Below are 113231 nucleotides of genomic sequence, written 5' to 3'. Positions count from 1 at the left end.
CAGGACCAGCACCGCGACCAGGACGACGACCGGGCCCACGACGGCACCGAGCGCCAGGCTCCAGGTGGGGACGGTGTGGGAGTAGGACCGGCTGATCGCGGAGTGACGGCGCACGTCGGTCACGGAGACCCCGCTCGCACGCAGGGAGTCCTCGACGTCGGCCACCAGGGCGGGGTCGTCGTCGAGCCACACCTGGAGGAGCGCGTCGAAGGTGATGTCGCGACCGCGGGTGGCGGCGTCGAGGTCCACCAGCGCCGACCGCGCGGGCATCGCCGGGAGCAGGGTGGTGCGCCCCACGACGTCGGCCGCGCGGTCGCTGCCGTCGACCCCGGTGACGACCAGGTCGTCTGCGCCGCGGCCCGACGGCACGATCGCGTGGAGCGTCGGCGGGATCCAGGCCGGGGTGAGGTCCACCGGGTAGAAACCGCGGACGCTCACGAGCAGGGTGAGCGCGTCGGCCGGGTCGCCGGCGACCGGGCGCAGCACGGTGTGCTCGTCCTCGCTGGCGTTCCAGTCCTCGGCCGAGGTCCCCAGGTCGACCGGCGCCCCGTCGACTCGCAGCCCGCCGAACCTGAGCCCACCCGTCGTGATCGAGCCCTGGGCGGCACTCATCTGGATCGCCGCGAGCCGGCAGCCCGCGCCGCACATCGGCATCCTCCCCGTCAGCGTCGCCCGGGTGCCGGCGGCCGGGACCGGACCGAGCGGCACCGTGTGGCGTACGCCGGTCGTGGCGGTGACGACGAGCGCGAGGCGCAGCTCGGACGGCACCGCGAGGACGTCCTGGACGGCGAAGTCGTCCGCTGCCTCCACCACGAGGGAGACCCGCGACCCGGTCAGCTCCACGGCCGGGTGCCCGGGCGGCTCGATCGCGCGCCACTCCTCCGCGGTCGGGGCGCCGCGCGGGAAGTAGGCGATCCTGTGGAACGGCTCGGGGTCCACGGCCAGCGTGCCGTCGGCGAGGACGACGGGCGTGGCCCGCTCTGCCGTCGGGTCGGCGGCCGCCAGCGCCGTCCGCACCCGGTCGAGGTCGTGCCCCTCGATCGCGAGCACGACCGGCGCCCCGGCGTCGTGCTCGCTCGCGTTGGCGCGGTTGCGCTCGCCGACGACGAGGGCGTCGAGGGAGAACACGGCGAGGGCCGAGGCCACGGTGAGGACGGCGACGAGGACGCGGGTCTCGCGGCGGCGACCGAGGTCGAGCAGCGTCAGGCCCGTGACGAGCCGGCCCCGCCGGAGGAACCACCGACCCACCCTGGTCCCCACGGGCGCCACGACGTGGCTGAGGAGAAGACCGACGACGAGGGCGAGCAGGGCCGGGCCGGCCAGCGCGGCCGCGCCCGTGAGACTCCCGGCGACGAAGGCGAGCGCGCCGGTCCCGGCCGCGGCGAGCAGCACGGCGTCCGTCGCGCCGAGCCGCCAGCTGCCCCCGCCGGAGCGACCGCTGCGCACCAGTGCGTCGAGGGGCTCGCGGGCCACCCGCACGGCAGCGGCGAGCGTCGTCAGCACCAGGGCGAGGACGGCGACGAGCACCGCGGTCACGAGCCCGGGCGCGAGCTCGAGGGCGGCGGGCCCCGGGAGCAGCGTGCGTACGACCACGCCGCCGGCGAGTGCGATCGCCACGCCCGGGACGACCCCGGCGAGCAGCACCGGCAGCAGCTCGACCAGCAGCAGCCCCACGGCGCCGGCCGGACCCCTGCCCCGCAGCCGGGCCACCGCCACCTCCCCACGGCGCTGCTGGGTCGCCGCGACGAGGACCAGCCAGAGGACGAAGACGGCCAGCACGGCGAGCGGCGCCAGCAGCAACGGGACCGTGCGGGCACCGAGCGCGGCCTGGTCGCGCACGTCCTCGGCCGCGTCGTCGACGCTGCTGAGGACGCGGAGGTCGTCGCCCTGCCCGCGGACGTCCTCCGCCCAGGCATCGAGGGAGCTGTCGAGCGCGAACAGGTCGTCCACGTCGGTGCCCGACGGGACCAGCGCACCGGCCCGTGACGACTCGGCGGGCAGGACGGCCGCGTCGGTGAACGTCTCCTCGGCGGTCACCCAGGCGTCGTGCGCGGCGGACGGGTCGGTCCCGCCGGCGGCCGGCATCGAGGTGCCGACGAGCCGGAGGCCCTGCCACCAGTCGCCGCCCGCGACCGCGTAGGTGCCGACCACCTCGAGCGGGAGGTCCGGGCCCTCCTCGGCCGGGGCGACCGCCAGGGACGAGCCGACGGTGAGGCCGAAGTGATCGACGTCCGCCTCGCTGACCAGGATCTCGCCCGACGCCTCCGGGCACCTGCCGCTGAGCAGCCGGAGGTGGTCGCACGCGCCGTCACGCCACACCAGCAGGCCGTTGGGCGGGACCTCGCCGGTCGTCGGGCTCACGAGGGCGCGTCGCTCCAGCACCGCCGGACCGAGGCGGGCCGCCACTCCGGCAGGCACCATCGCCTCCAGCTCGTGGGGATCGCGCGCCTCGGTCGTGCCGATCGCGTTGACCGCCGACGCCGACTCGAGGACGACCACCCGGTCGCCGGGTCCCTGCTGGGCGACCAGGGTGTCGACGAGGGCCTGCTGCATCGCGCGGTCGTAGACGGGCGCGAAGGCGGTGCACGCCGTGACGAGCGCCGAGACGGCGAGCAGCGCGGCCGCCTGGCCGCGGCGGTGCCCGACGGCCGATCGCCACGCGTGCCGGAGGGGCGACCACCCGGGTGCGCGCGGAGAACGCCTGCCCCTCATGGCCACGCCCTCCTCGTCCTGCGGTGCCCGGAGCGTACTGGGACGCCCGGGACGCCTCCACCGCCGCGGCGAAAAGCGGTCGCGTCGCGTCGTGCGGCCTGCCTAGGGTCTCCGGCATGGGTTCCCTTCACGTCGCCGCCTTCGCGGCGGTCCGCGACCGCCGCGCCTGACGGCGCGACGTCACTCCCGCGCCGTCACCGAGACGTCCTCGCACCTCGGAGCGGCACCTGCGCGACCCGTCCCGGTCGCGCACCCTCGCACCAGGTGCTCCCCACCAGACCCGGGAGCACATCCCCATGCCTCGATCCAGACATGGCGGCCGGCACGAGCTCGGCCAGAACTTCCTGCACCACGCACCGACCCTCCGGCGCATCGGCGAGCTCGTCGACGACACGGTCGGCCCGATCCTCGAGATCGGCTCGGGTGACGGCGCCGTCACCCGGGTCCTCGTCGGACGCGGACGCGACGTCACCGCGGTCGAGCTCGACGAGCACCGCGCACGACGGCTCCGCCGCGACCTGCCCACCGCGCGCGTCGAGCACGCCGACGCCCTCCGCCGACCGTTCGACCTCCCCGTCGTGGTCGGCAACGTCCCCTTCCACCTGACCACGCCGATCCTGCGCCGCCTCCTGCGCGAGCAGACGTGGCAGCACGCGCTCCTGCTCGTCCAGTGGGAGGTGGCCCGGAAGCGGGCAGGCGTCGGCGGCGGCACGATGATGACCGCGCAGGCGGCACCGTGGTTCGTGTTCGGGCTCGCGGGACGGGTCCCTGCTCACGGATTCGCCCCCCAGCCGTCGGTCGACGGCGGCCTGCTGCGGATCGACCGACGGGCCGAGCCGCTGGTCGCGCACGGCGAGCGGACGGCGTACGACGCCTTCGTGCACGCCGTCTTCACCGGCCGCGGCGGCGGCCTCGACCGCGTCCTGCAGGGCGCGACCCGAGCCGACGGGCGGAGCGTGCGCCGGGCGATGGCCCGGGCCGAGGTCGACCGGCGCAGCCTGCCGCGCCACCTGGGGCCGCCGCAGTGGGCGCACCTCTGGCACGAGCTCGGCCGGTGAGCCGTTCTGCTCTCAGCAGAACGGGACGGCGTGCGCGGCAGGTGGTGGCTACATTCGGTGCATGGGCGAGATCCTGCGGTTCCCGGCACCCCAGTCCGACGACCGTCCCGAGGGCCGGTCCGACGCGAGCCCGGCGGCTCCCGAACCGCTGTGGCGCGAGCTGGTCGGGGCAGAGCTGCACCGCGAGCGCACCGGGCGCGGGGAGCGCCTCGTCGACGTGGCGACGCGCGCCGGCGTCTCCATGCAGTACCTCTCCGAGGTGGAGCGCGGCCTCAAGGACCCGTCGTCGGAGATGCTCCAGGCGATCGCCGGTGCCCTCGACCTCAGCGTCCGCGAGCTCGCGACCCGCACCGCGCGCCCCGAGGCGCTCGCGCTCGCTGCGTGAAGCCTCAGCTGATCGCCGACACCTGCTCGTGGAGGACGGTGTCGACGATGCCGTAGTCGACGGCCGCCGCACCCGGCAGGACGAGGGTGCGGTCGGTGTCCTGGCGGACCTGCTCGACCGTCCTGCCGGTGTGCCGGGCCAGCACCTCCTCGAGCTCGAGGCGGACCCGGGCGACCTCGTCGGCCTCGAGGATCAGGTCGGGGATCGTGCCGCGTCCCTGGGTCGCGGGCTGGTGGAGCACGACCCGTCCGTGGGGCAGGATCGCGCGAGCGCCGGGCGCTCCCCCGGCCAGCAGGACCGCGGCCGTCCAGGCCGCCTGGCCGACGCACACCGTCTCGACGGACGGCTTCACGAACTGCATCGCGTCGTAGATCGCGAGCATCGCCGAGATCGAGCCGCCCGGTGAGTTGATGTAGAGGCTGATCGGGAGCTCGGGGTTCTCCGAGGACAGGTGCAGCATCTGCGCGATCACCGCGTTGGCGACGCCGTCGTCGATCTCGGTGCCGAGGTAGACGATGCGCTCGGACAGCAGCCGGGAGTAGAGGTCGAGGGTCCGCTCGCCGCGCGGCGTGGTCTGGACGACGTACGGGATCGTGTAGCTGCTCATCGCGCACCCGCCAGACCGACGGGCCGCCCGGACCCCGGCGTCACGTGATCGACCGACGTGACCACCTGGTCCACGAAGCCGTAGGCGAGCGCCTCCTCGGCGCTGAACCACCGGTCGCGCCGCGAGTCCCGCTCGATCGTGTCGCGGTCCTGCCCGGTGTGCCCGGCGACCAGCCCGATGACGGTGTCGCGGGTGAGGCGCAGGTCGTCGGCCTGGATCTCGATGTCGACGGCCGTGCCGCCGATCCCCGCGGAGCCCTGGTGGAGCAGGACGCGCGAGTGCGGGAGGGCGTACCTCTTGCCGGGCGTGCCCGCCGACAGCAGGAACTGCCCGGCGCTCGCGGCCATCCCCATCGCCAGCGTGCTGACGTCGTTGGGGATCAGCTGCATGACGTCGTGGATGGCGAGCATGGCCGAGACCGACCCGCCGGGCGAGTTGATCCAGAGGCTGATGTCGGCGCGCGGGTCCTCGGCGGAGAGGAGCAGCAGCTGGTGCATCAGGCGGTTGCCGTTGCCCTCATCCAGGGCCTCGCCCAGCACGATGACGCGTTGGTGCATGAGGCGGCGGACAAGCTCGTCCTCGATGCGTTCTGACGTGGGAGTGATGGTCATGCCTCCACGGTGACGGGCACGGGCCGTGCGCCACAGGGTGCTCTGCTGGCCGCGGATCCGCTGTGGGCGGAGCGGCCCTCACCCGACCCGTCGTACGACGTCGCGCGCGGCGGCCAGCACCTGCTCGGGGTGCGACAGGTGGACGCCGTGCTCGGCCCCGGGCCACTGGAGCAGCGGTGCGTCGAGCCGTGCGGCGAGGCGCACGTGGGCCCGGTGCATCCGCTCCCCGGCGTCGCGGTCCGCGGCGACGACCACCGCGGGGACCGTCGGCAGGCGCGACTCGTCGAACGCGACGGCAGCCCTGGCGAGCCCGCGGACGACGCGCCTCAGCCCGCGCGAGCCGCGGATCGCGGCCACGGTGGCGAGGCCCTCGATCTGGAGCGCCTCGACGGTGTCGTTCACCGGCGTCGGGTCGAGCAGCACGAGACCGGCGACGTCGTCGGGGAACGCGCAGGCCGTCATCGCGGCGACCGCGCCACCGAGGCTCTGCCCGACCAGCACGGCGGGCCCCAGGTCGTGCTCGCCGAGCATGCGGTGGAGCGCGGTCGGTGCCTCGGTCAGCCGGCCGCCCCGTGGCCGGTCCCACAGCACCACGCGACAGCACGGGTCCGCGACCAGGCCCTCGACCAGGCGCGGGGCGAAGCCCTCGGCTGCGTCGGACCCACCGGGCAGCAGCACGACGACCGGCCCGGCGGTGCCGACGACGCGCATCAGGCCTCGAAGACCGGCTCGCCGTCGACCCACGTGGACACGACGCGCGCGGCGCCGATCTCGTCGGGCGCGGCGAAGGGGTCGCGGTCGAGCACCACGAGGTCGGCGACCGCGCCGACGGCGATCCGGCCGGCATCGTCACGATGGTTCACCCAGGCGGAGCCGCTCGTGTAGGCCGCGAACGCGGCCTCGATCGGGAGCGCCTGCTCGGGCAGGAACGGGTCCGTGCCGGCCGGTGCGGGCTCGTCGTACGCCGTCCGGTGCACCGCGGTGTGGATCGCGGCGAGGGGGTCGGGGGTGCTCACCGGCCAGTCGCTGCCGGCGACCAGCCGGGCGCCCGCGCGGTGGAGGTCGCCGAAGGGGTACTGCCGCGCGGCCCGCTCCTCCCCCAGGAACGGGATCGTCAGCTCGGTCATCTGCGCGTCGAGGCACGCCCACAGGGCCTGGAGGTTGGCGGCGACGCCGAGGTCGGCGAAGCGTCGTACGTCGTCGGGGTGCACGAGCTGGAGGTGGGCGATGTGGTGGCGCCGCGCGGGGTCCGTGCCCTCGAAGGCGTCGAGCGCCTCGCGCACGCCGCGGTCACCGAGGCCGTGGACGTGCACCTGGAAGCCGTGCGCGTCGAGTGCCCGCACGTGGCCGCGGAGCTCCACCGGGTCGACGAACGAGATGCCGGTGTTGTGCGTCGCGTGGCCGCAGCGGTCGAGGTAGGGATCGACCAGCGCGGCCGTGCCGTTCTCGGCGACGCCGTCCTGCATCACCTTGACCGCCGTCGCGGCGAACCTGCCGCGGGAGTAGTCCGCGCGCTTCGCGACCAGGTCGTCGACCTGCTCGGCGCCGCGGTCGCGCTCCCACCAGAGTGCGCCGACGACGGTGCCGGTGAGGTCCCCGCTGGCCGCGGCGCGGGCGTACGTCGGCCCGCCGTCGCGCATGTTCGAGTAGGTGCCGACGATCGCGTCCTGCCAACCGGTGACGCCCAGCGAGTGGAGGAACCGCTGGCCCTCCATCAGCCCGGCGTGCATCGCGTCGTCGTCCGCGACGGGCACGACGCCCGCGAGCAGGTCCATCGCGCCCTCGTGCAGGCAGCCGGTCGGCTCGCCGTCGGCGTCGCGCTCGATGCGGCCGTCGTGCGGGTCGGGGGTGTCGCGGGTGATCCCGGCGAGCTCGAGCGCTCGGGAGCTGACCCACATGCCGTGGTGGTCGCGGTTGACCAGCGCCACCGGACGGTCGGGGACGACCTCGTCCAGCGCGCTCGCCGTCGGCAGTCCACCCGGGAACGCGGCCATCGCCCAGCCACCGCCCTGGATCCACGGCTGGTCCGGGTGGTCGTGCGCGAAGGCCCGGACGTGCGAGAGGTACGCCGCGCTGTCCACCGCGAGCTCGCTCAGGTCGCAGCCCAGTCTCTCGAGGCCGCCCTGGATCGGGTGCACGTGGGCGTCGACGAAGCCGGGCAGCAGGAGCCCTCCCGCGACGTCGACCACCCGGGCGCCGGCCGGTGCCGCGTCCGGGCCCACCGCCGTGATCCGCCCGCCCTCGACGACCACGTCACCCACCGCCCCGCGATGGGTGAAGCCGTCGAAGACCGTCGCGTTCCGGAAGACCGTGGGGCTCACGCGGACATCCTGCACCGACCCGGCCGCCATCTCTCCTCGTTGGTCGAGGAGGGCGCTCCGGCGCCCGTCACGAGACCAGACCATCTCTTGATCGAACCTCGCACCTCCGACCATGGCCACTGTCGGACCCGTCGCCTACAATCGAACACATGAGCGAAGCGCTGGCGAAGGTTCCAGAGGCAGAGGTCGACGACCTCACCGCCTCCGACGTCCTGCGCCACGCACGCTCGCAGAAGGCAGCCGAGAACCGGGCCGCAGCCGACCTGCTGGTGACCGCCGCCCGCTGGGCCGACCTGCACCCGCCCGAGTCGATCCACCTGGCCGCCGCGTTCACCACCCCCGGCTCCGAGCACGAAGAGCCGATCGCTGGGGACGGCTGCCCGCTGGTCGCGGAGTTCTGTGTGGCCGAGCTCGGAGCCGTGCTGGGCATCTCCACCACGTCGGCGAAGAAGCTCATCGGTCACGCCCTCGAGCTCCGCCACCGCCTCCCCAGGCTGTGGTCCCAGGTCCACGCCGGTGCGGTGCCCGCGTGGCGGGCGCGGTCGGTCGCGGAGGCGACCATCCACGCGGTTCCTTCGCTGACCCGTGACGCCGCAGGCTGGGTCGACGACCAAGTCGCGGCTGTCGCGGGAAAGGTCGGTGTCGCGCAGCTCGACCGCCTCGTCGCAGAAGCCATCAAGAGGTTCCAGCTCGCTCAACCGGATCGGGCGGCTGACCCGGACGACGGCTACCTGTACGTCGACCCCCGCCACGTCACCGTCCTGGATCAGGACGTGCACTTCGCCGGCACCATCCACGTCGAAGCCGACCTCGACCTCGCCGACGGCATCGACCTCGACCACGCCCTCGCGCGTGACGCCGCCACGCAGAAAGCCCTCGGCTCCACCGAGACCCTCGACGTCCGCCGCGCCAAGGCCCTCGGCAACCTCGCCCGCACCCAGACCGCCCTCGACCTCTCTTCAGGTGGTCGAGTGGCCGACGAGGAACGAGGGGGCGTATCGAGACCCGACCTTCCAGCCGCCCGCGAGGTCGTGCTCCACGCCCACTTCGACGCCGACATCACCAGCGAGGGCACGGTGTTCGGTCCGACCGGTCGGATGGAGAACCGGCAGAAGCTCCTGCTCCTCGAGCAGCTCCAGTCCTGGTGCGGCGACACCCGCACCACGATCACGATCAAGCCGGTCATCGACCTCAACCACAACCTCACCGCACCCGGCTACGACATCCCCGACCGCATCCGCGAACAGGTCATCCTGCGCGACCGCACCTGCGTCTTCCCCCACTGCACCCGACCCGCCCGTGGTTGCGACATCGACCACGTCACCGCGTACGACCATCACGCCGAAGCAGAAGGCAGACCACAACCCGGACCCACACGGTCCGACAACCTCGCCTGCCTGTGCCGCTCCCACCACCGGCTCAAGACCTTCACCACCTGGCACTACCAGATGGTCGCGCCCGGCGTCTTCGAATGGACCTCAAGCCACGGCCACCAGTTCAGACGCGACCGATCAGGCACCAGCCCGATCGAGCCCGCACGACCATGACCCCGCCCCGCACCCCGCCAGTCACGACGACAGCGGGGCCATGGGCACGTCCCGCGGCTCCTCCACAACAGTCACACCTCTGGTGCCCTCGTGCACCGCACGAGGCCGCGTGTCCTCAGGGTTCTGCATCGGACAGTTCTCGATAGATGCGCTCGCGCACGTCCGGGTGCAGTCGATCGGCGACGAACACCCCGAACACCGTCCTGCCGTACTGGACACCGAGGACATCGCTCGGCGAGTAGCCGTCGAAGACCCACGTGCGTACCTGCCCGGGGTCATCCGGGAACACCGAGCCGGCGTCCGGCCCGATGTCGTCGCACTGCGCCACGTCGGCCTCGACGTGACGCGTGGCATCTCGACGAGTCGTGCCGTACGACGTGTAGACCACGCCCGACTCCCGGATCTGCGCGGAGCAGTCGGCCGAACCGGTCGAGCCGGTGTCCGAGCAGCCCGCCGTGGAGGCGGCAAGGACCAGGCAGAGCACCGCGGCTCTCATCGGTAGTTCTCTCGCCGATTCACGAGAGTAGGACGATGACGGCGTCCGCCAGGCTCCACGCGCACGACGGCCTGACCCCGCCGTCCGTAGGGTCGCAGGCATGAGCGACGACGAGCGGACCATGCGGGACCGGATGCTGGCGGGCGAGCTCTACATCGCCGACGACCCGGTCCTGGCGCAGGAGTCGGACCGGGCGCAGCGGCTCGCGCACCGCTTCAACACGATGGACCCGGCGGACCACGTCGGGAGGCGCGGCGTGCTGACCGACCTGCTCGGGTCGTTCGGCGAGGGCAGCGAGATCCGGCCGCCGTTCCACTGTGACTACGGCTACCAGACCCACGTCGGTGCGCGCACCTTCGCCAACTGGGGGCTGACCAGCCTCGACGTCGCGACCGTCACGATCGGGGACGACGTGCAGATCGGCCCGAACGTCCAGCTCCTCACCGCCACCCACCCGCTCGAGGCCGGACCCCGGCGCGACAAGTGGGAGGCGGCCGAGCCGATCACGATCGGCGACAACGTCTGGCTCGGCGGCGGCGCGATCGTCTGCCCCGGCGTCACCCTCGGTGAGGACACCGTGGTCGGCGCGGGATCGGTCGTCACCCGCGACCTCCCGGCCGGAGTCCTCGCCGTCGGCGTGCCCGCGAAGGTCGTCCGCGAGCTCTGACGTGGGGTGCGACGACGCCTACGACACGTTCTCGAGCACGACCGCGAGCCCCTGGCCGACGCCGATGCAGATGGCCGCGACTCCCCAGCGGTCGCCGCTGACCCGCAACCGCTCGGCGAGTGTCGCCAGCACGCGGCCGCCCGAGGCTCCGAGTGGGTGGCCGATCGCGATCGCACCGCCCTTGGCGTTCACCAGGGACTCGTCCACCGGCCACGCGTCGACGCACGCCAGCGACTGGACGGCGAACGCCTCGTTGAGCTCGACCGCCGCCACGTCGGACCAGCCGATCCCGGCCCTTGCGAGTGCCCGGTCGGCCGCCTCGACCGGCGCGTAGCCGAAGTCCTGCGGGTCATTCGCGAACACACCACGCCCGGCGATCCGGGCGACCGGGTCCAGCCCCGGCACCGCGCCCGACGCACCGAGCAGCACCGCGGAGGCTCCGTCGCTCAGCGGCGAGGCGTTGCCCGCGGTGATCGTGCCGTCGGGACGAAATGACGGCTTGAGGCCCGCGAGCGTGTCGACCGACGAGTCCGCCCGCACGCCCTCGTCCCGCACGAGGTCGTCCACCGGCGTCACCCAGCCGTCGTAGAAGCCCTCGTCCCACGCCGCGGCGGCCAGCTGGTGCGAGCGAGCGGCGAACTCGTCCTGCCGTCCACGAGAGATCCCGAACCGTTCGCCGAGCAGCTCGTTGCACTCCCCCAGCGAGACCGTCCACTCCGCCGGCATCGCCTGGTTCACCAGCCGCCAGCCGAGCGTCGTCGACACCAGCTCGGAGTTGCCCGCCGGATAGGCGCGCGACGGCTTCGGGAGCACCCACGGCGCGCGGGTCATCGACTCCACCCCGCCGACGAGCACGACGTCCGCGTCGCCCGACTCGATCGCACGCGAGCCCTGGATGGCCGCGTCGAGCGACGACCCGCAGAGCCGGTTCACCGTGGTGGCGGGCACCGAGGTCGGCAGCCCCGCGAGCAGCACCGCCATCCGTCCGACGTTGCGGTTGTCCTCCCCGGCCTGGTTGGCGCAGCCCCAGAAGACGTCCCCCACGCGGGCCGGGTCCAGCTCGGGCGCCCGGTCCAGCACGTCCTTCACCACGACCGCGGCGAGGTCGTCGGGGCGCCGATCGGCCAGGCCACCTCCGAAGCGACCGAACGGCGTGCGTGCGTAGGCGTAGACGAAGGCGTCCTGGCTGATGCTCATGTGCTCCCCTGCTCGGTCCGATCGGGCTCGATCCTGCCAGCCGGAGTCTCGCCGCCCAGGGCCGCGGCCAGCTTCAGCGCAGCCGACGACGCGCTCTCGCTGGCGCTCGGGCCGAGGACGGCCAGTGACGAGAGCAGCGCGGCGATCTCGGGGAGGTCGAGGTCGACCGGGCGCAGCCGGTCACCCGAGACGTCCAGCCGCACCCCGCCGTCCCGACCCTGGCGGGTCTCGATCGGCAGCCCGGCGTCCCGCAAGCGCGCGACGTCACGGGCGATCGTGCGCCCGGACACCCCGAGCTCGGCGGCGAGGTCGTCCAGCACGAGCAGCGCGCCGTGGGCGGCGTACAACCTCTCGACCAGCCACTGCTGCCGCTCGACGCGCCGGAGAGCGAGATGGCCGTCGCGGGAGGCAGCCGCGAGACCGACCGAGGGATCCATGCAGGCACGGTAGTGAACCCGACACCGGCCTGTCCGGGTTGCCCGGCACCGTGGGTGCCATGACCACCACAGCAGACATCGCCGCCGCCTTCTTCACCGACTACGCCGCCGCGCTGCTCGCGCGGGACGAGGACGAAGTCGCCCGGATGTACGCCGTCCCGGCCCTCGTCCTGTTCCCCGGCCGTGCGATCGCGGTGTCCGACCGCAGGCAGACCGCGGAGTTCTTCGCGTCGTCCTGGGAGCAGTACGACGGCGTGGCCGAGGCGGAGCCCGCCGTCACGGTGCTCGCCTCGACCGCCGACGCGATCTGGGCCGACGTCCGGTGGAGCTTCGACGGCGCCGAGCGCGAGCGCTTCTGCTACCAGCTCGCCCGCTCCGGCGACCAGTGGCAGGTCGTCGTGCTGACGCCCCTCGACCACGTCGTCCCCTAGGTCGCGACGCACCCGGTCGCAGCGTCCGATACGTTCGATCACCATGTCGACAGTCGCGACCACCGACCAGGAGCGCGGACTCGCCCGCCTCGCCCAGAAGAGCGCCGCGTGGACCGAGAAGTGGTTCCCCGACGCCTACGTCTTCGCCCTCGCCGGCGTCGTGATCGTCTCGGTCGCCGCGATGGTCAACGGCTCGAGCCCGGTCACCGTCGCCGAGACCTTCGGCGGCGGCTTCTGGGACCTGGCGACCTTCACGCTCCAGATGGCGATGGTCGTGCTGACCGGATACGTCGTCGCGACCTCGCCGCCGGTCGCGAAGGTCATCGAACGGATCGCGCTCTATCCCTCGACGCCGCGTGGCGCGGTGGCGTTCGTCGCCCTGCTGTCCTGCCTCGTCTCGATGCTCAACTGGGGCCTGAGCCTCGTCTTCAGCGGCCTGCTCGCCCGGGCGATCGCGCGGCGCTCCGACCTCCGCGCCGACTACCGCGCCCTGGGTGCGGCGGCCTACCTCGGTCTCGGCGCCGTGTGGGCGCTCGGCCTCTCGTCGTCGGCCGCGCAGCTGCAGGCGACGGCCGCGTCGCTGCCGCCGGAGCTCCTCGAGATCACCGGCGTGCTCGACTTCGGCGCGACCATCCTCACCTGGCAGTCGCTCCTGATGGCCGCGATCCTGATCGCGCTCAGCGTCGTCGTCGCGTGGGCCTCCGCCCCGCAGGGCAAGGCGGTCAGGACCGCCGAGGACATGGGCATCGACCTCTCCGACGAGGTCGCGCCGATGGCGCAGCGCACCCGGCCGGGCGAGTGGCTGGAGTACTCCCGCGTCCTGCCGATCCTGGTCGGCCTGCTCACCCTCGGCTGGCTGGTCCAGCAGCTCGCGACCCTGCCGTTCCTCACCGTGATCAGCAGCCTCAACGGCTACCTCATGGTCTTCCTCATCCTCGGCCTCGTCCTCCACGGCACCCCGCGCGGCTTCCTCAACGCGGTCACCAAGGCGGTGCCGACGACCGCGGGCGTGCTCGTGCAGTTCCCGCTGTACGCCGCCATGGCCGCGGTCCTGACCCGCGCCGAGGGCCGCGGCGGGGTGACCGTCTCGCACCACCTCGCCGACCTCTTCACCAGCATCGGCGGCGGTGGCGCCTTCGCCGTCGTGATCGCGCTCTACACCGCGCTGCTCGGCCTGCTCGTCCCCTCGGGCGGCGGCAAGTGGCTGGTCGAGGCGCCCTACGTCATGCAGTCCGCGACCGACGTCGGGATGAACCTCGGCTGGACGGTGCAGATCTACAACGCCGCCGAGGCGCTGCCCAACCTGGTCAACCCGTTCTTCATGCTGCCGCTGCTCGCCGTGCTCGGCGTCCGGGCGCGCGACCTCGTCGGCTTCACGTTCCTGCAGTTCCTCTTCCACCTGCCGGTGGTGCTGCTGCTGCTCTGGTTGCTCGGGATGACGTTCCAGTTCGAGGCACCGGTGGTGCCGTGATGAGCGACCTTGCTTCGACCGTCGCGCCCACCGGCACCCTCCGCGTCGTCATCAACCTCGGCAACCCCGTGCTCGCGCAAGGCACCGCCGACGACCCGCGCGGCGTCACCGTCGCCATCGCGAGGTCCGTCGCCGACTGGCTCGGCGTCCCGCTCGACCTGCTCTGCGTCGACGCCGCACGCGACTCCTACGCCGCGATCGTCGAGGGCAGGGTCGACCTCTGCTTCCTCGCCAACGAACCGGCCCGCGAGGAGGGCGTCGTCTTCACAGCGCCCTACGTCCTCATCGAGGGCGTCCACGTCGTCGACGCCGACTCGCCGCTGACCTCCTCCGACCAGGTCGACCGCGACGGGGTGCGGATCGGCGTCCGCACCGGGTCGGCGTACGACCTCTTCCTCACCCGCAGCCTCCAGCACGCCGAGCTCGTGCGCGCCGACGAGGCGACCGACGTCTTCGAGGAGCAGGGCCTCGACGCGGCCGCCGGCGTGCGCCAGCCGATGGAGCAGTACGTCGCCACGACCGGGCGCCGGATCCTCGAGCCCGCCTTCATGGAGATCCAGCAGTCCGTCGGCCTCCCCCGCGGCCTCGACCCCGACGCCGTCGCCGCGGTGGCAGCGCACGTCGAGGAGCTCAAGGCCTCCGGCTTCGTGCGCGACGAGCTGGCCCGCAGCGGCGTCGAGGCAACCGTGGCGGGGCTAGCGTGAGCAGGTGGACGAGCACCAGCTGAAGCGGTCGGTCGACGCGGCGATGCTGCCGGTCGTCGTCTCGCTGGGTGCCGTGGGTGTGCTCGAGGCGCACTGGCTCCCGGACCGCCGTGGCGACCCGGTGGTGTGGATCCGCGTGCAGGACGAGGCGAGCCGGGTGGCGGTGGAGTCCTACAGCTGGGTGCTCCCCCAGGTGCAGGCGATCCTCGCCCGGCTCGGGCTGCCGCCGACGCAGGTGCTGACGCTGCGCCTCGAGGTCACCTCGGGTGAGGCCGAGGACCGGCTCTTCACGGAGTGAGCTTGCGCCCGATCGCGTCATCGATGGCGTCGTTGAACCGCGCCAGGCCACCGGCGAGGTCGGAGGTGGCGCGGTCCCCCAGCGTGTTGACGATCTCGCGGAGCCCCTCGGCGCGTGCGTCGGCCTCGAGGCGGTACGCCGTCTCGCCGGGCGCGGTCGCGCGGACGAGCATCGCCGGGCAGTCCGGGTCGTCGTAGCGCTCGACCCAGCCACGGTCGACGGCTGCGTGGACCTGGCGGTTGATCGTCGACTGCTCGAGCTGGAGGCCCTCCGACAGCCCCCGGAGGGTGTGCGGCCCGTGCTCGACGACGAGCCAGAGGATCTTGAACGCCGAGGCGTCGAGGTCGGTCACCGACGAGCCCGTCTCGCGCCGCCGGCCGAGCCGCATGAGCTCGTGCCGGAGGGCGGTCAGGGTCTCGTCGGTGACCTCGGCCAGGTCAGACGGCGGCATCGGCGGTCTCGTCGAGGTCGGCGCCGATGGCGTCGGTCCGGCGCGCGACGACCGGCACCATCGAGGCGATGGCGACGCCGACGAACGCGGCGATCGCGCCCACGACGAAGCACCACCTGAACGCCGACTCGGTCGGCACGGCGAACCCGCCGAGGTCGACCGTGCTGCTGGTGAGCAGCGTGGCCATCACGGCCGCGGCGAGCGTCGTACCGGCCGAGCGCATCAGTCCGTTGACGCCGACCGCGGAGCCGGCCTCGTGGGCCGGGACCGAGTCGAGGATCAGGGTGGGCATCGCGGCGTAGCCGATGCCGACGCCCGCCGAGGCGACGCAGGAGGCGACGAGCAGCTGCCACGGGGCGGCCATCATCACCAGGGCGACGAGGTAGCCCGCGCCGAGCACGGCGGCGCCGATCATGAGGGTCTTCTTCGCGCCGATGCTCTTCATCAGCCCGCTCGACACGGGTGCGAAGACGAGCATCATCAGGCCGGCCGGGGCCATCCAGAGCCCGGCGGCGAGGATCGACTGGCCGAGGCCGAAGCCGGTCATCTCGGGCAGCTGGAGCAGCTGGGGCACCACGATCGACTGCGCCATCATGCCGAAGCCGACCGCGACGGCGGCGAGGTTGGTCATCAGCACGGCCGGCGACGCCGTGGTGCGCAGGTCGACGAGCGGCTCGGCCTGGCGGAGCTCGAACGCGCCCCAGGCGAGCAGGACGACGATGCCGAGGACGATCGCGCCCCACGTGCGGCCGCTGTCCCAGCCCCACGTGCTGCCCTTGGAGACGCCGACGAGGAACGACGAGAGACCGATCGCGAGGCCGATCGTGCCGACCACGTCGAGGCGGCCGTCGTGGGCGTCGTGGACGTGGGGCACCGCGAACCACGTGAGGGCGGTGATCACGGCGGAGAGCCCGGCGGCGACCCAGAAGAGAGTGTGCCAGTCACCGGAGTCGGCGATCCACGCGGCGAGCGGCAGGCCGATGGCGCCGCCGACCCCGAGCGTCGCGCTCATCGTCGCGACGCCGGTCGAGGCCATCTCCGGCGGTGCGAACTGGCGGATGAAGGAGATGCCGACCGGGATGAAGCCCATCGCCAGGCCCTGGAGCGCGCGTCCGGCGAGCACCGGGACGAGCGAGTCGGAGATCGCACACACCACGGAGCCGATGGTGAGGAGCGCGGCGCTGGCGACGAGGACGCGCTGCTTGCCGATCATGTCGGCGATGCGTCCGGCGACCGGCATGGTCACCGCCGCCGCGAGGAGGGTGATCGTGATCACCCAGGACGCGTTGGACGCGGACGTCGAGAGCAGCTGGGGCAGCTCGCTCTGGATCGGGATCACCATGGTCTGGGTGAGGGCGGCGCTGAGGCCTCCGGCGCAGAGGACCGCGATCGCGAGTCCGGGGCGCTGCGCGGCGTCCGTCTGGGTAGGCATGTGTGTAAGTTACATATGTTGCGGTCCGCAACCAATTCTGCCGGTGTGTGATCCGGGACACGCCACCGGCGCTCTGCTCACCTGAGCCTGATCCTGATCGGACCCTTCGCCGTGGCGAGGTCGACCACCCGGCCGCCCTGGGTGATCTCGACCTCGCCGCGGTCGACGAGCCGTGCCGCGGCCTGCCGCGCCGGCTCCATCAGCTCCCGCCAGTCCTCGGACGAGCCCACCGCCCGGGCGGCGTCGGACGGGCAGATCGTCGCCGTCGGGGCACGCTGGGCGAGCAGGTCGAGGATCGTCGCCTCGAGGCGGTCGTCGACGTCGGTCACGGGTCGAGTGTGCCCCGGTCTGACGAGCGAGGTGTAGAGCTCCGCGTGGAAGTCGGCGACGTCGGCGCGCTGGTCGCGCCGCTCCTCCACCGTGACAGCACCCCAGCCGGGGTGCGCCACGGCGTCCTCCAGGGCGTCCCGGAGCGAGGAGCCGTCCGCGTCGAGCCCCTCGTTGTGGAAGCCGAACACCGCGCCCTGGTCGGCGTAGTAGCCGCAGTCGGGTGCCACGACGGTGGTGCCGACGTCGCGACAGGCCTCGAGCCACCCCGAGTGCGTGCCGAAGCGGTAGGGCAGGACCGACACGTCGAGCGAGGCGAGGTAGGCGTAGAGGTCGTCGTCGCTCATGAAGTCGTGCACCCGCAGGTCGACCAACCCGCGCGCAGCGGCCAGCCGCAGCTGCCGGGCCAGCGGCTCGTCGTAGCGCGCACCGTCCGGCTCGAGCACGTCCCGGTGTCCGTTGACCTGCAGCACGGCCCCCGGGGTCGCGGCGACGAATGCCAGGAGGGTGGACAGCAAGATGAGCGGGTTCATGCTCGCCCGCAGGCTCTTGACGTGCAGGCCGATCCGCGGGCCGGGCGCGCGGCGGGCAGGGGCGTCGCGGACGCTCTGCATCGTGCGGAGGTCCACGACGTGGGGGTGCGGCACGACGTGCGCGGTGCGCCCCCAGCGCCGGTGGATCTCCGCGGCGGCGCCGCGGGTGAGGGTGATGAGGGCGTCGGCCGCCGGGACCAGCACGTCGAGCTGCGCGTCGTGCAGGGTGCGGTCCTCGTGGTGCGGGTTGCGCAGGTCGTGGACCGTGTACACGAAGGGCGTGCCCTTCCTGCGCAGGGCGTCCACCACGGTGCGCAACCCCTCGGGCGACCAGGCGTCGAAGCCGAACTGGAGGTGGAAGACGTCGAAGTCGGCGCCCTCGATCCACGCCGGGTCGAGCATCACCGGTGGCCACCACGGGCCGCTGGTGCTCCGGCTCGGGTCGGCGGGATCGGGGTCGGGCAGGCGTCGGACGCGGGTCTCGACGGGCGCGGCGAGGTGGCGGACGTACACGTGCCGCGCGGGCACGGACGCGACGACCACGGCGTCGTCGCCTGCCGACCGCGGGATCACGCCGGCCTCCGGCGTGCCCAGCCGCCGTCGGGGAGACGCACGACGAGCCCCTGCTCCTCGAAGGACGCCAGCCAGCCGGTCATCGGCCAGCTCCCCCAGCGTCGCGCGTAGGTCGCGCCGTTGCGCAGGATGTCGTCGAGGTGTCGCACCGGAGGGCTCTCGGAGTCGTGGTGCTGGTGGTAGGCACGTGCCCCGCCGACCCAGCCCAGGGGTCGCCCGGAGGCCGCCCACGTCCGGCCGAGGTCGGTGTCCTCTCCCCCGTAGCCGGCGTACTCCTCGCAGTAGCCGCCGACCGCGGCCCACGTCCGGGAGTGCACGGCGTAGGACAGCGACCAGAACAGCTCCGGATCGCCTCCCGTCCACCGCTGGCCGGGGGCGGGCGCGGGTCGAGCCGGGTGCGGGGCGTCGAGCCCGGGGAGCATCGACGGATCGACCCCGCGCGCCGAGGCCGGCAGGTAGGTCACGGGTCCCGACCAGAGGACCGTCGGCTCCGAGCGGACGGCGTCGCGGTACGCCGCCACGAGGTCCGCGCCGACGAGGCAGTCGACGTCCAGGCCGACGACCACCGTCGCGCCCGCTCCAGCCGCGACTGCGGCGCCGATGTTGCGGGCGGCGGCCAGGGGCAGTCCGCGCTCGTCGCCAGGGGCGCGGACCACGCGCGTGGGGATCGGCCCCTCCGGGCGCCACGACTCCAGAACCGGGTCGGACATCGCGACCACCACGTGGAGGTCGGGACGCAGGGAGCTCGCCAGGAGGGACTCACGCTGCCGATGCAGGTGCTCGTGACGTCCGTGGGCGATGGTGACCACTGCGGTGCGGATCCTCACGACGTGCGCCGGGCCAGTGCGACGCCCTCGACGACGGCGACGAAGCGGTCGGCGGCGCGTCCGTCGCTCCACAGGTGCCACAGCCGCCCGTCGAGCGAGGCGGCGTCGTCCAGGAGCTCGGACCACCCCGTCACGGGGAGGCGCGACAGCACCCGGCAGGGCCAGCTCTCGCCCTCGAGCACCGCACCGGTCGCCACCTGCTCGTCGAACGGTCGCCGTGCGGGCACCACCACCGCCGGGCGACGGGCGGACGCGACGTCGGCGATCGCCCCCTGACCGGCCTGCAGCACGACGACGTCGGCGTCACGCATGGCGGCCCCCGGGTCGTCGCTCCACTCGCCCGAGCCACCCAGCACCCGCCAGGACCAGCCCGGGCTGTCGGCGACGATCCGCTCGACCTGCTCACGGGAGGGGTGGCCGCCACCGCGACCCGAGACCAGGAGCGCGGAGCGGCGCCCGTCCGCGCCCGGCAGGGGAAGGGGACCCTGCAGGCCCAGCGGCACACGCGACATCCCGCCCACCTGGTGCAGGCGACCGCGGTCCGTGGGGGTGAGGCCGCGCACCATGCCATCTGCCTCGGGCGGCCACGCGGCCACCAACGCGCTGCTGGCGGCGTACCCGGCCCGGTGCGCACGGTCGCCCCGGTCGCCGGGCATCACGACCGACACGACGGGTACCCCGTGCAGACGGGCGAGGAGGGCGACCTCCGCCGAGACGTCGCTGACCAGCGCGGCCGGCCGCGCCCGCGAGATCCACGAGGAGATCGCCGCCATGCGGCTGCGCAGGCCGTCGTCGCCGAGGGGTGCCCAGTGCAGGGCGCCGCCGGCCGTCTCGTCGGTCGCGACGTCGCCGCGGTCGTCGCGGTCCAGGACCGCCCAGTCACCGGGCCAGTCGTCGGGCACCGGGAGCGAGGACAGGCCCGTCACCGGCAGGTGGGCTGCGACCGCCCGCGCGCGGTTGAGGTGTCCGGTGCCGACGTGGTGGACGTAGTAGCCGATCATGCGGCCTCCTCCAGGAGCAGGGACCCGAACAGTGCTTCGTAGTCGTCGACCATCCGCGCCAGGCCGTACGCCGCCGTGGCGTGCGCGTGGACCGCGCGTCGGTCGAGCCGCGCCGCGGCGTCGACGGCCTCCGTGAGCGCAGCCACGTCAGGTGAGGTCGCGAGCCGTCCCGACTCGGGCGTCACGATCTCGACCAGCCCACCTCGCGCGTAGCCCGCCACCGGCGTCCCGCACGACATCGCCTCGGCGGCCACGAGGCCGAACGGCTCGTCCCACGTGGGCGTCACGAGCGCGACCTCCGAGGAGCCCACCAGCCGGCAGAGCGCCTCCTGGCCGAGGTGCCCGGCGTAGCGCACCTGGGGTCCGAGCCGTTGCCGGACCTCCTTCTCGAAGTAGTCCTCGTCCATGATCGGACCGGCGAGCACGATCGCGCGGCCGCTTCGCCGCGCGGCGTCGATCGCCTCGTGGGGCGCCTTCTCCGGCGCGATGCGACCGGACCAGACCGCGTCGCGACCGCCGGGACCGGGGGTCCACCGCGCCGGGTCCACCCCGTTCAGGATGGTGTGGGACGTCGTCGCGTGGGCCCATGCCCGCCCCATCGCCGCGCTGACGGTGACGAAGGTGCTGCCCGGGCCGGCGATCTCGATCGCCGACTCCAGCCACGGGACGGGAGGAGTGTGCAGGATCGTCACCATCGGCACCTCGACGGCAAGCGCCATCACGACCGGCAGGTGGTGGAGGCTGTTGTTGAGCACGACGTCGAACTCGTGGCGACCGCTGCGCACCAGTCGCATCATCAGCGTCAGGTAGGCGTGGTGCTCCTGCATCCACACGTCGGGGGGCGCGCCGACGTCGGCCCTCGCCGCGCGGCTCGCCCGGAAGGGCGGCACGTCGAGGAGCTCGACCGGGCAGGCGAGGTGCGACCCGGGAGCCGCGAACACCGACACCTGGTGCCCGCGCCGGTGCAGCTCGGTCGCGAGCGTGGACGTGTGCGCCTCGAGTCCGCCGGCGAAGGGCTCGCGGATCGGGAAGCGGCTGGACGCGATCAGGCACACGCGCAACCTCCCGGTCACCAGGGGTGCTCGAGGCTGGACATGGGGGGACTCCACAGGGGCCGGGGACGGTCGGACGGGCGGTGCGACCCGTGGGGTACCCACTCCGGCGCGCGCGACCCGCGGGCCGGGAACCCCTCTGGGGGTGTGGGCAGGTGGTCGCGCCGCGGCTAGCCTGTGGGAGCAGGGCATCGACGGTGCCCGACCATCCAGGACTTCGATGGCGCATCCCAGCGACCTCGGAGCTCTCCATGGATCACAGCACCAGGACCAGCACGTCGCCCAGCCTCGACCCCGCCGCCGCGCGCGAGGAGGCGGTGCGCGAGATGATCCTCGTCAACCTGCCGGTCGCCCGCCGCATCGCGCGCAAGTTCGCCGGTCGCGGGTGCGACCTCGAGGACCTCGAGCAGACGGCGTACGTCGCCCTCGTCAAGGCGGCGCAGCGCTTCGATCCCTCTGCTGGACACGACTTCCTCACCTACGCGGTGCCGTGCATCACGGGTGAGACCAAGCGACACTTCCGTGACCTCGGGTGGATGGTCCGTCCTCCCCGGCCGGTCCAGGAGCTCAGGGTGCTCGTCGAGCGCGAGCGGGGCCGACCCGAGCCGGCGACGGGTCGACCGCCGACCGACCGCGAGCTCGCCGACCGGCTCGACGTCCCGGTGGAGCTCGTACGCCAGGCGCTCGAGGCGAACGGCTGCTTCTCGCCGTCCTCCCTGGACCGGCCGGTGACGGGAACCACCGACCTCGCGCTCGCCGACACCCTCAAGGACCTGCGCTCGGCGACGGACTACGAGATCGCGGAGGCGCGGGTCGTCCTCGGCCCGGCCCTGGCCGGCCTGGCGCCGTCCGACCGACGGCTCCTGCACCTCAGCTTCGTCGAGGAGAGGACGCAGCGGGAGATCGGTGACGAGCTCGGCCTGAGCCAGTCCCAGGTGTCCCGCCTGGTCCGGGATGCGCTCACCCGCCTGCGCGAAGCCGTGGCCGGCACCGCCGGCTCGTGCGAGGAGGAGGCCGCGTGAGCGTGGCTCGCCGGGCGAGGTCCGGCCATCGTTGATCGCCCGGACGACGGCGCGGACGCCTCGGCGCTCGAGTGGTGCCGGCGTCTCGTGGAGTCGCTGCACGACGACGCCACCGACCCCGAGGACGTGGTGGTGCGCCTCCAGCGGGTGTGCGTGGCCACCCAGGCCGGGCTGGGCATGACGAGCGCCGTGGTGCTGCTCCGGTCCGGGAGCGAGAGCGAGACGCTGGCGGCTGCCTCGGGCCAGGCGGGAGCGGACGCCGCCGAGCTCGAGTACTCCCTCGGCGAAGGACCCTCACGCGACGCCGTCCGCCTCGGTCGGCCGGTCCTGCACGGCGACCTCGACCACGACCCCGCGTGGGTGGCGTTCGCGCCCGCCCTCGCCGCGACGGGCCTGCGCTCGGTGTTCGCGTTCCCGCTCCAGATGGGTGCGGCCCGGTTCGGCGCCCTCACGATGTACGGCCGCGACCGGCAGACACTCGACCCTCGACGGACCGCCCGCTGCCTGGCCATGGCCGAGCTCACCACCCGGATCATCCTGCTCAGCACCGCGAGCGGGCCCGACGGCGGACTGGCCGACGCCCTCGACCAGGCGATGGCCCTGCGCGTGGAGATCTTCCAGGCGCAGGGCATGGTGATGGTCGCCCTCCGGACCGACCTGGCGACGGCACTCGCCCGGATGCGGGCACACGCGTACGAGACGGACCGCAGCCTCCACGAGGTGTCGCTCGACATCGTCGACGGCCGCTTGACCCTCACCGACGAAAGGCCAGGCTCTTGATCGTGTCGTCCGTGCACAGACGTGCGTCCACCCTGGTGATCGGAGGGACCCGATGATCTCCACCGCGCAGCTCTCGGCGCTCTTCGTCGAGGTCGCCGACACGCTGGTCGACGACTTCGACCTGGTCGACTTCCTCCACACCCTCACCGACCACGCGGCCGACGTCAGTGGCGCAGATGCCGTCGGACTGCTCCTGGCCGACCACAACCGGGTCCTGCGGTTCATGGCCGCCTCCAACCACACCGGCAAGATGCTCGAGCTCTTCCAGCTCCAGAACTCCGAGGGTCCCTGCCTGGACTGCTTCACCACCGGGCGACCCGTGGTGAACGCGGAGCTGGACGACGCGGGTGAGAGATGGCCACGCTTCGCGCCGGCCGCGGTCGCCGGTGGCCTGCGGTCGGTGCACGCGTTCCCCCTCCGCCTGCGCGAGCAGACGATCGGTGCGCTGAACCTCTTCAGTCGCGCCGAGTCGCGCTTCGCCGACGACGACGTCCGGGTCGTCCAGGCGCTGGCGGACGTCGCGACGATCGCCATCCTGCAGGAGCGGAGCATCCTCCGTGCCGAGATGCTCACCGAGCAGCTCCAGGGCGCGCTCAACAGTCGCGTCGTCATCGAGCAGGCGAAGGGGGCGATCGCCCAGCAGCAGGGCATCGCCCCGGAGGAGGCGTTCGAGCTCATGCGGGCGGAGGCGCGGTCCACCCGACGACGCCTGGCCGAGGTCGCGGAGGACGTCCTCGCCGGCATCGACCGGCGCCCGTCGGCGCCTGGTCGCCGCGACACCTGAGGCACCTGCTTCACTGGCGGCATGCGCGCACTCGTCCAGCCCCAGTTCGGCGACCCGTCCGAGGTCCTCTCCGTCGAGGAGGTGCCGACGCCCGAGCCCGGGCCCGGCCAGGCGCTCGTCCGGGTCCTCCTCTCCCCCATCCACAACCACGACCTGTGGACGGTGCGCGGCAGCTACGGCTTCAAGCCCGAGATGCCCGCCCGTGCCGGCACCGAGATGGTCGGGATCGTCGAGGCCCTCGGCGAGGGAGCCGAGGGTCCCGAGGTCGGCACCCGCGTCGCCGTCGGCGGTGCCTTCGGCGCCTGGGCGGAGTACGTCGTCGCGACCGCTAAGGCGCTCATCCCGATCCCCGAGGAGATGGGCGACGAGGCCGCCTCGCAGCTGGTGTCGATGCCGTTCAGCGCGATCGCGCTGCTCGACTTCCTCGAGGTCACCGAGGGCGACTGGATCGTGCAGAACACCGCCAACGGCGCGGTCGGCCGGATGGTGGCGCAGCTGGCGAAGGCCCGCGGCGTCCGCGTGCTCGGCCTGGTCCGGCGCGCGGCCGGGGTCGACGAGCTGCGCGAGCAGGGCATCGACGACGTCGTCGCGACCGACGACGACGGGTGGCGCGACCGGGTGAAGGAGATCGTCGGCGACGCCCCGATCGTCGCCGGCGTCGACTCGGTCGGCGGCAGTGCTGCCGGTGACGTCGTCTCGCTGCTGGCCGAGGACGGCGTGCTCGTCGTCTTCGGCGCCATGGCCTCCCCGACCCTCGAGATCGCGTCGGGCGACGTGATCTTCAAGCAGGTCGTCATCAAGGGCTTCTGGGCGAGCAAGATCTTCCCGGCGATGTCAGGCGAGAAGCGCGCCGAGCTGATGGGCGAGCTCGTCGCCGGCATCTCCGCCGGCACGCTGACCCTCCCCGTCGAGAAGGTCTTCCCGCTCGAGGAGATCGCCGACGCCGCCCGCGCCAGCGCCCAGCCGGGGCGCCGCGGCAAGATCCTGCTGCGCCCCTGACCCGCGACCGCTTCAGGACACCCGCTGACCTGTTTCCGGTCCACCATGGATGGCATGGACACACAGCAGCGGACCTTTCCGGAAGGCGTTCCGTCGTGGATCGACCTCGAGCAGCCTGACCTCGCCGCCACGCAGGAGTTCTACGGCGGCCTGTTCGGCTGGCAGCTCGAGCCCGTCGGCGGCGGGCAGTACGTCATCGCCCGCCTCGACGGCCAGGACGTCGCCGGTCTGGCGGAGCCCGATCCCGACCTCCCGCCGAGCCCCGGCGGCTGGACGACCTACGTCGCCGTCGACGACGCCGGGGCCGCCGCCGCGCGCGTGGCCGCGGCCGGCGGCAGGGTCGTCGTACCCGCCGCGGAGGTGGGCCCGGCCGGCCACATGGCCGTCGTCGAGGACCCGGCCGGCGCGCTTTTCCGGCTCTGGCAGGCGGGCCGACGCCTCGGCGTCCAGGTGGCCAACGTGCCGGGCGCGTGGAACTTCAGCGACCTCCGCGGCGCCGACGTCGACACCGTGCGCGACTTCTACGCCGACGTGCTCGGGTGGGAGCTCGACGACATGGGCTTCTCGGTGCTCGTACGACGCTCCGGCTACGGCGACCACCTCGCCGCGACCGTCGACCCCGGCATCCACGAGCGCCAGGCCGGGGTCTCCGCTCCGGAGGGGTTCGCCGACGCGGTGGCGTGGATCGACACGTCCACCCCGGCCACGGAGGCGGCGTGGCACGTCACCTTCACCGTCGCCGACCGCGACGACACGGCCGCCGCCGCCGAGCGGCTGGGCGGCGTCGTGGTGTCGACCGCGGACTCCGAGTGGACCCGGACCGCCGTGGTCCGTGACCCTCAGGGAGCGACGTTCACGGCGAGCCAGTTCACGCCCCAGGAGGGGTAGGGGTCAGTCGACCTGCATCTCGCCGAGCTCGTTCCAGTCGTCCTGGTCGACGCTCTGGCTGACGATCTTCGGGGTTGCCGCGAGGTAGTGCGGGAGCTCGGCCTGCGCGGCCTTGAAGTGGTCGCTGCTGACGTGCGCGCCGCCGGCGTCACCGTCGCGGAACGCCTCGACGAGGACGTACTCGTTCGGGTCGTCGAGGCTGCGCGACCAGTCGAACCACAGGCAGCCCTCCTCGGCGCGGGTGGCCTCGGTGAAGGCCCGTGAGATCTCCGGCCACGCCTCGGCGTGCTCCGGCAACACAGGGAACTTGGCGGTGATGAAGATCAAGACGTGTCTCCTTCGAAGTGGCGTGCGGATCAACCCTAAGGAGCGGCACCTACAGTGGCGACGATCGCCATGACCCAGAACCCGTCCCCCACCGCCGGCCGCGCCCGGCGGCTGCTGCTCGTCGTCGACGCCCCCTCGCTGCTGCACCGCAACCACCACGCGCGCGCACACACCCGGTTGACGGATCGGCAGGGCCGGCCGATCTGGGCGCTGCAGGGGATGCTGCGCCAGATCCTCGAGTCGATCGACACGATCGCCCCCGACGCGGTGGTGTTCGGGCTGGACGACCGCACCGGGTCCGTACGCCGCGACGCCTACCCCGACTACAAGGCCGGGCGCGCGGAGAAGGACCCCGAGCTCGTCGACCAGCTCGACCGCGCCGGCGCGCTGCTCGACGCGCTGGGGCTGGCGACGGTGACGCCTCCCGGGCTCGAGGCCGACGACGTCAACGCGTCCGGCGCGACCTGGGCGGAGGCCAACGGCTGGGACTGCGTGATCATCACCTCCGACCGCGACGCCTTCGCCCACATCAGCCCCCACACGCAGGTGCTGCGGCTGATCGACGGCGGCATCCACGGCTCGCCGATGCTCAACCCGGCGCGGCTGTTCAACATGTACGGCGTCCGCGCCGCCAACTACCTTGCCTTCGCCGCGCTGCGCGGGGACACGAGCGACAACCTCCCCGGCGTGCAGGGCATCGGCGAGAAGACCGCAGCGATCCTGCTCGACGTCGCCGGCTCGATGGACGCCGCGTGGGCCGACATCGACCACGAGGACGGCCGCAACCTCCTCGCCGCGCTCGACGACTGGTCGGCCGAGACCGGCGGGCGTCGCATCGGTGCGACCGTCGTACGACGACTCCAGGCCGAGGGCGCGCGCCAGCGCTACGACTTCAACGTCGAGATGATGTCGGGCAAGGACGACCTCGACCTCGGGCTCACCCCGGACGTCCCCGGCTCACGCGGGCTGCTGCCCCTCGACTTCGACCGGGTCAGTCGGGTGGTGGGCTTCCTCGACAACGACTTCACCACCGACTTCGCGGTGCGCGTGCTGACGAGCAGGCCCGCTTCAGGCTGAGGTGTCGCCGAGCCGCGCCCGCAGCCGCTCGACCTCCTCCTCGAGGTCGAGCACGCGGGCGATGCCCGCCAGGTTCAGGCCGTCGGCGAGCAGCGTACGGATGCGCACGAGCCGATCGACGTCATCTGCGCTGTAGAGCCGCGAGCCTCCGGACGTCCGGTCCGGGGAGAGCAGTCCGCGTCGCTCGTAGACGCGGAGGTTCTGGATCTCCATCGCCACCATCTCCGCCGCGACCGAGATGGCGTAGACGCCCTTGTCGCTCGCGGTCATGGGTCCTCCGTCGCGTCCTCAGAAAATTCTTGGCCTGGTGGCTTGATCCTGCCGTTGATGTTGACTATACAAAACCTGTAACCAGCAATACAGGTCATGAGTCCTCGCGGGACTCACCCGGCAGATCCAGGAGGAGACATGTTGCTTCGAAACACCGACCCGTTCCGTGACCTCGACCGCCTCACCCAGCAGCTCATGGGCACGACCAACCGTCCCGCGGTGATGCCGATGGACGCGTGGCGCGAGGGCGACCGCTTCGTCATCGAGTTCGACCTGCCCGGGGTCAGCGCGGAGAGCATCGACCTCGACGTCGAGCGCAACGTGCTGACGGTCCGCGCCGAGCGGGTGGCCCGCAACGGCGACTGGGAGGCACTGGCCGCCGAGCGGCCGCGGGGTGCCTTCAGCCGGCAGCTGGTCCTCGGTGACAACCTCGACCTCGATCACATCGAGGCCTCCTACACCGACGGCGTGCTGAGGCTGGTGGTGCCGGTCGCCGAGCGCGCGAAGCCCCGCAAGATCCAGATCGGCCGCGAGTCCGACAGCGCGCGCGAGCGCGCCGAGCTGAGCGCCTCGTCGTAGGCCGGTCCTTCCATCCCGTGCCGTGGTGGTCGCAGCCCTTGCGCAGCGTGCTGCGACCACCACGGCACGACCACCCACGCCCGACGTCGGCGCGGCTACGAGCCGCTGGTGATCACCGGCACGATGACTGCGGTCATGACCGCGACGTTCATCGCGGCGATCGCCTGGGCGACGGCCTGGGCGACCGCATCACCGGCCACGACCTCCTCGGACACCTGCTCGATGCGGGCCTTGAGCTCCTTCTTCGAGAGCGTGCCCTTCTCGTCGGCGAGCACCTTCTCCGCCATGCCGAGGCCCTGGAGGACCGCCAGCAACGTCGCGTCGGCGGGCTCCGGCGTGCCTCCCAGCAGCACGGTCCGCAGCTGATCGCGGACGCGGCGCTCCGGCTCGGGGTTGATCACCGGGTACTTCGCGGGCACGAGGCCGAGTGCGCGCTTCTCCTCGATGCGGATCACGCCCTGCCCGGCGAGGGCCGCGGCGACGTGCTCCTCGACCGCGACCTTGCCGTCGGTGACGAGGGAGGACAGCTTCTTGCCGTCCTTCTCCTGCAGCCTGGCCAGCGACGCGTCCAGGGCGGGATGACCGGTCGGGCCGGTGTCGAGGACGGTCATCCGCGGGTCCTTGTCGTCGCTGAGCGTCACGCGCTGGACGAGCACCAGGTCGGTGATGGCAGCGGCAGCGAGGCCGTACGTGCTCGCGGCGAACGCGCTCTCGGCCTTGCCGTCGTCGCGACGCAGGAGCAGGAAGAGTGACTCCGAGATCAACATGCGTCCGAGCCTAGGCACGATCGGGCGTCGACGGATCCCCCGACTGACGGAGATCCACCCTCATCGCCCGGGCCGCCAGGTCCACCGCAGGACCGAGGAGGAAGATCACCGCGACCGTGCCGACCCCGATGGTGGCGCCGAGGAGCCAGCCCGCGAGCGCTCCCCCGCCCTGGACCACGCTGTAGGACCACTTGAACGGCACCGGCGGGTCCCACGCGAGCGCCGCCGCCTCCGTCGGGCCGGCACCGGTGTGGCTGCCGAGGTAGAGCGCGATGCCTGCCGCCAGCACCGGGAACGCAGCGACCAGCAGCGCCACCCGCCAGACCAGCTCGCCCGGCGTCTCGATCACCCCGAGCACCGCCGACACGGTCACGCCCACCAGCACCATCTGCACGACCGTCCCGATGCCCGGGTAGACCTTGCGCAACGCCGCCAGCGCCACGAGCACGACGCCCACGAGCAGGTTGACGACCCAGAACGCCGCTCCCGTGGTCAGGCTGAGCCCGTTGATGAAGGTCGAGTACCCGTCCGACCCCAGGTCCGCCGCCAGCAGCAGCGCCACGCCCGTCCCGAGCACGAGGCATCCCACGACGAGCATGACGAGAGGGCGGGGACTGGGGATCACGGGCACAGTTTCTCAGCCCGCCGATCACTCGGCCGCCGCTGGTTGAGCGGGGCGCCCTGTCGCTGGTTGAACAGGGCGCCCTGGCGCCCGTGTCGAAACCAAGGCCACCAGCTACCCCGTTGGTCGAGGAGGGCGCCCCGCGCCCGTCACGAGACCAGACCATCCCTTGACCAAACCTCGCACCGCCGACCATCGTCACTGTCAGACCCGTCGCCTACAATCGAACACATGAGCGAAGTGGTTGCGGTGGTTCCCGAGGCAGGGGTTGACGACCTCGGCGCCTCGGCCCTGCTCGCTCTCGCTCGGTCCCGCAAGGCCGCCGAGGACCAGGCAGCCGCCGACCTGCTGGACCTCGCCGCACGCTGGGCTGACCTGCACCCACCCGAGTCGATCCACCTCGCAGCTGCGTTCACCACACCCGGCAGCGAGCATGAGGAGCCCATCGCGGGCGAGGGGTGCCCACCCGTCGACGAGTTCTGTGTCGCCGAGCTCGGCGCCGTCCTCGGCATCTCCACCACCGCGGCGAAGAAGCTCATCGGCCACGCCCTCGAGCTGCGCCACCGCCTCCCCCGACTCTGGCACCAGGTCCACGCCGGCACGGTGCCCGCATGGCGCGCACGGTCGGTCGCCGAAGCCACCATCCACGCCGTGCCCGCCCTCACCCGTGAGGCCGCGAGCTGGGTCGACGACCAGGTCGCCGCCGTCGCCGGCAAGGTCGGTGTCGCGCAGCTCGACCGGCTCGTGGCCGAGACCATCACGAGGTTCCAGCTCGCTGCACCTGACCCGGCTGCGGATCCGGAGGACGGGTATCTCCATGTCGACCCGAGGCACGTCACCGTCCTGGATCAGGACGTGCACTTCGCCGGGACCGTCCACGTCGAGGCCGACCTCGACCTCGCCGACGGCCTCGACCTCGACCACGCCCTCGCGCACGACGCCGCAACACAGAAAGCACTCGGCTCCACCGAGACCCTCGACGTCCGCCGCGCCAAGGCCCTCGGCAACCTCGCAAGGACGCAGACCGCCCTCGACCTCGCCACCCAGACCACCCCGGGTGATCGAGCAGCCGACCAGGAACTCCCCAGCCTTCCGGCAGCCCGCGAGGTCGTGCTCCACGCCCACTTCGACGCAGACCTGGTCGGAGAGACGACGGTGTTCGGTCCCACCGGGCGGATGGAGAACCGACAGAAGCTCCTGCTCCTCGAACAGCTCCAGGCGTGGTGCGCCGACTCGCGGACGAAAGTGACCATCAAGCCGGTCATCGACCTCAACCACAACCTCACCGCACCCGGCTACGAGATCCCCGCCAGCATCCGTGAACAGGTCATCCTGCGCGACCGCACCTGCGTCTTCCCGCACTGCACCCGACCAGCCCGGCGCTGCGACATCGACCACGTCGTCGCCTTCGACCACGACGCCGAAGCCGAGGGCCGGCCACAACCCGGGCCCACACGCTCCGACAACCTCGCCTGCCTCTGCCGCTCCCACCACCGGCTCAAGACCTTCACCACCTGGCGCTACACCATGACCCAGCCCGGCGTCTACGAGTGGACCTCACCCCACGGCCACCAGTTCAGACGAGACCGATCAGGCACCATCCGGATCGAGCCCGCACGACCATGACCCCGCCCCACACCCCGCCGGTCACCACCACGGCGGGGCCACAGGCACGTCTTGGTGACTTGTGACCCCTCCCATTCCGTCCCGAAGGGGTCGCGACGGCTAGGGGGCACCCCCTCCCCTATGCGTCTGGTGATATACGACGGCCCGCCGTCGCGACGCTGCCAGCGGTGCACTCTGGGTCACGATGCACGCTGCAGGAGAGGTGAGCCACAGATGACCTCATGGTGGTCATGTCGCCGCGCCCGAGCGCGGGCGCGGCATCACGACAGGCCGAGACGTTTGCGGATGACGTCGTCAGAGCCGCCGTGGGCGGCGTGCCACAGTGCCAGGACCTTCTCGAGGACCTCTGACCAGGACAGGTCGTCCCATCCGAGGTACTGCTCTAGGTGATCGCCTAAGGCAGTGAAGGCAAGCAGAGCGGGCATCGCGTGGAAGGCAATGGACTCGGTCCTCATGGCTGGGATCTGGCGGTCACGTGAGGAGAACTCGTCCAGGTACATCAGGCCTGACGTCTTCGAGTGCGCGACGTCCGACAAGCCGTGCCACATAGACCTGCCGAGGTCGACCGTGAGGACGGCTTCGATGATGTCGGAGGTGTTGGTCCGGGCCTCACCGTCCTCGGCTAGGACCTTCGGCATACGCATCCGCTCGGTGAGCCTGACGCGACGGACCTGGAAGCCGGCGCCTTCGGCCGCAGTCAAAATCTCGTCACGCTGAACGCGGGCGTCATCTGAGTCTTGTGGTTTGCGCCGGACGTCTTCCGTGAGGAGCTCGAGCTGAAGGTTCCACAACCTCCGCACGCGCTCGGCGGATGGCGCCTCAGGTGCCATGAGCCAGCAGGCAGCAGCAGCTGCCTCGAGGGCAGCCCGGCTGAGGACAGCCGTTGACCGGAACCCGACGTCGTCCCGGACGAGATGAGCAAGCGATTCGAGGTGGTCCATCGTCGCGCGCACGAACCTTTGCACGAAGTCGAGGCTGCACTGGACGGGGTCAACGAGCTGGTGCGCTCGATAGTTGACAGGCTGGCCCAGCGAATCGAGCGGGACATCGAACGACATGTGCTGCCCCAACCACTCGCGGTCGGCTTCCGCGAGTGACGTAGGTGCGGCTCGGATGCCGTACTCCTTATCGGGGTCCAAGCCATCGCTGAGGAAGCGCAGTCGTCGGTACGCGTCGAACAGTTCCCGTGAGATCGGGATGACCTCAGCCAAGAGTGTGCCTATCGCCTCGGCGCTCGGCCGCTGCGCCTCGATCTGACGTCGCTCGCGCCCCGAACGCTCGAGCTCGCACATCATCTTCTCGAAGTCGATCGGTTGGGATTGGTCGGTCACGGTCCCCCCGGGCTGTCTACCTGTCGTGGAGAGCAATCATGCCGTGGTCGCCTGACGTTCGTTGGTGGCCTTGGCCATGAGGTAGCGGCGCCAAAGGGCGGGCCTCGACCTACGTTGAGGACATGAGCCACGCGCCGGACCGGGCGGTCGCCGTCGCCCTGCACGACGGCCAGGTGCTCGTCATCGCGCGCCAGAAGGAAGGACGGGCCTACTGCGTGCTGCCCGGCGGAGGAGTGGAGCCGGGCGAACCACCGGAGGTCGCCGTGCTGCGCGAGCTCGCCGAGGAGACCGGTCTCATGGGGACGGTGAGCCGACCCCTGTGGACGATCGAGCACCACGACCGACGCGCCCACTACTTCCTGGTCGCCGTCGAACCGGGCCCCATGACCCTCGGGGGTCCAGAAGCATCGACCCGGACCACGACGAACGACTATGCGCCACAGTGGCTGTCGATGGACTCACTGGACGACGGGAGCCTGCAGCCTGAGTCCATCCGCGACCTCGTGCGCGCGGTGGAGGCTGAGATCGGCTGACGCCCTGCGAGCCCTGGATCAGCGGCCCGCAGCCTCGCTCACGGCCGCCCGGGCCCGTTCCTTGATCGCGGTGACGACCTCGGTCTTCGCATCGGCGTAGGCGTTCATGTCGGCCCAGTCCTGCTCGAGGAGCGCGCGTTTCGTGCGCTCGTACAGCGCGCGGTCGGCGTCGTCGGTCCGCAGGCGGTCGCGGAACAGCAGGTAGTCCTCGGCGAGCGGGTCGCCGACCTCCATCACGTGGATGTGGGCATCGAGCTCGGGCGTGCGCACCAGGCGATGGCCCGGCTCGCGGACCCGCAGGTCGTAGCCGGCGGCGACCAGCTGGTCGAGGTAGTCCTCCTCGGCAGTGATGTCGGCGACGGTGACCAGGACGTCGATGATCGGCTTGGCCGCGAGCCCCGGCACCGAGGTCGATCCGATGTGCTCGACCTGGACCGCGGCTGGTCCCAGCGCCGCGCGGATGCGGCGCTCGTGCTCGGCGTAGGCCTCGGCCCACCGAGGGTCGTGGTCGGTCAGGAACAGCTCGCGCTTCACCACTCCGCCGACGATCTCGGCCGTGGTGACGTCGGGCCGGCGGGGCTTCCTCTCAACGGACACGCTGCCGATCCTCCCACTGCTCCTCGTCGCATCCGTGCGTCCACGGGTCGTGCGGAGCAGTTCACCCGATGTGCACCTGCAGGCCGCTCATGTCCCGGCGGCGGCGTACCAGAGTGGAGCCGCCTCCCACGGAACTCGGACCCGAAGGACCACCCCCATGCGCCTGCCCGCTCGACGTACGGCCACCGCCCTCTCGCTCGCCACCGTCGCCGCCCTCGCCACCTCGCTCCTCGTCGCCGCCCCCGGCAGCGCCTCCGGCCGAGGCGGTCACGACGACCACCACCACGGCGGCGGCCACCACGGAGGGACGACCCGCTGGGTCGACACCCCGACCCTGGTCGGCCGGGCCACGATCGACGCCGACCACCTCGCCGAGGGCCCGCCGTCCGGCGCGCAGATGACGCCGGCCAACGGACGTCAGGGCCCGTTCCCGGGCCAGGTCATCCCCGGCTTCTCCGCGATGCTCGACAACGGCGACGGCACGTTCTGGGCGATGCCTGACAACGGCTTCGGCGCCAAGACCAACTCGGCCGACTTCCTGCTGCGGATGTATCTCGTCGAGCCCGACTTCGAGGGTGAGGACGGCGGGGACGGCTCGGTCGACCTGCCCGAGTTCATCTCGTTCAGCGACCCCGACCACCGGGCCGGCTTCCCGATCGTCAACGAGACCACGGACGAGCGGCTGCTGACCGGCGCCGACTTCGACATCGAGTCGGTCGTCCGGCTGCGCGACGGCAGCTTCCTGGTCGGTGAGGAGTTCGGCCCGTTCCTCCTCCACTTCGACACAGACGGCGTCCTGCTCAGCGCGCCCGTGCCGCTCCCCGGCGTCCAGTCACCCCAGAACCCCTTCCTCGGCAGCGCCCAGCCGACCCTCCCGGCCAGCAAGGGCTTCGAGGCGACGGCGTACGACGGCTCCCGCTACGCCTACCCGGTCCTCGAGGGCGCGCTCGTCGCGGAGGCCGACCAGCGCGTGCGCTGGATCCACCAGCTCGACACCCGGACCATGCGCTACACCGGCAGGAAGTGGGCCTACCGCACGGTCGAGGCCGCGAACCTCGTCGGTGACGCCTTCATGACCGGCCGCGACGAGATGCTCGTCCTCGAGCGCGACAACTTCGGTGGCACCCAGGCCGTCACGAAGCGCATCGTGGAGGTCGACCTCCGCAAGACCGAGCCCGGCGGGCACCTCGTCGCCGAGCCCGTCCTCGACCTGCTGGAGATCGCCAACCCCGACAGCATCGGCGAGGGCGGTGGCTACGGCACCGGTGACCCCTTCTCGTTCCCCTTCGTCTCCGACGAGACGGTCGTCCAGCTCCGCGACGGCAGCTTCGTCTTCACCAACGACAACAACTTCCCCGGTGACGACGCCCGCGTCGACGGCGAGCCCGACGACATCGAGATCATCCACGTCGAGATGCGCCGTGAGCGCGTACGGACCGGCGGCCCGACCGTCTTCGCCCACCGCGGCGCCTCCGGCTACCGCCCCGAGCACACCATCGCCGCCTACGAGCTCGCCGCCCGCCAGTGCGCGGACTTCGTCGAGCCCGACCTGGTGATGACCCGGGACGGCGTGCTCGTCGACCGCCACGAGCCGGAGATCGGCGGCACCACGGACGTCGCCTCGCGCCCCGAGTTCGCCGGCCGCAGGACCACCAAGCAGGTCGACGGCCGCGCGGTCACCGGCTGGTTCGTCGAGGACTTCACCCTCGCCGAGCTCAAGACGCTCCGCGCGATCGAGCGGCTCCCGCTCCAGCGCGCGGAGAGCAGGACCTACGACGGCCTCTACCAGGTCCCGACCATCGACGAGGTCCTCGCCTTCGCGCGCCGTACCGAGACCTGCGACGGCGAGCCGATCGGCGTGATCCCCGAGATCAAGCACAGCACCTACCTCGCCGACGCCGGCCTGCCCGCGGAGCAGCCGCTGCTCGACGCCTTCGCCCGCAACGGCGTACGCCCCGGTGACACGCCCGTCGTGATCCAGAGCTTCGAGGTCGGCAACCTGCAGCGCCTCTCGCGGATGACCCGCTTCGACCTGGTCCAGCTCGTCGACTGCTCCGGCGCACCCTACGACCAGGTCAAGGCCGGCACCGGCGTGACGTACGCCGACCTGGTGACCCGGAAGGGCATGCGCGACGTCGCGAGGTACGCCGACAGCGCGGGGCTCTGCAAGGACCGGATGATCCCCCGCAACCCGGACGGCAGCCTCGCCGAGCCGACGGACGCGATCCGCAACGCCCACAGGGCCGGGCTCACGGTCACCGGCTGGACCTTCCGCCGCGAGAACTCGTTCCTCCCGCTCGAGCTCCGTTCCTCCGCCGACCCGGCCGGTGTCGGCGACCTCGCCGGCGAGATCCGCACCTTCCTCGCGGCCGGCATGGACGACTTCTTCACCGACAACCCCGACATCGGCGCCCAGGTCGCCGACGGGTGGCGCGGCTGAGCCGTCGTAGGTTGGCACCGCTCCACTCTCGGATCTCTCGGAAGGCATCTGCCATGACATCTCGACCCACTCGATCGCTGGCGGTGGCCGCGGTCGCCACGCTCGCCCTCGTCTCCCCCGCCGCGGCCGGCGGCGGCCACGGACACGGCGGCGGGCACGGCGGCGGGCACGGCCCGAAGGGCGACGTCCGCTTCTCGACCTTCAACGCCTCCCTCAACCGCGCGACGGCAGGCGCCCTGGTGAGCGACCTGTCGACGCCCGGCAACGCCCAGGCCGCTGCGGTCGCGGAGACCATCCAGCGCACCGACCCGGACGTGCTGCTGGTCAACGAGTTCGACTACGTCGCCGACGGCGAGGCGGCCGAGCTGTTCCGCGAGAACTACCTCGAGGTCGGCCACAACGGCGCGGCCCCGGTCGACTACCCGTACTACTACGTCGCGCCGGTCAACACCGGTGTGCCGAGCGGGTTCGACCTCGACAACAACGGCTCCGTCGGCGGTGGCAACGACGCCTTCGGCTTCGGCGAGTTCCCCGGCCAGTACGGCATGGTCGTCTACTCGAAGTTCCCGATCGACACCGACGAGGTCCGGACCTTCCAGAACTTCCTCTGGAAGGACATGCCGGGTGCGAAGCTGCCCGACGACCCGGCCACGCCCGCCCCTGCGGACTGGTACTCCCCCGCCGAGCTCGACGTCGTACGCCTGTCGTCGAAGTCGCACTGGGACGTGCCGATCCGCATCGGCCGCGAGACCGTGCACTTCCTGGTCTCGCACCCGACGCCGCCGGTGTTCGACGGTCCCGAGGACCGCAACGGGCTGCGCAACCGCGACGAGATCCGGCTGTGGGCGGACTACGTGCGCGACCGCGCCGACTACCTGTACGACGACGAGGGCGAGCGCGGCGGCCTGCGCCGGGGCAGCTCGTTCGTGATCGCCGGCGACCAGAACTCCGACCCGCTCGACGGCGACTCGCTGGCCGGGTCCGCCCAGCAGCTGCTCGACAACCCGGCGATCAACACCCGCGTCACGCCCACGAGCGACGGCGCGGTCGAGGCGAGCGAGCGCGACGGCGGGGTCAACCTGACCCACCTCGGCGACCCGGCGCTCGACACGGCGGACTTCGCCGAGCCGCCGGGCAACATCCGGGCCGACTACGTGCTCCCGGACCGCGCGACCCGCATCACCGACGCGGGCGTCTTCTGGCCCGAGTCGACCGACCCGCTGTTCCGCCTCGTCGGGACCTACCCGTTCCCGGCGAGCGACCACCGGCTCGTCTGGATCGACGTGCAGCTGTCGCGGTCCCACGGGCACCCACACCGGCGCTGATCCCGCAGCGACTTCGGGAGATGGACGGCCGGTGTTCACCGGCCGTCCATCGTCGCGCTTCCGGCGCGAGCCGGCGGTTCACGAGTGTCGGGGGGTCACATCCCGTCTCGAGAAAGTCCCCCAGACATGACCTCTCGCACGAGTCTTCCGCTGCTCCCGATGGCCGGGCGCACCCACGGCAACCGCAGCGCCGTCACCTGCCACCTCCGCTGCGGCGACGCCTGCTTCGTCGCCGCGCCGAACACCACCGAGACCTCCTACTTCCGTGACGTCGCCACCCAGGCCCTGAGCCGTCGGACCGTCGTCGGCACCGGTGTCGCAGCGGCCGCGCTGACCGCCGTACCCGCCCTGCCCGCGGCCGCGAAGCCCGGCGGCGGGCACGGCGGGCACGGCGGTGGGCACGGCGGCGGCCACGGCCCCGGTCCGCACCACGGCGACCTGGCCTTCACCGCGATCGCGCCCGCTGCCACGACGGTCGACACCGTGACGGTGCCCGCCGGCTACCGCTGGGACCCGATCCTGCGGTGGGGCGACCCGATCCTGCGGGGTGCGCCCGCCTTCGACGGGATGCGCCAGACGCCCGAGGCGCAGGCCGGCCAGTTCGGCTACAACAACGACTACCTCGACATCATCGAGACGAACCGCTCGGGCACCAGCGCGCTCCTGGTGTGCAACCACGAGTACACCAACGAGAACATCATGTTCCCGCCCGGCACCGACCCGGAGACCGTGATCCGCACGGCCTGGGCCGCCCACGGCATGTCGGTCGTCGAGCTGAAGCGCCGCCGCCGCGGGGAGAAGTGGACCTACGTCCCCGGTGCCCGCCTCAACCGCCGGATCACCCTCGACACGCCCTTCGTCCTCGACGGCCCGGCCGCCGGCTCCGACCTGCTCAAGACGGCCGAGGACCCGACCGGCCGCACCGTGCGCGGCACCATGAACAACTGCTCCGGTGGTACGACGCCGTGGGGCACGGTGCTGTCGGGCGAGGAGAACTTCAACCAGTACTTCCGCGCCACCGGCACCGACCCGAAGGAGGCCCGCTACGGCCTCGCCGCGACGCAGGACACCCGCAACTGGCGCTCGGTCGACCCCCGGTGGGACGCCACGACCGCCGACTACCGCAACGAGCCGAACCGGTTCGGCTGGATCGTCGAGATCGACCCGTCCGACCCGCGCTCGACCCCGGTGAAGCACACGGCGATGGGCCGCTTCAAGCACGAGGGCGCCAACGTCATCGTCAACCGCGACGGCCGCGTGGTCGCCTACATGGGCGACGACGAGCGCTTCGACTACCTCTACCGCTTCGTGTCGAAGGACCGGGTGCACGGCGGCGGGCCTGGTGTCGGGCCTGGCGGCTGGAAGGACGCGCACCGCCGCCACGGCAGCCGCCGCTCCCCGCTGAGCGAGGGCGACCTGTCGGTGGCCCGCTTCACTGGCGACGGCCTCGAGGACGGCATCAGCGACGGCACCGGCGAGTGGATCCCGCTCACGAAGGACGGCCAGTCGATGGTCCCCGGCTTCACGCTCGAGGAGGTGCTCGTCTACACGCGCCTGGCCGCCGACTCCGTGATGCCGACCAGGATGGACCGCCCCGAGGACGTCCAGCCGAGCACCCACAACGGCCGGATCTACGTCGCCTGCACCAACAACACCGACCGCGGCAAGGTCGGCAAGGAGGGGCCGACCGAGCCCAACCCGCGCGCGGCCAACAAGGACGGCCACATCGTCGAGATCAGCCCCACGTGGGGCGACCACACGGCGGACACCTTCACGTGGAGCCTGCTGCTGATCTGCGGCGACGCGGCCTCGGCCGGCACCTACTTCGGCGGCTGGACCGGACCGGTCTCGCCGATCTCGTGCCCGGACAACGTGGCGTTCGACAGCGAGGGCAACCTCTGGATCTCCACCGACGGGCAGCCCAGCGCCATCAAGCTCAGCGACGGCCTGTTCAAGGTGCCCGTCGAGGGCCCGGAGCGCGGTCGGGTCCAGCAGTTCCTCGCCGTGCCGTCCGGCGCGGAGACCTGCGGTCCGGTCATCCACGACCGCGACCAGTCGGTGTTCGTCGCCGTCCAGCACCCCGGCGAGGACGGCTCGTGGGACGCGCCGCAGTCGCGCTTCCCGGACTTCGTGCCGACTGGTGGCACCCCCGGAGCCGGCCAGTTCGCCGGCCCGCGCCCCACCGTCGTCCAGGTGACGCGCAGCCGCTGACGCACCCCTGCCTGCCCGTGGCGTGGTCGGGCCCGTCGTCTCCTCGACCCGGAGGGCCGATGTGGTCTGATCACGCCATGGAGCAGCGCAACCACGACTGGCCCGGCGTCACCGATCCCGGTGTGCTCGAGGACGCCGTCGTGGACGGGTCGCACCGGCTCGCAGACGCGGCGAAGGGCGGCGCGTGGGACACGGTCCTGCAGCTCGTCGGGTCCGGCCCCTGGCTCGGTCCCAACCAGTGGCGCATCGGCGGCACGAGCTGGTTCGCCCCGCTCCACCAGGCCGCGTGGCTCGGCGCACCCGTCGAGGTGGTGGAGCGCCTCCTCGCGCACGGCGCCTGGCGCTCCCTGCGCACCGCCGACGGCGACCGCCCGGTCGACCTCGCCCGCCGGCGCGGACACGGGCACCTCGTCGATGCCCTCGCGACGCCGGACGTGACCGACGCCGGTCGAAGGAGGTACGACGCCTGGGACCGCCACCTCGACGCCCTGGTCGGCGAGCGGACGAGCAGCCTCGACCCGGTCGCGTACCGGCCCGTCGCCACGGAGGTGCTCGGCGAGGAGCGCCTGCAGACGCTGTGGTTCCCCTTCCCCGGCATGTACGGCGGCTTCTCCTCCAGCGTGCACCGCAACCGGCTGGTCGTGGAGAGCTGGTGCCGGGTGGTCGGCGGGTCCGGCCAGGCGCACGTGATCACCGAGGGCGGCTGCGTCCTCGTCGAGGAGGGCTTCGTGTGACGGGCCGCCCGCTCGCGACCACCGGCGCGGTCGCCGTCGTGTCGACGGCGCTGCTGGTCGTCGCGGTCGGGCAGGGCTGGCTCGGCCCGGACGTGGGTCGCGGCGCGAACTTCTGCGAGGCCGCCCGCGGCGGACTCGTCCGCCAGCCGGCGAACACCTTCTCCAACCTCGGCTTCGTCGTCGCCGGGCTCATGATCGGCCTCCGGGCGGGTCGCCCTCGCGCCGACGCGGTGATGTCGCGGACGGTCGCCACCTCCTACGCCTGCGTGGTCGTCCTGCTCGGCCCCGGCTCCGCCGCGATGCACGCCACGCAGAGCGCCTGGGGCGGGCACCTGGACATGCTGAGCATGTACCTCGTGGCCGGCTTCGCGGCCGCGTGGGCGTGGGTGCGATGGACGCGCCGCGGCACGACCGCGTTCGTGACGGCCTACGTCGCCTGCGTGGCGGCCTGCGAGGTCGCGGGCCTGTGGCCCGACCCGATCCCCGTCGTGCACTACTCCGGCAACCTCGCGTTCGGAGTCCTGCTGGTCGCGGCCGTCGTCCTCGAGACCCTGCTGTGGCGACGCGGCGAGACCGTCCTCGTCTTCCGCCACGGGGTCGTCGCGCTGGCCGCGATGCTCCTCGCGTTCACGATCTGGCTGCTCACCAACGCGGGGATGTGCGACCCGCACTCGTGGCTGCAGGGGCACGCGGCCTGGCACCTGCTGTGCGCCGTCGCGGCGTACTGGCTCTTCCGCCTCTACGACTCCGAGCACCGCCTCGTGCGCCCACCCGCGCGGGTGTGATCCGAGAACCCGTCCAATCCGGCACGCCGCCTCGCCCCGAATGGCCTGAGTCACACCAATCGGGCCTCAGTCCCGGTGGGCCGTCGGAGGCTCGACGACCTTGAAACTCGCACAGCGAACATCCCCAAGGAGTACGCATGTTCGGCAAGGCAGTAGTCACAGACATGATCAACCGGAGCGCGGAGAACGAGACCGATCGCCGCCTCTTCCTCAAGTCGGCCGGTGTCGCCGGGCTCGGCGTCGTCGGTGCCGGAGCCCTCGGTGGCATGGCGCCCGCGCAGGCCGCTGGCGGCGTCAGCGACGGCGCGGTGCTCAACTTCGCCCTCAACCTCGAGTACCTGGAGGCGGAGTTCTACCAGTACGCCGCGTTCGGCAAGGGCCTCGACGACAAGCTCACCTCGGGCAAGGGCAAGAAGGGCAACGTGAAGGGCGGCCGCCAGGTCTCCTTCGCCACCCCGGCGATCCGCAAGTACGCCGAGGAGATCGCGACCGACGAGCTCGACCACGTCAACTTCCTGCGCAAGGCGCTCGGCAGCGCCAAGGTGGCGCGCCCCGCCATCAACATCCAGGAGAGCTTCACCGCCGCGGCCACCGCCGCGGGCGTGATCCAGCCCGGCCAGACCTTCGACCCGTACGCCAACGAGGACAACTTCCTCCTCGCGGCCTACATCTTCGAGGACGTGGGCGTCACGGCCTACAAGGGCGCGGCCCCGCTGATCTCCAACAAGACCTACCTCGAGGCTGCCGCCGGCATCCTGGCCGTGGAGGCCTACCACGCCGGCATCGTGCGCAGCGCGCTCTACTCGAAGGGCCTGCAGGACGCCGCCAAGGCCATCTCCAAGGCGCGTGACAGCCTCGACGGCAAGGGCACCAAGGACCAGGGCATCGGCTCCGCCGCCGGCGCCGCCAACCTCGTCCCGACCGACAAGAACGGCATCGCGTTCAGCCGCACGCCCGGCCAGGTCCTCAACGTCGTCTACCTCAACCCGAAGTCCGTCACCCGCGGTGGCTTCTTCCCGAGGGGCGTCAACGGCTCGGTCAACAAGAGCGCGTGATCGACGTGTCGGCGATCGAGATGGTCGGGCTGCTCGCCCTCGGCCTCGTGGTGCTCCGCGCCGCGTGGCTGGTCGCGCACCCGGCCGTGCACCACGCCGCCCTGCGGCCCGCCCACTGGGCGACCCAGGTCGACCGGGTCCTGCACACAGCAGAGCACCGGGCCTGACCGCCCCCGGTGGCCCGGACGTCGTCGTGACGTCCGGGCCACCCCGGAGCTCCTGAGAGGAGATCCCCATGTTCGGAATCGGACTGCCCGAGCTCGCCGTCATCGCCTTCTTCGGCGTCGTGCTCATGGGTCCGGACAAGCTCCCCGGGCTGGCCAGGCAGCTGGCCCAGGGCCTCAAGGCCGCCAAGCGCATGGGTGACTCCGTGCGCGACGACCTGCGCACCTCCCTCGGCGACGACTACGCCGACCTCGAGCTGCGGGACCTGAACCCGCGCGAGATGGTCCGTCGCCAGGTCGAGGAGATCCTCGCCGAGCGCGACGACGACGTCGACGTCGACGACGAGGACGACGACGACATCGAGGACCACCTCGACATCGCCCCCAGCACCACCCCCAGCACCCCTGCAGCATCACCCGAGAGGAAGACAGCATGACTTCCACCATCACTCCCCTGCTCATCGGCGGGCTGGGCGGCATGGAGCTGCTCATCATCCTGGCCGTCCTGGTCCTGCTCTTCGGGGCCTCCAAGCTCCCCGAGCTCGCCCGTGGCTCCGGCCAGGCGCTGAAGATCTTCAAGGCCGAGACCAAGGGCCTCATCGACAGCGACGACAAGCACGACGACAAGCACCGTGCCGCCACGACGGTCGAGCCGACCACCCAGGCCGTGTCCGATCCGATCGTGTCCGAGCCGATCGTGTCCGAGCCCGTCGTCGTCGAGACCCCGCGCCAGCACGACGCCCCGCGCGCCTGACGGGAGCAGACCGATGTCGATCGCCACTGCCGTCAACGTGCTGAGGGTCGCCCCCAGCCACCCGGGCTCGAAGCCCGGGAGCATGTCGCTGGCCGACCACCTCCGCGAGGCGAGGGCCCGGCTGATTCGCTGCGCGCTCGTCCTCGTGGTGGCGTTCTTCGTCGCGCTCCCGTTCTACGACCAGCTGCTCGACCTGGTCCTGGGCCCCTACAACCAGGCCCAGGGCCTGATCGGCGCGGACACGGTCAGCACGGCATACGTCGCCGGCGCGACGGGCCCGCTCATGCTCAACCTCAAGCTCTGCGGGACCGCCGCCGTCGTCGTGGCCAGCCCCTACTGGCTCTGGCAGGCGTGGGCCTTCGTGGTCCCCGGCCTGCTGGCGCGGGAGAAGCGCTGGTCGAAGGTCTTCGCCGCCGTCGCGGGGCCGCTCTTCATCGCCGGCGTGGCGCTCGGCTACTACGTGCTGCCGAAGGGCCTCGGCGTGCTGATCGGCTTCACCCCCGACGGCATGGAGAACCTCGTCGAGTTCGGCGACTACTTCTCCTTCTTCAGCCGGATGCTGCTGGTCTTCGGCATCGCGGTCGAGATCCCGTTCTTCCTGGTGCTGCTCAACCTGGCCGGCGTCGTCACCGGCGCCCAGCTCGGCAAGCACCGCTCGATCATCCTGATGGCCGCCGTGGTCTTCGCCGCGGTCGCGACCCCCTCCACCGACCCGTTCTCGATGCTGATGCTCGCCATCCCGATGATGGTGCTCTTCATCCTCGCCGAGGTCATCACGCGACTGATCGACCGCCGCCGGGCCAGCCGTGCGCTCGCGCAGGTCGCTCCCTGGACCGAGGACTGACATGTTCCAGACCCGGCGCTACGCCGCCCCGCCCCCGCGCCGTACGACGTCGGACGCCGCGACCGCGGTGCTCGACCTGCCCACCGCGCCTGCCGGGATCCGCGGCAGGCTCGGCCGGATGTGGCCGCTTCTCGGGCCGGCGTTCGTCACGGCCGTGGCCTACGTCGACCCCGGGAACTTCGCCACCAACATCTCGGCCGGCTCGGCCTACGGCTACCTGCTCGTGTGGGTGGTCGTGGTCAGCAACATCATGGCGATGCTCATCCAGTACCTCTCCGCCAAGGCCGGCGTCGCTACCGGGCTGAGCCTGCCGGCGCTGTGCCGGGAGCACCTCCCCCGCCGGGTCGCCAACGGGCTCTGGGGACAGGCCGAGCTCGTCGCGATCGCGACCGACCTGGCCGAGATCGTCGGCGGCGCACTCGCTCTCAAGCTGCTGTTCGACCTGCCGCTGATCGTCGGCGGCACCATCACGGCGGTCGTGTCCTTCGTGGTGCTCGGGCTCAAGGGCAAGAGCCACCGCCACTTCGAGACCGTCATCATCGGCCTCCTCGGCGTGATCCTCGTCGGCTTCGTGTACGACGTCGCGATCAGCGGTGTCGACTCGATGGCCGTCCTCGACGGCACGCTCCCCCGCTTCGCCGGGATGGACAGCGTGATGCTCGCCGCCGGGATGCTCGGCGCGACCGTGATGCCGCACGCGATCTACCTGCACAGCGCGCTCACCAGCGAGCGCCTGCACGCCCGCACCGAGCAGGAGCGGGTGACGGTCATGCGCAGCCAGCGGGTCGACGTGATCGTCGCGATGACCGTCGCCGGCCTGATGAACCTCTCGCTCCTGCTGGTCGCCGCCTCGGCCCTGTCGGGTCAGGGCATCGACACCATCGAGGGTGCCCACGCCGGGCTCGGCGACTCGCTCGGCACGGGCGCGGCGCTGCTCTTCGCCCTCGGCCTGCTGGCCTCGGGGTTCGCCTCCAGCAGCGTCGGCACGCTGTCCGGACAGGTGATCATGGAGGGCTTCATCCGCCGGCAGATCCCCGTCACCGTGCGCCGCCTCATCACGCTGCTGCCCGCGCTGGTCATCCTCGCGATCGGCGTCGACCCGACGGCCGCCCTCGTCGGCTCCCAGGTCGTGCTGTCCTTCGGCATCCCGTTCGCGCTGGTGCCGCTGGTGTGGTTCACCGCCCGCAAGGACGTGATGGGGTCGCTGGTCAACCGGAAGGTCACCACCGCTGCGGGGATCGTGGTCGCCGCAGCCATCATCGCTCTCAACGCCGTGCTGCTCGTGCAGCTGGCGAGCTGAGGCGTCTGACCCGTCGAGGGGGCGGGTCAGGCGTAGTCCTTGGCGACGTAGCGACCGTCGGGCGTGACCGGGTTGTCCTCGTTGATCGCGACCACGTTCTCGCCCGGCTCGGGCAGCTGCTCGGGGCGGTGGTCGAGGTGGACGCCGGCGATCATGCAGCGCACGGACCCGCCGGCCAGCTCGATCGTCGGGATCTCGACGGCGACGATCTCGCACGACTCCTCGATCGCCGCGACCTGCTCGGGGCGCAGCGAGCGCTTCGCGCGGGCCGACATGGCCATGACGTAGCGGCGCCTGCCCTCCGGCGTACGACCGCAGAGCTCCACAGCGTTGCCGGCGAACTCGCGGATCTGCTCCTCGGTGAGCTCGACGATCGTGCGGCCGGTGACGGCGAGCCGCTCGCGCACCTGCTCGCGCCGCGCCTCGTCGGGGATCATCCCCAGGGCGATCATCGCCACGTCGGTGCCGATGCAGGCGATGACGTTGGTGTGGTAGACCGGCACGCCGTCGGCGTCGAACGCGTCGAAGGCCATCGGCTCGTAGTTGAAGTCGGTGCAGAAGCGCTCGAGGACGGCGATGTCGGCACGGTGGCTGCGCGCGGTGTAGGCCACGCGGGACACATGGTCGAGCACCATCGCACCGGTGCCCTCGAGGAAGATGCCGTCGGGCTCGAGGCCGGAGTAGTCGACGATTGCCTGCACGCGGTACTCCGACTTGAGCATCTCCAGCACGTCGGCGCGACGCTCGTGGCGCCGGTTGGAGGCATACATCGGGTAGACCGCGACCGTGCCGCCGGCGTGGGTGGAGACCCAGTTGTTGGGGAACACGCTGTCGGGGCGGGTGTGGTCGTCGTCCTCGAACACGTGGACCCTCACGCCGACCCCGCGCAGGGCTGCCGCGAGGGCGTCCATCTCGGCCAGGGCGTGGGCCGACGTGGTGTCGTCGCTCTGACCGGCCGGGGCGTCGGCCTGGAAGGCGTTGTCCGCGGCGGTCGCGGGGTTCGGGACGAAGCTGGTCGCGCGGATCAGGATGACAGCGGAAGGGGCCTGGGCACTCACGGGAGGAATGTAGGCCCACCGAGCGCCCGGCGTCAGATCCCGACGGCCTCGGCCAGCAGGGCGGCGACCTCGGCCGGATCGTGGCCGGTCGCCGCGTCGTAGCAGCTCAGCTCGGTCTCGACCCACCCCGGCACGTCGGCGCGGCGCCACATGCCCGACGGCATCGTGCCGCGCTCGGCGGCGAAGGCGATGAGCCGCTCATTGACCTCGTCGGGCGTCCCGGGCACGTAGGCGAGGAAGGTCGGGATGTGGGGCACCTCGGGGAAGGTGCGGATGCCGTGCTCGTGGAGCGCTGCCGCGAGCTCGATGGCCCAGGCGCGGTAGTCGCCGAAGCGCGGCAGGTGCTCGCGCAGCCCGACCAGCCCACCGACGGCGGCCGCCGTCATCGAGAAGATCGTGCCGCCCATCCGCTGCCGCCACGAGCGGAGCTCGCCGGCGAGGTCCTCCGGGCACACGACGAGGGCGCCGCTCGAGGAGCCGAGGCCCTTGTAGAGCGAGACGTACATCGAGTCGACGAGGTCCGCCGCCTCGGCCAGGGTCCGGCCCCAGTGGGGCACCGACTCCCAGATCCGGGCACCGTCGGCGTGCAGCGGCACGCCGCGCTCGCGGGCGGCGGCCGACAGCGCGACCAGCTCGTCCCAGGTCGGGAGCAGGCAGCCGGCGTCGCGCAGCGGGAGCTCGACCATCGCCGCACCCAGCCGGCCTCCGATCCTGGCCAGCGACTCCGCCGTGGGTGTCTCGCGGCCCGTGGTCAGCCACTCGAGCTCCAGGCCGAGCACGCGACGGGGTCCGTCCTGCTCGTGGTGCACGAGGTGGGAGAGGTCGGGCAGCGCCACCCGGCGCGAGCCGGAGCCGTCGCACCACGCCCGCAAGGTGGCCTGCTGCGCCATCACCCCGCTCGGGAAGAACACCGCCGCAGGCTTGCCGAGCAGCTCGGCGACCTCGCCCTCGAGCTGGGCGACGGCACCGCGCTCGCCGTAGACGTCGCGCTCGATGCCGTGCTCCTCGGCGAAGTCGGCCAGGGCGCGGAACGTCTCCGCCGGCGAGGCGGGCGCCCGCCAGAAGATCGCCTCGGCGGCCGCCGACGCCTCGCGGAAGCGGACGGCGAGGTCGGTCACGGCCGGATCAGGCCTGGCGCTTGAACCAGTACGTCGTCTCGACGCCGGGCATCACCTGCACCAGCTCCCAGCCGTTGACGCCGAGCGAGGTGAGGAGGTCCTCCCACGACTCGGTGCCCTCGACGAGCGCCTCCGGGTCCGCGTTGTAGCCGCCGACCTCCACGTTGCCCTGGTCGTCGACAGTGATCTCGAGGTGTGCCCATGCAGCCATGGCGCGATCATGGCACAGCGGCCCTCACGCCCCCCTCAGCCGAGCGACCACTCGTGCAGCACCCGGCAGCCGCCCGACTCCCACCACGCGAGCTGGAGCCGGTCGAGCACCACGTCGACGGGGACGAGGTCGCCCAGCAGTGCCGCGGTCGAGGCCAGGTCGACGTCGGCCGAGGCCGCGTCCAGCGTCAGGTGCGGCCGCACGTCGTCGCCGAACTGGCCGTCGTACGGCGGCCACGCGGGGAACGCCGCCACCAGCCGGGCGGTCAGGTCGCGCAGCGGGGCGTCGGGGTCGGGGACGAGGTGGATGATCCCGCTCGCAAACTGCGCCAGCTCCTCCAGCCGGACGCGCACGGGAGGGGTCCCCGCGGCGATGGCGCCGACGGCCGCCAGCACGTCCGCCGACGGGTCGGGGTCGAACGGTCCCAGCGCCGTCACGTGGGCGTGGCCGAAGCGCGGGTCGGCCGACACGAAGCCGCCGTCGTAGTGCGCGTGGCGGGCGCGGACCCACTCCTCCAGCGCCGGCACGGGCAGCTGGAGGACGGAGTGGCCGGGCACGCGGCAAGACTCGCAGGTCAGGACCCGTTCCCGGCGCCCGGGCCTGGCCCTATTCTGGCCCGGCCATGGAGAAGTCTTCGCGCATCGCGCCCCCCTCGCCCGACGTCGCCGCGCTCGCCCACGAGCGCCTGGCCGGACTGGCCACTCCCCCGGGGGCGCTCGGTCGCGTCGGTGAGCTCGGCGCCTGGGTCGCCGCCGCGCAGGGCGAGGTGCCGCCGCGCCCGCTCGACGACGTACGCCTCGTGGTGTTCGCGGGTGACCATGGTGTCGCCGCGCACGGGGTGTCGGCCTACCCGGCTGCGATCACCGAGGCGATGGTCCGCACGATCGTCGCCGGCAAGGCCGGCGTGACCGCCCTGGCGCAGGCGCACGGAGTCTCGGTGACGGTCCTCGACGTGGCCGTCGACGCCGACCTGTCCGACCTTCCGGCCGAGGTGACCGCCCGCAAGGTCCGGCGCGGCTCCGGCGCGATCCACCTCGAGGACGCCCTGTCGCGCGAGGAGGTCGAGGCCTCGCTGGCGCTCGGCGCGACCGTGGCCGGCGAGCTCGTCGACGACGGCGCCCAGCTCCTGATGACGGGTGACCTCGGCATCGGCAACACCACGCCCGCCGCCGCGCTCGTGGCCGCCGTGCTCGGCCTGCCCGCCGACGAGGTGACCGGTCGCGGCACCGGCATCGACGACGACGGCTGGGTCCGCAAGCGCGACGTCATCGCCACCGCGCTCCAGCGGGTCGAGGGGCGCACCGACGACCCGGTCGACGGGCTGGCCGCCCTCGGCAGCGCCGACCTGGCGGCGACCGTCGGGTTCCTGGTCGAGTCCTCGCGCCGCGGCGTGCCCGTCCTCCTCGACGGCCTGATGTCGGTCGCCTGCGCCGTCGTCGCCGAGGCGATCGCCCCGGGTGCGTCCGCCTGGTGGCTCGCCGGCCATCGCTCCACCGAGCCCGCCCAGGCCCACGCGCTGAAGTCGCTCGACCTCGAGCCCCTGCTCGACGTCGGCATGCGCCTCGGCGAGGGCTCCGGCGCGGTCGCCGCGCTCCCGGTGCTGCGCTCCGGCGTCGCCGTGCTCCGCGACGTGGCCCTGCTGTCGGAGATCATGCCGTCCTGATGCCCGGCCTCGATCTCGGCCGCGAAGCGTGGCTGCTGGCCACCGGCACCCTCACCGCGTTCCGGGTCCCGATGCCCTCGCGCGTCGACCGGTCGGTGGCCGGGCTCGCGATGGCGCTCGCGCCGGTCGCCGCCCTGCCGCTCGGCGTCGTCGCGGGCCTGGTCGTGCTGGTCGGCGAGTGGATCGACCTGCCGCCCCTCGCGACGGCCTACGTCGTGGTGCTGGCGCTCGCCCTCGGCACCCGCGCCTTCCACTGGGACGGGCTCGCGGACACCGCCGACGGGCTCACCGCGTCGTACTCCCGCGAGCGCTCGCTCGAGGTGATGCGCACCGGTCCCGTCGGCCCGGCCGGCGTCGTCGCGGTCGTGCTCGTCGCGAGCCTCCAGGCCGCCGGGCTGACCGCCGTCGTCCGGCACGAGCACGGATGGCTCGCCGTGGCGCTGCTGGTCTGCGCGTCACGCGCCTGCCTGGCCGTCGCCTGCGTGCGTGGCGTCCCGGCCGCCCGGGCGGACGGACTGGGCGCGACCCACATCGGCGCCGTGCCCGTCGTGGCCGCCGTCGCCTCGCTCGTGGTGGGTGGGGTCGCGGTGGCGCTCGCGGGCGACGCGCTGGGATCCGCGTGGCCCACCCTCGCCGGACTCGTGCTGATGGTGGCCGCGGTCGTCGCGCTGCTGATGAGGTGCGTACGCCGCCTCGGCGGGATCACGGGTGACGTGCTGGGCGCCGCCGTGGAGGTCTCGTTCGCCGTCCTCGTGCTGGCCGCCGCCACGGTGTGAGGGCCGTCAGGACTTCCCTGCTCTGACAGGATCGCGTCATGCGGATCCTGGTCACGGGCGGCGTACGGTCCGGCAAGTCGACGCATGCCGAGGCGCTGCTCGGCGACGAGCCGGCCACCTACGTCGCCGCGGGTCCCTCGCCCGACGTGGAGACTGATCCCGACTGGGCCGCACGCATCGACGCGCACCGCGCGCGCCGCCCCGACTCGTGGACGACCGTGGAGTCCCGCGACCTCGCCGGTGCGATTCGCTCCGCCGAGGTGCCCGTCCTCATCGACTGCCTCGGCACGTGGCTCACCGCCGTCGTCGACGAGGCCGGCGCGTGGGAGGCGGACAACGACGTCGCGCTCGGGCTCGTGGTCGGGCGCGCGGACGAGGTGGTCGACGCCCTGCACGCGTGCGAGCAGGACGTCGTCCTGGTGACCAACGAGGTCGGCCTCGGCGTGGTGCCCGAGCACCGCTCCGGACGGCTCTTCCGCGACCTGCTCGGCACGGTCAACCAGCGCGTCGCCGCGGCCTGCGACGAGGTGCACCTCGTGGTCGCAGGCCGCGTGCTCCGCCTCTGAGCCCCTCGCCCGGTCAGCCCACCGCGAGGTAGCCGACCTGCGCGACCAGCCCGTCGTCGGGGCTGGTGCCGCCGCACGCCTGGACGCTGCCGCCACCGCAGCCGGTCATCCGGGTGCCGCCGTGGGCCAGCGTCACCTCGACCGACGCGACCTTCGTGGGCGAGAACGGCACGACCGCGACGCCGTGGCCCTGCTTGGTGGTGCGGACGTACGACGTCGAGGTGCTGCCGTCGGTCCGGTGCACCGTCACGACTGCGCGGACCGGCGTCGACCGACCGAGGTCGACCGCGACCGTGAGCCACCTGCTGCCCGCGAACGGGAGGACCTCGCCGGTCGCGCTGGTGAGGTGGTCGAGCGTCACGCGGTGCGCGGCGACCGGCTTCTTCCTCGTGAGCTGCAGCGTGGCGAGGGTGTTCGGGGCGGTCGGGTACGCCTGCGCGACGGCCTCGCCGTAGGAGTCGGCGGGGTGCTGGTTCGCGTCCGCGAAGGCGACGTACTGCTCGGGCGTCGAGGTGCCGCGGGCGGCGAGGACCTTGTCGATCGCCTGCAGCGAGAACCGGGTGTTGGTGCCCCTGGTGGTGTCGAGCGCCTCCCACACCTGGCGCACGAGGTTGGGCACGCCGGCGGTCGTGTCGTCGTACTTCTCCGTGAGGAAGCGCCAGAAGCCCCAGTTGCCGTAGGCGTTGAGGTCGAAGGTGTCGAGGCTCGTCGACGGCCCGGCGAGCGGGTAGCCGAGGTAGTCGGGGTCGCCCATCTGGCCGTAGTTGAGGAAGAACGCGTTGTCGTTGACGTCGGTGTAGAGGACGTCCTCCATCGCCGTGGCCGTGGACTCCATCAGCCAGCCGTCGTCCTCGGCGTCGTAGGCGAACTGGACGGCGTGGAAGTACTCGTGGGCGACGGTGATCTGGAGCGCCGCCGTCGGGGACAGCCACGGAGTGCTGGCGTAGTCGTTGTCGAAGCCGCAGTAGGCGTACCAGGCGCTGCCGACGACCGGGCCGTCCGCGTCGGAGCGGCAGTAGCCCAGGGCGCCGACGGAGTCGATGTCGCCGAGGTAGAAGTCCATCCGGGTGTCGCCCTCCTGCCCGGCGTCGCGCAGCGGACGCTTGAAGCCGGCCTCGGCGTAGACGTTCGCGACGTGCGCGATGGTGTCGAAGGCGGTCGCCGCGAACGCGGGCGTCGTGGCGTGCACGCCCTCCTCGACCCAGTGCAGGCAGAAGCTCGCGCTGCACTGCGTCTGCAGGTCGGCGTCGGGTCCGTAGTAGATGTCGCGCGGGTCGTCCGGATCGTCCGGCGGGGTGGTCGGGCGCGCGAGCAGGCGCTCGGCGCTCGCCCGGTCGGCGCCGCGCAGCGAGTCCTTCGCGACGAAGAGGTCGCGCATCGCGAGCGTCAGGTCGGTCCTCTCGTCGGCGGAGGCGGCCACGTCGCCGGACACGGCCGCCTCGGCCGCGGCCAGCGCGTCCTTCGCGACCTGTGCGTCGGTCGAGGTCGCCGGAGTGCTGTCGGCGTACGTCGGGGCGGCGGCGGCGACCGTCGCTCCGAGGGTCAGGGTGAGGGTGGCGGTGAGCATCGCCGCGCAGGACTTCAACAGGGGGTGGGGGTGCATGGCTGCATCTCACCAGCACCACCAGCCACGCCGCTACGGAACCAAAGTCTGTTCACCTGCCGGCATGGAGAGTTGGGGAACCGGATGCAGGTCGATCGGCCTCCATCACCCGCACCTGGTTCCCCACTACCGTCGGTGGTCAACCAACGCCGTACCGCGCGCGTCCCAGCAGCATGAGGTCGAGAGCGCTCACGGCATGCCTGGCGGTCGGGTTGCTGACGTCCTGCGCCAGCATCGCACCGATCGAGTCTGCTCCCGGACGGACGTCGTCACCCACGTCCGCGCCCAGCGCACCGGCGGCTCCCCTCGACGCGGACCTCGGGCGCCTTGCGCGTCAGTTCATGGCGTATGCCCGGGGCCAGTCCGCGAGCTTCCCGCACGCCGAGTCCGTGTCGATGGCGCTCGGCGGCACGCCGGTCAAGGCGGTCGACGACATCGTCGCGGCCCTGTCGAACCGCGAGACCTGGCGTACCTGCCCAGCTAACTGGGAGGGCTACGCGGCGGCGTCGTGCCCGATCGACCTCCTCGGCCCGATCGTGGCCGCACGCACCAACGGCTTCACCCTGGTGCTCGAGCCCGAGCTCGGCGACGTCACCTGCTCGCCCACGCGCACAGGTCCGGTGCCACCGGGTCGGCTCGTCGTGATCCGTCCCCGCCCCGAGATGCGCACCTGCGCCTCGGACTTCGCGCTGGCGCTGGTCGCGGACGACCACGGGCTGCTGCACGCCGTGGACCTCACGCTCTCCGCTCCCTGACCAGACCGGGCGGCGTGGCTCACACCAGCAGCACGAACGACCCCAGCGCCACGAGCCAGGAGACGAACGAGCCGAGCAGGAAGTACTCGGTCATCTCGTGAACCTGCTGCTGCTCGTGGCGCGAGGACAGCTCGGGGAACCGCAGCAGGCCCTTGGCTGCGACGACGACGCTCGCCGCCGTGACCTGCCCACCGAGGGCGAGGGCGAGGATGAAGACCCGCTCGAGCGGACCGAGCAGGCGACCGCCCTTGAGCTGGGTGGGCGGCAGGGAGCCGTTGGCCAGCGGGTGGATCGTGCCGGTGGACTTGAGCACGAGGCGCACGAGCACGTTGCCGGTGGAGAGCTGGATCGCGAAGGCACCGAGGAGCAGCACGAAGCGGTCGGGGTCGGCGCCGGCGAGCGCGGGCAGGGAGACCGATCCGAGCCAGCGCGCCAGCGGTCCGGACGCCTGGCCCGCGAGGCCGGAGCAGCCGATCGCCGCCACGAGCGAGACGACGAAGACCCCGAGGGGCAGCCACGCCGCCTTCTCCCCCGGGTGTCCGAAGCCCCACGTCACGGTCTGGCCCCAGAGCAGCACAAGCGCGGCGATGACCAGCATCGCCACCACGTCGCGCCCGGAGGTCATCCCGGCGAGGAGGCCCGCCACGAGCACGACGAGGGCGCCGACGCACTCGGGCAGGTGGCGCGTGCGTCGCACGGAGTGGGTCAGGTCGGCGACCGCGAAGCCGATCAGCAGGATCCCGATCCAGCTCATCCGGTGACTCTCCTCATCAGCTCGTCGGCAGCCAGCACGACCCCGATGCCGTCGGCGCGGATCCGCTGCGACACCGCCGACGGGCTGATGCCCAGCTCGTCGGCGATCTCCTGCTGCTGCCTGTCCCTCAGCAGACCATCGAGCACCGACAGCGACCGGTCCGACAGGCCGCTGACGACCTGGTCGCGCGTCATCAGGGCGGCGTTGATCGCCGCCTCGTCGGGTCCCGGCTCGTCGTCGGCGGCGACGTAGGCCGTCCGCACCGCGCGCAGGGCGGCCTTGCGCTCGTAGCCCTCGACCACCTCGATCGCGGAGCGCGCGGCCCACCAGCCGGGGCCGTCCTCGACCCGTGGCTCCTCCGAGAGCACCTGCACCCGCCCCCACCCGATCCCCTGCCGGACGTCGACGTCGGGCAGCAGGGCGAGTCGCAGCCGCAGGGTGGCGGCGACCGCGGAGCCGAGCCCGTCGAAGATGCCCTGGAACTCGTCGCCGACGCCGATCCGCAGGGGCACCGGGGGCGCGAAGTCCGCGTTGACCTCGTCGACGGCCTTGACGAAGCGGGCGTGCACCGCCGCCCGGTCCTCGCTGCGGCGCGACCCGACCAGGTCACCGATGACGGTGACTGAAGCATCAGACTTCATGTCGCGCATCTGAAGATGATACCTTCTTCTGGCTCAGATGAACACATGTTCTTCACTCCCAGAAGACGCGCTCGACCACGGCATGGGCGCGGCGGGTGGTGCGGAGGTAGTCGTTGACCATCTGGTCCGAGGACCCCTGGGGGTAGCCGAGCACGCGCGCCACGGCGGCCCGTTCCCGGGCATCGCGGGGCAGCTGGTCCGACGGCCTGCCGCGCACCAGGGTGACCGCGTTGCGCACCCGGCTCACCAGCCGCCAGGCCTCGGCGAGGGTCGCGGCGTCGTCGGGTCCGACGAGCCCGGCCTCGGCCGCGGCCGACAGGGCCGGGAGCGTCTGCGGGGTCCGCAGCCCCTCGACCGAGCCGGCGTGCCGCATCTGGAGCAGCTGGACGGTCCACTCGACGTCGGCGAGCCCACCGCGACCGAGCTTGAGATGGGTGTGGCGGTCGGCTCCGCGTGGGAGCCGCTCGTCGTCGACGCGCGCCTTGATCCGGCGCACCTCCACGACGTCGGCGGCCGAGATCCCCTTCTCCGGGAACCGCAGCGGGTCGATCAGCTCGGTGAAGCGACGCCGCAGGTCCTCGTCGCCGGCCACCGCGTCGGCGCGCAGCAGTGCCTGGAACTCCCACACGTGCGACCACTTCGCGTAGTAGGCCGCGTAGGACTCCAGGGTGCGCACCATCGGGCCGTTCTTGCCCTCCGGCCGCAGGTCGGCGTCGACCTCGAGGGGCGGGTCGCTGGCCGGCAGCGACAGTAGCCGCCGGAGCTCGGAGACGACGGCGGTCGCGAACGACGACGCGACCTGGGCCTCGACACCCTCGACCGGGTCGTGCACGAACATCACGTCGGCGTCGCTGCCGTAGGACAGCTCGAAGCCGCCGTAGCGGCCCATCGCGATCACCGCGATCCGGGTGGGTACGACGTCGAGGTCCCGCTGGCGGCGGACGGCCTCCGTGGCGATGTCGAGGGTGGCCTGCAGCGTGGCGTCGGTGAGCCGGCTCAGGCCCTGTCCGACCAGCGCGACGTCGGTGCCGGCGACCAGGTCGCCGCACGCGATGCGCAGCAGCTCGCGACGGCGGACGGCACGCACGGCCCCGACCGCGGCCTCCGCGCCCTCGGCGCGCTCGAGGAGCGCCTGCATCTCGGCGAGCGCGGCCTCGGCGCTCAGAGGCTCGAGCGACTCCCCCAGCATCTTCACGCCCTGCGGCTCGCGCTCGAGCAGGTCGGTGGCGTAGCGCGACGTGCCGAGGACGAAGGCCAGCCGCTGGGCGACCTCGCCCTCGTCGCGCAGCGTCGTGAGGTACCACGGCGTGCGCCGCAGGCTCTCGCTGATCCGGCGGAAGCCGAACAACCCGGCGTCGGGGTCGGGCGAGTCGGCGAACCACTCGAGCAGCACGGGCAGCAGCGTCCGCTGGATGTCGGAGGACCGCGACACCCCGCTCGTCAGCGCCTCGAGGTGGCGCAGCGCGGCCCGCGGGTCGGCGTACCCCAGTGCGGACAGCCGCGCCTCCGCGGCCTCCAGCGAGAGGCGCGCCTCGGTGCCGGGGAGGCGGGCGACCGCGCCGAGGAGCGGGCGGTAGAAGAGCTTCTCGTGCAGCCGGCGCACCTCGCGCCGGTGGTAGCGCCACTCCTTGTCGAGCGTGACCGCCGGCTCGGAGAGGTGTCCGAGGGAGCGACCGAGCCGCCGGAGCGAGGCCTCGTCGTCGGGGAGCACGTGGGTGCGCCGGAGCTCGTGGAGCTGGATCCGGTGCTCGAGGGTGCGGAGGAAGGCGTAGGCCTCGTGCAGCCGTTCGCCGTCGTCGCGGCCGACGTAGCCGCCGTCGGTCAGCCGCGCCAGCGCGCTCAGGGTGGCGCCCTCGCGCAGCGACGGGTCGGCGCGGCCGTGCACCATCTGCAGCAGCTGCACGGCGAACTCGACGTCACGCAGCCCGCCCGAGCCGAGCTTGAGCTGCCGCTCGGCCTCCTGCGCCGGGATGTGGTCGATGACTCGGCGGCGCATCGCCTGGACCTCGGTGACGAAGCCCTCGCGCTCGGCGGCGCTCCACACCATCGGCGCGATCATCTCGACGTAGTCGCGCCCCAGGGCCAGGTCACCGGCGACCGGGCGCGCCTTGAGCAGCGCCTGGAACTCCCAGGTCTTGGCCCACTTCTCGTAGTAGCCGCGGTGGCTCGCGAGCGTGCGGACGAGCGGACCCTGGCTGCCCTCGGGCCGCAGGTTGGCGTCGACCGGCCAGATCGTCCCCTCGCGCGTGTGGTCGGAGCAGATCCGCATCAGGTGGGAGGCCAGCTGGGTCGCCGCACGCATCGCGACGCCGTCGTCCGCGCGCTCCCCCGACCCGAGCCGGGCCGGCTCGTAGACGTAGACCACGTCGACGTCGGAGATGTAGTTGAGCTCGTGCCCGCCGCACTTGCCCATCGCGATCACGGAGAGGCGTACGGCGTGGGCGTCCGCCCCGACGCGGGCGCGGGCGATCGCCAGCGCCCCTTCCAGCGTGGCGGCCGCGAGGTCGGAGATCTCGGCCGCCGCGTCGTCCAGCCCGACGTGGTGCGCGAGGTCGCGGGCCGCGAGGCGGAGCAGGATCCGGCGGTACTCCACACGCAGCGCGTCGACGGCCTCGGCGTCGGGCAGCCCGGCGACCGGCTCGGCCGCGCGGGGATCGGCACCCACGGCGGCCAGCACCGACTCGCGCACGGCGTAGGCCGCGGCCCGGGTGGTGCCGAGGGTCGGGTCGGTCAGCTCGCGCCACTGCTCGGGGTGCCGGACGAGGTGGTGGGTCAGGGCGGCGCTGGCGCCGAGGACGCTGCACAGCCGCATGGCGGTGCCCTCGTCGTCGCTGACCTCGACGAACATCTCGGCACCCGAGCCGGGCGCCTGCTCGTCCAGCGCGTCCCCCAGCCGGAGCAGGCCCTCGAGGGCCGCGTCGGGGTCGGCCGTCGCAGCGAGCTTGTCGGTCAGTGGCCTCCCGGCGGCACCGAGCCGCTCGATCCCGCGGGCCGCTGCCGCGCCGTCGACGAAGCCGAGGCGCACGAACGAGCCCGCCGAGGTCATGCGCGCGTCCCCTCGACCATCGCCACGAAGCGCAGCACGAGCGGCGCGGCCGTCACAGGACCGGCAGCATCCGGTCCCGCTCGAAGGCGGAGACCTGGCCGCGGTACTCCTCCCACTCGGCGCGCTTGTTGCGCAGGAAGAAGTCGAAGACGTGCTCGCCGAGGGTCTCGGCGAGGAGCTCGGAGTCCTCCGCGATTCCGATGGCGTCCCAGAGACTCCTGGGCAGCGGGGTGATGCCGAGCGCCCGCCGCTCGCGCTCGGTGAGCGACCAGACGTCGTCCTCGGCCTCGCGCGGCAGCTCGTAGCCCTCCTCGATGCCCTTCATGCCGGCGGCGAGGACGACGGCGAAGGCGAGGTAGGGGTTGCACGCGGCGTCGATGGTGCGGAGCTCGACGCGGGTGGACTGGCCCTTGTTGGGCTTGTACATCGGGACGCGGACCATCGCCGAGCGGTTGTTGTGGCCCCAGCACACGCCCGACGGGGCCTCGCCGCCACCGAGGAGGCGCTTGTAGGAGTTGACCCACTGGTTGGTCACCACGCTGATCTCGCTGGCGTGGCGCAGGATGCCGGCGATGAACTGGCGGCCGGTCTTCGACAGCTGGTACTCCGCACCGGCCTCGAAGAAGGCGTTGCGGTCGCCCTCGAAGAGCGACACGTGCGTGTGCATGCCCGAGCCGGGGTGGGTGGTGAACGGCTTGGGCATGAAGGAGGCCCAGATGTCCTGGCCGAGCGCGACCTCGCGGATGACTGTGCGGAAGGTCATGATGTTGTCGGCCGTGGTGAGCGCGTCGGCGTAGCGGAGGTCGATCTCCTGCTGGCCGGGACCGCCCTCGTGGTGGCTGAACTCCACCGAGATGCCCATCGCCTCGAGCATCGTGATCGCCTCGCGGCGGAAGTCGGCGCCGCGGGACTGGGCGGTGTGGTCGAAGAAGCCGCTGCGGTCGACCGGCTGCGGCTCGTCACCCTTCCCGGGCATGTCCTTGAAGAGGTAGAACTCGATCTCGGGGTGGGTGTAGAAGGTGAAGCCCTTGTCGGCGGCCGCGCCCAGCGTGCGCTTGAGGACGTGGCGCGGGTCGGCGTAGGACGGGCTGCCGTCGGGCATCCCGATGTCGCAGAACATGCGCGCCGTGGCGGGTCCGCCGTCGGCGCCACCGCGCCACGGCAGGATCTGGAACGTCGAGGCGTCGGGGTGGGCGAGCATGTCGGCCTCGTAGACGCGGGCGAAGCCCTCGATCGCCGAGCCGTCGAAGCCGATGCCCTCGTCGAAGGCGTTCTCCAGCTCTGCGGGAGCGACGCTCACGCTCTTGAGGAAGCCCAGCACGTCGGTGAACCACAGCCGCACGAAGCGGACGTCGCGCTCCTCGAGCGCCCGGAGTACGAAGTCCTCTTGCTTGCCCATGGCACCAGCCTAGGGGTCGCTCCCGGCCGACCGCCGCCGCCTCCGCTGGTTGAGCAGCGAGCGCAGCGAGCGTGTCGGAACCCCGGGCGCTGCTAGCGTCGAACGATCAGCCGCCCGACTCGGGCCCGCCACAACGGGAAGAGGGAAGCTGCACGATGAACGACCCCCGCACGGACCTGTCCGCACCCGTCCCGCCGGACGGTTTCCTGCTCGGCCACCTCGCCGAGGAGACCCGCCGCCGGGCCGCCACCGCCCGCGCACCGGAGGCCACCACCACGGGCGCGGACCGCGACCTCCTCGACGCCCTCCGCGAGGCCGTCGACGACCTGGCACCCACGCTGCTCGCCGCCAGCCACGACCTGTCCGAGCACCCCGAGGTGTCCTTCGAGGAGCACCGGTCCGCCGCCGCGCTGGCCGATCTCGTCGAGGCGCGCGGGATCGACGTCGTCCGCGGCGCCCACGGCCTCGCGACCGGGCTGCGCGCCGAGGTGGGCGACCCGGACGGTCCCACGATCGCCGTGCTCTCGGAGTACGACGCCCTGCCGGGCATCGGCCACGGCTGCGGCCACAACGTCATCGCCACCGCCGGCCTGGGCGCGTTCCTGGCCCTCGCGTCCGTGGGCGAGCGACTGCCGGGCCGCGTCGTCTGGCTCGGTACGCCGGCCGAGGAGGGTGGTGGCGGCAAGGAGCTGATGGCCGCGGAGGGCGCCTTCGACGGCGTCGACGCGGCGCTGATGGTGCACCCCTTCACCTACGACATCGCCGACCCGCTGTTCCTCGGCCGGCGACAGCTGCGCGCGACCTTCACCGGAGTGACGTCGCACGCCTCGGCCCAGCCGTTCATGGGCCGCAACGCGCTCGACGCGGTCAACCTGATGTACACCGGCGTCGGGCTGCACCGCCAGCAGATGCCGGCCACCGACCGCGTGCACGGCGTCGTCACCGCCGGCGGCGAGCGTCCCAACGTCATCCCGGAGCACGCCGAGATGCTGTTCTACCTGCGCAGCGAGCTCCCCGAGAGCCTGGCTGTGCTGAGCGACCGGCTCGCCGACATCGCCCGCGGCGCCGCACTGATGACCGGCTGCGGCGTCGAGCTCACGTGGGACGAGGCGCCGCCCTACCTGCCCGTGCGTGGCAACGGTCCGCTGGCAGCCGCCTGGACGTCGCGCTACGGGGAGCGGGGGCGCACCGTCCTGCCGCCCGACGTCGTGCCTCGGATGTTCGCCGGCTCCACCGACTTCGGCAACGTGTCCTACCGGGTGCCGGGCGTGCACGCGATGGTCAAGATCACCGACGACGACCTGTCGCTGCACACCCGCGAGTTCGCCGACGCCGCGGTCTCGCAGGAGGCCGACCGGGTCGTGGTCGACGCGGCGTGGGCGCTCGCCGCCGTCAGCGCCGACTGGCTCAGCGACCCGGACCTCCGCCGGGCCGCCGCCGACGACTTCGAGGACGCCGGCGGCGCCGTCGACGTCCCGTCCTACTTCGGGGAGGGCTGACGCATGGCCGCCGAGAGCGCCACCGCGACCCGCACCGACCGGATCCTCGCCGCCGTCGAGCGCGTCGGCAACCGCCTGCCTGACCCGTTCCTGCTGTTCCTCGGGCTCTTCCTGCTCGTCGGGGTGGTCTCGACCCTCCTCCAGCTCCTCGGGACGTCGGTGACGATCCCGGGCTCCGACGAGGAGACCGCCGTGCGCGGCCTCTTCACCGGGGAGGGTTTGGCCTGGCTGACGGTCAACCTCGGGCCCAACTTCATCGGCTTCCCGCCGCTGGTCACCGTCGTCACGATCCTGCTCGCGGTGACCGTGGCCGAGCGCACCGGGCTGCTCGCCGCCGCCATCCGGGCGAGCCTCGGAGCGGCGCCGCGCTGGCTGCTGCCGTACGCCGTGGGCTTCGTCGGCGTGAACGCCTCGGTGATGGCCGACGCCGCCTTCATCGTCGTACCCCCGCTGGCGGCGATGGTGTTCAAGGCGGCCGGGCGCCATCCGCTGGCCGGCCTCGTCGGTGGGTTCGCCGCCGTCGGCGCGGGCTACTCGACGTCGATGCTGGTCACCAGCCTCGACGCCCTCTTCTCCGGCATCACCAACTCGGTGACGGGCGGCCTGCCCGACCCGGGCGCCACGGTGACTCCGGTGTCGAACCTGTGGTTCAACATGGCCTCCTCGATCGTGCTCGCGCTCGTTGCGGGGTTCGTCATCGACAAGCTGGTCGAACCGCGCCTGGTGCGCGAGGGCGCGCCGGTCGTCATGGTGGAGGCCGAGGCGGACGTCGCCGCCGACGCCACGACCGAGGCGGACGACGACGTGGCGCCGGCCCTGCGCGCCGCCCCGACCGACCTCTCCCCCGAGCTCGAACCGGCGGAACGACGAGGGCTGAGGGCCGCCGGCATCACGTTCGCGCTGCTGGCGGTCGTCATCGTCGCGGCGGTCCTGCCCGGTGGCTCGCCGTGGCGCAACGAGGACGGCAACTTCCTGCCGGAGTCGGCGCTGCTCGACTCGACGGTCTTCATCGTGTTCGCGCTGTTCCTCGGACCGGCGCTCGCCTACGGCTTCGTCAGCGGGTCGCTGCGGCACGCCGCCGACGTACCCAAGGTGATGGGCCTCGGGATCAAGGACATGGCCGCCTTCATCGTGCTGGCGTTCATGCTCGGCCAGTTCATCGCGCTCTTCAACTGGAGCAACGTGGGCTCGGCGCTCGCCGTGGCCGGCGCGGACGGGCTGGAGTCGATCGGGCTGACCGGCTATCCCGCGATCATCGGCTTCATCCTGCTCGCGTCGGTGCTCAACCTGTTCATCGTGAGCGGGTCGTCGATGTGGACGCTGATGGGCGCGGTGTTCGTGCCGCTGTTCGCCCTGCTGGGCTACGAGCCCGGATTCGTCCAGGCCGCCTTCCGCGTCGGCGACTCCGCGACCCAGGTCATCACCCCGATGAACCCCTACATCTGGATCTTCCTGGTGATGGTGAAGCGCTACGAGCCCGAGGCGGGGCTCGGCACCGTGATCTCGCGGATGCTGCCGTTCGTCGTGCCGTTCTGGATCTCGTGGGTCGCGGTGCTGACCGTGTTCTACCTGACCGGCGCAGACGTCGGCCCCGGCGTGGGGATCCGCCTCTAGCCGGGCCGGGAGGCCGAGCAGGAGGCGGCCACACCGGGGCCGGACGGTCGTGCGGGACGTCGCTCAGTAGCAGATGTTGACGTCCTGCGAGCCGAGGACGCCGTCCTCGACCTCGCGCATCGGGTGGAGCCAGCTCTGCGTCTCCGGGACGAAGGCGATGCTTCCCGGCACCCGGCCGTGGACGCCGTCGACCTCGACCTCCTCGACGACGAGCGGGACCGTCACGTCGGGACGGCGCACGCCCTCCCAGCAGGCCGAGGCCTTCTTCCGCGTCACGGCCTCCTCGAGGGTGACCGGGTCGCCCTGGAGCTTGCCGTTGTAGCGCCACGCGACGGTCGTGAGGTAGCCGGTCTGGCCCTCCCACGGCGCGCGGACGGTGACCGACAGGCCCCACGTCTTGCGGGTGGCGACGGTGAAGCGGACCTGGCCGTCGCGGACCTTCTTCGTCCTCGACGACCAGGGCTTCACGTCGGTGTGGCGGGTCTGGAGGGCGTTGGCGAGCTGGATCTCGCAGCCGTCGCAGTCGTCCACGGTGAAGGTGAGCGTGGTGCGCGTGGCGCCCCCGGGCTGGGCCGCGGACCGGTCAGGTGTCGCGGTGGCGGCGGCCGGCACGAGCGCGGCCGTGAGGACGGCGGCGGTCAGGACGGACCTGGCCAGGATGGTGGTGCTGCGGAAGGTCATGTCTCTCTCCCCGTAGGTGATCTGTCACCCACTGGACGCACCTTCGTCCGGGAGGGTTGCATCTGCTTCCGGGCTGCCCTCATCCCTCGGCCGGGGGCTCGCAGAAGTCGATGTCCTGCTCGCCCATGACGCCGTTCCAGACCCGGCGCATCGGCGCCAGCCACTCGGGCGTCGTACGCGCCCAGGCCAGGGTGCCGGGCACCTTGCCGGGGGCCACCCCGTCCACGCGGACCTTGCGGGTGCGGATCGTCATGTCGAAGGACTCCTCGGTGGTGCCACCCCAGCAGGCGGTGGCCCGGCGCTCGGTGCGCGCGTCGCGGTAGCCGATGACGTCGCCGGGCTGGGTCCCCGCGTAGCGCATCGCGACGACCGTGACGTAGCCGAGGCGGCGCTCCCACGGCGCCGTGAGGCTCAGCGACAGCCCGGCCGTGCGGTCGGTCGGCACCTGGAACGTCGCCACCCCGTCGACGACCTCGACCTCCTTCGACTCCCAGACGTCCTCGTAGTCGGACGTCAGGGCGGAGTGCGCGGTGATCTCGCACCCCTCGCAGCCGGCGGCGTGGATCGTCAACGTGGTCTTCGCAGCGGCCAGGTCGACCGACCGGTCGACGGTCGGCGCCGGTGCGGCCAGCGCCGGTGCGGCGGTCGGGACGAGGAGGAGGGCGAGCAGTGCTCCCGAGAGCAGGCGTGAGGTCATGGTGTGCGTCTTCCTGTGAGGGTGGGTCCTTCCTACCCCCGGTAGACGCACCGAGCCCGCACCGGCGTTGCGCGGGTCGCGCGGCGTCCTCAGTCCTCGCCCAGGGTGTTGCGCTCGAGCTCGGCGAGGGTGGGCCGACCCTGGTTGCAGAAGACCTCGAGGTCGACGGAGTTGCGACCGTCGCTGAAGACCGCGTCGACGTCGTCGTCGGGACCCTTCTCCCAGCTGACCACCCGCCACCCGTTGGCCCGGTCGGGGCGGACGCCCACGCCGTAGGCCCAGGTGTCGCGGCACTCCACCTCGAAGGCGCCCCACTCACCGGTGATCGCGTCGGCGACGGCCGGGCCCTCGGGGCTCGGCACCGACGTGGAGCCGGCGGTGGTGTCGCGCGCGACCTCGTCACCGACCGGTCCCCGGTCCCGGATGGTGGCGCCGACCGTCGAGATGGCGAGGACGCCGACCACCACGGCCACAGCCGTGGTGGCCACCCACAGGCCGACGAGCAGCATCCGACGTCTCACCGGGCCATCGTGCCCGTTGCGACCTCAGTGCGAGGTGAGGCGATGGTTAAGGGAGCGCTAAGGGGCACGGCAGGCGTGGCACCGGACGGTACGGTCACCGCGTGGCCGAGGTGCTGATCATCGAGGACGACGACCGGATCCGGCCGTTGCTGGTCCGTGGCCTGCGCGAGGCCGGGCACACGGTCACCTCGGCCCCCACCGGGATGGGTGGGCTGCAGCTCGCCGTCGACTCCTCCCCCGACCTGGTCGTGCTCGACCTCGGTCTCCCCGACGTCGACGGCACCCAGGTGCTGTCCATGCTCCGCGCGGTCAGCCAGGTCCCCGTGATCATCGCGAGCGCGCGCGCCGACGACCCGTCGCTGGTCGGCGCCCTCGACGCCGGCGCCGACGACTACGTCGTGAAGCCGTTCACCAGCGCCCAGCTCGACGCGCGGGTGCGGGCGGTGCTGCGGCGCGCCGCGTCCGGTCGCGAGGGACCGAGGACCCTGACCGTCGGCGGGCTGTCGGTCGACCTGGCCGGTCGGCGCGTGCACCTCGACGGCGCCGAGGTCGAGCTCACGCCGCGCGAGTTCGACCTGCTCGCCCACCTCGCCGAGCGTCCGGGCGAGGTCGTCACCAAGCGCGACCTGCTCGTCGAGGTCTGGCGCCAGCCGTGGGGCGGATCCGACAAGACCGTCGACGTCCACCTGTCCTGGCTGCGCCGCAAGCTCGGCGAGACCGCCGCCGACCCGCGCTACCTGACCACCGTCCGCGGGGTCGGCGTACGCCTCACGGCTCCGGACCTTCCCTCGCCGCAGGACGGCTGAGGTGCGCCGCAGCCTCCTGATCACCGCCGCGGCGGCGATCTCGATGGTGCTGCTGGCCATGCTCGTGCCGATGGCCATCCTGGTCCGCAGCTATGCGTTGGAGGACCGGCTGGCGCGGGCCGCGCTCGAGGTGCAGGCGGTCGAGACGGTCGTGTCGCGCTCGGACGACAAGGGCTCGGTGGCGCAGTACGTCGACAAGCTCAACGACGAGGAGCGCCACACCCAGGTCACCGTGCTCTTCCCCGACGGCATCGGGGTGGGCCCCGACGAGGGCGAGGACTGGAGGGTCCTCGACGCCCGCAACACCGGGCGCGCCCGGGTCGACGACGTGGGGGGCGGGTCGCAGATCCTGGTGCCCGTGTCGCGCGGCGGGAACTCCGCGCTCCCCTCCGCGACCCCGGTCATCCGGGTGGTCGTCGACGAGCCCGGGATCGACTCGGTCGTCGGCGCCGCGTGGGCCCTGCTCGCCCTGCTGGCGATCGCCCTGCTCGCCGGGTCGCTGATCGTCGTCGACCGGCTCGGGCGCTCGTTCGTGCAGCCGATCCGGCAGCTGGCCGAGCACACGCAGTCCCTGGGCAGCACCGGCACCATCGAGCCGGTCGCCGCGGTCCACGGCCCCGCGGAGGTGCAGGAGCTGGGCGGCGCCATCGACCGCCTGGTGGGTCGCATCCAGCTGCTCCTGGCCCGCGAGCGCGAGAGCGTGGCGGACCTCTCCCACCGCCTGCGCACCCCCGTCACCGCGCTCCGTCTCCGCGTCGAGACGGTGGCCGACGACGACCTGCGCGAGCGGCTCGGCGCCGACCTCGACTCCCTCCAGGCCACCGTCGACGAGATCGTCCGCGAGGCCCGGCGCTCCGAGCGCGAGGGCCTCGACCCGCGCACCGACGCGGTCGCCGTCATCGCCGAGCGCGTACGCCACTGGGAGGCGCTCGCCGAGGACCAGGGCCGCACCTACGAGGTCGACCTCGCGACCTCCGGGCCGCTGCTGCGCGCCAGCAGTGCCGACCTGGAGGCCATGGTGGACGTCCTCCTGGACAACGTCTTCTCCCACACCCCCGACGACGCCGGCGTACGCATCACGCTGACCTCCGCCGACGAAGGCGTCGACCTGGTCGTCGAGGACGCCGGGCCCGGGCTGCCCGCCGGTCTCGACGCCACCGGGCGGGGCGAGAGCGGCGCCGGCTCGACCGGGCTCGGGCTCTCGATCGCCGCTCGCACCGCGCAGGACTCCGGCGGCTCCCTCACGACCGGCACCTCGGACATGGGAGGAGCCCGGGTCGCCGTCTCCCTGAGGACGGTCTGACCCGGGCTCCTGCCCGTGCGCAGAGGTGGATCAGGCCACGGAGACCTTCACCGAGCACGAGCCGGCACCAGCCGGGGTCACCGTGAGCTTGAAGGTGTCCTTGCCACGCAGGTTCTTGCGGAAGGTGTCGAGGTCGAGCTCGCCCTCGTCGTCGGCGGTGATGGTGCGCGAGACGGCGACCTTGCCGTTGTGGCGCACGGCGACCTTCCACTCGCTGTAGGCGCGGGCGCCCTCGATGTCGGCGTCGACGTCGTAGCCGCCGCGCTCACGGTCGACGTTGAGCTCGAACGTCGCGCCGGCGCAGGTGCCGCGCTTCTCGACGTCCGCGCTGGCCGGCGAGGACACCAGGACGGCCGTGCCGGTCGCGGCGGTGGCGACGAGGGTGGTGGTGGCGATGAGCTTCTTCATGGGATCTCCTCTGTGGGTGCTGCTGCGGGGATGGGGCTGGGATGGGGCTGGGATGGGGCTGGGTGGCTCAGGAGCCGAGGGTGGCCGTGCAGGGCTCGCCCTCGGCGGGCGTGAAGGTGACGGCGTAGGTCGCGTCCCCGGGGTTGCCGGAGCTGTAGGCGTCGACGTCGATCTCGCCGTCCTCGTCGGTCGTGCGGGTGCCCGACAGCAACGAGGCGTCGTCGCGGGACAGGTCGACCTGCCACTCCTCGCCCGGGCCGCTCGACTGCAGCTCGGCGCTGACCTCGGTGCCGCCGTCCTCGCCCTCCGCGCTGAGCTCCCACGTCGCGCCGCCGCAGGTGCCGCGCTCGGTGGTCTGGGCCTCGACCTGGCTGTCGATCGCCCACCAGCTGCCTGCTCCGATGACGACCGCCGCCGCGGCGACGCCGCCGATGACTGCCTTCTTCACGATTCCTCCTCGGTGTCCGACGCCGGGTGCGGCGTCATGACAGGAGGTTCGTCGGAGCGCGGCTAACCCCGCTCCAGCCCGTGGCTAAGGGCGCGTTAAGGCGTCCGGGGATCTCGGCCCGAGCGGTGAGTGAGCCACATTCCCTGGTTCGACGAGGTGGCTCACGCACCGCCCACCGGCGCGGCGTACGACGACACGCGCGCCGGCGGTGCCACAGCCACATTCCGTGACGGCGGAATGTGGCTCACACACCGCCCACCAGCACGATCAGGAGGCCGGCACGTCCCGCTCGATCTCCGCGAGCCAGGCGGTCCCGCGGGCGTCGCTGGGCATCCGCCAGTCGCCGCGGGGGCTCATCGTCCCGCTCGCGCTGACCTTGGGCCCGTTGGGCAGGGCGGAGCGCTTGAACTGGTTGGCGAAGAAGCGCCTCACGAAGACCTCGAGCCAGGACCGGATGTCCTCGAGCGAGTACGCCACCCGCGCGTCGGCGGGGAAGCCGGGCGGCCACTCCCCTGCCTCGACGTCCTTCCACGCGTGCCACGCGAGGAAGGCGATCTTGCGCGGCCGGTAGCCGTGGCGCACGACGTGGGCGAGCGTGAAGTCCTGGAGGTTGTAGGGACCCACGGAGTCCTCCGTGGCCTGCGGCTTGACGCCCTCCTCGGTCGGGATCAGCTCGGGGGTGATCTCCTGCTGGAGGATCTCGCCGAGCACCTCGCCGACCTCGTCGCTGAACTCGCCGTGGCTGATCACCCAGCGGATCAGGTGCTGCACGAGCGTCTTCGGCACGCCGGCGTTGACGTTGTAGTGCGACATCTGGTCGCCGACGCCGTAGGTGCACCACCCGAGCGCGAGCTCGGACAGGTCGCCGGTGCCGACGACGATGCCGCCGCGCTGGTTGGCGAGCCGGAAGAGGTAGTCGTAGCGCAGCCCGGCCTGCACGTTCTCGAACGTGACGTCGTAGACCTTCTCCCCCTGCGCGTAGGGGTGGCCCATGTCCTTCAGCATCTGCTCGGCCGCGGGCCGGATGTCGAGCTCCGCGAACGTGACGCCGAGCGCCTGCGAGAGGCGGGTGGCGTACGACTTCGACGTGGCGCCGGTCGCGAAGCCGGGCATCGTGAAGGCCAGCACGTCGCTGCGCGGCCGGCCGAGCCGGTCCATCGCCTTGCACGCGACGATCAGCGCGTGCGTCGAGTCGAGGCCGCCGCTGACGCCGATGACGGCCCTGGGCGAGCCGATCGAGGAGATCCGGCGCTCGAGGCCCGACACCTGGATGTTGTAGGCCTCGTAGCAGTCCAGCTCGAGCCGCGCGGGGTCGTCGGGCACGAACGGGTAGCGGTCGACCTTGCGCAGCAGCCCGATGTCCCCGGCCGGCGGCTCGAGCTCCCACTCGACCGTGCGGAAGCGCTGCACCCGCTCGTGGTGGGTGCGCCGGTTGTCGTCGAACGACCCCTGCCGGATCCGCTCCTGGCGCAGCCGGTCGAGGTCGACGTCGACGACCGTGCGCCGGGGCCCGTCGGGGAACCGCTCGCCCTCGCCGAGCAGGTCGCCGCACTCGTAGACCAGCGTCTGGCCGTCCCAGCTGAGGTCGGTGGTCGACTCGCCCTGGCCTGCGGCCGCATAGACGTACGCCGCCGCGCACCGCGCGCTGGCACTGCGGACCAGCAGCCGACGATCCTCGGCGCGCGCGACGGTGATCGGCGAGCCGCTGAGGTTCGCGAGCACGGTCGCCCCGGCCAGGGCGGCCTCGGCACTCGGCGGCACCGGCACCCACATGTCCTCGCAGACCTCGACGTGGAGGTCGAGGCCGGGCACGTCGAGGCACCGGAAGATCAGGTCGGGCCCGAACCGGACGTCCTGCCCGGCGACGGTCACCCACTCGAGCTCGCGGTCGTCGCCCGGCGCGAACCAGCGGCGCTCGTAGAACTCGCGGTAGTTGGGGAGGTACGACTTCGGCGCGACGCCGAGGATCGAGCCGCGGTGCACGACGACCGCGCAGTTGTAGACCCGGTTGCCCTGCACGACCGGCGCGCCGACCACCAGCGCGGTCATCAGGTCTCCGCTCGCCGCGACGATCTCCGCGATCGCCTCCTCGACCGACGCCAGCAGCGTGTCCTGGAGGAACAGGTCGTCGACGGAATAGCCGGTCAGCCCGAGCTCGGGGAACACCGCGACCGCGACGCCGTCGTCGTGGCAGGCGCGCGCCTGCTCGATGACGGCCGCGGCGTTGGCCGCGGGGTCGGCGATGTGCACCGGCAGCGTGACGGCCGCGATCCGGGCGAAGCCCTGCGCGTAGGCGGAGTAGAAGTCCACGCGCTCACTCTAGGGAACCCGGGGCGAGCAGAGGCCACGGTGGCTGAGGTGCGAGCGCAGCGAGCCTCGAAACCTCCGAGGTGGGGAACCGGCGGGTCGTGGACCAGCCCGCTGGACCACCCGACGGTTCCCCACTCACGGCTCAGTTCGCGACCACGAGGTCGGGGGCGACCGCGATCAGCGCGGTGAGGTGGGCGTACCCGTCTTAACCGGATGGGACGCCGAAAAGGTTGGGACGAGTTGCAGCCGACGCGCCTACGGTGCCCCCATGCCCACTTCACCGGCGATCGAGATCACGCCCTGCACCACCGACGCCGACTACGAGGCCTGGCGGCAGGTCCGGATCGCGGTGCTCCCCTACGAGCGCTGCGACTCCCTCGAGGAGCTGAAGAAGCAGGACGCGAGCCCGACCCGCCTGATGGTGCTGGCGCGCGAGGGCGGCGTCGTCGTCGGCCTGGGCTTCGCCGACCGCTCGGACGCGGCGGCAATGGGCTCGCTCGCGCCGCGGGTGCTGCCCGAGCACCGCCGGCGGGGCGTCGGGACCGCCCTGCTCCACCACCTCGCCGATCACCTCGCGGCGCTGGACCTGCCGCGCGTCCGGGCCACGGTCGACGACGACGGGTCGCTCGAGTTCGCCCACGCGCACGGCTTCGAGGACACCGACAACGAGATCGAGCAGACCTTCACCCTCGACACCGCCCCGCAGGTGGGTGCGGCCCCGGAGGGCGTCGACGTGGTCCTCGCGTCGGACCGCCCCGACCTGTGGGCAGCGGCCTACGACGGCCTCGGCAAGGAGGCCGTGAGCGACTTCGCCTTCTCGACCTCGATCGACCTGACCCCGGAGCGATGGGCCACGAGCTGGCTCGGCGACCCGATGTTCCTCGCGGTCCACGACGGCGAGGTCGTCGGCTGCGCCGGCCTGATCCGCGACACCGACGTGCCGCACCGGGCCGAGAACGCGTTGACGGCCGTGCGCCGCGACTGGCGCGGGCGAGGCCTCGCGGTCCACCTGAAGCAGCGCACCCTCGCGTGGGCGGCCGGGCACGGGATCACCGAGGTCTACACCTGGACGCAGGACGGCAACGATGCGATGCGCGGGCTCAACACGCGGCTGGGGTACGCCACCACCCGGCGCAGCACGATGGTGGCGCACGACCTTCCGCTGGGCCCGGCCCTCGACTAGCGTCGCGGGGGTGCGCCCCCACCTCCGCACCACCTCGTTGTCCCTGACCGTCGCCGTCCTCGCGGGCGGCTTGCTGACCGGGCTCCCGCCGTCCGTGGCCGCACCAGCCGATCGCCCGGCGGTCCGGGCGGAACGGGCGGAACGCGCGCCCGAGCTCCGGGTCCGCACCGTCGCCAAGGGCCTGGCGAACCCGTGGGACGTCCAGCAGGCGCCCGGCGGCCGGCTGGTCGTCTCCGAGCGCGACCGCGCCCGCCTCAGCGTCGTACGCCACGGGAAGCGCCGCACGCTCGCCGACCTCTCGAAGCTGGTGTGGGTGTCCGGCGAGACCGGCCTCATGTCGCTCGCCGTCGACGCCCCGTCGCGCACGGTGTGGGCCTGCCACGGCAGCGCGAAGGGCGGTGACCACGTGCAGGTCAGCCGCTGGCGCGTCGACAGGAAGTGGAAGAAGCTCAGCCACCGCCGCACCGTCCTGACCGGCCTGCCGTCGAGCTCGGGACGCCACGGCGGCTGCCGGCTGCTGCTCGACCGCGACAGCGACGCCCTCGTCGTCGGGACGGGGGACGCCGCCGTCGGCACCAACCCGCGCGACCTCGACTCGCTCGGCGGCAAGACGCTGCGGGTCCACCGGCGCACCGGCGCGCCGATGGCGGACAACCCCTACGCCGACGCCGGCACCGCCCGCCGCTTCGTCTGGACCTACGGCCACCGCAACGTCCAGGGCCTCGCCCAGCGCGCCGACGGCACGCTGTGGTCGGTCGAGCAGGGCAGCTACCGCGACGACGAGGTGAACCTGCTCGTCCCCGGCGGCGACTACGGCTGGAACCCGGTCCCGGGCTACGACGAGTCGGTGCCGATGACCGACCAGGCGCTCCCGGGCGAGCAGCAGGACGCGCGATGGTCGTCCGGCGACCCGACCCTCGCCACGTCGGGCGGGGCGTGGGTCCGCGGCAAGCAGTGGGGCGACCTCGACGGCACGCTCGCCGTCGCGGCGCTCAAGGCCTCGGAGGTCCTCTTCCTCGAGTTCGACGCCGACGGCACCCTCGTGTCGGTCACCCAGCCCGAGGAGCTGAAGGCCTTCGGGCGGCTCCGCTCGATCACCTCGGCCCGCGACGGCGACCTGCTCGTGACCACCGACAACGGCAGCGACGACCGTGTGCTGAGGGTGTCTCCCCGCTGACGCCGGGCACCGAGGGTGACCATCGACACACGGCTCCTACCGGCCGGTCGGCACTAGCCTGATCGTGGTCCGTGGACTCCATCAGGGAGCCGCGAGATGACGAGGAGCGACCCATGCCTGCACCCACCGAGGAGACCGCGCCCTACGGTTCCGGTCCCGCCGCCACGACCGCGCCCGTGAAGCGGGTCCGCACCCATCACCTCCGGGAGATGAAGGAGCGCGGCGAGAAGATCACGATGCTCACGGCCTACGACATGTACACCGCGGCGACCTTCGACGAGGCCGGCATCGACCTGCTCCTCGTCGGCGACTCGGCCTCCAACAACGTCCTCGGCAACGAGACCTCGCTGCCCATCACGGTCGACGAGCTGCTGCCCCTGACCCGTGCCGTGAGCCGGTCGACGAGGCGCGCGATGGTCGTCGGCGACCTGCCCTTCGGCAGCTACCAGGCCTCACCGGAGCAGGGCTACCTCACCGCCGTCCGCTTCATGAAGGAGGCCGGCGCGCACTGCGTGAAGCTCGAGGGCGGCGCCGAGATGGCCCCCGTCATCCGCAAGTGCACCCAGGGCGGCATCCCGGTCATGGCGCACATCGGCTTCACGCCGCAGTCCGAGCACACCCTCGGCGGCTACCGCGTGCAGGGGCGCGGCGACGCGAGCGACCGCGTCCTCGACGACGCCCGGGCGGTCCAGGAGGCCGGCGCGTTCGCCGTCGTGATGGAGATGGTGCCCGGCGACGTCGCCGAGCAGATCAGCAAGGAGCTGACCATCCCGACCATCGGCATCGGCGCCGGCGCCGGCTGCGACGGCCAGGTGCTGGTGTGGCAGGACGCGTTCGGCCTGCGGACCGGCAAGATGGCCCGCTTCGTCAAGCAGTACGCCGACGTGCACCAGGTGCTGCTCGACGCGGCCCGTGCCTACGCCGACGACGTGCGCGGCGGCACGTTCCCCGGGCCGGAGCACACGTTCTAGCCGGCGGTCAGTCCTCGAGCTTGTCGTCGTTCCAGTCGGGGTCGTTGTCCCAGGCCTCGTTGCGCTCGGCGACCTTCTCGAGGGCGCGCGCCGCTTCCTCCCTGGTGTCGTAGGGACCCAGCCGGTCGGCGTTCCGGGCCCCGTCGTCAGGCTCGACCTCGTGGGTCTTCAGGTTGAACCACCAACGCTCGCTCTCGCCGTTGCTCATGCGGCGAAACTACACTTCCCGGCGTGTCTGCCGTAGCACCCGCAGAGGTGTCCGCCCGTCGTCCCGTGCCCGTCTCCATCCCGCGTCCGGAGTACGTCGACCAGCCGGCGCCGCAGCGCTTCACCGGCGAGGAGGTCAAGGACGCCGACACGATCGAGCGGATGCGGGTCGCCGGCAGGCTGGCGGCCCGGGCACGCGACCTGGTCGGCGAGCACGTCGTGCCGGGCGTGACCACCGACGAGCTCGACCGGATCGGCCACGAGTTCCTCTGCGACCACGGCGCCTACCCCTCGACCCTCGGCTACCGCGGCTTCCCGAAGTCGCTGTGCTCCAGCGTCAACGAGGTGATCTGCCACGGCATCCCCGACGCACGGGTCGTCGAGGACGGCGACATCGTCAACATCGACATCACCGCCTTCATCGACGGCGTGCACGGCGACACCAACGCGACCTTCCTCGCCGGTGACGTCGACGAGGAGTCGCGCCTGCTCGTCGAGCGCACGAAGGAGTCGCTCGACCGCGCGATCAAGGCCGTCCAGCCCGGCCGCCGGGTCAACATCATCGGCCGGGTGATCGAGGCCTACGCGAAGCGCTTCGACTACGGCGTGGTCCGCGACTTCACCGGCCACGGCATCGGCACCGCGTTCCACTCGGGACTAATCATCCCGCACTACGACGACCCGAGGTACGACGACGAGATCCGCGTCGGCATGACCTTCACCATCGAGCCGATGCTCACCCTCGGCACGCCCGACTACGACATGTGGGACGACGGGTGGACCGTGGTGACGAAGGACCGGAGGCGCACCGCGCAGTTCGAGCACACCCTCCTCGTCACGCCGACAGGCGCCGAGGTGCTCACCCACCCGTGACCCCGGAGCGGGGTCGCAGCGCTGACACCTTCTTGAAACACACGAGACGCTCGCGCAACACGTGCGTCACGCGATCCCACTAGGGTCGGCACATGCCGCGCCTGTTCGACGACTACGCCACCGGTCGGGCCTATGACGAGATGTTCGAGGACGGCGCCGCCCGCGATCCCTACCTCAGGCTGAGTCGCTCCTTCAACGACCTCGACCCCGACGACGTCGCCTCGCGCGTCGAGGCGCTGCGCACGGCCTACCTCGACCAGGGCGTCACCTTCGACATCGGTGGCGAGGAACGCGCCTTCCCGCTCGACATCGTGCCGCGGGTGATCGAGATGGAGACCTGGCAGGAGGTCGACGCCGGCGTCCAGCAGCGCGTCAAGGCGCTCGAGGCCTTCCTCGCCGACGTGTACGACGCCGGGCAGGTGTTCGAGGACGGCGTGATCCCGCGCCGCGTGGTCGCCACCTCCTCCCACTTCCACCGCGAGGCCGGCGGCGTGCGCCCGCCCAACGGCGTACGCGTGCACGTCTCCGGCATCGACCTGATCCGCGACGACGAGGGCAACTTCCGTGTGCTGGAGGACAACGTCCGCGTGCCGTCGGGCGTGTCCTACGTCATGACCAACCGCCGCTCGATCGCGGCCGCGCTCCCCGAGGCGTTCTCGCACCACCGGATCCGCCCGGTCGCGAGCTACCCGCAGCGGCTGCTGGCCGCGCTGCGCGCCGCCGCGCCCGCAGGCGTCACCGACCCGACCGTGGTCGTGCTGACGCCGGGCGTCTACAACGGCGCCTACTTCGAGCACGCGCTGCTCGCCCGCACGATGGGCGTCGAGCTCGTCGAGGGCCGTGACCTCCAGTGCCGCCGCGGGCGCGTGATGATGCGCACCACGCACGGCCTCGAGCCGGTGCACGTGATCTACCGTCGCGTCGACGACGAGTTCCTCGACCCGGTGCACTTCCGCGGCGACTCGCTGCTCGGCTGCCCCGGTCTCATCGACGCCGCACGCAGCGGCCAGGTGACGCTCGCCAACGCCGTCGGCAACGGCGTGGCCGACGACAAGCTCGTCTACACCTACCTGCCCGACATCATCCGCTACTACCTCGGCGAGGAGCCCCGGCTCCGCAACGTCGACACCTGGCGGCTCGGCGACGCCGACGCCCGCGAGGAGGTCATGGACCGCCTCGACGAGCTCGTCGTGAAGCCCGTCGACGGCTCCGGCGGCAAGGGCATCGTGATCGGTCCCGCCGCCACGAAGGCCGAGCTCGACGAGCTGCGGGTGCGGGTGATGGACGACCCTCGCGCGTGGATCGCCCAGCCGGTCGTCCAGCTCTCCACCGTCCCGACCTACGTCGACGGCACGATGGCCGCGCGCCACGTCGACCTGCGCCCGTTCGCGGTCAACGACGGCCAGCGGGTCTGGGTGCTGCCCGGCGGGCTCACCCGCGTCGCCCTCGAGGAGGGCCAGCTGATCGTGAACTCCTCGCGCGGCGGCGGCTCGAAGGACACGTGGGTCCTCGCGGGCACCGCACCGACCCCGGTGCCGCCCGCCGAGCCGCCCGCCCCGGTCCCGGTCGGGCCGACGCCGAGCCCCGGCCCCGCGATGGACGAGGCCGCCGCGACCGTCGACGGCCAGCAGCAGCAACAGCAGCAGCAACAGGTCCGCCACGTCGACGCCGGCGACGAGGACGGCGACGAGGACGGTGCCGGATGCTGAGCCGCATCGCCGAGTCCATGTTCTGGATCGGCCGCTACGTCGAGCGCGCCGAGGACACCGCGCGCATCCTCGACGTCCAGACGACGCTCCTGCTGGAGGACTCCGGCGACGAGGAGACGACGTGCCGCAACCTGCTGTCGGTCATGGGGGTCGACCCGCCCGACGACAGCCAGGTCGGCCTCGACCTCGTCCTCGGCCTGCTGGCCTACGACCCCCTTGCACCGGACTCGATCGCCGCCGTCCTGGCTGCTGCGCGCGAGAGCGCCCGGCGTGCGCGGGAGACGCTCTCGGTGAACATGTGGGAGGCGCTCAACACCACCCACCGCACCGTCACGTCCGGGCAGTTCCGCCGGATGGGCCAGGGGGCGAGCTTCCGCTGGGTGCGTGACCGGGCAGCGCTCATCAACGGCGCCGCCGACGCATCGATGACCCGCGACGAGGGCTGGCAGTTCCTCGTCCTCGGCCGGATGATCGAGCGCGCCGACATGACCTCGCGACTCGTCGCCACCGCGTCGCTCGCCGGCGGGGTCGGCTCGCCGTGGTCCAACACGCTGCGCGCCTGCGGGGGCCACGAGGCGTTCCTGCGCACCTACAAGGGCCTCGAGACCGAGCGCGGCGCAGCCGAGTTCCTGCTGCTCGACCGGCTCTTCCCCCGCTCGGTCGTCTTCGCGCTGTCGAGGGCCGAGCAGTGCCTCGACAACCTGGAGTCCGGACAGCGCGTCGGCTTCCAGAACGACGCGCACCGGCTCATCGGCCGCACCCGCGCCGAGCTGGAGTACCGACCCCTCGCCGACGTCATCGCCGACCTGCCGGCCGAGATGGAGCGGTTGCAGGTGACCTGCGCACGGGCGACCGAGGCCATCGCGCACCGCTACTTCGCGGGCTCCGAGGGCACGCACTGGATGGGAGGGCGGATCTGATGCAGCTGCGCATCGTCCACACGACCGGCTTCGAGTACGACGGCCTGGCGCTGGCGTCGTACAACCAGGCGCGGATGACGCCCCAGACCGGGCCCGGCCAGATCGTCGTGCACACCCGGCTCGGGGTCTCCCCCACACCGTGGACCTACGACTACCGCGACTACTTCGGCAACGACGTGACGTCGTTCGAGGTGCTCGACCCGCACGACTCGATGACCGTCACCGCCGTGTCGACCGTCCACACCGACCGCCCGCCGGCGGGGATGCCGGCGCTGGTGTGGGAGGACCTCGCCGACCCGGGGGTGGCCGACCGGTGGACGGAGTACCTCGCCCTGCCGGTCCTGGTCGCCCCGCCCGACGACCTCGCCGCCAAGGCGCGCGAGATCGCCGCGGCGGCCGGCACCCCCGGCGAGGCCGCCCGCGAGATCTGTGCGTACGTCCACTCCGAGGTCGACTACGTGCCCGGCTCCACCGACGCCGCCTCGCCTGCGGTCGACGCCTGGGGGCAGAAGGCGGGCGTGTGCCAGGACATGGCCCACCTCGTGCTCGGCTGCCTGCGCACGATCGGCATCCCGGCCCGCTACGTCTCGGGCTACCTCCACCCGCAGGCCGAGGCGAGGATCGGCGAGACGGTCCAGGGCGAGTCGCACGCGTGGGTCGAGTGGTGGGACGACGGCTGGCACGGCTTCGACCCGACCAACGACCTCGAGCCCGGTGACCGGTGGGTGGTGGTGGCGACCGGCCGCGACTACCTCGACGTGCGCCCCCTCCACGGCATCTACACCGGGGCGGAGACCTCCTCGATGTTCGTGCGGGTCGACGTCACTCGGATCGCCTGATCCGGGTCCCCGGCCCTAGACTCCTCGCCGAGTGGGTCGGCCGGGCGGCCGCGGTCCGGGGCTTCGGCTCCGGGTCGAGGAAGGTCCGGGCTCCACAGGGCAGGGTGGTGGCCAACAGCCACCCGGGGCAACCCGCGGGATCAGTGCCACAGAGAACAGACCGCCAGCACCTCCGGGTGCTGGTAAGGGTGAAACGGTGGTGCAAGAGACCACCAGTGCGCCGGGCGACCGGCGCAGCTAGGCAAACCCCACCCGGAGCAAGATCAGACAGGATGCGCCCGAGGGCTGCCCGCCCGAGCATCCGGGTAGATCGCACCAGGCGGCCGGCAACGGTCGTCGCAGATGGATGGTCGCCCCTGCGCAAGCAGGACAGAACCCGGCCTACAGGCCGGCCCACTCCCCCTCGTCAGCCCGCGGCGCTCGAGACCACCGCGAGCACCTCGCCGAGCCGGTCGTGCAGGTCCCGCACGACCGGCCGGTCGGCGGGGTCCGGAGCCAGGCACGCCGTCACCAGCTCGGCGAACGGAGCAGGCACGTGCGCCGGCAGGCGGCTGAACGGTGGAGCAGGGCGCTGCAGCTGGAGGAAGGTGCCCGCGTCGAGTGCCAGGCGCTCGGCCTCGTCGAGGGGCGCGAACGGCGCCACCCCCGTCGCTGCCTCGAAGAGCGTCGCCCCGAGTCCCCACACGTCGGTGGCCGCGGTGACGATCCCGCCCCGGGCCTGCTCGGGCGCGAGGTACTCCGGGGTGCCCAGCCCACGGTGCACCCGTCCCGGTGGGCGGGCGATGCTGAGGTCGACGAGGGTCGCCCGATCGCCGTGCACCAGGACGTTGCCCGGGCGGATGTCGAGGTGGAGGTAGCCCTGCCCGTGGAGGTAGCCGACCGCGGAGGTGAGCTGGCGCCCGAGGTGGCCCAGGTCCGCGACCGGTTGCCGACCCGTGCCTTCGCCGATCACTTCCGCGAGCGTCGGCCCGACGTCGGTCTCGAGAATGACGACCGGGCTCGCTCCCTCGACGGTCTCGATGGCGCGTGGCAGGTGCAGGTGGGCCAGCACCTTGAGGAGCCACCCCTCCTGCAGCAGCCGGTAGCGCACGCGTGCGACGTCCACCCGGTCCGGGCGGATGGTCTTGGCCACGCAGCGGCACAGCCGCTCCTCCGACCAGACCTCGTAGACGTCCACCGCGCGGCCTCGCGCGAGGTGGCCGACGACCGTGTAGCCGGGCGCGACCTCGTCCCCGGCCCCCAGGACCGGCGGCTCGTCCGGCAGCGGGACCGCGAGCGCGCTCATGCCGCACCCGCCGGGAGCCTGCGCCCCGCGCCGGTTGCGCGCGGCGACCTGGTCGTGGGTGGCATCCGGGCTCCTGGCGATCGGCGTCGTCCGTCGTCCCGACGTTAGGGACGGGCGCGTGCGACGTGCCAGTTGTCCTTTGGTGCTAGCACCACAGGCGCGGCTGGGGCCCGGCTCGGGCCCGGCTCACGCCAGGCGGAACTGCACCTTGCGCGTCTTCGGGTCGGCCGAGACCAGCTCCACGGAGACCTCCTCGCCGAGCGGCAGGTCCGACTCACCGGTGACCCTCGCCTCGACGGCGGGGTCCTGGATGGTGATGTCGCCCTTCGTGTGGTCCTTCTCCTCGAGGTCCACGACAACGGCGGTGAAGGTCTCCCCCACCCGGTCGTGGAGCAGCTCGGCCTCGCAGAGGTCGACGATCGCGTTCTCGTACTGGTGAGCGCGACGGCTCGAGCCCGCCATCGTGTCGGGCAGCTCGGTCATCGCGGTGATCACCCACTCGGGCACCTCCGTCCCGGCGCACAGGGCGAGGCAGATCTCGCCGGCGTAGCGGTCGGCGAGGCGCCGCAGGGGCGCGGTCACGTGGGCGTACTCGGAGGCGAGGCCGGAGTGCTGGGAGTACGCCGGCAGCTCGCCGTTGAAGGTCACGTAGCCCGCGCCGCGGAGGAGCCGCGTGCACGCGACGATCATCGCTGCGTGCGTGGGCTTCGACGGGTCGAGCGTGCGGACGAAGTCGGGGTAGAGCTGCTCGGCGGGCCACTCGATACCGAGCGCCCGGGCCGTGCGGTGCAGCCGCTGCACGTCGCGCGGGTCGGCGGGCGGCAGCGTGCGCAGGATGCCGGTGCGGGCGTAGACCATCAGCCCGGCTGCGGCCATCCCGGTGAGCAGCGAGATCTGGGCGTTCCAGCTCTCCGCGGGCAGCAGCTCGCGGAACTCCAGCTCCCAGTGGCCGTCGCCGGTCTCGACGAGCTCCTGCTCGGGCAGCGGCAGCGACACGCCGCCGCGGGCCGCCTCGCGGGCGAGCCGGAGCTCGCCGACCTCCTTGAGCAGCTCCATCACGGGCGAGGCGGTGCCGGCGTCGAGGTCGGCCTGGACCTGCTCGTAGGAGAGCTTGGCGCGCGACTTCACCAGCGCCCGCTCGACCTGGACGTCGACGCCCTCGCCGGTGTCGTCGACCTGGATCGTCCAGAGCAGGGCCGGGCGCACCTCGTCGGGCAGCAGCGACGCGGCGCCCTCGCTCAGCACCGTGGGGTGCAGCGGGATCTTCGAGCTCGCGCCGTAGAGCGTCTCGCCGCGCCGGTTGGCCTCGACGTCGACCGGGTCGCCCGGCGTGACGAAGGCCGCGACGTCGGCGATCGCGTAGTGGACGACGTAGCCGTCACCGTCGCGCTCGATGTGCATCGCCTGGTCGAGGTCGCGCGCGGACTCGGGATCGATGGTGACGAGCTCGATGTCCGTGCGGTCGAGCCCGGGCAGTCGCGGGTTCGCCGCCGCCTCGGCCGCCGCGCGCTCGACGGCGTCGGGGAACGTCGCGGAGACCTTCATCTCCTGCTGGATCGCGACGATGCCGTCGCGCATCTCCTGGGCGGTGACGCTGTCACCCGTCGACCGGACCTTCACCACACGGTTGCTGGGCATGGGCCGACCCTAGCCAACCGCCGCAGCGCCCGCTGCCTACGCTTGCCCGCGTGCTGATCCTGCTGCCGCCCAGCGAGGGCAAGACCGCTGCCCGTCGGGGCAAGTCCCTCGACCTCGAGTCGCTGTCCTCGCCTGTGCTCACCCCGACGCGCGAGAAGCTCCTGGAGGCGCTCACGACCCTGTGCCGCGACGACCCGGACCGGGCATCAGCCGTGCTCGGCCTCGGCCCTGCCCAGCACGACCTCGTCGTCCGCAACGCCGCCCTCGACACGGCACCCACCGCCCGCGCCGACACGATCTACACCGGGGTCCTCTACGACGCCCTCGGCTTCGCCACGCTCTCCTCGGCCGCCCGCCGTCGCGCGACGTCGCGACTGGCGGTCACCAGCTCGCTCTTCGGCGTCGTGCGCCCCGGCGACCGGATCCCTGCCTACCGCCTCTCGGGCGATGCCACCCTCCCCGGCGTCGGCTCGGTCGCCGGCGCGTGGCGCGAGGTCCTCGGCGAGGCGGTCACCGAGGGCATGGGCACCGGGCTGCTCGTCGACCTGCGCTCCAGCACGTACGCCGCCTTCTGGCGGCCCAGGAAGGACCTCGCCCGCCGCGTCGCGACGGTCCGCGTGCTCCACGAGTCGAACGGCAGGCGCACCGTGGTCAGCCACTTCAACAAGGCGACCAAGGGCCGCATCGTCCGCGCCCTGCTCGAGGACGGCGCCGACCCGCGCACCCCGAAGGCGCTCGCCGACGCCCTCACCCGCCTCGGCTGGACCGTCGAGGTGGGCGAGCCCACGGCGAAGGGCACCCAGCTCGACGTCGTGGTGACGGAGATCCACACGAGCTAGCGGAGCGGGATCACGTCCGTCGCCTCGAGCGGGTCCATCCCGCACAGCGCGAGCAGGTCGGCGATGATGGAGCGCACCTGCGCCAGGATCACCTCCGCCGACAGGTCGTCGCTGTGCTCGACGGTCGCCGTGGCGCGACCGAGGGCGACGAGGTCGTCGACCACCGCGACCGCCATCCGGTCGGCCACGAGCTCGTCGGCGACCCGGTCGGAGAGGTCCGCCAGGTCGCGCATGAGGGCGGCGTAGGACGACGGCACCGGCTCGCGGCGGTAGACCGCCACGGTCACCCGGCGCACGATCACGCGGGTGTTGCGCAGCGCCACGTCGAGCGGCTCCACGAGCTCGGCGAGCTGGCGCTGGTGCTCGCCGTGCCGCCGCCGGAACGGCGAGGACTGCACCACCGAGATGCCCTCCTCCGAGGCCGCCCGCAGCTCGCTGATGAGCGCGTCGGTGGACCGTGCGTCGCGCAGCATCGCCAGCGACTGCTCGACGTCCCCGTCGCCGAGCCGGTCGGAGGACGACCGCAGCAGCTCGGCGATCTTGCGCACGACGACCGCGGCCTGGTCGCGTGGCTTGCGCAGCGGTGCGCGCGGGACCACCGTGGCCGCGACCAGCGCGACCGCGCCGCCGATGAGGGCGTCGGTCCAGCGCAGGAAGGCGGCGCCGGGTGCCGGCGCGAGCGCGGCGACGACGATCCCCTGCACCGCCGACTGGATGATCAGCAGCTGGCCGGCGTCGAGGAGCAGCGCGATCGACATGCCGGCGGCCACGATCAGCATGATCTGGAAGCCGCCCGACCCGATGACGTGGGTCGTCGCGTCACCCAGGAAGACGCCGAGGGCGACCCCGACGGTGACCTCGGCGACCCGGCGCTGCCGCTGGCCGTAGGACATCCCGAGCGACACCACGGCCGCGATCGGCGCGAAGAACGGCAGGCGGTGCTGGAAGACGTCGGCGGCCAGCCACCACGCGACGCCCGCGGCGATCGCGCACTGCCCGATCACCCAGCCCTTCGAGCGCAGCCGGGCGACCCGGGCGCGCAGCGACGTACGACCGCGCGCGGCCATCAGCTCCGCGTCGAGGAAGCGCCCGGCCATCAGGACAGGGAGCCGCTCAGAGACCCGACTCGTCGGTGCGCACCAGGATGCGCTGGCACTCCTCGCACCGGATGACCTCGTCGGCGTCCGCGGAGCGGATCCGGGAGAGCTCGGAGGCGTCGAGGGTCATGTTGCAGCCGCCGCACTGGCGGGCCCGGAGCAGTGCGGCGCCGATGCCCTTCTGCTCGCGGAGCCGCTCGTAGAGCGCCATCAGGTCGTCGGGCATGCCCTCGACCGCGGGGCCGCGGGCGGCGCCGACCTCGTCGAGCTGCACGTCGAAGGCGACCTGCTTCTCGTCGCGCGAGGTGACCAGCCCGGCCAGCTTCGCGTCGATGTCGTCGGCGCGGATGCCGAGCCCGTCGAGCAGCTGCTGGGCCTCCTCGAGCGACTCCATCACCTCGAGCTCGGCGTCCTCGAGGGTGGAGATGCGGCGCTCGAGCGAGACCAGCTCGTGCTGCATCCGCTCGAGGTCCTTCGGGTTCGTGATCTGGCCGGTCTCCATCCGGTTGCGGTCGCGCTCGCGCCGGGTCCTGACCTGCTCGACCTCGCGGTCGGCCCTGGTCTGCTCCACGGTGAGGTCGTCGACCACGATGCGCGCGTCGCGGACCTGGTCGGTCAGCTCGGTGCGCTCCGCCTCGAGGGCGGCGATCTCGGCCAGCTCGGGCAGGTGCGCTCGCTGGTGGCGCAGCTGTGCGGCGCGCGAGTCGAGCTCGGCGACGTCGAGGAGCTTGAGCTGGTGGGTGGGATCGGCCTTCAACGGCTCTCCTGCTTGAAAAGGATCGGGATCAGTGGCGGAACGTCCACGGGTCGGTGCACAGCGTGCTGACCCTGGTCTCGACCCTATCGCCCACGGCCGCGCGCAGCCGACCCTCCACCGCCGGGAGCCACGTCCACTCCGCCGCCCAGTGCGCGACGTCGACCAGCGCCGGTCCGTCGTGCTCGCGGAACTCCCCCGCCCGGTGGTGCCGCAGGTCGCTCGTGACGTAGACGTCGACGTCGCTCCCGGCCAGCTCGTCGAGCAGGAAGTCGCCCGCGCCGCCGCACACCGCGACCTTCCGCACCCGTCGCGTCGGGTCACCCGCGACCCGGACGCCGTGAGCGGTGCTCGGCAACGACCGCGCCACCCTCGCGGCGAACTGGTCCAGCGTCGTCGCCTCCACCGTGCCGACCCGGCCCGTGCCGGTGGTCGTCAGGCCGGGGTCGGCCAGCGGGACGACGTCGAAGGCCGGCTCCTCGTAGGGGTGGGCCGCCAGCAACGCCCGCACGAGTGCCGTACGACGCCCACGCGGCGCGACGACCTCGATGCGCGTCTCGTCGACGACCTCCAGCTCTCCGACCGAGCCGATCGCCGGGTCCGCCCCGTCGAGCGGGCGGAAGCGGCCCTCGCCGGCCGTCGACCAGGACGCCGAGTCGTAGTCGCCGATCCGTCCGGCGCCCGCGTCGTGGAGGGCGGCGCGCACGGCCTCGGCGTGGTCGACCGGGACGAAGACGACGACCTTGTCGAGCGGCGCGGCCGGCGCCGGGCGGATGGGCGCCAGGTCGGTGAGCCCGAGCGCCAGCGCGAGCGACTCGGACACCCCGGAGACGGCCTGGTCGGCGTTGGTGTGCGCGGTCAGCAGCGCGCAGCCGTGGGAGGTCAGGTGGTGGAGGATGCGGCCCTTCGGCGTCGTCGCGGCCACCGAGCTCACCGGGGAGAGGAACAGCGGGTGGTGCACGACCAGCAGGTCGGCGCCCCACTCCACGGCCTCGCGCGCGACGTCGATCGTCGGGTCGACGGCGAACAGCACCTTCGACACCGACGCCGCGGGGTCGCCGGCGACCAGCCCGACGGCGTCCCACGAGTCGGCGGTCGCCGGCGGGTACCAGGAGTGCAGCAGGTCGACGACGTCGGCGAGCGAGGGCATGCGCGCAGGCTAGAGCACGGGAGCCGGTCGGGGCGTCAGTTGACCTGGCGCTCCTGTCCCTCCCAGTAGGGCTGGCGCAGCTTGAACTTCTGCAGCTTGCCGGTCGCGGTGCGCGCCAGCTCGTCGCGGAACTCGATCGACGTCGGCGCCTTGTAGCCCGCGGCCTTGTCCTTGCACCAGCGGATGAGCTCCTCCTCGGTCACAGACTCGCCGTCGGCCAGCACCACGAGGGCCTTGATCGTCTCGCCCCACTTCTCGCTCGGCACCCCGATCACCGCCACCTCCGAGACCGCGGGGTGCGAGAAGAGCACGTCCTCGACCTCGATCGAGGAGACGTTCTCGCCACCGGTGATGATCACGTCCTTCTTGCGATCGCTGATCGTGAGGTAGCCGTCGTCGCCGATCACCCCACCGTCGCCGGTGTGGAACCAGCCGTCGCGCAGCGCCGCGTCGGTCTCGTCGGGCCGCTCCCAGTAGCCCTCGAGGATCACGTTGGACTGCGCGAGGACCTCGCCCGCCCCCTCCTCCGAGTCGTCCACCCGCAGCCGCACGCCGATCGCAGGAGCGCCGGCCCGCACCAGCTTGTGCGCGCGGTCCTCGGCCGAGAGGTCGTCCCACTCCGAGCGCGACCGGTTGACCGTCAGCAGCGGCGAGGTCTCGGTGAGGCCGTAGATCTGGACGAACTCCCAGCCGAGCTCCTCCTCGACCCGCACGACCGTCCTCGTCGGCGGCGGTGCCCCGGCCATGATGATCCGGACCCGGTCGCGGCCGGGGATCTCGCCCTCCCAGTCCTGGGCCGCCTCCAGCACCGCGGCGGCCACGGCCGGGGCCGCGCACATCACCGTGACGCCGTACTTCTCCACCCGGCGCAGGATCTCGGCGCCGTCGACCTTGCGCAGCACCACCTGGGGCACGCCGAGGCCGGTCATCGCGAACGGCATCCCCCAGCCGTTGGCGTGGAACATCGGCAGCGTGTGGAGGTAGACGTCGCGGTCGGTGACACCGGCGTGGAGGCCGAAGGTCACCGCGTTGGTCCAGAGGTTGCGGTGGGTGAGCTGCACGCCCTTGGGCCGGGCGGTCGTGCCGGAGGTGTAGTTGATCGTGGCCGTCGCGTTCTCGTCCGGCTCCCACGCGCGCGGCTCGACACCCGGCGCGGCGAACATCGAGTCGTCCTCGCCCATCACGAACCTGTGCTCGACGTCGATGTCCTTCAGCGCGTCGACGAGCTCGGGGTCGACGTAGAGCACCCGCGCCCCGGAGTGGGCCACGATGTAGGAGATCTCGTCGGGCCGCAGCCGGAAGTTGATCGGCACCAGCACGCGTCCCGAGCCGCACACGCCGAAGAACGACGTCAGCAGCCGCGCCGAGTTGTGGCTGATGATCGCCACGCGGTCGCCGACCTCGATGCCGAGCTCGTCGAGCCTCGCCGACTGCCGTCGCGCGAGCGCGTGCGCCTCGGCATAGGTCAGGGTGCCGAGCGAGTCGGCCGGCTGGTCGGGCTCGTCGACGACGCCCTCGCGCTCGCCGTAGACAGCCGCCGCGCGCTCGATGAAGTCAGTGACGCTGAAGGGGACGATCATGGGCCCACTGTGGCACGCGTCACCCACGTGGACGAGTGCTGATCCACGATGAGAGGGCTCTCATCGAGGTCTCATCCCCGCTCCACGATCGGCTCCGAGCATCGGGCCATGGGACTGCTGACCAAGGGACTCCTCCTGGTGGCCGTCGTCGTGCCCGTCACGGCCTACCTCGCCTCGTCGCTGGCGAGCCCGACCGGCCCGCGACCCACCGACCACAGCCCGGTGATCCTGCGCGACGCACCCACGGACACGCCCCAGCCCGTGCGTACGCCGACGCCGGAGACGCCGGTGCCGACGAAGGACGGGCCGACGAAGGACGGGCCGGCGAGGAACGAACCGGCCGAGGTCGTGACGCCCCAGCCCACGCCGATCGGGGAGGATGACGACGACGAGTGGGACGACGACCCCGACGACCCCGACGACGACCGCGAGGACGATGACACCGAGACGGAGCAGGACGACGACTGATCGTGCCGGCCGCCGTCTCGCCCAGGTCTCCGTCCGCACCCGCATCACCGTCGTCATCGCCGTGCTCACGGCGGCCGCGATGACCGGCGCGGGCGGGCTGGTCCACGCCCTGGAGTCCTCGCGGATCGAGCGGCAGGTCAACGCCCAGATCGACCAGGAGATCGCGGAGTTCCGCGAGCTGCAGGGGCAGATCGACCCCTACACCGGGCGGCGCTTCGACGACGTCGGCAGCCTGCTCAACGTCTTCCTCACCCGCAACGTCCCCGACGACGACGAGATGCTCGTCGGCTACGTCCGCGGCGAGATCCCCGAGCGCACCCGCAACCGCTACGGCCAGGAGGTGCTCGACGAGCCCGCCTTCGAGGCGGCCGTGAGCGAGCTCGCCGGCTCCGGCGGAACGCGCGTCATCGAGTCCGCGTCGTTCGGCGAGACCTGGGTGACCGTCGTCCCGGTGCTCAACACCCAGGGCCGCGGCGCACTGGTCATCGTGAACTTCCTCGCCGACGAGCACGAGGAGCTCGAGGGCACGCTGCGCACCTACGCCCTCGTCGCGCTGCTCTCGCTCGGCCTGATCACCGCCATCGCCGCCTTCCAGTCCGGTCGCCTGCTCGCTCCCCTGCGCACGCTGGAGTCGACCGCCCGCGAGATCACCGCGACCGACCTCTCCCGCCGGATCCCCGAGCAGGGCAACGACGACATCACGGCGCTGACGCGCACCATCAACGGGATGCTCGAACGCCTCGAGTCGGGCTTCGCCGCGCAACGGCGCTTCCTCGACGACGCCGGCCACGAGCTCAAGACCCCGCTCACCGTGCTGCGCGGGCACCTCGAGCTGCTCGACGCCAGCGATCCCGTCGAGCTCGCCGAGACGCAGGAGCTGCTCCTCGACGAGACCGACCGGATGTCGCGGCTGGTGCAGGACCTGATCCTCCTCGCGAAGAGCCGACGCCCCGACTTCCTCGTGCTCGGCGAGGCCGACCTGGCCGGCCTGACTCAGTCGGTGCTGGCCAAGGCCAGGGGCCTGGGCGACCGCGGCTGGACGCTCGACGAGTCGGCCTCGGGGCGGGCTGTCCTCGACGAGCAGCGGATCACCCAGGCGCTGCTCCAGCTCGCCGACAACGCGGTCAAGCACACCGACCCCGGCGCGGAGGTCGCCATCGGCTCGGCGCGCGACGGTGACGTCGTCCGCCTCTGGGTGCGCGACACCGGCGACGGCATCGCCCCCGAGGACCGCGAGGCGGTCCTCGAGCGCTTCGGTCGCAGCCACGTCCGCGCCGGCGACGACGGCTTCGGGCTGGGCCTGAGCATCGTGCGCGCCATCGCCGACGCCCACGGCGGCGAGGTCCGCATCACCGACGCACACCCCGACCCGGCACCACGCGGAGCCCACGTGGAGATCCGCATCCCCAGCCCCTCCGGCACGAAGGAGTCCCCGTGGCCCAGATCCTGATCGTGGAGGACGAGCAGCGCATCGCCTCGTTCGTGGCCAAGGGCCTGCGGGCCGAGGGCCACCAGCCGACGATCGCCGTCGACGGACCCAGCGGCCTCGACGAGGCGCTGTCCGGCCGCTTCGACCTCATGGTCCTCGACATCGGCCTGCCCGGCACGGACGGCTTCGAGGTGCTCGACCAGCTCCGCTCCCAGGGCAGCCGGATGCCGGTCATCGTGCTCACCGCACGCGACTCGGTCACCGACACGGTGGCCGCGCTCGACAACGGCGCCGACGACTACATGGCCAAGCCGTTCCGCTTCGCCGAGCTGATGGCGCGGGTCCGGCTCCGGCTCCGAGCTCTCGCGCCGGCCGACGGCCCGGCCAACGGCGACGACCTCGTCGTCGGACCCCTGCGCCTGGACCGTCGTACGCGTCGCGTCTCCGGCCCCCAGGGCGAGTCCGAGCTGTCGGCGCGCGAGTTCGCGCTGGCCGAGATCTTCCTGCTCAACCCCGGCCAGGTGCTGACCCGCGAGCAGTTGCTCGACCTCGTGTGGGGCTACGACTTCGACCCCGGCTCCAACGTCGTCGACGTCTACGTCGGCTACCTCCGCAAGAAGCTCGGCGGCACCGCGATCGCGACGGTCCGGGGGGTCGGCTACCGGCTGAACCCCTGAGCCTGCTCAGCGGACGCGGAAGGCGGCCAGGGACCCGCGCGGCAGCCCCGCCAGCACCGGCTCCAGGGCGTCGGCGACCTCGTGCGGGAGCGGCCGCAGGTCCGGGTCGCGCCGCAGGCACGCCGCCAGCACGTCGACGACCGGACCCGGAACGCCGTCGGGCAGCGGCCCGGGCGCCTCGACCAGCTGCGGGAAGCGGAGGCGTACGTCGTTCCGCGTCGGGGTCGCCGTCGGCGAACGGGCGACGCCCGGCGACGGCGTGGAAGAGCGTGGCGCCGAGGCCCCACACGTCGGCTGCGTGGGACGGTGCGTGCTCCCCCGTCGGGTCGGCCTGCTCGGGCGCCATCCAGGCGTCCGTGCCGATCGGGTGCCGCAGCCGGCGGGCGTCCTCCTCCGGCCGGGCGACCGAGAGGTCGATCAGCCGTGCCGGGGCGCCCATGATCACGTTGCTGGGCTTGATGTCGAGGTGGGTCCAGCCGATGTGGCGCAGGTAGTGCAGCGCCGACGCGACGTCGATCGCCAGCGGGAGGTACTGCTGTGCCTGGAGCCGGCCGTGGCGCCGCACCAGGCTGGAGAGCCGCGGCCCGTCCACGTGCTCGAGGACGACGTGCGGTCGCTCGCCGTCCTGGCCGTCGCGCAGGCTCCGCACGACCACCGGGTGGTTGACCGTGCGGAGCGCGAGCACCTCCCGGCGCAGGCCGCGCCGGGAGGACTCGTCGTCGACCTGGGAGGGCCGGAGCACCTTGACCACGACGGCCGACCAGGTGACCTCGTCGAAGCACAGCCAGGCCTCGTAGGCCGACCCGCCGCCGAGGCGGCGCAACGCGCTCAGCCCCGGCGCCAGGTCCTCGCCCTCGGCCAGCCTCCAGCCGTCGTCGCGCGATCCCATCCGCGTGCTCCCGTGCCCGTCCGCCCGTCAGCGACGCGTGTCGTTGCGGCTGCGGTCGTTGGTGTTGTTGGCGGTCTTGTCCCGCGTCCTGTCGCCGCCGTCGCGGGTCCAGTCGCGCGTCTTGTCGCCGCGGCTCTTGTCGCGGTCGCGGCTGACGTCGGTGACCCGGCTGTTGGTGTCGTCGTTGGTGTCGCGGCTCTGCCCGGTGTAGGACGGGCTGTTCGTGCGGGTGTCGTCGTTGTCGTCGTCGTGGGTGTCGTCGTCGTCGGCGACCAGCACCAGCTCGGGGGTGTCGTCCTCGCGCTTGGCGGCCTGGTCGGAGGCGCTGGCCAGGGTCGGGGTCGACATGGCGACCAGGCCCGCGGCGGTCATGCCGGCGACGCCCAGGAGGGCGGTGGGAAGGAGCTTCCTCATCATGGTTCCTCTCGTCGGGGGCCTTCTGGCCCGGTGACGAGAACACTCACGGGTCGCCGTGAGCGGGGCGTGAGCCGCCGATGAGAGGCCTCTCACGAGCCCGATGAGCAGGGGTGCTGGTGCGTCGGGACGGTTTCGAACCGCCGACCGCTCGGGTGTAAACCGAGTGCTCTACCGCTGAGCTACCGACGCGGGAGTGGCACAGACTACGGGACCTCGCGCGAGGGGGAGAAAACACCGGATCGCGGGCGTGAGGACAGTGGAGCGAAATGAGTTGAGCCGCTGGCGTCTCGGGTCACCAGCGGCTCAACAAGAAGAAGATTACACGCATCCCCAAGGCCGTCAGGCGAAACCGGGAAAACCCGCGAAATTGCTCCAGAACTGTCTAGACCGGAGCGTCGGCGACGGCTGCGTGGAGCTGCCGCAGGTGCTCGTCGAGGTCGCGTCCGTCGGGGTTCGCGTTGTGCACCGACCAGGTGAGCCGGCCCTCGCGGTCGACGACGTAGGACGAGCGCCGCGGGGCCCCGCGACCGGTGTCGAAGACCTCGAAGTCCGTCGACACCGCACCGTGCGGCCAGTAGTCCGACAGCAGCGGGAAGTTGAGGCCCTCGCTCTCGGCGAAGGTGCGCAGCGAGTAGACCGAGTCGCACGAGATCCCGAGGACCTCGGTGTCGAAGGTGAGGAACTCGTCGAGGCGGTCGCGCACGCCCGACATCTCGCCCGTGCACACGCCCGTGAACGCGAACGGGAAGAACATCAGCACGACCGCCTTGCGGCCGCGGAAGTCGCTGAGCGTGACGTCCTGCCCGAACTGGTCGCGAAGGGTGAAGTCGGGTGCCTCGTCGCCGATGCACAGTCCCTTGCCGGTCACGCCTGCTCCTTGCCGTCCTGTTCCTGCTCCCACCCGGCCAGCTCCCGCTTGAGGATCTTGCCGGTGGCGTTGCGTGGCAGCTCGTCCAGGAAGACGATCTCGCGCGGCACCTTGAACCTGGCCAGGTGGGCCTTCACGTGGTCGCGCAGCTCGTCCTCCGACACGTCGCCGGTGCGCACCACGAAGGCGCGCAGGCGCTGACCATAGTCGTCGTCGACGACACCGATGGCAGCGACCTCCTGCACGAGCGCATGGGCGACCAGGCAGTCCTCGACCTCCTGCGGGAAGACGTTCTCCCCGCCGGAGACGATCATGTCGTCGTCGCGGCCCGCGACGTGGAGCCGTCCGGCGTCGTCGTAGTAGCCGACGTCGCCCGAGGCCATCAGCCCGTCGACGACCTCCTTGGACCCGCCGTTGGTGTAGCCCTCGAACAGCAGCCCGTTGCCGACGAAGATCCGGCCCGTCTCCCCCTGCGGCAGCTCGGCACCCGCGTCGTCGAGGATGCGGACGACCGTGCCGTACGGCGGCCGGCCCGCCGAGGTCGGGTCGGCGCGCAGGTCCTCGGGCGTCGCGATCGAGGCGTAGGCCACCTCGGTGGAGCCGTAGATGTTGTAGAGGTTGTCACCGAAGCGGTCCATCCACGCCTGAGCGAGCGTCGCGGGCAGCGCCGAGCCCGACGAGGCGACGACCTCCACGCGGCGGAGGTCGATCCCGTCGAGCTGCTCGGGCTCGAGCGCGAGCATCCGCTGCAGCATCACCGGGATGACCACCATCGACTGGCAGCGCTCGGCCCGCGCGGTCCTCAGCGCCGTCAGCGGGTCGAACGAGCGGCGCAGCACGATGGTCGAGCCGAGCAGCATCGCCAGCGCGAGGTGGGCGAAGCCCCAGGTGTGGAAGAGCGGTGCGGCGATGTGGGTGCGCCAGCCGGCCCGCAGGGGCATCCGCGACAGCAGCGAGACCGCCGCGTCGATGCCGGCCTCCTTGCGGGGCGCGCCCTTCGGCGCCCCGGTGGTGCCGGAGGTGAGGATCACGATGCGCGCGTGCCGCTGCGGCGGCTGCAGGTCGCCCTCGTCGTACGCCGTCACGAGCCGCTCGAGGGTCTCCACACCGTCGGCGTGGCCGTCCGGGTCGCCGTCGGCCCAGGCCAGGATCCGCCGCTCGACGTGCGCACCGGCCAGCAGGCCGGTGAACTCCTCGTCGTGGACGACCATGCTCGGCGCCTCGCGCTCGAGCACGTCGGCGAGCTGGGGTCCGGCGAAGGCAGTGTTGAGGTAGAGGATGTCGGCGCCGAGCTTGGCGATCGCGATCGTGGCGTCGATGAAGCCCCGGTGGTTGCGGCACATCACCGCGACCGAGTCGCCCTCGCCGACACCGCGCTCGGAGAGTGCGCGGGCGAGCGAGTTCGAGCGTCGGTGCAGCTCGCCCCAGGTCAGCTCGCCGAGCTCGTCGACGACCCCCACCTGGTGGGGCGCGCGGGCCGCGAGCGTGGCGAACCCGCCGGCGGGACCGGTGCCCCAGCGCAGCACCACGCGGCCGAGGTCGAGGAGGGTCCGCGGACCGTAGGGGCGGATGACGCCGGCGCCACCGAGGACCCGCACGGTCGTGCCGACCCCGGCGATCCTTCCCGAGATGGTGCGGGCTGCCGTCACGCGGGAGTCTTCGGCGCGACCAGCCGGGTGGCCTGCCAGTCCTTGCTGACGGCGGCCGTCGTCGTCTGCGAGAGACCGGCGATCGGTGCCGCCTCGGCGATGTCGGCGGCGTCCACCGTGCCGGGCCGGCCGACCTTCGGCGTGAGCAGCCAGATCGAGCCGCCGCCGACGAGGTCGGTCAGTGCGTCGACGAGGCCGTCGACGAGGTCGCCGTCGTCGTCGCGCCACCAGAGCAGCACGGCGTCCACGACGTTGCCGTAGTCACCGTCGACCATGTCGGCGTCGATCGTGTCCTCGACCGCGACGCGCAGCTCGTCATCGGTGTCGTTGTCCCAGCCGAGCTCCTGGACGACCATGCCGGGCTTGAGCCCCAGCCGGTCACCCGTCCCGGTCGCCGGGGCAGAATCGCCCACCGTCGAACTCACGCAGTGCCTCCCATGCTCGCCTCCGTTGCGCGTGGGCCGCGCACGGTTGCCGCACAGTCCACAGGAACACAGCAGGCGCCGCAACCCCGCTGCCCGCCGTACGTCCCCGCCGCGGGCCGCGGACGTCCGGCTCGCGCGCCGACGTGGGCGCCGTCTCACGGGCGGGCGGTCTACCCGTGGGTAGATTTCGTGGGGGCTGGGCGCGTGACACGATGCTCCCGTGAGTGACGTCGACAAGTCCAGCAAGACACCCGTCGCCTCGGTGATCCACGAAGGGCTCCCCACCCAGCTGCCCGACATCGATCCCGACGAGACCCAGGAGTGGCTCGCGTCGTTCGACGCGATGCTCGACGACCGTGGTCGCGACCGGGCCCGCTACGTGATGCTGCGCCTCCTCGAGCGCGCGCGGGAGAAGCAGGTCGGCGTCCCGGCCCTGCGCTCGACCGACTACATCAACACGATCCCGCCCGAGCGCGAGCCGTGGTTCCCCGGCGACGAGGACGTCGAGCGCCGCATCCGCGCCTTCATCCGCTGGAACGCCGCTGTCATGGTCTCCTCGGCCAACCGCAAGGGCCTCGAGGTCGGTGGCCACATCGCCACCTACCAGTCCTCGGCCAGCCTCTACGAGGTCGGCTTCAACCACTTCTTCCGCGGCAAGGACCACGAGGGCGGCGGCGACCAGCTCTACATCCAGGGCCACGGCTCGCCGGGCGTCTACGCCCGCGCGTTCCTCGAGGGCCGCCTCACCGAGGAGCAGCTCTACCGCTTCCGCCAGGAGGTCCAGCACGGCCAGGGCGCCGGCCTCCCGTCGTACCCCCACCCGCGGCTCATGCCCGACTTCTGGGAGTTCCCGACGGTGTCGATGGGCCTCACGGCCATCAACTCGATCTACCAGGCCCGCTTCAACCGCTACCTCGACAACCGCGGCATCAAGGACACCTCGCAGCAGCACGTGTGGGCGTTCATGGGCGACGGCGAGATGGCCGAGCCCGAGTCGCTCGGCGCGATCCGCGTCGCGGCCCGCGAGGAGCTCGACAACCTCACCTGGGTGATCAACTGCAACCTGCAGCAGCTCGACGGTCCGGTCACGGGCAACGGCAAGATCATGCAGGAGCTCGAGTCCAACTTCCGCGGTGCCGGCTGGAACGTCATCAAGGTCGTCTGGGGCCGCGAGTGGGACGCCCTGCTCGCCAAGGACATGGACGGCGCGCTCGTCAACCGGATGAACGCGACCCCGGACGGTCAGTTCCAGACCTACTCCACCGAGGACGGCGCCTACGTCCGCGAGCACTTCTTCGGCAGCGACCCCCGCCTGCGCAAGATGGTCGAGCACATGAGCGACCAGCAGATCGAGAAGCTGCCGCGCGGTGGCCACGACTACCGCAAGGTCTACGCCGCGTTCGACGCCGCCGCCAAGCACACCGGTCAGCCGACGGTGATCCTGGCCCACACCATCAAGGGCTGGACGATCGACGCCCTCGAGGGCAAGAACGCCACGCACCAGATGAAGAAGCTGACCCTGCCGGACCTCAAGAAGTTCCGCGACCGCCTCTACCTCCCGATCAGCGACCGCGACCTCGAGGAGTCCTACGAGAAGACCGGCGGCGCGCCGTTCTACCACCCGGGCGCCGACTCGCCGGAGATCGAGTACATGCTCGAGCGCCGCAGGGCCCTCGGTGGCTCGATCCCGCGCCGCGTCAACCGGGCGACCGCGCTCAAGCTGCCCGGCGACGAGCTCTACGCCGAGCTCAAGCAGGGCTCGGGCAAGAACAAGTTCGCCACCACCATGGCGGCCGTGCGCCTGCTGCGCGACTGGATGAAGGACCCGGAGATCGGCGACCGCCTGGTCCCGATCGCGCCCGACGAGTACCGCACGTTCGGCATGGACTCGATGTTCCCGAGCGCCAAGGTCTACAACCCGGGCGGCCAGCAGTACGAGTCGGTCGACCGCAAGATGCTGCTCTCCTACAAGGAGTCCGCGCAGGGCCAGATGCTCCACGAGGGCATCTCCGAGGCCGGCGCGATGGCGTCGGCGACCGCAGCCGGGTCGTCGTACACCACGCACGGCGAGCACATGATCCCGTTCTACATCTTCTACTCGATGTTCGGGTTCCAGCGCACCGGCGACTCGATCTGGGCGATGGCCGACCAGCTCTCACGTGGCTTCCTGATCGGTGCCACCGCCGGTCGCACGACGCTGACCGGTGAGGGCCTCCAGCACGCCGACGGCCACTCGCCGCTCATCGCGGCGACCAACCCGGCGGTCGTGCACTACGACCCGGCGTTCGCCTACGAGATCAGCCACATCATGCAGGACGGCCTCGAGCGGATGTACGGCTCCGGCGGCCCGACCGGCCAGGGCGAGGACCTCATCTACTACCTCACCGTCTACAACGAGCCGGTGTCCCAGCCGGCCGAGCCGGAGGGCGTCGACGTCGAGGGCATCCTCAAGGGCATCCACCGGGTCGCGACCGCGGAGGGCGAGGGCCCGCGGGTCCAGCTGCTCGCCTCCGGCGTCGGCTACCCGTGGATCGACGAGGCCGCGCGGATCCTGGCCGAGGACTGGGGCGTCCGGTCCGACCTGTGGTCGGTCACGTCCTGGAACGAGCTGGCCCGCGACGGTGCCGCCGCCGAGCAGTGGAACCTGCTCAACCCCGGCGAGCAGCGCCGCACCGCCTACGTCAGCGACAAGCTCGCCGGCGCGCAGGGTCCGGTCGTCGCGGTGTCCGACTACATGCGGGCCGTCCCGCTGCAGATCGCACGCTGGGTCCCCGGCGACTACCGCGTCCTCGGCGCTGACGGCTTCGGCTTCGCCGACACCCGTCCCGCCGCCCGCCGGTTCTTCCACATCGACGCCGTCAGCGTCGTCGTGCAGGCCCTGCAGGCCCTCGCCGACGCCGGCGAGCTCCCGGTGGAGAAGGTCGTCGAGGCAGCCGAGCGCTACAAGATCGACGACCCGACCGCGACGCGCGACATCAAGCAGGAAGGAGGCGATGCCTGAGCGGCATCACCTCCCGACGGAGCCCGTCTGCCCCACGTCCGCGTGGGTCAGGCGGGCTTCGCGCGTCGTACGACGACCACGGGCGAGCGCGGCGACTCCCCCGCGCCGGCGTGGACGGGTCCGACCGGCGCACCCTGGTCGAGCAGCTCGCGCCAGCGCCCGGCGTCGTACGTGCTCGGCTCCGTGGTGCGGATGAAGTCACGCACGATCTTCACGAAGCGCTGCGGATGGTCCTTGTGCGGGAAGTGCCCCGCCTTCGGGATCACCTCGACGCGGGCCGTCGGTGCCAGCGCGCCGGCGTTGCTCGCGTGCGCGACCGGGATCACCACGTCGTCGGCACCCCAGATGACACACATGGGCATGGCCTCGGTCAGGTAGGCCCGGTCGGCCATCGTGACCACCTGGCCGCGCCAGTCGACCACCGACCGCACGACGGTGCGGATCGCGGCGCGCGCCTGCGGGTCGGTGAAGGTCTCGTAGATCGAGGCGACCTCGTCGAGGTCGCGCAGCTGGCTCACGCCGGAGCGGGCGAGCAGCCGCAACGCGGCCGTCGCCGGCCGCCGCAGCACCGGCGTGGTGAGCACGCCCATCACCTGCTGGAAGCCCGGCGTCGTGATCGCGCGGATCGCGGGCGTCACCTCGGGCCCCAGTCCGCCGGAGCTGACGAGCACGAGCCGCTCGGTCCGCTCGGGGAACTGGTAGGCGAACTGCATCGCCACTCCCCCGCCGAAGCTGTGCCCGACGACCGTGACGGTGTCGATCCCGAGCACGGTCAGCAGGTCGCGCATGCCGTTGGCGTAGCCGCCGACGCTGTAGTCGGCGCGCGGCTTGTCGGACTCCCCGTGCCCCAGCAGGTCGGGGGCGATGACCGTGTGCGTCCGGGCGAGCGACGCGATCACGGGCTCCCACGTGGTGTGGTCGCAGGCCAGCCCGTGCAGCAGCAGGACGGCCGGACCCGACCCGGCGCGCACGAAGGCACGCCGGTGACCGTGCACGGTGACGTGCTCGACCGCGGGGCGGGTGCGTCGGGCCAACGCGACCTCCGTCTCTTCGGACCACGTCTGCGGGGGCAGGGTGGACAGGTCACGGATTCAACCACGTCCGATCCGGACCCGCCCGAACTTCGTGGGAATCCCACTACTCGCGAGTCGCCACTACAGTCGTCCCATGCCCCCGTCCAGACGCCGCGCCGCTGACGCGCTGCGCAATTCCACGGGAGCCCTCAGCACGGCCGCGACCGGTCGCATGTCGAGCGACCTCCCTTGGTTCGACGACCTCAGCGCCCAGGACCGCTCTTGGGTCGGCCTGATCGTGCAGGCCGGCATCCGCGGCTTCGTCGACTGGTACGACCGTGAGGTCGAGGCCTTGTCCCACGACCCGCTCGACGTCGTCGTCTTCGGCGCCGCCCCGCGCGAGCTGACCGGCGTGATCTCGCTCCAGCAGACCGTCGAGCTGGTGCGGCTGAGCATCCGCGTCGTCGAGACCACGATCGACGACCTCCTCGACCCCGAGGACGCCGGCGAGGTGCACGGCGCGGTCCTGCTCTACGCGCGCGAGGTCGCCTTCGCCACCGCCGCCGTCTACGCCCGCGCGGCCGAGTCCCGCGGCGCCTGGGACGCCCGCCTCGAGGCGCTCGTCGTCGACGCCGTCGTCCGCGCCGAGACCGACGAGTCGGTGCTCTCCCGGGCCAGCGCGCTCGGCTGGGGAGCCCACGGCGACGTCGCCGTGGTGCTCGGTTCCGTGCCTCCCCACCGTGCGGAGCTCGACGTCTTCGAGTCCGTCCGCCGTTCCGCGCGCCTCGTCGACATGGATGCCCTGTGCGCCACGCAGGGCGACCGGCTGGTCGTCGTGCTGGGTGGCGTCGCCGATCCGCTCAAGGCCGCGACGCACCTGATCGACCACTTCGGCGACGGTCCGGTCGTCGTCGGTCCCGTGACCGCCGACCTCGCCCACGCCTACACCTCGGCGCGCGACGCCCTCTCGGCCCACCGCGCCGCCAGCGGGTGGCCCGACGCCCCACGCCCCGTCGCCAGTCGCGACCTGCTCCCCGAGCGCGCGCTCGCCGGTGACGGCCACGCACGACGTCACCTCGTCGACGAGGTCTACCTGCCCCTGGTGGCCGCCCGCGGCACCCTGCTCGAGACCCTCGCCGCCTGGTTCGAGCACGGCTCGTCGATCGAGGCGACCGCGCGCGCACTCTTCGTGCACCCCAACACGGTGCGCTACCGGCTCCGCCAGGTCTCCGACGCCACCGGCTGGTCGCCGACCCGGCCGCGGGAGGCCTTCGCGCTCCAGCTGGCGCTCATCCTGGGGCGCCAGTCGGGCCGCACGGAGCCCTAGTCGCGAAGCCGCCGCATTTGTAGGAACCCTACAAGGATGTGGGGGTGACTTTCGTCGGCCTCGGACCCGCGCCCGGGCCTCCGGAACCGGCAGAGTGGTCCTGTGCTCGTCATCGTCGCTCCCGGTCAAGGGGCCCAGACCCCCGGTTTCCTCACTCCCTGGCTGGAGGACCCCACCTTCGCTGCCCGGTTCGACTGGCTGGCCACCGTCGCCGGCATCGACCTCGCCCACTACGGCACCGAGGCCGACGCCGACACCATCCGCGACACCAAGATCGCGCAGCCGCTGCTGGTCGCCACCGGCCTGGTCGCGGCCCTCGACCTGTTCCCCCACCCGGCCGACGCGTTCGCGCGGATCGGCGCGGTGGCCGGGCACAGCGTCGGTGAGCTGACCGCCGCCGCCGGCGCCCGGGTGATCACCGCCGAGCAGGCGATGGTGCTCGTCCGCGAGCGCGGCAACGCGATGGCCGACGCCGCCGCGACCACCGCCACCGGCATGACCGCGGTGCTCGGTGGCGACCGCGACCAGGTGCTCGCCACGATCGAGCGCCACGGCCTGACGCCGGCCAACGACAACGGCCCCGGCCAGGTCGTCGCCGCCGGCACGATGGAGCAGCTCGCCGCCTTCGCCGACGACGGCCCCGAGAAGGCCCGCCTGATGCCGCTGAGCGTCGCCGGCGCCTTCCACACCAGCCACATGGCGCCCGCCGTGGACCGGCTCGCCTCGCTGGCCCGCTCGGTGTCGACGCACGACCCGCGCACCCCGGTGATCTCCAACCGCGACGGCCAGGTCGTCCACGACGGCCGTGACGTGCTGCGCCGCATGGTCGGCCAGATCGCCAACCCGGTCCGCTGGGACCTCTGCCTGGAGACGATGAGCGACCTCGGCGTCACCGGCATCCTGGAGATGCCGCCGGCCGGCACCCTCACCGGCATCGCCAAGCGTGCGCTCAAGGGCGTCGAGACGTTCGCCCTCAAGACCCCCGACCAGCTCGACGCGGCCCGCGAGTTCTGCGACAAGCACGGCGAGGCCTCGATGATCGAGACCACGCCGACCTGGCGCATGGTCGTCTCGCCGGCCAAGGGCACGTTCCACCTCGCCTCGGAGGCGGTCGAGCGCGACGTCCTCGCCCCCGGTACGACCATCGGTGCCGTCGCCAGCCTGCGCGACCGCACCGACATCACCGCACCGCACGGCGGCTCGGTCGTCGAGTGGCTCGTCGAGGACGGTGACCTGGTCTCCCCGGGCCAGCCCCTCCTGCGGCTCCACCCCGAGGCGACCAGCTGATGGCCGCCATCTCGGGCGCCGTCGGCGCCCCGCACGCACGCATCATGGGGATCGGCGCCTACCGCCCCTCGCGCCTGGTCCCCAACTCCGAGGTCGTCGACGCCATCGACTCCAGCGACGAGTGGATCCAGCAGCGCTCCGGCATCCGGACGCGCCGCTTCGCCACGCCCGAGGAGACGATCCAGGTGATGAGCGTGGCGTCCTCGCGCATCGCGATCGAGCGCGCCGGGATCAGTCCCGAGCAGATCGACTGCGTCGTGGTCGCGACCGTGAGCCACCTGCTCCAGACGCCTGCCATCGCGCCGGCGATCGCCCACGAGCTCGGCACCGGCAACGCGGCTGCGTTCGACATCTCCGCGGCCTGCGCCGGCTTCTGCCACGGCGTGTCGCTGGGCGCCGACATGGTGCGGGGCGGCAGCGCCCGCCACGTGCTGGTCATCGGCGTCGAGCGGCTCTCCGACATCACCGACATGACCGACCGCGGCACGGCGTTCATCTTCGCCGACGGCGCCGGTGCCGTGGTGATCGGACCGAGCGAGACCCCGGGCATCGGCCCTGTCGTGTGGGGCTCCGACGGCGAGGCCTACGACTACATCCGCCAGCGCGAGGACTGGCGCGACGTGGTCGGCTCCGAGGACTCCCCCGGCTCCGGCGTGATGCCGCACCTCACCATGCAGGGCAACCCGGTCTTCCGGTGGGCGTCGTTCACCATGTCCAAGGTCGCCGTCCAAGCCCTGGAGGCGGCCGGTGTCGCCCCCGAGGACCTCGACGTCTTCGTCCCCCACCAGGCCAACATGCGCATCATCGACGCGATGGCTCGCTCGATGAAGCTGCCCGCGTCCGTCCGCATCGGCCGCGACGTCGCCGACCAGGGCAACACCTCGGCCGCGTCGATCCCGCTCGCGCTCGACCGGATGATCGCCGAGGGCGACGCCCGCAGTGGCGACACCGCGCTCCTGATCGCCTTCGGAGCCGGGCTGGCCTACGCCGCCCAGGTCGTCACCGTCCCCTGATCTGCTCCACCCGCACAGTCCACCCGGATCCGCTCCGCGATCCACCCACAGAAGAAGGGAAGGCCCCATGGCCACCACCGAAGAAATCCGCGCCGACCTCGCTGACATCGTCAACGAGGTGGCCGGCGTCGACGCCGACGACGTCCAGCTGGACAAGTCCTTCGTGGACGACCTCGACGTCGACTCGCTCTCCATGGTCGAGGTCGTCGTGGCCGCCGAGGAGAAGTTCGGCGTGACCATCCCCGACGACGAGGTCAAGAACCTCAAGACCGTCGGCGACGCCGTCGCGTTCATCGAGCGCTCCCAGGGCTGACGCCCTCCCCAGCGTCACGGGTGGCCGGTGTCCAGCCCGGCCCCCGTGACCCAGGAACATCCCCACCCCGCGAACGAACGGAACCTCATCAGATGCCCTCGACCCGCGTAGTCGTCACCGGCCTCGGCGCCACGTCCCCCGTCGGTGGGGACGTCGCCTCCACGTGGCAGGCCATGCTGTCCGGCACGTCCGGCATCGCGCGCCTCACCGACGACTGGGTCGACCAGCTCCCGGTCAAGATCGGCGGCCGTGTCGCCGTCGAGCCGACCGAGGTCCTCGAGCGGGTCAAGGCCCGCCGCCTCGACCGCTCCAGCCAGTTCGCGATGGTCGCCGCCGACCAGGCCTGGGCCGACGCCGGCCTCGAGGGCTCCGGGCTCGAGCCCGAGCGCCTCGCCGTCGCGCTGGCCTCGGGCATCGGCGGCGTCACCACGCTGCTCGACAACTACGACACGCTCCTCGAGAAGGGCGCGCGTCGGGTCTCCCCGCTCGCCGTCCCCATGCTCATGCCCAACGCGCCGGCCGCCAACGTGAGCCTGAAGTACGGCGCCCGCGCGGCGGTCCACGCACCCACGTCCGCCTGCGCCTCGGGCAACGAGGCCATCGCCATGGCCATCGACATGATCCGCCTCGGTCGCGCCGACGTCGTGATCGCCGGCGGCACCGAGGCCGCGATCCACCCGCTCCCGATGGCCGCCTTCGCCAACATGATGGCCCTGTCGAAGACCGGCACCGACGACGACCGCGACCCCGCCAGCGTCTCGCGGCCCTGGGACTCCGGTCGCGACGGCTTCGTCCTCGGCGAGGGAGGCGCCGTGCTGGTCCTCGAGTCCGAGGAGCACGCCCGCGCCCGCGGCGCCACGATCTACGCCGAGGTGCGTGGCGCCGGCATCAGCAACGACGCCCACGACATCGCCCAGCCCGACCCCGAGGGTCGCGGCGGGACCCGCGCCATCCGCATGGCGCTGCGTGAGGGCGACGTCGACCCGGCCACGGTCGTCCACGTCAACGCCCACGCCACCTCGACGCCCAAGGGCGACATCGCCGAGGGCCTCATGCTCCACGCCGTGCTCGGCGAGCACGTCGACCGCTGCGTCGTCACCAGCACCAAGTCGATGACCGGCCACCTCCTCGGCGGCGCCGGCGCCCTCGAGGCCGTCGCGACCGTCATGGCGCTGCACGACCGGGTCAGCCCACCGACGATCAACCTCGACGACAAGGACCCCGAGGTCGAGCTCGACATCCCGACCTCGAGGCGCGACCTCCCCGAGGGCGACATCGTGGCGCTCAACAACTCCTTCGGCTTCGGTGGCGCCAACGTCGCCGTCGCCTTCGGGAGCATCTAGACACCCCACGGAGTTCTCCACTCCTCCGCTTCGCTCCTCCGTGGACAACACCGCGGGGACCCCGAAAGGACACCGATGACCGCCACCGCCGCGAAGCCGGCCAAGCTCCCCCGCGAGGACGACCCCCGCAACCCGGTCCACCGCCTCACCGCGCTCCTCGACGAGGGCACCCTCGAGCTGATCACGCCCGACGACGAGTCCGGCATGCTCGCTGCCGTCGGCCGCGTCGACGGCACCCAGGTCGTCGCCTTCTGCAGCGACGCCACCGTCATGGGTGGCGCGATGGGCGACGTCGGCTGCCGCGTGGTCGTCGACGCCTACCACCGTGCGCTCACCGACGGCGTGCCGATCATCGGCCTGTGGCACTCCGGCGGGGCCCGGCTCGCCGAGGGCGTGCTCTCGCTGCACGCCGTCGGTCGCATCTTCCAGGTGATGACGCAGGCGTCCGGCGTGATCCCGCAGATCTCGGTCGTGCTCGGCCCGGCCGCCGGCGGCGCCGCCTACGGCCCCGCGCTCACCGACGTCGTCATCCTCGGCCCGGAGGGCCGCATCTTCGTGACCGGCCCCGACGTGGTCCGCTCGGTCACCGGCGAGGACGTCGACATGCTGCGCCTGGGTGGCCCCGAGCCGCACGGCCGTCGCTCCGGCGTCGTCCACATCCTCACCGACTCCGAGCGCGAGGCGCTCGACCGGGCCCGCACGGTCGCCTCGCTCCTCGGCGCGCAGGGCAGCCTCGCCGCCGACTCGGTCGAGGACCGCGACCTGGGCGCGCTCCTGCCCGAGTCCAAGAAGCGCGCCTACGACGTGCACCCGCTCGTCGACGGCCTGCTCGACGAGGGCACCATGCAGGAGCTCCACGCGCGCTGGGCGCCCAACATCGTCACCGCCCTCGGCCGCTTCGGCGGACGCACCGTCGGCGTGGTCGCCAACAACCCGCTGCGCCTCGGTGGCTGCCTCGACTCGCTCTCGGCCGAGAAGGCCTCCCGCTTCGTGCGGATGTGCGACGCGTTCGGCGTCCCGCTGATCGTGCTCGTCGACGTCCCGGGCTACCTCCCCGGCGTCGGCCAGGAGTGGGACGGGGTCGTCCGCCGTGGCGCGAAGCTGCTGCACGCGTTCGGCGAGTGCGTGGTCCCCCGGGTCACCCTGGTGACGCGCAAGACCTACGGCGGCGCCTACATCGCCATGAACGCCCGTTCGCTCGGCGCCACGCGCGTGTTCGCCTGGCCGGGGGCAGAGGTGGCCGTGATGGGCGCCGTGGCCGCGATCCGGATCCTGCACCGCCGCAAGCTGGCCGAGGTCTCCCCCGAGATCCGTCCGCAGGTCGAGGCCGAGCTCGCCACCGAGCACGAGCGCATCGCGGGCGGGGTCGACAAGGCCGTGGAGATCGGGGTCGTCGACGAGGTCGTCGAGCCGACCCGCACCCGGAGCGCGATCGCGCATGCCATGCGGCACGAGATCGACACGGCAGGCGTACGCCGCGGGCGCCACGGCAACATCCCGCTCTGAGGAGACGCCTCGGCGTAACGCACGTCACAGCTCGTCGTTGGACCCGGTGAACCCCTCGGAGGTGTCACCGTGTCCCAGCTGCTCGCTGCCGCCGCGCTCGTCGTGACCGGCCTGCTCCCGCTCCCGCCGATCCCCGGCCTGCCGACGGCGGACCCCGCGACGCAGCCGGCCGCCGATCCGGTCGTGCTGGCGGGCGCCCTGGACGCGCCCGACGGCCGGCTCAAGAAGGGGTGCAAGGACTACAGCTACTCCTACGCGGTCACCACCGAGTCGGAGGACTGGACCTTCGACATCACCATGCAGGACCGTGCCGGCAAGGGCGTGAACTCCCAGTCGCTGCTCGGCCCGAACGACCCCGAGTCGGGCGTGCTGACCTTCCGCCTGTGCGAGCGCGCGACGAAGCCCGGGACGTTCACCCTCACCGGCGCGCTCACGGCCTACGAGGGCTACTCCGACGAGACCACGGTCCCGGTGACGGACACGTTCACGCTGAGGAAGACCAAGAGCCGCAAGAACCGCTGAGGCTCACACCACCTGGTGGAGCCAGCGCACGGGGGCGCCCTCGCCGGCGTGCCGGAAGGTCTCCAGCTCGTCGTCCCACGGCTTGCCGAGCAGGTGGTCGATCTCGAGGAGCAGCGTCGTGTCCCCGAGTGCGGCCTTGACCACGGCCGCCTTCAGGCGGTCCTCCGGGATCAGGATGTCACCGTGCGGCCCGGTGATGGCGTGGAAGATCCCCAGGTCGGGCGTGCACGAGAAACGGGTGCCCTCGGTGGACGTCGTCGGCTCCTCGGTGATCTCGAAGCGCAGGTGGTTCCACCCGCGCAGCGCGGACGCCACGGCGGCAGCGGTGCCGGCCGTGCCGGACCAGGAGAGCTCCGCGCGGTACGACCCCGGCTGGGCAGGCTGCGGCGTCCAGTCGAGCGAGACGGCAACACCGAGGACTCCGCCCACGGCCCACTCGATGTGCGGGCAGAGTGCGGAGGGAGCAGAGTGCACGTAGAGAATGCCCCTCGTGGCCGGACCGTCCGGACGGGAAGCAATGCGTGTGGTCACTGAGACCTCCTTGAGTTCCGACGCTCCAGATGCGCCTTCCCCAGCGATCTGTCATCAGTGCTCAACGAGAGTCGAGTGACACGTATGTGATTAGTGGCTCCATTGTGGCCCATGTGGCGCCCGAACGCCAGCGGATGTGCCCCACCGGAGCGGTGGGCCCGTCAGGACTGGCGGCGCTCGATCTGGTCCGCGCGCTCGGCCGCGTCGGTGAGCTCGTCGGAGTCGATGGCGTGCGTCCGGTGGAACCAGGCCAGGGCGTCCGACTCGCGGCCGGCCTCCTCGAGCGTGTCGGCGTACGCGTAGCGCAACCGCACCACCCACGAGGCGCGGCTCTTGGAGGTCAGCGGCGCCAGCTCGAGCGTGCGGAGCGCCGCGTCGAGCTGGCCCATGTCGCGTCGGGCACCGGCCTCGACGAGGGTCATCTCGGCCTTGGCCTCGGAGCTGAAGTTGACGACCGACGGGCTCTTCGCGAGCTTGATCGCCTGCTCCGGGTTGCCCAGGGCACGGTGGCAGTCCGCCATGATCGGCAGGTAGTCGGTCGCCCCGTTCATCCGCTTGGCAGCACGCAGCTCGGCGAGCGCCTCGGCGTAGTGGCCGGCGGCGTACGCCGTCTCCCCCGCCGCCTCGCGGACTACCGCGATGCGCGAGGCACGCGCACGGGCGGCCAAGGCGTGCCGGTAGGCGAGCTCGGGGTCCTCGTCGATGAAGGCGCCGGCGGCCGCGAGGTGCCGCGCCACGCGCGCTGCGAGCTTCTCGGGCAGGCCCTTCAGCTGCGCGCGCACGCCGCGGTCGAGCTCGGCACCGGTGATGTTCTCGGGCAGGTCCGGACCGTCGTAGGCAGCCTGGTCCGCGGTCCGGGGCTGCTGCTCGTCGCGCGGCCGGAACGCCCGCTGGCCCGAGCCCGACGGGCGCTTGCCACCGGGCTTGGAGTCGCCGCCCTTGCCCTGGTAGCCACCGCGGGAGGACCCGGGCTTGCCACGCGGAGCGTCGTCGCGGGAGCCGCGACCTCGGGAGTCGCCGCCAGAGCGACCTGAGCCGGAGCGCTGGTCACCACCGCGGGAGGACGACGACCCACCCCGGGATCCACCGGACGAGCCAGCTCGTCCGCCGCCCTGTCCACCTCGTGCCGGACGCTGTCCGCGACGGTCCTCGGCCACAGCCGATCACTCCTTCTTCAGATCTTCGACGCAGCTCTCCTGCGTGTGCGGCCCCCGCCCTCGGGGCCACGGTACTCAACAGCACCGTGAAATGGCGCAGGGGCCACCAGATCACTGGTGGCCCCTGCCAAATGTATGTCCGGCGGCGTCCTACTCTCCCACAACCTCTCGGTTGCAGTACCATCGGCGCTGAAAGGCTTAACTTCCGGGTTCGGTATGGGACCGGGTGTTTCCCGTTTCGCTATGGCCGCCGTAACTCTTTCAACTCAACGCCCTCTCCCACACATGTGTGTGGGTGTGGGTGTGTTGGTTGGGAACTGCCTAGTGGACGCGAACATGTGTGTTCGTCTTGTGCGCGGGTGTCTTACGTGTGTACGTCTGCCACAGATTGTTTTGTGGTGTTGTGTACGTGGTTGGGACAAGCCCTCGGCCTATTAGTACCGGTCGGCTGGGCATTACTGCTGTACACCTCCGGCCTATCAACCCCATGTTCTGTGGGGGGCCTTACCCACTTACGTGGTGGGAAACCTCATCTTGAAACGTGCTTCCCGCTTAGATGCATTCAGCGGTTATCACTTCCGAACGTAGCCAACCAGCCGTGCTCCTGGCGGAACAACTGGCACACCAGAGGTTCGTCCATCCCGGTCCTCTCGTACTAGGGACAGCCTTTCTCAAGTTTCCTGCGCGCGCGGCGGATAGGGACCGAACTGTCTCACGACGTTCTAAACCCAGCTCGCGTGCCGCTTTAATGGGCGAACAGCCCAACCCTTGGGACCTACTCCAGCCCCAGGATGCGACGAGCCGACATCGAGGTGCCAAACCATCCCGTCGATATGGACTCTTGGGGAAGATCAGCCTGTTATCCCCGGGGTACCTTTTATCCGTTGAGTGACCACGCTTCCACATGCCGTGGCCAGATCACTAGTTCCGACTTTCGTCCCTGCTCGACATGTCTGTCTCACAGTCAAGCTCCCTTGTGCACTTACACTCGCCACCTGATTGCCAACCAGGCTGAGGGAACCTTTGAGCGCCTCCGTTACATTTTAGGAGGCAACCGCCCCAGTTAAACTACCCATCAGGCACTGTCCCTGATCCGGATAACGGACCTAGGTTAGACATCTAGTACGACCAGAGTGGTATTTCAACGTTGACTCCACCCCAACTGGCGTCGAGGTTTCACAGTCTCCCACCTATCCTACACAAGCCGTACCAAACACCAATACCAAACTATAGTAAAGGTCCCGGGGTCTTTCCGTCCTGCCGCGCGTAACGAGCATCTTTACTCGTAGTGCAATTTCGCCGAGTCCATGGTTGAGACAGTGGGAAAGTCGTTACTCCATTCGTGCAGGTCGGAACTTACCCGACAAGGAATTTCGCTACCTTAGGATGGTTATAGTTACCACCGCCGTTTACTGGGGCTTAAATTCTCAGCTTCGACCCCGAAGGGTCTAACCGGTCCTCTTAACCTTCCAGCACCGGGCAGGAGTCAGTCCGTATACATCGTCTTACAACTTCGCACGGACCTGTGTTTTTAGTAAACAGTCGCTTTCCCCTGGTCTCTGCGGCCATCACCGCTTCCCCCAGCAAGTGGGTTCACGGATCCGGCCCCCCTTCTCCCGAAGTTACGGGGGCATTTTGCCGAGTTCCTTAACCATGGTTGTCTCGATCGCCTTAGTATTCTCTACTTGATCACCTGAGTCGGTTTGGGGTACGGGCGGCTAGTTTCTCGCTAGAGGTTTTTCTCGGCAGCATAGGATCACCCACTTCACCAAAAGTGGCTCCGCGTCACGTCTCAGGACATGTGTGGTGCGGATTTGCCTACACCACTCCCTACACGCTTGCCCACAGACAACCATCGCTGTGGCTGGGCTACCTTCCTGCGTCACCCCATCGCTTGACTACTACCAGCTCGGGTCCCACGCTCCGCCCACCAGCCTCGCCCCGAAGGGTCCGGTCCGATAGGTTTCGGGTGGTTAGCATCACCAGGTTCGTCATGGGCGAAACTTCGCCGGTACGGGAATATCAACCCGTTGTCCATCGACTACGCCTGTCGGCCTCGCCTTAGGTCCCGACTTACCCAGGGCAGATTAGCTTGACCCTGGAACCCTTGATCATTCGGCGCACGGGTTTCTCACCCGTGATTCGCTACTCATGCCTGCATTCTCACTCGTGTGGCCTCCACGCCTGGATCACTCCGACGCTTCACTGCCCACACGACGCTCCCCTACCCATCCAAAGCACTGAACCAACCTCAAGGGCGGCTTGCGTATTCTTTGAATGCCATAGCTTCGGCGGATGACTTGAGCCCCGCTACATTGTCGGCGCGGAATCACTTGACCAGTGAGCTATTACGCACTCTTTCAAGGGTGGCTGCTTCCAAGCCAACCTCCTGGTTGTCAATGCGACTCCACATCCTTTTCCACTTAGTCACCGCTTAGGGGCCTTAGCTGATGGTCTGGGCTGTTTCCCTCTCGACTACGGAGCTTATCCCCCGCAGTCTCACTGCTGCGCTCTCACTTACCGGCATTCGGAGTTTGGCTAACGTCAGTAACCTTGTAGGGCCCATCGGCTATCCAGTGCTCTACCTCCGGCAAGAAACACGCAACGCTGCACCTAAATGCATTTCGGGGAGAACCAGCTATCACGAAGTTTGATTGGCCTTTCACCCCTATCCACAGGTCATCCCCTCAGTTTTCAACCTAAGTGGGTTCGGTCCTCCACGTCGTCTTACCGACGCTTCAACCTGCCCATGGATAGATCACTTCGCTTCGGGTCTTGAGCGCGCTACTGAATCGCCCTATTCGGACTCGCTTTCGCTACGGCTACCCCACACGGGTTAACCTCGCAACACACCGCAAACTCGCAGGCTCATTCTTCAAAAGGCACGCCGTCACCCCCCACAAGGAGAAGCTCCGACGGATTGTAGGCACACGGTTTCAGGTACTATTTCACTCCCCGCCAGGGGTACTTTTCACCTTTCCCTCACGGTACTTGTCCGCTATCGGTCATCAAGGAGTATTTAGGCTTAACGGGTGGTCCCGCCAGATTCACACGGAATTTCAGGGGTTCCGTGTTACTTGGGAACACGCTCCAGAGCCAGTGCCTTACGTCTACGGGCCTATCACCCTCTACGGTACGGCTTTCCAACCGACTTCGACTTCCACACTGGTTTCTTACTCTGTACTGAGCCGGCAGACTCAATCGAGCGGTCCCACGACCCCGTACCTGCAACCCCTGCCGGGTATCACACAGACACGGTTTAGCCTCATCCGATTTCGCTCGCCACTACTCTCGGAATCACTGTTGTTTTCTCTTCCTGTCGGTACTGAGATGTTTCACTTCCCGACGTTCCCTCCACACACCCTATGTGTTCAGGTGCAGGTAACACGACATGACTCGTGCTGGGTTTCCCCATTCGGACACCCCCGGATCACAGCTTGGTTGCCAACTCCCCAGGGCTTATCGCAGGCTCCAACGTCCTTCATCGGCTCTTGATGCCAAGGCATCCACCATGTGCCCTTCATAGCTTGTCTCAACAACGTCACAACAACACAACACAAGAAAACTGCGCCATGGCGCCGTGCACACGTCGACAAACACAAAAGACAACAACCGGCCCACCCCACAATCAAGGAGCAGACCAGCAACACCACCAGCTCCCTCAAGACAAGGAGGAACCGGTGGCAACACACATACATCACGACCAACACGCCCCAGACCAGCCAAAACCGGCCAGGACCGTCAATCGCGAAAGATGCTCGCGTCCACTATGCAGATCTCAAACAACAACCCCACCAACCCCCTCAGACACGCAACGCGCACCCTCAGACGAAGAAGGACATCCAGAAGCACCAACCGATGACGGCTGATTCTTCAGGACCCAACAGTGTGTTCAACCACGTCCCCACCAACGTGGGACCCATGACCAGGCGACCACCACCACACCACAGCAGTGAGCTGCAGCATGATCGAGGACCTGACAGTCGACGTTCCACTAGTGAGACACCACCATGCGCCACCAGACATCACTGGACCTTGTGGCCAGCTAGCTGATGGTCGGGGCGTGTGCTCCTTAGAAAGGAGGTGATCCAGCCGCACCTTCCGGTACGGCTACCTTGTTACGACTTCGTCCCAATCGCCAGCCCCACCTTCGACGGCTCCCTCCACAAGGGTTGGGCCACCGGCTTCGGGTGTTGCCGACTTTCGTGACGTGACGGGCGGTGTGTACAAGGCCCGGGAACGTATTCACCGCAGCGTTGCTGATCTGCGATTACTAGCGACTCCGACTTCATGGGGTCGAGTTGCAGACCCCAATCCGAACTGAGACCGGCTTTTTGGGATTCGCTCCCCCTCACGGGATCGCAGCCCTTTGTACCGGCCATTGTAGCATGCGTGAAGCCCTGGACATAAGGGGCATGATGACTTGACGTCATCCCCACCTTCCTCCGAGTTGACCCCGGCAGTCTCCTATGAGTCCCCACCATTACGTGCTGGCAACATAGAACGAGGGTTGCGCTCGTTGCGGGACTTAACCCAACATCTCACGACACGAGCTGACGACAGCCATGCACCACCTGTACACCCCCAAAAGAAGCCCCATCTCTGGAGCGGCAGGGTGTATGTCAAACCCAGGTAAGGTTCTTCGCGTTGCATCGAATTAATCCGCATGCTCCGCCGCTTGTGCGGGCCCCCGTCAATTCCTTTGAGTTTTAGCCTTGCGGCCGTACTCCCCAGGCGGGGCGCTTAATGCGTTAGCTGCGGCACGGAATCCGTGGAATGGACCCCACACCTAGCGCCCAACGTTTACGGTGTGGACTACCAGGGTATCTAATCCTGTTCGCTCCCCACACTTTCGCTCCTCAGCGTCAGGTCATTCCCAGAGAACCGCCTTCGCCACCGGTGTTCCTCCTGATATCTGCGCATTTCACCGCTACACCAGGAATTCCGTTCTCCCCTGAATACCTCTAGTCTGCCCGTATCGAAAGCAAGCGCCGTGTTAAGCACGGCGTTTTCACTCCCGACGCGACAAACCGCCTACGAGCCCTTTACGCCCAATAATTCCGGACAACGCTCGCACCCTACGTATTACCGCGGCTGCTGGCACGTAGTTGGCCGGTGCTTCTTTACCTGTTACCGTCACTTGCGCTTCGTCACAGGCGAAAGAGGTTTACAACCCGAAGGCCGTCATCCCTCACGCGGCGTTGCTGGATCAGGCTTCCGCCCATTGTCCAATATTCCCCACTGCTGCCTCCCGTAGGAGTCTGGGCCGTGTCTCAGTCCCAGTGTGACCGGTCACCCTCTCAGGCCGGCTACCCGTCGAAGCCATGGTGAGCCATTACCTCACCATCAAGCTGATAGGCCGCGAGCACATCCCTGGCCGAAAAACTTTCCACCAACAACCATGCGGAAGTCGGTCATATCCGGTATTAATCACCGTTTCCGGTGGCTATCCCAAAGCCAGGGGCAGATTACTCACGTGTTACTCACCCGTTCGCCGCTCGAGTACCACCGAAGTGGCCTTTCCGCTCGACTTGCATGTGTTAAGCACGCCGCCAGCGTTCGTCCTGAGCCAGGATCAAACTCTCCATCGAAAACCATCAACCCCACCCACCCCACAAAAAGAGGGCAGACAAGGCGACTATCAATAAGAGCCACATCCATGACTGAACAAAACTAGCGAAAGACACCCCAACCAAAAGGTCAAGGCATCAGCCAGAATCATTGTCAAAGAAACCGCGACACCACACCCCAACCAAAAAGGCCAGAGCAAACATGATGTCAACGGGGCATAACAAACTAATTCGTCGACTAATCAAACACACTGTTGAGTTCTCAAAAATCAGACGCACCCACATCGCGATCCGGTGAGGATCTCGGTTGCGTGAGGCAACTGGTGAAACCTAGCGAGTGACTTTCTGCCGTGGCAAATCCTCGGCTGTTTCACTCTGACCCACTGGTGTCACCGTGACCGATGACCGCTTCGGGTTGTCCTGCCCGGGGCCGGGAGCCCGACCTGACCGGTCTTGCTCCCCGCCGCTCCCTGGCGACAAAGAGAACAGTATGCGTACTCATGACAACGCGCAAATCGAGATGGTGTGACCGCGAGCACATCGACGTTTTCGCAGGTCAGAGGCCTGTTGTGACGGATGGGGCGCCAGGCACCGGCCTGTCGGCCCGCTCCTGACGCCCCCTCTCGCGGTCATCCACCGGTCATCGTGAGGTCCCTGTCAGGACACCTCGACGCCTGCGAAGTTCTTCTTCCCGCGTCGCAGCACGAGCCACGAGCCGGCGACGAGGTCGGCCGCGGTGGGCTGGAGCTCGACGTCCTCGACGCGGACGTTGTTGAGGTACGCCCCTCCCTCGGCCACGGTGCGTCGCGCCTCTCCCTTGCTCTTCGCGAGGCCGGCCGCCACGAGCAGGTCGAGGATCCCGGGCAGGTCGCCGGCGGGGAGCGTCGTACCTCCCGCCTCGCGGAGCGCGGCACCCAGCGTGTCGGGCTTGATCGCCGACAGGTCGCCCCCGCCGAACAGCGCCGCGGCCGCGGCCTTGGCCTGCTCGACCTCGTCGGCGCCGTGCACCAGCGCGGTAACCTCGTCGGCTAGGCGCTTCTGACCGGCACGCAGGAACGGCTTCTCGGAGGTCTGCTGCCCGAGGTCCTCGATCTCCTCCCGGGTGAGGAAGGTGAAGATACGCAGCATCTCCCCGACCTTCTCGTCCTCGACGTTGAGCCAGAACTGGTGGAAGGCGTAGGGCGACATCATCGTCGGGTCGAGCCAGAGGGCGCCGCCCTCGGTCTTGCCGTACTTGGTGCCGTCGGTCTTGGTGATCAGCGGCGTGGCGAAGGCGTACACGCCCTCCCCGGTCACCCGTCGCACCAGGTCGGCGCCCCCGGTGATGTTGCCCCACTGGTCGGAGCCCCCGAACTGCAGCGAAACCCCGTGCTCGCGGAACAGGTTGAGGTAGTCCATGGACTGGAGCAGGACGTAGGAGAACTCGGTGTAGCTGATGCCCGACTCGAGGCGGCGCTTCACCGTGTCGCGGGCGAGCATCCGGTTGACCGGGAAGTGCTTGCCGATGTCGCGCAGGAAGTCGATCGTCGACAGCGACGCGGTCCAGTCGTAGTTGTTGACCGTGGTCGCGGCGTTGTCGCCCTCGAACGTCACGAACCGCGACACCTGCTCGCGCACCCGCTCGGTCCAGTCCTTCACCGTGTCGAGCGAGTTGAGCGTGCGCTCGCCCGAGTCGCGCGGGTCGCCGATCATCCCGGTGGCGCCGCCGACGAGGATGTAGGGCGTGTGGCCGGCCTCCTGGAGCCGCCGCGCGGTGACCAGCTGGACGAGGTTGCCCATGTGCAGGCTGGGTGCGGTCGGGTCGAAGCCCACATAGAACTTGACGCTCCCCTCGCCCAGCGCCGCGCGGAGCGCGTCGCGGTCGGTGGAGTGCGCGACCAGGCCGCGCCACTCCAGCTCGTCGAGGACATTCGGGGTCGTCACGTGGGTTCCTTCTCGTTCGTCAGCGGTGAGGTCGTTTGGTCGTCGCGCACTAGCCTAGGGCGAGCACGCAGTGAGGAGCGCACGTGATCGCAGGCAGGTACCGGCTCGAGCGGGAGATCGGCCGAGGCGGTTCGGGGACCGTCCACCTCGGCCACGACGAGGTGCTCGGCCGTGCGGTGGCGATCAAGCGCATCGGCGTGATGCCCGGCTCCGAGGCGCAGCACCTCGAGCGCGCGGCGCGGGAGGCGCGCCTGGCCGCCGCGCTGAACCACCCGAACGTCGTCTCGGTGTTCGACCTCGTGGCCGAGGGCGACGTCCACTGGCTCGTGATGGAGTACGTCGACGGCGACCCCCTGAGCGACCTGGTCCGCCGCTCCGGGCCGCTCGAGGCGACGGAGGCCGCGGCCCTGCTGGCCCAGGTGGCCGACGCCCTCGCCGACGCCCACGAGGCCGGGATCGTGCACCGCGACGTGAAGCCCAGCAACATCCTGGTGGCCGCCGGTGTCGCCAAGCTCAACGACTTCGGGATCGCCCGCGCCTCCGACGACGCCTCGCTCACCCAGACCGGCCTCGTCACCGGCTCCCCCGCCTACCTCGCGCCCGAGGTCGCCTCCGGCTCGTCGGCCACCCCCGCGAGCGACGTGTGGTCGCTCGGCGCCACGCTCCACCACGCCGTGACGGGCCGCCCGCCCTACGAGGTCGGCGACAACCTGATCGGTGCCCTCTACAAGATCGTCCACGAGGACCCGCCGCGGCTGCCCGAGGACCACCCGCTGGCGGGCCTGCTGACGGTGATGATGCACCGCGACCCCGAGCACCGGTGGTCGATGCGCCGGGTCCGCGACGAGCTCG

Annotated in this window: 107 protein-coding genes, 1 tRNA gene, 3 rRNA genes, 1 other RNA gene and 1 pseudogene (2 of these 113 running past the window's edge); 57 read left to right on the top strand and 56 right to left on the bottom strand. The window is 71.5% G+C overall.

Annotated elements, in window-relative coordinates; genetic code table 11:
• Positions 1–2712, bottom strand: the 5' portion of a protein-coding gene (locus BLV76_RS16105) for an FtsX-like permease family protein (RefSeq protein ID WP_139306601.1). 357 nt of this gene lie to the left of the window's left edge; 2712 of the gene's 3069 nt are visible here — the first part of the coding sequence; it begins with the start codon at positions 2710–2712; its stop codon lies off the left edge, out of view.
• A 296-nt stretch (positions 2713–3008) separates the two neighbouring features.
• On the opposite strand from BLV76_RS16105, the gene erm reads away from it, so the two are divergent.
• Together erm and BLV76_RS16095 are read left to right on the top strand one after the other, a co-directional pair.
• The gene (erm, locus tag BLV76_RS16100; protein ID WP_090970213.1) at positions 3009–3770 is read left to right on the top strand and encodes a 23S ribosomal RNA methyltransferase Erm; all 762 of its coding nucleotides are present in this window, start codon (positions 3009–3011) and stop codon (positions 3768–3770) included.
• 61 nt (positions 3771–3831) lie between these two features.
• A complete protein-coding gene (locus BLV76_RS16095) occupies positions 3832–4155 on the top strand; it encodes a helix-turn-helix domain-containing protein (RefSeq protein ID WP_090970211.1) in 324 nt (107 codons plus the stop codon).
• Between the two features lie 4 nt (positions 4156–4159).
• On the opposite strand, the gene BLV76_RS16090 is transcribed toward BLV76_RS16095, so the two are convergent.
• The 4 genes from BLV76_RS16090 to BLV76_RS16075 all read right to left on the bottom strand — a co-directional run bounded on the left by BLV76_RS16090 (position 4160) and on the right by BLV76_RS16075 (position 7694).
• Positions 4160–4762: a ClpP family protease gene (locus BLV76_RS16090; RefSeq protein ID WP_090970209.1), complete on the bottom strand. Its 603-nt coding sequence runs from the start codon at positions 4760–4762 to the stop codon at positions 4160–4162.
• On the bottom strand, positions 4759–5373 hold the full coding sequence (locus tag BLV76_RS16085) for a ClpP family protease (protein WP_090970207.1): 615 nt from the start codon (positions 5371–5373) through the stop codon (positions 4759–4761). The genes BLV76_RS16090 and BLV76_RS16085 overlap by 4 nt, the downstream gene beginning before the upstream one ends.
• A 78-nt stretch (positions 5374–5451) precedes the next feature.
• Complete coding sequence (locus BLV76_RS16080; protein WP_090970205.1) at positions 5452–6084, bottom strand: alpha/beta fold hydrolase; 633 nt, start codon at positions 6082–6084, stop codon at positions 5452–5454.
• Entirely contained in the window at positions 6084–7694 is a 1611-nt protein-coding gene (locus BLV76_RS16075) for an amidohydrolase (protein ID WP_245734705.1), read from the bottom strand. Before BLV76_RS16075 ends, BLV76_RS16080 begins: the two co-directional genes overlap by 1 nt.
• A gap of 149 nt (positions 7695–7843) precedes the next feature.
• On the opposite strand from BLV76_RS16075, the gene BLV76_RS16070 reads away from it, so the two are divergent.
• Complete coding sequence (locus BLV76_RS16070) at positions 7844–9241, top strand: HNH endonuclease signature motif containing protein (protein WP_090970201.1); 1398 nt, start codon at positions 7844–7846, stop codon at positions 9239–9241.
• A 115-nt stretch (positions 9242–9356) separates the two neighbouring features.
• Here BLV76_RS16070 and BLV76_RS16065 read toward each other — a convergent pair whose 3' ends face one another.
• A complete protein-coding gene (locus BLV76_RS16065) occupies positions 9357–9725 on the bottom strand; it encodes a DUF6281 family protein (RefSeq protein ID WP_090970199.1) in 369 nt (122 codons plus the stop codon).
• A gap of 112 nt (positions 9726–9837) precedes the next feature.
• Here BLV76_RS16065 and BLV76_RS16060 point away from each other — a divergent pair, with 112 nt between their 5' ends.
• Positions 9838–10404 (top strand): sugar O-acetyltransferase, encoded by a 567-nt coding sequence (locus tag BLV76_RS16060; RefSeq protein WP_090970197.1) that lies wholly within the window; start codon positions 9838–9840, stop codon positions 10402–10404.
• Between the two features lie 18 nt (positions 10405–10422).
• Here BLV76_RS16060 and BLV76_RS16055 read toward each other — a convergent pair whose 3' ends face one another.
• Positions 10423–11601: a thiolase family protein gene (locus BLV76_RS16055; protein ID WP_090970196.1), complete on the bottom strand. Its 1179-nt coding sequence runs from the start codon at positions 11599–11601 to the stop codon at positions 10423–10425.
• Positions 11598–12038 carry a helix-turn-helix transcriptional regulator gene (locus tag BLV76_RS16050; protein WP_090970194.1) on the bottom strand — a complete coding sequence of 147 codons (441 nt, stop codon included), beginning with the start codon at positions 12036–12038 and terminating at the stop codon, positions 11598–11600. Before BLV76_RS16050 ends, BLV76_RS16055 begins: the two co-directional genes overlap by 4 nt.
• Before the next feature lie 59 nt (positions 12039–12097).
• Between BLV76_RS16050 and BLV76_RS16045 the strand changes: the two genes are divergently transcribed.
• From BLV76_RS16045 to BLV76_RS16030, 4 genes are read left to right on the top strand one after another with little or no spacing between them, the layout of a single operon-like run.
• Positions 12098–12469, top strand: coding sequence for a DUF4440 domain-containing protein (locus BLV76_RS16045; RefSeq protein WP_175539702.1), 372 nt, complete (start codon positions 12098–12100; stop codon positions 12467–12469).
• A 43-nt stretch (positions 12470–12512) separates the two neighbouring features.
• Entirely contained in the window at positions 12513–13940 is a 1428-nt protein-coding gene (locus tag BLV76_RS16040) for a short-chain fatty acid transporter (protein WP_090970192.1), read from the top strand.
• On the top strand, positions 13940–14644 hold the full coding sequence (locus BLV76_RS16035; RefSeq protein ID WP_090970190.1) for a transporter substrate-binding domain-containing protein: 705 nt from the start codon (positions 13940–13942) through the stop codon (positions 14642–14644). Before BLV76_RS16040 ends, BLV76_RS16035 begins: the two co-directional genes overlap by 1 nt.
• 4 nt (positions 14645–14648) lie before the next feature.
• On the top strand, positions 14649–14942 hold the full coding sequence (locus BLV76_RS16030; protein ID WP_090970188.1) for a hypothetical protein: 294 nt from the start codon (positions 14649–14651) through the stop codon (positions 14940–14942).
• Here the strand turns inward: BLV76_RS16030 and BLV76_RS22880 are convergent.
• From BLV76_RS22880 to BLV76_RS16000, 6 genes are all read right to left on the bottom strand, one after another.
• A complete protein-coding gene (locus BLV76_RS22880) occupies positions 14932–15393 on the bottom strand; it encodes a MarR family winged helix-turn-helix transcriptional regulator (RefSeq protein WP_090970186.1) in 462 nt (153 codons plus the stop codon). The two genes, BLV76_RS16030 and BLV76_RS22880, sit on opposite strands and share 11 nt — an antisense overlap.
• Positions 15380–16825, bottom strand: coding sequence for an MFS transporter (locus BLV76_RS16020; protein ID WP_090970184.1), 1446 nt, complete (start codon positions 16823–16825; stop codon positions 15380–15382). Before BLV76_RS16020 ends, BLV76_RS22880 begins: the two co-directional genes overlap by 14 nt.
• Positions 16826–16902: 77 nt before the next feature.
• The gene (locus tag BLV76_RS22875) at positions 16903–18258 is read right to left on the bottom strand and encodes a DUF3253 domain-containing protein (RefSeq protein ID WP_217630364.1); all 1356 of its coding nucleotides are present in this window, start codon (positions 18256–18258) and stop codon (positions 16903–16905) included.
• A complete protein-coding gene (locus BLV76_RS16010) occupies positions 18255–19085 on the bottom strand; it encodes a glycosyltransferase family 2 protein (RefSeq protein WP_217630363.1) in 831 nt (276 codons plus the stop codon). Before BLV76_RS16010 ends, BLV76_RS22875 begins: the two co-directional genes overlap by 4 nt.
• Positions 19082–20086 (bottom strand): glycosyltransferase family 28 protein, encoded by a 1005-nt coding sequence (locus BLV76_RS16005; RefSeq protein WP_090970182.1) that lies wholly within the window; start codon positions 20084–20086, stop codon positions 19082–19084. Before BLV76_RS16005 ends, BLV76_RS16010 begins: the two co-directional genes overlap by 4 nt.
• Entirely contained in the window at positions 20083–21141 is a 1059-nt protein-coding gene (locus BLV76_RS16000) for a glycosyltransferase (RefSeq protein WP_245734704.1), read from the bottom strand. Before BLV76_RS16000 ends, BLV76_RS16005 begins: the two co-directional genes overlap by 4 nt.
• A gap of 248 nt (positions 21142–21389) precedes the next feature.
• On the opposite strand from BLV76_RS16000, the gene BLV76_RS15995 reads away from it, so the two are divergent.
• From BLV76_RS15995 to BLV76_RS15975, 5 genes are all read left to right on the top strand, one after another.
• Entirely contained in the window at positions 21390–22160 is a 771-nt protein-coding gene (locus BLV76_RS15995) for a sigma-70 family RNA polymerase sigma factor (protein ID WP_090970177.1), read from the top strand.
• Positions 22161–22247: 87 nt separating this feature from the next.
• A complete protein-coding gene (locus tag BLV76_RS15990) occupies positions 22248–22940 on the top strand; it encodes a GAF and ANTAR domain-containing protein (RefSeq protein ID WP_090970175.1) in 693 nt (230 codons plus the stop codon).
• Between the two features lie 52 nt (positions 22941–22992).
• Positions 22993–23724 carry a GAF and ANTAR domain-containing protein gene (locus BLV76_RS15985; protein ID WP_175539701.1) on the top strand — a complete coding sequence of 244 codons (732 nt, stop codon included), beginning with the start codon at positions 22993–22995 and terminating at the stop codon, positions 23722–23724.
• Between the two features lie 21 nt (positions 23725–23745).
• The gene (locus tag BLV76_RS15980; protein ID WP_090970173.1) at positions 23746–24723 is read left to right on the top strand and encodes a zinc-binding dehydrogenase; all 978 of its coding nucleotides are present in this window, start codon (positions 23746–23748) and stop codon (positions 24721–24723) included.
• 54 nt (positions 24724–24777) lie between these two features.
• Complete coding sequence (locus BLV76_RS15975) at positions 24778–25611, top strand: VOC family protein (protein WP_090970171.1); 834 nt, start codon at positions 24778–24780, stop codon at positions 25609–25611.
• 3 nt (positions 25612–25614) lie between these two features.
• Here the strand turns inward: BLV76_RS15975 and BLV76_RS15970 are convergent, their stop codons facing one another.
• Positions 25615–25938, bottom strand: coding sequence for a putative quinol monooxygenase (locus tag BLV76_RS15970; RefSeq protein WP_090970169.1), 324 nt, complete (start codon positions 25936–25938; stop codon positions 25615–25617).
• Between the two features lie 69 nt (positions 25939–26007).
• Here BLV76_RS15970 and BLV76_RS15965 point away from each other — a divergent pair, with 69 nt between their 5' ends.
• Complete coding sequence (locus BLV76_RS15965) at positions 26008–27015, top strand: 5'-3' exonuclease (protein WP_090972815.1); 1008 nt, start codon at positions 26008–26010, stop codon at positions 27013–27015.
• Here the strand turns inward: BLV76_RS15965 and BLV76_RS15960 are convergent.
• Positions 27007–27285 (bottom strand): MerR family transcriptional regulator, encoded by a 279-nt coding sequence (locus BLV76_RS15960; protein ID WP_090970168.1) that lies wholly within the window; start codon positions 27283–27285, stop codon positions 27007–27009. The two genes, BLV76_RS15965 and BLV76_RS15960, sit on opposite strands and share 9 nt — an antisense overlap.
• A gap of 138 nt (positions 27286–27423) precedes the next feature.
• Here BLV76_RS15960 and BLV76_RS15955 point away from each other — a divergent pair, with 138 nt between their 5' ends.
• Positions 27424–27864 carry an Hsp20/alpha crystallin family protein gene (locus tag BLV76_RS15955; RefSeq protein ID WP_090970166.1) on the top strand — a complete coding sequence of 147 codons (441 nt, stop codon included), beginning with the start codon at positions 27424–27426 and terminating at the stop codon, positions 27862–27864.
• A gap of 95 nt (positions 27865–27959) precedes the next feature.
• Here BLV76_RS15955 and BLV76_RS15950 read toward each other — a convergent pair whose 3' ends face one another.
• Positions 27960–28631: a GOLPH3/VPS74 family protein gene (locus tag BLV76_RS15950; protein ID WP_090970165.1), complete on the bottom strand. Its 672-nt coding sequence runs from the start codon at positions 28629–28631 to the stop codon at positions 27960–27962.
• A 10-nt stretch (positions 28632–28641) separates the two neighbouring features.
• Complete coding sequence (locus BLV76_RS15945) at positions 28642–29256, bottom strand: YczE/YyaS/YitT family protein (protein WP_139306599.1); 615 nt, start codon at positions 29254–29256, stop codon at positions 28642–28644.
• Positions 29257–29484: 228 nt separating this feature from the next.
• Here BLV76_RS15945 and BLV76_RS22210 point away from each other — a divergent pair, with 228 nt between their 5' ends.
• A complete protein-coding gene (locus BLV76_RS22210; protein ID WP_139306598.1) occupies positions 29485–30879 on the top strand; it encodes an HNH endonuclease signature motif containing protein in 1395 nt (464 codons plus the stop codon).
• A gap of 260 nt (positions 30880–31139) precedes the next feature.
• On the opposite strand, the gene BLV76_RS15935 is transcribed toward BLV76_RS22210, so the two are convergent.
• Positions 31140–32210: a hypothetical protein gene (locus tag BLV76_RS15935; RefSeq protein ID WP_090970161.1), complete on the bottom strand. Its 1071-nt coding sequence runs from the start codon at positions 32208–32210 to the stop codon at positions 31140–31142.
• 122 nt (positions 32211–32332) lie between these two features.
• Here BLV76_RS15935 and BLV76_RS15930 point away from each other — a divergent pair, with 122 nt between their 5' ends.
• A complete protein-coding gene (locus BLV76_RS15930; RefSeq protein ID WP_090970160.1) occupies positions 32333–32743 on the top strand; it encodes an NUDIX domain-containing protein in 411 nt (136 codons plus the stop codon).
• A gap of 18 nt (positions 32744–32761) precedes the next feature.
• Here the strand turns inward: BLV76_RS15930 and BLV76_RS15925 are convergent, their stop codons facing one another.
• On the bottom strand, positions 32762–33340 hold the full coding sequence (locus BLV76_RS15925) for a GrpB family protein (RefSeq protein ID WP_090970158.1): 579 nt from the start codon (positions 33338–33340) through the stop codon (positions 32762–32764).
• 157 nt (positions 33341–33497) lie between these two features.
• Between BLV76_RS15925 and BLV76_RS15920 the strand changes: the two genes are divergently transcribed.
• The 11 genes from BLV76_RS15920 to BLV76_RS15875 all read left to right on the top strand — a co-directional run bounded on the left by BLV76_RS15920 (position 33498) and on the right by BLV76_RS15875 (position 44952).
• A complete protein-coding gene (locus tag BLV76_RS15920; protein ID WP_090970156.1) occupies positions 33498–35780 on the top strand; it encodes an esterase-like activity of phytase family protein in 2283 nt (760 codons plus the stop codon).
• A gap of 53 nt (positions 35781–35833) precedes the next feature.
• On the top strand, positions 35834–37105 hold the full coding sequence (locus BLV76_RS15915; protein ID WP_090970154.1) for an endonuclease/exonuclease/phosphatase family protein: 1272 nt from the start codon (positions 35834–35836) through the stop codon (positions 37103–37105).
• A gap of 126 nt (positions 37106–37231) precedes the next feature.
• On the top strand, positions 37232–39316 hold the full coding sequence (locus BLV76_RS15910) for a PhoX family protein (RefSeq protein WP_090970152.1): 2085 nt from the start codon (positions 37232–37234) through the stop codon (positions 39314–39316).
• Between the two features lie 77 nt (positions 39317–39393).
• Positions 39394–40050 (top strand): ankyrin repeat domain-containing protein, encoded by a 657-nt coding sequence (locus BLV76_RS15905; protein WP_090970150.1) that lies wholly within the window; start codon positions 39394–39396, stop codon positions 40048–40050.
• Positions 40047–40835: a ceramidase domain-containing protein gene (locus tag BLV76_RS15900; protein WP_090970148.1), complete on the top strand. Its 789-nt coding sequence runs from the start codon at positions 40047–40049 to the stop codon at positions 40833–40835. The genes BLV76_RS15905 and BLV76_RS15900 overlap by 4 nt, the downstream gene beginning before the upstream one ends.
• 164 nt (positions 40836–40999) lie before the next feature.
• A complete protein-coding gene (locus BLV76_RS15895; RefSeq protein WP_245734703.1) occupies positions 41000–41890 on the top strand; it encodes a ferritin-like domain-containing protein in 891 nt (296 codons plus the stop codon).
• Positions 41887–42057 carry a hypothetical protein gene (locus tag BLV76_RS22635; RefSeq protein WP_175539700.1) on the top strand — a complete coding sequence of 57 codons (171 nt, stop codon included), beginning with the start codon at positions 41887–41889 and terminating at the stop codon, positions 42055–42057. The genes BLV76_RS15895 and BLV76_RS22635 overlap by 4 nt, the downstream gene beginning before the upstream one ends.
• A gap of 68 nt (positions 42058–42125) precedes the next feature.
• Positions 42126–42491, top strand: coding sequence for a twin-arginine translocase TatA/TatE family subunit (locus BLV76_RS15890; RefSeq protein WP_090970144.1), 366 nt, complete (start codon positions 42126–42128; stop codon positions 42489–42491).
• Positions 42488–42808 (top strand): twin-arginine translocase TatA/TatE family subunit, encoded by a 321-nt coding sequence (gene tatA, locus BLV76_RS23365; RefSeq protein ID WP_090970141.1) that lies wholly within the window; start codon positions 42488–42490, stop codon positions 42806–42808. The genes BLV76_RS15890 and tatA overlap by 4 nt, the downstream gene beginning before the upstream one ends.
• 13 nt (positions 42809–42821) lie before the next feature.
• Positions 42822–43652 (top strand): twin-arginine translocase subunit TatC, encoded by an 831-nt coding sequence (tatC, locus tag BLV76_RS15880; RefSeq protein ID WP_090970139.1) that lies wholly within the window; start codon positions 42822–42824, stop codon positions 43650–43652.
• 118 nt (positions 43653–43770) lie between these two features.
• Complete coding sequence (locus BLV76_RS15875; protein WP_217630496.1) at positions 43771–44952, top strand: Nramp family divalent metal transporter; 1182 nt, start codon at positions 43771–43773, stop codon at positions 44950–44952.
• 26 nt (positions 44953–44978) lie between these two features.
• Here the strand turns inward: BLV76_RS15875 and ctlX are convergent, their stop codons facing one another.
• Genes ctlX through BLV76_RS15855 form a run of 4 tightly spaced genes read right to left on the bottom strand, consistent with a single transcriptional unit; the run spans position 44979 to position 47896 of the window.
• Positions 44979–46010 carry a citrulline utilization hydrolase CtlX gene (ctlX, locus tag BLV76_RS15870; protein ID WP_090970136.1) on the bottom strand — a complete coding sequence of 344 codons (1032 nt, stop codon included), beginning with the start codon at positions 46008–46010 and terminating at the stop codon, positions 44979–44981.
• A 32-nt stretch (positions 46011–46042) separates the two neighbouring features.
• Positions 46043–47128 carry a threonine aldolase family protein gene (locus BLV76_RS15865; RefSeq protein ID WP_090970134.1) on the bottom strand — a complete coding sequence of 362 codons (1086 nt, stop codon included), beginning with the start codon at positions 47126–47128 and terminating at the stop codon, positions 46043–46045.
• Positions 47129–47135: 7 nt separating this feature from the next.
• Complete coding sequence (locus BLV76_RS15860; protein WP_090970132.1) at positions 47136–47339, bottom strand: hypothetical protein; 204 nt, start codon at positions 47337–47339, stop codon at positions 47136–47138.
• A 35-nt stretch (positions 47340–47374) separates the two neighbouring features.
• A complete protein-coding gene (locus BLV76_RS15855) occupies positions 47375–47896 on the bottom strand; it encodes a 2'-5' RNA ligase family protein (protein ID WP_245734702.1) in 522 nt (173 codons plus the stop codon).
• Between the two features lie 65 nt (positions 47897–47961).
• Here BLV76_RS15855 and cobT point away from each other — a divergent pair, with 65 nt between their 5' ends.
• From cobT to cobU, 3 genes are read left to right on the top strand one after another with little or no spacing between them, the layout of a single operon-like run.
• Positions 47962–49002 carry a nicotinate-nucleotide--dimethylbenzimidazole phosphoribosyltransferase gene (gene cobT / locus BLV76_RS15850; protein ID WP_090970128.1) on the top strand — a complete coding sequence of 347 codons (1041 nt, stop codon included), beginning with the start codon at positions 47962–47964 and terminating at the stop codon, positions 49000–49002.
• The gene (locus BLV76_RS15845; protein ID WP_090970126.1) at positions 49002–49778 is read left to right on the top strand and encodes an adenosylcobinamide-GDP ribazoletransferase; all 777 of its coding nucleotides are present in this window, start codon (positions 49002–49004) and stop codon (positions 49776–49778) included. The genes cobT and BLV76_RS15845 overlap by 1 nt, the downstream gene beginning before the upstream one ends.
• Before the next feature lie 38 nt (positions 49779–49816).
• On the top strand, positions 49817–50344 hold the full coding sequence (gene cobU / locus BLV76_RS15840) for a bifunctional adenosylcobinamide kinase/adenosylcobinamide-phosphate guanylyltransferase (RefSeq protein WP_090970124.1): 528 nt from the start codon (positions 49817–49819) through the stop codon (positions 50342–50344).
• 13 nt (positions 50345–50357) lie between these two features.
• Here cobU and BLV76_RS15835 read toward each other — a convergent pair whose 3' ends face one another.
• Positions 50358–51947, bottom strand: coding sequence for an MXAN_6640 family putative metalloprotease (locus BLV76_RS15835; protein WP_139306597.1), 1590 nt, complete (start codon positions 51945–51947; stop codon positions 50358–50360).
• A gap of 341 nt (positions 51948–52288) precedes the next feature.
• Here BLV76_RS15835 and BLV76_RS15830 point away from each other — a divergent pair, with 341 nt between their 5' ends.
• Positions 52289–52702, top strand: coding sequence for a hypothetical protein (locus tag BLV76_RS15830; RefSeq protein WP_090970120.1), 414 nt, complete (start codon positions 52289–52291; stop codon positions 52700–52702).
• A gap of 19 nt (positions 52703–52721) precedes the next feature.
• On the opposite strand, the gene BLV76_RS15825 is transcribed toward BLV76_RS15830, so the two are convergent.
• The 4 genes from BLV76_RS15825 to BLV76_RS15810 are packed head-to-tail and all read right to left on the bottom strand — an operon-like array spanning position 52722 to position 58542.
• A complete protein-coding gene (locus BLV76_RS15825) occupies positions 52722–53456 on the bottom strand; it encodes a hypothetical protein (RefSeq protein ID WP_090970118.1) in 735 nt (244 codons plus the stop codon).
• Positions 53453–54106, bottom strand: coding sequence for a SatD family protein (locus tag BLV76_RS15820; RefSeq protein ID WP_245734701.1), 654 nt, complete (start codon positions 54104–54106; stop codon positions 53453–53455). The genes BLV76_RS15825 and BLV76_RS15820 overlap by 4 nt, the downstream gene beginning before the upstream one ends.
• Positions 54107–54149: 43 nt before the next feature.
• The gene (locus tag BLV76_RS15815) at positions 54150–57143 is read right to left on the bottom strand and encodes a bifunctional [glutamine synthetase] adenylyltransferase/[glutamine synthetase]-adenylyl-L-tyrosine phosphorylase (protein ID WP_090970116.1); all 2994 of its coding nucleotides are present in this window, start codon (positions 57141–57143) and stop codon (positions 54150–54152) included.
• A 52-nt stretch (positions 57144–57195) separates the two neighbouring features.
• On the bottom strand, positions 57196–58542 hold the full coding sequence (locus BLV76_RS15810) for a glutamine synthetase family protein (RefSeq protein ID WP_090970114.1): 1347 nt from the start codon (positions 58540–58542) through the stop codon (positions 57196–57198).
• Between the two features lie 155 nt (positions 58543–58697).
• Between BLV76_RS15810 and BLV76_RS15805 the strand changes: the two genes are divergently transcribed.
• Positions 58698–60041, top strand: a complete 1344-nt coding sequence (locus BLV76_RS15805; RefSeq protein WP_245734700.1) for a M20 family metallopeptidase — start codon at positions 58698–58700, stop codon at positions 60039–60041.
• A 3-nt stretch (positions 60042–60044) separates the two neighbouring features.
• A complete protein-coding gene (locus BLV76_RS15800; protein ID WP_090970112.1) occupies positions 60045–61655 on the top strand; it encodes an AbgT family transporter in 1611 nt (536 codons plus the stop codon).
• Positions 61656–61718: 63 nt separating this feature from the next.
• Here BLV76_RS15800 and BLV76_RS15795 read toward each other — a convergent pair whose 3' ends face one another.
• The 3 genes from BLV76_RS15795 to BLV76_RS15785 form a co-directional block, all read right to left on the bottom strand.
• The gene (locus tag BLV76_RS15795; RefSeq protein ID WP_090970110.1) at positions 61719–62336 is read right to left on the bottom strand and encodes a hypothetical protein; all 618 of its coding nucleotides are present in this window, start codon (positions 62334–62336) and stop codon (positions 61719–61721) included.
• A 79-nt stretch (positions 62337–62415) separates the two neighbouring features.
• Positions 62416–63033, bottom strand: a complete 618-nt coding sequence (locus tag BLV76_RS15790) for a hypothetical protein (RefSeq protein WP_090970108.1) — start codon at positions 63031–63033, stop codon at positions 62416–62418.
• 89 nt (positions 63034–63122) lie between these two features.
• Positions 63123–63554 (bottom strand): hypothetical protein, encoded by a 432-nt coding sequence (locus BLV76_RS15785; protein WP_139306596.1) that lies wholly within the window; start codon positions 63552–63554, stop codon positions 63123–63125.
• A gap of 101 nt (positions 63555–63655) precedes the next feature.
• Here BLV76_RS15785 and BLV76_RS15780 point away from each other — a divergent pair, with 101 nt between their 5' ends.
• Entirely contained in the window at positions 63656–64360 is a 705-nt protein-coding gene (locus BLV76_RS15780) for a response regulator transcription factor (RefSeq protein WP_090970106.1), read from the top strand.
• Between the two features lies 1 nt (position 64361).
• Positions 64362–65663: a sensor histidine kinase gene (locus tag BLV76_RS15775; protein ID WP_090970104.1), complete on the top strand. Its 1302-nt coding sequence runs from the start codon at positions 64362–64364 to the stop codon at positions 65661–65663.
• A gap of 30 nt (positions 65664–65693) precedes the next feature.
• Here the strand turns inward: BLV76_RS15775 and BLV76_RS15770 are convergent, their stop codons facing one another.
• The 3 genes from BLV76_RS15770 to BLV76_RS15760 form a co-directional block, all read right to left on the bottom strand.
• On the bottom strand, positions 65694–66071 hold the full coding sequence (locus BLV76_RS15770) for a hypothetical protein (RefSeq protein WP_090970102.1): 378 nt from the start codon (positions 66069–66071) through the stop codon (positions 65694–65696).
• A 67-nt stretch (positions 66072–66138) separates the two neighbouring features.
• On the bottom strand, positions 66139–66519 hold the full coding sequence (locus BLV76_RS15765) for a hypothetical protein (RefSeq protein WP_090970100.1): 381 nt from the start codon (positions 66517–66519) through the stop codon (positions 66139–66141).
• Positions 66520–66786: 267 nt separating this feature from the next.
• Positions 66787–68829, bottom strand: coding sequence for an NAD(+) synthase (locus BLV76_RS15760; protein WP_090970098.1), 2043 nt, complete (start codon positions 68827–68829; stop codon positions 66787–66789).
• Positions 68830–69097: 268 nt separating this feature from the next.
• Between BLV76_RS15760 and BLV76_RS15755 the strand changes: the two genes are divergently transcribed.
• The 3 genes from BLV76_RS15755 to panB all read left to right on the top strand — a co-directional run bounded on the left by BLV76_RS15755 (position 69098) and on the right by panB (position 72160).
• Entirely contained in the window at positions 69098–70012 is a 915-nt protein-coding gene (locus tag BLV76_RS15755; RefSeq protein WP_090970096.1) for a GNAT family N-acetyltransferase, read from the top strand.
• Between the two features lie 10 nt (positions 70013–70022).
• Positions 70023–71189 (top strand): PQQ-dependent sugar dehydrogenase, encoded by a 1167-nt coding sequence (locus tag BLV76_RS15750; RefSeq protein ID WP_217630362.1) that lies wholly within the window; start codon positions 70023–70025, stop codon positions 71187–71189.
• 113 nt (positions 71190–71302) lie between these two features.
• Positions 71303–72160 (top strand): 3-methyl-2-oxobutanoate hydroxymethyltransferase, encoded by an 858-nt coding sequence (gene panB, locus BLV76_RS15745; protein WP_090970092.1) that lies wholly within the window; start codon positions 71303–71305, stop codon positions 72158–72160.
• Positions 72161–72167: 7 nt separating this feature from the next.
• Here panB and BLV76_RS15740 read toward each other — a convergent pair whose 3' ends face one another.
• Positions 72168–72368: a hypothetical protein gene (locus BLV76_RS15740; protein WP_090970090.1), complete on the bottom strand. Its 201-nt coding sequence runs from the start codon at positions 72366–72368 to the stop codon at positions 72168–72170.
• A 23-nt stretch (positions 72369–72391) separates the two neighbouring features.
• Here BLV76_RS15740 and map point away from each other — a divergent pair, with 23 nt between their 5' ends.
• The 5 genes from map (at position 72392) to rnpB (ending at position 77108) form a co-directional block, all read left to right on the top strand.
• Positions 72392–73240 (top strand): type I methionyl aminopeptidase, encoded by an 849-nt coding sequence (map, locus tag BLV76_RS15735; protein ID WP_090970088.1) that lies wholly within the window; start codon positions 72392–72394, stop codon positions 73238–73240.
• A 92-nt stretch (positions 73241–73332) separates the two neighbouring features.
• Positions 73333–74949 (top strand): circularly permuted type 2 ATP-grasp protein, encoded by a 1617-nt coding sequence (locus BLV76_RS15730; protein WP_090970087.1) that lies wholly within the window; start codon positions 73333–73335, stop codon positions 74947–74949.
• Entirely contained in the window at positions 74943–75869 is a 927-nt protein-coding gene (locus tag BLV76_RS15725; protein ID WP_090970085.1) for an alpha-E domain-containing protein, read from the top strand. The genes BLV76_RS15730 and BLV76_RS15725 overlap by 7 nt, the downstream gene beginning before the upstream one ends.
• Complete coding sequence (locus BLV76_RS15720; protein ID WP_217630361.1) at positions 75869–76708, top strand: transglutaminase family protein; 840 nt, start codon at positions 75869–75871, stop codon at positions 76706–76708. Before BLV76_RS15725 ends, BLV76_RS15720 begins: the two co-directional genes overlap by 1 nt.
• A gap of 32 nt (positions 76709–76740) precedes the next feature.
• Positions 76741–77108, top strand: an RNA gene (gene rnpB, locus BLV76_RS15715) — RNase P RNA component class A.
• A 6-nt stretch (positions 77109–77114) separates the two neighbouring features.
• Here rnpB and BLV76_RS15710 read toward each other — a convergent pair.
• Positions 77115–77993 (bottom strand): serine/threonine-protein kinase, encoded by an 879-nt coding sequence (locus tag BLV76_RS15710; RefSeq protein ID WP_090970083.1) that lies wholly within the window; start codon positions 77991–77993, stop codon positions 77115–77117.
• A gap of 186 nt (positions 77994–78179) precedes the next feature.
• On the bottom strand, positions 78180–79631 hold the full coding sequence (locus BLV76_RS15705; RefSeq protein ID WP_090970081.1) for an RNB domain-containing ribonuclease: 1452 nt from the start codon (positions 79629–79631) through the stop codon (positions 78180–78182).
• Between the two features lie 50 nt (positions 79632–79681).
• Between BLV76_RS15705 and yaaA the strand changes: the two genes are divergently transcribed.
• The gene (gene yaaA / locus BLV76_RS15700; protein ID WP_090970079.1) at positions 79682–80470 is read left to right on the top strand and encodes a peroxide stress protein YaaA; all 789 of its coding nucleotides are present in this window, start codon (positions 79682–79684) and stop codon (positions 80468–80470) included.
• Here yaaA and BLV76_RS15695 read toward each other — a convergent pair.
• Genes BLV76_RS15695 through BLV76_RS15680 form a run of 4 tightly spaced genes read right to left on the bottom strand, consistent with a single transcriptional unit; the run spans position 80467 to position 85051 of the window.
• Positions 80467–81567: an FUSC family protein gene (locus BLV76_RS15695; RefSeq protein WP_245734699.1), complete on the bottom strand. Its 1101-nt coding sequence runs from the start codon at positions 81565–81567 to the stop codon at positions 80467–80469. The genes yaaA and BLV76_RS15695 overlap by 4 nt on opposite strands.
• A 16-nt stretch (positions 81568–81583) precedes the next feature.
• Positions 81584–82324, bottom strand: coding sequence for a zinc ribbon domain-containing protein (locus tag BLV76_RS15690; RefSeq protein ID WP_090970077.1), 741 nt, complete (start codon positions 82322–82324; stop codon positions 81584–81586).
• A gap of 28 nt (positions 82325–82352) precedes the next feature.
• Positions 82353–83471, bottom strand: a complete 1119-nt coding sequence (locus tag BLV76_RS15685) for a Nif3-like dinuclear metal center hexameric protein (RefSeq protein ID WP_090970076.1) — start codon at positions 83469–83471, stop codon at positions 82353–82355.
• Between the two features lie 35 nt (positions 83472–83506).
• Positions 83507–85051 (bottom strand): AMP-binding protein, encoded by a 1545-nt coding sequence (locus BLV76_RS15680; protein ID WP_090970074.1) that lies wholly within the window; start codon positions 85049–85051, stop codon positions 83507–83509.
• Between the two features lie 108 nt (positions 85052–85159).
• On the opposite strand from BLV76_RS15680, the gene BLV76_RS15675 reads away from it, so the two are divergent.
• From BLV76_RS15675 to BLV76_RS15665, 3 genes are read left to right on the top strand one after another with little or no spacing between them, the layout of a single operon-like run.
• Positions 85160–85519, top strand: coding sequence for a hypothetical protein (locus BLV76_RS15675; RefSeq protein WP_090970072.1), 360 nt, complete (start codon positions 85160–85162; stop codon positions 85517–85519).
• Complete coding sequence (locus BLV76_RS15670) at positions 85488–86969, top strand: sensor histidine kinase (protein ID WP_245734698.1); 1482 nt, start codon at positions 85488–85490, stop codon at positions 86967–86969. Before BLV76_RS15675 ends, BLV76_RS15670 begins: the two co-directional genes overlap by 32 nt.
• Positions 86954–87625, top strand: a complete 672-nt coding sequence (locus tag BLV76_RS15665) for a response regulator transcription factor (RefSeq protein WP_090970068.1) — start codon at positions 86954–86956, stop codon at positions 87623–87625. Before BLV76_RS15670 ends, BLV76_RS15665 begins: the two co-directional genes overlap by 16 nt.
• A gap of 6 nt (positions 87626–87631) precedes the next feature.
• On the opposite strand, the gene BLV76_RS23360 is transcribed toward BLV76_RS15665, so the two are convergent.
• The 7 genes and pseudogenes from BLV76_RS23360 to BLV76_RS15635 all read right to left on the bottom strand — a co-directional run bounded on the left by BLV76_RS23360 (position 87632) and on the right by BLV76_RS15635 (position 91861).
• The gene (locus tag BLV76_RS23360) at positions 87632–87757 is read right to left on the bottom strand and encodes a hypothetical protein (protein WP_281246189.1); all 126 of its coding nucleotides are present in this window, start codon (positions 87755–87757) and stop codon (positions 87632–87634) included.
• Between the two features lie 148 nt (positions 87758–87905).
• A pseudogene (locus BLV76_RS15660) lies at positions 87906–88514 on the bottom strand (protein kinase domain-containing protein); the annotation flags it as partial.
• A 27-nt stretch (positions 88515–88541) separates the two neighbouring features.
• Positions 88542–88928, bottom strand: a complete 387-nt coding sequence (locus tag BLV76_RS15655) for a hypothetical protein (protein ID WP_139306595.1) — start codon at positions 88926–88928, stop codon at positions 88542–88544.
• Between the two features lie 117 nt (positions 88929–89045).
• A tRNA-Val gene (locus tag BLV76_RS15650) sits at positions 89046–89120 on the bottom strand.
• Between the two features lie 193 nt (positions 89121–89313).
• Entirely contained in the window at positions 89314–89799 is a 486-nt protein-coding gene (locus tag BLV76_RS15645) for a peroxiredoxin (protein WP_090970064.1), read from the bottom strand.
• Positions 89796–91448 (bottom strand): AMP-binding protein, encoded by a 1653-nt coding sequence (locus tag BLV76_RS15640; RefSeq protein ID WP_090970062.1) that lies wholly within the window; start codon positions 91446–91448, stop codon positions 89796–89798. The genes BLV76_RS15645 and BLV76_RS15640 overlap by 4 nt, the downstream gene beginning before the upstream one ends.
• Positions 91445–91861, bottom strand: a complete 417-nt coding sequence (locus BLV76_RS15635) for a DUF3052 domain-containing protein (protein ID WP_281246169.1) — start codon at positions 91859–91861, stop codon at positions 91445–91447. The genes BLV76_RS15640 and BLV76_RS15635 overlap by 4 nt, the downstream gene beginning before the upstream one ends.
• A 232-nt stretch (positions 91862–92093) precedes the next feature.
• Between BLV76_RS15635 and aceE the strand changes: the two genes are divergently transcribed.
• Entirely contained in the window at positions 92094–94874 is a 2781-nt protein-coding gene (aceE, locus tag BLV76_RS15630) for a pyruvate dehydrogenase (acetyl-transferring), homodimeric type (protein WP_090970058.1), read from the top strand.
• A gap of 47 nt (positions 94875–94921) precedes the next feature.
• Here the strand turns inward: aceE and BLV76_RS15625 are convergent, their stop codons facing one another.
• The gene (locus BLV76_RS15625) at positions 94922–95908 is read right to left on the bottom strand and encodes an alpha/beta fold hydrolase (protein ID WP_245734697.1); all 987 of its coding nucleotides are present in this window, start codon (positions 95906–95908) and stop codon (positions 94922–94924) included.
• Between the two features lie 133 nt (positions 95909–96041).
• On the opposite strand from BLV76_RS15625, the gene BLV76_RS15620 reads away from it, so the two are divergent.
• The 7 genes from BLV76_RS15620 to BLV76_RS15590 all read left to right on the top strand — a co-directional run bounded on the left by BLV76_RS15620 (position 96042) and on the right by BLV76_RS15590 (position 103198).
• Positions 96042–97214 (top strand): PucR family transcriptional regulator, encoded by a 1173-nt coding sequence (locus BLV76_RS15620; protein ID WP_090970056.1) that lies wholly within the window; start codon positions 96042–96044, stop codon positions 97212–97214.
• 102 nt (positions 97215–97316) lie between these two features.
• The gene (locus BLV76_RS15615) at positions 97317–98501 is read left to right on the top strand and encodes an acyltransferase domain-containing protein (RefSeq protein WP_090970054.1); all 1185 of its coding nucleotides are present in this window, start codon (positions 97317–97319) and stop codon (positions 98499–98501) included.
• Complete coding sequence (locus BLV76_RS15610) at positions 98501–99514, top strand: beta-ketoacyl-ACP synthase III (RefSeq protein WP_090970052.1); 1014 nt, start codon at positions 98501–98503, stop codon at positions 99512–99514. Before BLV76_RS15615 ends, BLV76_RS15610 begins: the two co-directional genes overlap by 1 nt.
• A gap of 67 nt (positions 99515–99581) precedes the next feature.
• The gene (locus BLV76_RS15605) at positions 99582–99827 is read left to right on the top strand and encodes an acyl carrier protein (RefSeq protein WP_056599877.1); all 246 of its coding nucleotides are present in this window, start codon (positions 99582–99584) and stop codon (positions 99825–99827) included.
• Between the two features lie 92 nt (positions 99828–99919).
• The gene (locus BLV76_RS15600) at positions 99920–101170 is read left to right on the top strand and encodes a beta-ketoacyl-[acyl-carrier-protein] synthase family protein (RefSeq protein WP_090970049.1); all 1251 of its coding nucleotides are present in this window, start codon (positions 99920–99922) and stop codon (positions 101168–101170) included.
• 75 nt (positions 101171–101245) lie between these two features.
• Positions 101246–102676: an acyl-CoA carboxylase subunit beta gene (locus BLV76_RS15595; RefSeq protein ID WP_090970047.1), complete on the top strand. Its 1431-nt coding sequence runs from the start codon at positions 101246–101248 to the stop codon at positions 102674–102676.
• Positions 102677–102745: 69 nt separating this feature from the next.
• Entirely contained in the window at positions 102746–103198 is a 453-nt protein-coding gene (locus BLV76_RS15590) for a hypothetical protein (RefSeq protein ID WP_090970045.1), read from the top strand.
• 3 nt (positions 103199–103201) lie between these two features.
• Here BLV76_RS15590 and BLV76_RS15585 read toward each other — a convergent pair whose 3' ends face one another.
• The 6 genes from BLV76_RS15585 to tyrS form a co-directional block, all read right to left on the bottom strand.
• Positions 103202–103681 (bottom strand): DUF3145 domain-containing protein, encoded by a 480-nt coding sequence (locus tag BLV76_RS15585; protein ID WP_090972803.1) that lies wholly within the window; start codon positions 103679–103681, stop codon positions 103202–103204.
• A gap of 209 nt (positions 103682–103890) precedes the next feature.
• Positions 103891–104886: a hypothetical protein gene (locus BLV76_RS15580; RefSeq protein WP_090970044.1), complete on the bottom strand. Its 996-nt coding sequence runs from the start codon at positions 104884–104886 to the stop codon at positions 103891–103893.
• 137 nt (positions 104887–105023) lie between these two features.
• Positions 105024–105141 (bottom strand): 5S ribosomal RNA (rrf, locus tag BLV76_RS15575).
• 159 nt (positions 105142–105300) lie between these two features.
• Positions 105301–108419 (bottom strand): 23S ribosomal RNA (locus BLV76_RS15570).
• Between the two features lie 543 nt (positions 108420–108962).
• Positions 108963–110477: ribosomal RNA gene (locus BLV76_RS15565) — 16S ribosomal RNA — on the bottom strand.
• The 16S, 23S and 5S rRNA genes sit together here, the layout of an rRNA operon.
• A 636-nt stretch (positions 110478–111113) precedes the next feature.
• Entirely contained in the window at positions 111114–112379 is a 1266-nt protein-coding gene (tyrS, locus tag BLV76_RS15560; protein WP_090970042.1) for a tyrosine--tRNA ligase, read from the bottom strand.
• Positions 112380–112462: 83 nt separating this feature from the next.
• Between tyrS and BLV76_RS15555 the strand changes: the two genes are divergently transcribed.
• Positions 112463–113231 carry the 5' portion of a serine/threonine-protein kinase gene (locus BLV76_RS15555; protein WP_090970039.1) on the top strand. 617 nt of this gene lie beyond the right edge of the window, so only the first 769 of its 1386 coding nucleotides appear in the window; the start codon lies at positions 112463–112465; the stop codon falls past the right edge of the window.

This window comes from Nocardioides exalbidus, from assembly GCF_900105585.1.
Lineage (GTDB): Bacteria > Actinomycetota > Actinomycetes > Propionibacteriales > Nocardioidaceae > Nocardioides > Nocardioides exalbidus.
Note: the sequence above shows the minus strand (reverse complement) of the source record. Positions and strands in the feature narration are given on the sequence as shown.

What these genes read in the sequence shown, in the direction of transcription:
- erm (WP_090970213.1), top strand. Translation starts at nt 3,009, where the DNA reads ATGCCTCGATCCAGACATGGCGGCCGGCACGAGCTCGGCCAGAACTTC.
- BLV76_RS16095 (WP_090970211.1), top strand. Translation starts at nt 3,832, where the DNA reads ATGGGCGAGATCCTGCGGTTCCCGGCACCCCAGTCCGACGACCGTCCC.
- BLV76_RS16090 (WP_090970209.1), bottom strand. Translation starts at nt 4,762, where the DNA reads ATGAGCAGCTACACGATCCCGTACGTCGTCCAGACCACGCCGCGCGGC.
- BLV76_RS16085 (WP_090970207.1), bottom strand. Translation starts at nt 5,373, where the DNA reads ATGACCATCACTCCCACGTCAGAACGCATCGAGGACGAGCTTGTCCGC.
- BLV76_RS16080 (WP_090970205.1), bottom strand. Translation starts at nt 6,084, where the DNA reads ATGCGCGTCGTCGGCACCGCCGGGCCGGTCGTCGTGCTGCTGCCCGGT.
- BLV76_RS16070 (WP_090970201.1), top strand. Translation starts at nt 7,844, where the DNA reads ATGAGCGAAGCGCTGGCGAAGGTTCCAGAGGCAGAGGTCGACGACCTC.
- BLV76_RS16060 (WP_090970197.1), top strand. Translation starts at nt 9,838, where the DNA reads ATGAGCGACGACGAGCGGACCATGCGGGACCGGATGCTGGCGGGCGAG.
- BLV76_RS16055 (WP_090970196.1), bottom strand. Translation starts at nt 11,601, where the DNA reads ATGAGCATCAGCCAGGACGCCTTCGTCTACGCCTACGCACGCACGCCG.
- BLV76_RS16050 (WP_090970194.1), bottom strand. Translation starts at nt 12,038, where the DNA reads ATGGATCCCTCGGTCGGTCTCGCGGCTGCCTCCCGCGACGGCCATCTC.
- BLV76_RS16045 (WP_175539702.1), top strand. Translation starts at nt 12,098, where the DNA reads ATGACCACCACAGCAGACATCGCCGCCGCCTTCTTCACCGACTACGCC.
- BLV76_RS16040 (WP_090970192.1), top strand. Translation starts at nt 12,513, where the DNA reads ATGTCGACAGTCGCGACCACCGACCAGGAGCGCGGACTCGCCCGCCTC.
- BLV76_RS16035 (WP_090970190.1), top strand. Translation starts at nt 13,940, where the DNA reads ATGAGCGACCTTGCTTCGACCGTCGCGCCCACCGGCACCCTCCGCGTC.
- BLV76_RS22880 (WP_090970186.1), bottom strand. Translation starts at nt 15,393, where the DNA reads ATGCCGCCGTCTGACCTGGCCGAGGTCACCGACGAGACCCTGACCGCC.
- BLV76_RS16020 (WP_090970184.1), bottom strand. Translation starts at nt 16,825, where the DNA reads ATGCCTACCCAGACGGACGCCGCGCAGCGCCCCGGACTCGCGATCGCG.
- BLV76_RS16005 (WP_090970182.1), bottom strand. Translation starts at nt 20,086, where the DNA reads ATGATCGGCTACTACGTCCACCACGTCGGCACCGGACACCTCAACCGC.
- BLV76_RS15995 (WP_090970177.1), top strand. Translation starts at nt 21,390, where the DNA reads ATGGATCACAGCACCAGGACCAGCACGTCGCCCAGCCTCGACCCCGCC.
- BLV76_RS15985 (WP_175539701.1), top strand. Translation starts at nt 22,993, where the DNA reads ATGATCTCCACCGCGCAGCTCTCGGCGCTCTTCGTCGAGGTCGCCGAC.
- BLV76_RS15980 (WP_090970173.1), top strand. Translation starts at nt 23,746, where the DNA reads ATGCGCGCACTCGTCCAGCCCCAGTTCGGCGACCCGTCCGAGGTCCTC.
- BLV76_RS15975 (WP_090970171.1), top strand. Translation starts at nt 24,778, where the DNA reads ATGGACACACAGCAGCGGACCTTTCCGGAAGGCGTTCCGTCGTGGATC.
- BLV76_RS15965 (WP_090972815.1), top strand. Translation starts at nt 26,008, where the DNA reads ATGACCCAGAACCCGTCCCCCACCGCCGGCCGCGCCCGGCGGCTGCTG.
- BLV76_RS15960 (WP_090970168.1), bottom strand. Translation starts at nt 27,285, where the DNA reads ATGACCGCGAGCGACAAGGGCGTCTACGCCATCTCGGTCGCGGCGGAG.
- BLV76_RS15955 (WP_090970166.1), top strand. Translation starts at nt 27,424, where the DNA reads ATGTTGCTTCGAAACACCGACCCGTTCCGTGACCTCGACCGCCTCACC.
- BLV76_RS15950 (WP_090970165.1), bottom strand. Translation starts at nt 28,631, where the DNA reads ATGTTGATCTCGGAGTCACTCTTCCTGCTCCTGCGTCGCGACGACGGC.
- BLV76_RS22210 (WP_139306598.1), top strand. Translation starts at nt 29,485, where the DNA reads ATGAGCGAAGTGGTTGCGGTGGTTCCCGAGGCAGGGGTTGACGACCTC.
- BLV76_RS15930 (WP_090970160.1), top strand. Translation starts at nt 32,333, where the DNA reads ATGAGCCACGCGCCGGACCGGGCGGTCGCCGTCGCCCTGCACGACGGC.
- BLV76_RS15920 (WP_090970156.1), top strand. Translation starts at nt 33,498, where the DNA reads ATGCGCCTGCCCGCTCGACGTACGGCCACCGCCCTCTCGCTCGCCACC.
- BLV76_RS15915 (WP_090970154.1), top strand. Translation starts at nt 35,834, where the DNA reads ATGACATCTCGACCCACTCGATCGCTGGCGGTGGCCGCGGTCGCCACG.
- BLV76_RS15910 (WP_090970152.1), top strand. Translation starts at nt 37,232, where the DNA reads ATGACCTCTCGCACGAGTCTTCCGCTGCTCCCGATGGCCGGGCGCACC.
- BLV76_RS15905 (WP_090970150.1), top strand. Translation starts at nt 39,394, where the DNA reads ATGGAGCAGCGCAACCACGACTGGCCCGGCGTCACCGATCCCGGTGTG.
- BLV76_RS15895 (WP_245734703.1), top strand. Translation starts at nt 41,000, where the DNA reads ATGATCAACCGGAGCGCGGAGAACGAGACCGATCGCCGCCTCTTCCTC.
- BLV76_RS15890 (WP_090970144.1), top strand. Translation starts at nt 42,126, where the DNA reads ATGTTCGGAATCGGACTGCCCGAGCTCGCCGTCATCGCCTTCTTCGGC.
- tatA (WP_090970141.1), top strand. Translation starts at nt 42,488, where the DNA reads ATGACTTCCACCATCACTCCCCTGCTCATCGGCGGGCTGGGCGGCATG.
- tatC (WP_090970139.1), top strand. Translation starts at nt 42,822, where the DNA reads ATGTCGATCGCCACTGCCGTCAACGTGCTGAGGGTCGCCCCCAGCCAC.
- BLV76_RS15875 (WP_217630496.1), top strand. Translation starts at nt 43,771, where the DNA reads ATGTGGCCGCTTCTCGGGCCGGCGTTCGTCACGGCCGTGGCCTACGTC.
- BLV76_RS15860 (WP_090970132.1), bottom strand. Translation starts at nt 47,339, where the DNA reads ATGGCTGCATGGGCACACCTCGAGATCACTGTCGACGACCAGGGCAAC.
- cobT (WP_090970128.1), top strand. Translation starts at nt 47,962, where the DNA reads ATGGAGAAGTCTTCGCGCATCGCGCCCCCCTCGCCCGACGTCGCCGCG.
- BLV76_RS15845 (WP_090970126.1), top strand. Translation starts at nt 49,002, where the DNA reads ATGCCCGGCCTCGATCTCGGCCGCGAAGCGTGGCTGCTGGCCACCGGC.
- cobU (WP_090970124.1), top strand. Translation starts at nt 49,817, where the DNA reads ATGCGGATCCTGGTCACGGGCGGCGTACGGTCCGGCAAGTCGACGCAT.
- BLV76_RS15835 (WP_139306597.1), bottom strand. Translation starts at nt 51,947, where the DNA reads ATGCACCCCCACCCCCTGTTGAAGTCCTGCGCGGCGATGCTCACCGCC.
- BLV76_RS15830 (WP_090970120.1), top strand. Translation starts at nt 52,289, where the DNA reads ATGGCGTATGCCCGGGGCCAGTCCGCGAGCTTCCCGCACGCCGAGTCC.
- BLV76_RS15825 (WP_090970118.1), bottom strand. Translation starts at nt 53,456, where the DNA reads ATGAGCTGGATCGGGATCCTGCTGATCGGCTTCGCGGTCGCCGACCTG.
- BLV76_RS15820 (WP_245734701.1), bottom strand. Translation starts at nt 54,106, where the DNA reads ATGCGCGACATGAAGTCTGATGCTTCAGTCACCGTCATCGGTGACCTG.
- BLV76_RS15815 (WP_090970116.1), bottom strand. Translation starts at nt 57,143, where the DNA reads ATGACCTCGGCGGGCTCGTTCGTGCGCCTCGGCTTCGTCGACGGCGCG.
- BLV76_RS15810 (WP_090970114.1), bottom strand. Translation starts at nt 58,542, where the DNA reads ATGGGCAAGCAAGAGGACTTCGTACTCCGGGCGCTCGAGGAGCGCGAC.
- BLV76_RS15805 (WP_245734700.1), top strand. Translation starts at nt 58,698, where the DNA reads ATGAACGACCCCCGCACGGACCTGTCCGCACCCGTCCCGCCGGACGGT.
- BLV76_RS15800 (WP_090970112.1), top strand. Translation starts at nt 60,045, where the DNA reads ATGGCCGCCGAGAGCGCCACCGCGACCCGCACCGACCGGATCCTCGCC.
- BLV76_RS15795 (WP_090970110.1), bottom strand. Translation starts at nt 62,336, where the DNA reads ATGACCTTCCGCAGCACCACCATCCTGGCCAGGTCCGTCCTGACCGCC.
- BLV76_RS15790 (WP_090970108.1), bottom strand. Translation starts at nt 63,033, where the DNA reads ATGACCTCACGCCTGCTCTCGGGAGCACTGCTCGCCCTCCTCCTCGTC.
- BLV76_RS15770 (WP_090970102.1), bottom strand. Translation starts at nt 66,071, where the DNA reads ATGAAGAAGCTCATCGCCACCACCACCCTCGTCGCCACCGCCGCGACC.
- BLV76_RS15755 (WP_090970096.1), top strand. Translation starts at nt 69,098, where the DNA reads ATGCCCACTTCACCGGCGATCGAGATCACGCCCTGCACCACCGACGCC.
- panB (WP_090970092.1), top strand. Translation starts at nt 71,303, where the DNA reads ATGCCTGCACCCACCGAGGAGACCGCGCCCTACGGTTCCGGTCCCGCC.
- BLV76_RS15740 (WP_090970090.1), bottom strand. Translation starts at nt 72,368, where the DNA reads ATGAGCAACGGCGAGAGCGAGCGTTGGTGGTTCAACCTGAAGACCCAC.
- BLV76_RS15730 (WP_090970087.1), top strand. Translation starts at nt 73,333, where the DNA reads ATGCCGCGCCTGTTCGACGACTACGCCACCGGTCGGGCCTATGACGAG.
- BLV76_RS15725 (WP_090970085.1), top strand. Translation starts at nt 74,943, where the DNA reads ATGCTGAGCCGCATCGCCGAGTCCATGTTCTGGATCGGCCGCTACGTC.
- BLV76_RS15720 (WP_217630361.1), top strand. Translation starts at nt 75,869, where the DNA reads ATGCAGCTGCGCATCGTCCACACGACCGGCTTCGAGTACGACGGCCTG.
- BLV76_RS15710 (WP_090970083.1), bottom strand. Translation starts at nt 77,993, where the DNA reads ATGAGCGCGCTCGCGGTCCCGCTGCCGGACGAGCCGCCGGTCCTGGGG.
- BLV76_RS15705 (WP_090970081.1), bottom strand. Translation starts at nt 79,631, where the DNA reads ATGCCCAGCAACCGTGTGGTGAAGGTCCGGTCGACGGGTGACAGCGTC.
- BLV76_RS15695 (WP_245734699.1), bottom strand. Translation starts at nt 81,567, where the DNA reads ATGGCCGGGCGCTTCCTCGACGCGGAGCTGATGGCCGCGCGCGGTCGT.
- BLV76_RS15685 (WP_090970076.1), bottom strand. Translation starts at nt 83,471, where the DNA reads ATGCCCTCGCTCGCCGACGTCGTCGACCTGCTGCACTCCTGGTACCCG.
- BLV76_RS15680 (WP_090970074.1), bottom strand. Translation starts at nt 85,051, where the DNA reads ATGATCGTCCCCTTCAGCGTCACTGACTTCATCGAGCGCGCGGCGGCT.
- BLV76_RS15675 (WP_090970072.1), top strand. Translation starts at nt 85,160, where the DNA reads ATGGGACTGCTGACCAAGGGACTCCTCCTGGTGGCCGTCGTCGTGCCC.
- BLV76_RS15670 (WP_245734698.1), top strand. Translation starts at nt 85,488, where the DNA reads ATGACACCGAGACGGAGCAGGACGACGACTGATCGTGCCGGCCGCCGT.
- BLV76_RS15655 (WP_139306595.1), bottom strand. Translation starts at nt 88,928, where the DNA reads ATGAGGAAGCTCCTTCCCACCGCCCTCCTGGGCGTCGCCGGCATGACC.
- BLV76_RS15620 (WP_090970056.1), top strand. Translation starts at nt 96,042, where the DNA reads ATGCCCCCGTCCAGACGCCGCGCCGCTGACGCGCTGCGCAATTCCACG.
- BLV76_RS15610 (WP_090970052.1), top strand. Translation starts at nt 98,501, where the DNA reads ATGGCCGCCATCTCGGGCGCCGTCGGCGCCCCGCACGCACGCATCATG.
- BLV76_RS15605 (WP_056599877.1), top strand. Translation starts at nt 99,582, where the DNA reads ATGGCCACCACCGAAGAAATCCGCGCCGACCTCGCTGACATCGTCAAC.
- BLV76_RS15600 (WP_090970049.1), top strand. Translation starts at nt 99,920, where the DNA reads ATGCCCTCGACCCGCGTAGTCGTCACCGGCCTCGGCGCCACGTCCCCC.
- BLV76_RS15595 (WP_090970047.1), top strand. Translation starts at nt 101,246, where the DNA reads ATGACCGCCACCGCCGCGAAGCCGGCCAAGCTCCCCCGCGAGGACGAC.